99 protein-coding genes, 1 tRNA gene and 1 riboswitch (2 of these 101 running past the window's edge) are annotated in these 115,343 nt (G+C 49.8%); of the genes, 48 read left to right on the forward strand and 52 right to left on the reverse strand.

Translation table 11 applies throughout. The annotated features are described in order from the left end of the window. From BD749_RS11560 to BD749_RS11605, 10 genes are all read right to left on the reverse strand, one after another. Positions 1-982: the 5' portion of a cation:proton antiporter gene (locus BD749_RS11560; RefSeq protein WP_101444482.1), read on the reverse strand. It extends 1,097 nt beyond the left edge of the window; the window shows 982 of its 2,079 coding nt (coding positions 1-982); it begins with the start codon at positions 980-982; its stop codon lies beyond the left edge, outside the window. Positions 983-2,402: 1,420 nt separating this feature from the next. Continuing rightward, positions 2,403-4,013: an Ig-like domain-containing protein gene (locus tag BD749_RS11565; protein ID WP_101444483.1), complete on the reverse strand. Its 1,611-nt coding sequence runs from the start codon at positions 4,011-4,013 to the stop codon at positions 2,403-2,405. Positions 4,014-4,088: 75 nt separating this feature from the next. Then, on the reverse strand, positions 4,089-4,976 hold the full coding sequence (locus tag BD749_RS11570) for a class I SAM-dependent methyltransferase (protein WP_101444484.1): 888 nt from the start codon (positions 4,974-4,976) through the stop codon (positions 4,089-4,091). Further along, positions 4,977-6,839: a tRNA uridine-5-carboxymethylaminomethyl(34) synthesis enzyme MnmG gene (mnmG, locus tag BD749_RS11575; protein ID WP_101444485.1), complete on the reverse strand. Its 1,863-nt coding sequence runs from the start codon at positions 6,837-6,839 to the stop codon at positions 4,977-4,979. Between the two features lie 66 nt (positions 6,840-6,905). Beyond that, positions 6,906-7,334: an rRNA maturation RNase YbeY gene (gene ybeY / locus BD749_RS11580; RefSeq protein WP_101444486.1), complete on the reverse strand. Its 429-nt coding sequence runs from the start codon at positions 7,332-7,334 to the stop codon at positions 6,906-6,908. After that, positions 7,318-7,743: an ATP-binding protein gene (locus BD749_RS11585; protein WP_101444487.1), complete on the reverse strand. Its 426-nt coding sequence runs from the start codon at positions 7,741-7,743 to the stop codon at positions 7,318-7,320. The genes ybeY and BD749_RS11585 overlap by 17 nt, the downstream gene beginning before the upstream one ends. 31 nt (positions 7,744-7,774) lie before the next feature. Further along, positions 7,775-11,083, reverse strand: coding sequence for a DUF4175 family protein (locus BD749_RS11590; RefSeq protein ID WP_101444488.1), 3,309 nt, complete (start codon positions 11,081-11,083; stop codon positions 7,775-7,777). A gap of 157 nt (positions 11,084-11,240) precedes the next feature. Next, positions 11,241-12,002: an exodeoxyribonuclease III gene (locus BD749_RS11595; protein ID WP_101444489.1), complete on the reverse strand. Its 762-nt coding sequence runs from the start codon at positions 12,000-12,002 to the stop codon at positions 11,241-11,243. 96 nt (positions 12,003-12,098) lie between these two features. Continuing rightward, positions 12,099-12,449, reverse strand: coding sequence for a hypothetical protein (locus BD749_RS11600; protein ID WP_101444490.1), 351 nt, complete (start codon positions 12,447-12,449; stop codon positions 12,099-12,101). Between the two features lie 103 nt (positions 12,450-12,552). After that, complete coding sequence (locus BD749_RS11605) at positions 12,553-12,906, reverse strand: carboxymuconolactone decarboxylase family protein (RefSeq protein WP_101444491.1); 354 nt, start codon at positions 12,904-12,906, stop codon at positions 12,553-12,555. Positions 12,907-13,000: 94 nt separating this feature from the next. Between BD749_RS11605 and BD749_RS11610 the strand changes: the two genes are divergently transcribed. Continuing rightward, complete coding sequence (locus tag BD749_RS11610) at positions 13,001-13,687, forward strand: ComF family protein (protein ID WP_245869070.1); 687 nt, start codon at positions 13,001-13,003, stop codon at positions 13,685-13,687. 64 nt (positions 13,688-13,751) lie between these two features. Here the strand turns inward: BD749_RS11610 and gldJ are convergent, their stop codons facing one another. Both gldJ and BD749_RS11620 read right to left on the reverse strand, forming a co-directional pair. Further along, a complete protein-coding gene (gene gldJ / locus BD749_RS11615) occupies positions 13,752-14,987 on the reverse strand; it encodes a gliding motility lipoprotein GldJ (RefSeq protein ID WP_101444492.1) in 1,236 nt (411 codons plus the stop codon). Positions 14,988-15,050: 63 nt separating this feature from the next. Then, entirely contained in the window at positions 15,051-16,064 is a 1,014-nt protein-coding gene (locus BD749_RS11620) for a PorP/SprF family type IX secretion system membrane protein (protein ID WP_101444493.1), read from the reverse strand. 93 nt (positions 16,065-16,157) lie between these two features. Here BD749_RS11620 and BD749_RS11625 point away from each other — a divergent pair, with 93 nt between their 5' ends. Beyond that, positions 16,158-19,190 carry an AsmA family protein gene (locus BD749_RS11625; protein WP_101444494.1) on the forward strand — a complete coding sequence of 1,011 codons (3,033 nt, stop codon included), beginning with the start codon at positions 16,158-16,160 and terminating at the stop codon, positions 19,188-19,190. A gap of 271 nt (positions 19,191-19,461) precedes the next feature. Next, the gene (locus tag BD749_RS11630; RefSeq protein ID WP_101444757.1) at positions 19,462-20,253 is read left to right on the forward strand and encodes a DUF4382 domain-containing protein; all 792 of its coding nucleotides are present in this window, start codon (positions 19,462-19,464) and stop codon (positions 20,251-20,253) included. A gap of 131 nt (positions 20,254-20,384) precedes the next feature. Here the strand turns inward: BD749_RS11630 and BD749_RS11635 are convergent, their stop codons facing one another. From BD749_RS11635 to BD749_RS11660, 6 genes are all read right to left on the reverse strand, one after another. Beyond that, positions 20,385-20,861 carry a DinB family protein gene (locus BD749_RS11635; protein ID WP_101444495.1) on the reverse strand — a complete coding sequence of 159 codons (477 nt, stop codon included), beginning with the start codon at positions 20,859-20,861 and terminating at the stop codon, positions 20,385-20,387. Position 20,862: 1 nt separating this feature from the next. Continuing rightward, positions 20,863-21,258 (reverse strand): DUF6970 domain-containing protein, encoded by a 396-nt coding sequence (locus BD749_RS11640; RefSeq protein ID WP_101444758.1) that lies wholly within the window; start codon positions 21,256-21,258, stop codon positions 20,863-20,865. Positions 21,259-21,354: 96 nt separating this feature from the next. Continuing rightward, positions 21,355-21,741, reverse strand: coding sequence for a diacylglycerol kinase family protein (locus BD749_RS11645; RefSeq protein ID WP_101444496.1), 387 nt, complete (start codon positions 21,739-21,741; stop codon positions 21,355-21,357). 65 nt (positions 21,742-21,806) lie between these two features. After that, entirely contained in the window at positions 21,807-22,139 is a 333-nt protein-coding gene (locus tag BD749_RS11650; RefSeq protein ID WP_101444497.1) for a peptide-methionine (R)-S-oxide reductase, read from the reverse strand. A gap of 23 nt (positions 22,140-22,162) precedes the next feature. Then, on the reverse strand, positions 22,163-22,558 hold the full coding sequence (locus BD749_RS11655; protein ID WP_101444498.1) for a methionine-R-sulfoxide reductase: 396 nt from the start codon (positions 22,556-22,558) through the stop codon (positions 22,163-22,165). A gap of 94 nt (positions 22,559-22,652) precedes the next feature. Further along, positions 22,653-23,429 carry an SDR family NAD(P)-dependent oxidoreductase gene (locus BD749_RS11660; RefSeq protein WP_101444499.1) on the reverse strand — a complete coding sequence of 259 codons (777 nt, stop codon included), beginning with the start codon at positions 23,427-23,429 and terminating at the stop codon, positions 22,653-22,655. A 244-nt stretch (positions 23,430-23,673) separates the two neighbouring features. Between BD749_RS11660 and BD749_RS11665 the strand changes: the two genes are divergently transcribed. Further along, positions 23,674-25,119, forward strand: coding sequence for an alpha/beta hydrolase family protein (locus BD749_RS11665; RefSeq protein ID WP_101444500.1), 1,446 nt, complete (start codon positions 23,674-23,676; stop codon positions 25,117-25,119). Positions 25,120-25,126: 7 nt separating this feature from the next. Here BD749_RS11665 and BD749_RS11670 read toward each other — a convergent pair whose 3' ends face one another. From BD749_RS11670 to BD749_RS11695, 6 genes are all read right to left on the reverse strand, one after another. Continuing rightward, the gene (locus tag BD749_RS11670; protein ID WP_101444501.1) at positions 25,127-25,663 is read right to left on the reverse strand and encodes a GNAT family N-acetyltransferase; all 537 of its coding nucleotides are present in this window, start codon (positions 25,661-25,663) and stop codon (positions 25,127-25,129) included. A gap of 56 nt (positions 25,664-25,719) precedes the next feature. Next, entirely contained in the window at positions 25,720-26,181 is a 462-nt protein-coding gene (locus BD749_RS11675; protein ID WP_101444502.1) for a DUF1905 domain-containing protein, read from the reverse strand. Between the two features lie 121 nt (positions 26,182-26,302). Continuing rightward, positions 26,303-26,947, reverse strand: a complete 645-nt coding sequence (locus BD749_RS11680) for a GIY-YIG nuclease family protein (RefSeq protein WP_218972546.1) — start codon at positions 26,945-26,947, stop codon at positions 26,303-26,305. Positions 26,948-27,265: 318 nt separating this feature from the next. Next, the gene (locus BD749_RS11685; RefSeq protein WP_101444503.1) at positions 27,266-28,303 is read right to left on the reverse strand and encodes a hypothetical protein; all 1,038 of its coding nucleotides are present in this window, start codon (positions 28,301-28,303) and stop codon (positions 27,266-27,268) included. Between the two features lie 436 nt (positions 28,304-28,739). Beyond that, positions 28,740-30,137 (reverse strand): class II fumarate hydratase, encoded by a 1,398-nt coding sequence (gene fumC, locus BD749_RS11690; RefSeq protein ID WP_101444504.1) that lies wholly within the window; start codon positions 30,135-30,137, stop codon positions 28,740-28,742. Between the two features lie 112 nt (positions 30,138-30,249). After that, the gene (locus tag BD749_RS11695; protein ID WP_101444505.1) at positions 30,250-30,966 is read right to left on the reverse strand and encodes a hypothetical protein; all 717 of its coding nucleotides are present in this window, start codon (positions 30,964-30,966) and stop codon (positions 30,250-30,252) included. Positions 30,967-31,234: 268 nt separating this feature from the next. On the opposite strand from BD749_RS11695, the gene BD749_RS11700 reads away from it, so the two are divergent. Continuing rightward, on the forward strand, positions 31,235-34,174 hold the full coding sequence (locus BD749_RS11700; protein WP_101444506.1) for a CHASE domain-containing protein: 2,940 nt from the start codon (positions 31,235-31,237) through the stop codon (positions 34,172-34,174). On the opposite strand, the gene BD749_RS19250 is transcribed toward BD749_RS11700, so the two are convergent. Further along, positions 34,171-34,509, reverse strand: a complete 339-nt coding sequence (locus BD749_RS19250) for a porin family protein (protein WP_143741256.1) — start codon at positions 34,507-34,509, stop codon at positions 34,171-34,173. The two genes, BD749_RS11700 and BD749_RS19250, sit on opposite strands and share 4 nt — an antisense overlap. A 141-nt stretch (positions 34,510-34,650) precedes the next feature. Here BD749_RS19250 and radA point away from each other — a divergent pair, with 141 nt between their 5' ends. The 5 genes from radA (at position 34,651) to BD749_RS11730 (ending at position 41,121) form a co-directional block, all read left to right on the forward strand. Beyond that, complete coding sequence (gene radA, locus BD749_RS11710; RefSeq protein WP_101444508.1) at positions 34,651-36,036, forward strand: DNA repair protein RadA; 1,386 nt, start codon at positions 34,651-34,653, stop codon at positions 36,034-36,036. A gap of 196 nt (positions 36,037-36,232) precedes the next feature. Then, positions 36,233-37,648 (forward strand): TlpA disulfide reductase family protein, encoded by a 1,416-nt coding sequence (locus tag BD749_RS11715; RefSeq protein WP_245869075.1) that lies wholly within the window; start codon positions 36,233-36,235, stop codon positions 37,646-37,648. Positions 37,649-37,859: 211 nt separating this feature from the next. Beyond that, entirely contained in the window at positions 37,860-39,047 is a 1,188-nt protein-coding gene (locus BD749_RS11720) for a baeRF7 domain-containing protein (RefSeq protein ID WP_101444510.1), read from the forward strand. An 87-nt stretch (positions 39,048-39,134) separates the two neighbouring features. Further along, the gene (locus BD749_RS11725) at positions 39,135-40,157 is read left to right on the forward strand and encodes an SPASM domain-containing protein (RefSeq protein ID WP_101444511.1); all 1,023 of its coding nucleotides are present in this window, start codon (positions 39,135-39,137) and stop codon (positions 40,155-40,157) included. A gap of 40 nt (positions 40,158-40,197) precedes the next feature. After that, on the forward strand, positions 40,198-41,121 hold the full coding sequence (locus BD749_RS11730) for a mechanosensitive ion channel family protein (RefSeq protein ID WP_101444512.1): 924 nt from the start codon (positions 40,198-40,200) through the stop codon (positions 41,119-41,121). A 54-nt stretch (positions 41,122-41,175) separates the two neighbouring features. On the opposite strand, the gene BD749_RS11735 is transcribed toward BD749_RS11730, so the two are convergent. From BD749_RS11735 to BD749_RS11760, 6 genes are all read right to left on the reverse strand, one after another. Continuing rightward, complete coding sequence (locus tag BD749_RS11735; protein WP_101444513.1) at positions 41,176-41,514, reverse strand: hypothetical protein; 339 nt, start codon at positions 41,512-41,514, stop codon at positions 41,176-41,178. Positions 41,515-41,735: 221 nt separating this feature from the next. Beyond that, positions 41,736-41,912, reverse strand: a complete 177-nt coding sequence (locus BD749_RS11740; protein WP_101444514.1) for a FeoB-associated Cys-rich membrane protein — start codon at positions 41,910-41,912, stop codon at positions 41,736-41,738. Between the two features lie 126 nt (positions 41,913-42,038). Beyond that, the gene (locus BD749_RS11745) at positions 42,039-42,842 is read right to left on the reverse strand and encodes an inositol monophosphatase family protein (protein ID WP_101444515.1); all 804 of its coding nucleotides are present in this window, start codon (positions 42,840-42,842) and stop codon (positions 42,039-42,041) included. After that, positions 42,839-44,080, reverse strand: a complete 1,242-nt coding sequence (locus tag BD749_RS11750) for an Lnb N-terminal periplasmic domain-containing protein (protein WP_101444516.1) — start codon at positions 44,078-44,080, stop codon at positions 42,839-42,841. The genes BD749_RS11745 and BD749_RS11750 overlap by 4 nt, the downstream gene beginning before the upstream one ends. Positions 44,081-44,250: 170 nt before the next feature. Next, complete coding sequence (gene rsmI / locus BD749_RS11755; protein ID WP_101444517.1) at positions 44,251-44,934, reverse strand: 16S rRNA (cytidine(1402)-2'-O)-methyltransferase; 684 nt, start codon at positions 44,932-44,934, stop codon at positions 44,251-44,253. Positions 44,935-45,027: 93 nt separating this feature from the next. Beyond that, the gene (locus BD749_RS11760) at positions 45,028-45,273 is read right to left on the reverse strand and encodes a 4a-hydroxytetrahydrobiopterin dehydratase (RefSeq protein WP_101444518.1); all 246 of its coding nucleotides are present in this window, start codon (positions 45,271-45,273) and stop codon (positions 45,028-45,030) included. Positions 45,274-45,379: 106 nt separating this feature from the next. Between BD749_RS11760 and BD749_RS11765 the strand changes: the two genes are divergently transcribed. The 9 genes from BD749_RS11765 (at position 45,380) to rpiB (ending at position 60,417) form a co-directional block, all read left to right on the forward strand. After that, positions 45,380-46,249, forward strand: coding sequence for an SDR family oxidoreductase (locus tag BD749_RS11765; RefSeq protein WP_218972547.1), 870 nt, complete (start codon positions 45,380-45,382; stop codon positions 46,247-46,249). Between the two features lie 79 nt (positions 46,250-46,328). Further along, entirely contained in the window at positions 46,329-46,640 is a 312-nt protein-coding gene (locus BD749_RS11770; protein ID WP_101444519.1) for a hypothetical protein, read from the forward strand. Between the two features lie 97 nt (positions 46,641-46,737). After that, on the forward strand, positions 46,738-46,974 hold the full coding sequence (locus tag BD749_RS11775) for a hypothetical protein (protein ID WP_101444520.1): 237 nt from the start codon (positions 46,738-46,740) through the stop codon (positions 46,972-46,974). 97 nt (positions 46,975-47,071) lie between these two features. Further along, a complete protein-coding gene (locus tag BD749_RS11780; RefSeq protein WP_101444521.1) occupies positions 47,072-47,767 on the forward strand; it encodes a metallophosphoesterase family protein in 696 nt (231 codons plus the stop codon). Between the two features lie 407 nt (positions 47,768-48,174). Beyond that, a complete protein-coding gene (locus BD749_RS19605) occupies positions 48,175-50,703 on the forward strand; it encodes an Ig-like domain-containing protein (RefSeq protein WP_245869079.1) in 2,529 nt (842 codons plus the stop codon). A gap of 1,012 nt (positions 50,704-51,715) precedes the next feature. Further along, positions 51,716-57,583 (forward strand): IPT/TIG domain-containing protein, encoded by a 5,868-nt coding sequence (locus tag BD749_RS11790; RefSeq protein ID WP_180336389.1) that lies wholly within the window; start codon positions 51,716-51,718, stop codon positions 57,581-57,583. 241 nt (positions 57,584-57,824) lie between these two features. Then, on the forward strand, positions 57,825-59,099 hold the full coding sequence (glyA, locus tag BD749_RS11795) for a serine hydroxymethyltransferase (RefSeq protein WP_101444761.1): 1,275 nt from the start codon (positions 57,825-57,827) through the stop codon (positions 59,097-59,099). A 34-nt stretch (positions 59,100-59,133) separates the two neighbouring features. Then, positions 59,134-59,976: a twin-arginine translocase subunit TatC gene (gene tatC, locus BD749_RS11800; protein WP_101444523.1), complete on the forward strand. Its 843-nt coding sequence runs from the start codon at positions 59,134-59,136 to the stop codon at positions 59,974-59,976. A gap of 3 nt (positions 59,977-59,979) precedes the next feature. Next, positions 59,980-60,417 carry a ribose 5-phosphate isomerase B gene (gene rpiB / locus BD749_RS11805; protein WP_101444524.1) on the forward strand — a complete coding sequence of 146 codons (438 nt, stop codon included), beginning with the start codon at positions 59,980-59,982 and terminating at the stop codon, positions 60,415-60,417. 17 nt (positions 60,418-60,434) lie between these two features. On the opposite strand, the gene BD749_RS11810 is transcribed toward rpiB, so the two are convergent. Next, the gene (locus tag BD749_RS11810) at positions 60,435-61,841 is read right to left on the reverse strand and encodes a hypothetical protein (RefSeq protein WP_143741257.1); all 1,407 of its coding nucleotides are present in this window, start codon (positions 61,839-61,841) and stop codon (positions 60,435-60,437) included. Between the two features lie 103 nt (positions 61,842-61,944). Here BD749_RS11810 and rbfA point away from each other — a divergent pair, with 103 nt between their 5' ends. The 5 genes from rbfA to BD749_RS11835 all read left to right on the forward strand — a co-directional run bounded on the left by rbfA (position 61,945) and on the right by BD749_RS11835 (position 68,809). Beyond that, positions 61,945-62,340, forward strand: coding sequence for a 30S ribosome-binding factor RbfA (gene rbfA, locus BD749_RS11815; protein WP_101444526.1), 396 nt, complete (start codon positions 61,945-61,947; stop codon positions 62,338-62,340). 17 nt (positions 62,341-62,357) lie between these two features. Beyond that, positions 62,358-63,167: a class I SAM-dependent methyltransferase gene (locus tag BD749_RS11820; protein WP_101444527.1), complete on the forward strand. Its 810-nt coding sequence runs from the start codon at positions 62,358-62,360 to the stop codon at positions 63,165-63,167. Positions 63,168-63,391: 224 nt separating this feature from the next. Then, on the forward strand, positions 63,392-64,615 hold the full coding sequence (locus tag BD749_RS11825) for an ABC transporter permease (protein ID WP_101444528.1): 1,224 nt from the start codon (positions 63,392-63,394) through the stop codon (positions 64,613-64,615). Between the two features lie 446 nt (positions 64,616-65,061). Beyond that, positions 65,062-67,995, forward strand: coding sequence for a DEAD/DEAH box helicase (locus tag BD749_RS11830; RefSeq protein ID WP_101444529.1), 2,934 nt, complete (start codon positions 65,062-65,064; stop codon positions 67,993-67,995). A gap of 373 nt (positions 67,996-68,368) precedes the next feature. Beyond that, on the forward strand, positions 68,369-68,809 hold the full coding sequence (locus BD749_RS11835; protein ID WP_101444530.1) for an SRPBCC family protein: 441 nt from the start codon (positions 68,369-68,371) through the stop codon (positions 68,807-68,809). A 1-nt stretch (position 68,810) separates the two neighbouring features. Here the strand turns inward: BD749_RS11835 and BD749_RS11840 are convergent, their stop codons facing one another. Beyond that, positions 68,811-69,479: a SanA/YdcF family protein gene (locus BD749_RS11840; protein WP_180336390.1), complete on the reverse strand. Its 669-nt coding sequence runs from the start codon at positions 69,477-69,479 to the stop codon at positions 68,811-68,813. Positions 69,480-69,644: 165 nt separating this feature from the next. Between BD749_RS11840 and crtD the strand changes: the two genes are divergently transcribed. The 3 genes from crtD to BD749_RS11855 all read left to right on the forward strand — a co-directional run bounded on the left by crtD (position 69,645) and on the right by BD749_RS11855 (position 72,590). Continuing rightward, the gene (gene crtD, locus BD749_RS11845) at positions 69,645-71,141 is read left to right on the forward strand and encodes a 1-hydroxycarotenoid 3,4-desaturase CrtD (protein ID WP_101444532.1); all 1,497 of its coding nucleotides are present in this window, start codon (positions 69,645-69,647) and stop codon (positions 71,139-71,141) included. Beyond that, entirely contained in the window at positions 71,134-71,817 is a 684-nt protein-coding gene (locus BD749_RS11850; RefSeq protein WP_101444533.1) for a carotenoid biosynthesis protein, read from the forward strand. Before crtD ends, BD749_RS11850 begins: the two co-directional genes overlap by 8 nt. 164 nt (positions 71,818-71,981) lie before the next feature. Then, a complete protein-coding gene (locus BD749_RS11855) occupies positions 71,982-72,590 on the forward strand; it encodes a TetR/AcrR family transcriptional regulator (protein ID WP_101444534.1) in 609 nt (202 codons plus the stop codon). 84 nt (positions 72,591-72,674) lie between these two features. On the opposite strand, the gene BD749_RS11860 is transcribed toward BD749_RS11855, so the two are convergent. The 3 genes from BD749_RS11860 to BD749_RS11870 all read right to left on the reverse strand — a co-directional run bounded on the left by BD749_RS11860 (position 72,675) and on the right by BD749_RS11870 (position 74,006). Continuing rightward, positions 72,675-72,917: a DUF6952 family protein gene (locus BD749_RS11860; protein ID WP_101444535.1), complete on the reverse strand. Its 243-nt coding sequence runs from the start codon at positions 72,915-72,917 to the stop codon at positions 72,675-72,677. 2 nt (positions 72,918-72,919) lie between these two features. Further along, positions 72,920-73,240, reverse strand: coding sequence for a thioredoxin domain-containing protein (locus BD749_RS11865; protein WP_101444536.1), 321 nt, complete (start codon positions 73,238-73,240; stop codon positions 72,920-72,922). A gap of 148 nt (positions 73,241-73,388) precedes the next feature. Continuing rightward, positions 73,389-74,006 carry a Tll0287-like domain-containing protein gene (locus BD749_RS11870; RefSeq protein ID WP_245869083.1) on the reverse strand — a complete coding sequence of 206 codons (618 nt, stop codon included), beginning with the start codon at positions 74,004-74,006 and terminating at the stop codon, positions 73,389-73,391. Between the two features lie 193 nt (positions 74,007-74,199). Between BD749_RS11870 and prfA the strand changes: the two genes are divergently transcribed. From prfA to BD749_RS11890, 4 genes are all read left to right on the forward strand, one after another. Further along, positions 74,200-75,273 (forward strand): peptide chain release factor 1, encoded by a 1,074-nt coding sequence (gene prfA / locus BD749_RS11875; RefSeq protein ID WP_101444538.1) that lies wholly within the window; start codon positions 74,200-74,202, stop codon positions 75,271-75,273. A gap of 183 nt (positions 75,274-75,456) precedes the next feature. Continuing rightward, complete coding sequence (locus BD749_RS11880; RefSeq protein WP_101444539.1) at positions 75,457-76,020, forward strand: LURP-one-related/scramblase family protein; 564 nt, start codon at positions 75,457-75,459, stop codon at positions 76,018-76,020. A gap of 58 nt (positions 76,021-76,078) precedes the next feature. Continuing rightward, on the forward strand, positions 76,079-77,449 hold the full coding sequence (locus tag BD749_RS11885) for a hypothetical protein (RefSeq protein WP_101444540.1): 1,371 nt from the start codon (positions 76,079-76,081) through the stop codon (positions 77,447-77,449). Between the two features lie 234 nt (positions 77,450-77,683). Then, positions 77,684-78,109 (forward strand): secondary thiamine-phosphate synthase enzyme YjbQ, encoded by a 426-nt coding sequence (locus tag BD749_RS11890; protein WP_101444541.1) that lies wholly within the window; start codon positions 77,684-77,686, stop codon positions 78,107-78,109. 10 nt (positions 78,110-78,119) lie between these two features. Here BD749_RS11890 and BD749_RS11895 read toward each other — a convergent pair whose 3' ends face one another. The 3 genes from BD749_RS11895 to gpmI all read right to left on the reverse strand — a co-directional run bounded on the left by BD749_RS11895 (position 78,120) and on the right by gpmI (position 81,831). Beyond that, complete coding sequence (locus BD749_RS11895) at positions 78,120-79,613, reverse strand: M43 family zinc metalloprotease (RefSeq protein ID WP_101444542.1); 1,494 nt, start codon at positions 79,611-79,613, stop codon at positions 78,120-78,122. Between the two features lie 108 nt (positions 79,614-79,721). Continuing rightward, positions 79,722-80,297 (reverse strand): hypothetical protein, encoded by a 576-nt coding sequence (locus BD749_RS11900; RefSeq protein ID WP_101444543.1) that lies wholly within the window; start codon positions 80,295-80,297, stop codon positions 79,722-79,724. A 1-nt stretch (position 80,298) separates the two neighbouring features. After that, complete coding sequence (gene gpmI / locus BD749_RS11905) at positions 80,299-81,831, reverse strand: 2,3-bisphosphoglycerate-independent phosphoglycerate mutase (protein WP_101444544.1); 1,533 nt, start codon at positions 81,829-81,831, stop codon at positions 80,299-80,301. A gap of 306 nt (positions 81,832-82,137) precedes the next feature. Between gpmI and BD749_RS11910 the strand changes: the two genes are divergently transcribed. The 6 genes from BD749_RS11910 (at position 82,138) to BD749_RS11935 (ending at position 86,182) form a co-directional block, all read left to right on the forward strand. Next, complete coding sequence (locus tag BD749_RS11910; protein WP_101444545.1) at positions 82,138-82,560, forward strand: DUF4783 domain-containing protein; 423 nt, start codon at positions 82,138-82,140, stop codon at positions 82,558-82,560. A 66-nt stretch (positions 82,561-82,626) separates the two neighbouring features. Then, positions 82,627-83,484 carry a carboxylating nicotinate-nucleotide diphosphorylase gene (gene nadC / locus BD749_RS11915; protein WP_101444546.1) on the forward strand — a complete coding sequence of 286 codons (858 nt, stop codon included), beginning with the start codon at positions 82,627-82,629 and terminating at the stop codon, positions 83,482-83,484. Between the two features lie 48 nt (positions 83,485-83,532). Then, positions 83,533-84,114 (forward strand): hypothetical protein, encoded by a 582-nt coding sequence (locus tag BD749_RS11920; protein ID WP_245869085.1) that lies wholly within the window; start codon positions 83,533-83,535, stop codon positions 84,112-84,114. A 100-nt stretch (positions 84,115-84,214) separates the two neighbouring features. Further along, positions 84,215-84,520: a hypothetical protein gene (locus BD749_RS11925; RefSeq protein WP_101444548.1), complete on the forward strand. Its 306-nt coding sequence runs from the start codon at positions 84,215-84,217 to the stop codon at positions 84,518-84,520. A 165-nt stretch (positions 84,521-84,685) separates the two neighbouring features. After that, on the forward strand, positions 84,686-85,420 hold the full coding sequence (locus BD749_RS11930; RefSeq protein WP_101444762.1) for a class I SAM-dependent methyltransferase: 735 nt from the start codon (positions 84,686-84,688) through the stop codon (positions 85,418-85,420). A 6-nt stretch (positions 85,421-85,426) separates the two neighbouring features. After that, complete coding sequence (locus BD749_RS11935) at positions 85,427-86,182, forward strand: ZIP family metal transporter (protein ID WP_101444549.1); 756 nt, start codon at positions 85,427-85,429, stop codon at positions 86,180-86,182. Between the two features lie 145 nt (positions 86,183-86,327). Here BD749_RS11935 and BD749_RS11940 read toward each other — a convergent pair whose 3' ends face one another. The 6 genes from BD749_RS11940 to BD749_RS11975 all read right to left on the reverse strand — a co-directional run bounded on the left by BD749_RS11940 (position 86,328) and on the right by BD749_RS11975 (position 90,382). Further along, positions 86,328-86,702 (reverse strand): hypothetical protein, encoded by a 375-nt coding sequence (locus BD749_RS11940; RefSeq protein WP_143741258.1) that lies wholly within the window; start codon positions 86,700-86,702, stop codon positions 86,328-86,330. Positions 86,703-86,820: 118 nt separating this feature from the next. Continuing rightward, positions 86,821-87,225 carry a septal ring lytic transglycosylase RlpA family protein gene (locus BD749_RS11945; protein WP_101444551.1) on the reverse strand — a complete coding sequence of 135 codons (405 nt, stop codon included), beginning with the start codon at positions 87,223-87,225 and terminating at the stop codon, positions 86,821-86,823. A gap of 38 nt (positions 87,226-87,263) precedes the next feature. Beyond that, complete coding sequence (locus tag BD749_RS11950; RefSeq protein ID WP_101444552.1) at positions 87,264-87,962, reverse strand: alpha/beta fold hydrolase; 699 nt, start codon at positions 87,960-87,962, stop codon at positions 87,264-87,266. 6 nt (positions 87,963-87,968) lie between these two features. Next, positions 87,969-88,718: a hypothetical protein gene (locus BD749_RS11955; protein ID WP_101444553.1), complete on the reverse strand. Its 750-nt coding sequence runs from the start codon at positions 88,716-88,718 to the stop codon at positions 87,969-87,971. Positions 88,719-88,760: 42 nt separating this feature from the next. Continuing rightward, positions 88,761-89,066, reverse strand: a complete 306-nt coding sequence (locus BD749_RS11960; protein WP_101444554.1) for a hypothetical protein — start codon at positions 89,064-89,066, stop codon at positions 88,761-88,763. 929 nt (positions 89,067-89,995) lie between these two features. Beyond that, positions 89,996-90,382: an Hsp20/alpha crystallin family protein gene (locus BD749_RS11975; RefSeq protein ID WP_101444557.1), complete on the reverse strand. Its 387-nt coding sequence runs from the start codon at positions 90,380-90,382 to the stop codon at positions 89,996-89,998. Positions 90,383-91,026: 644 nt separating this feature from the next. Here BD749_RS11975 and BD749_RS11980 point away from each other — a divergent pair. The 3 genes from BD749_RS11980 (at position 91,027) to BD749_RS11990 (ending at position 93,717) form a co-directional block, all read left to right on the forward strand. Beyond that, complete coding sequence (locus tag BD749_RS11980) at positions 91,027-92,313, forward strand: Ig-like domain-containing protein (RefSeq protein ID WP_101444558.1); 1,287 nt, start codon at positions 91,027-91,029, stop codon at positions 92,311-92,313. A gap of 453 nt (positions 92,314-92,766) precedes the next feature. After that, positions 92,767-93,201, forward strand: coding sequence for a hypothetical protein (locus BD749_RS11985; RefSeq protein ID WP_101444559.1), 435 nt, complete (start codon positions 92,767-92,769; stop codon positions 93,199-93,201). A gap of 84 nt (positions 93,202-93,285) precedes the next feature. After that, entirely contained in the window at positions 93,286-93,717 is a 432-nt protein-coding gene (locus tag BD749_RS11990; RefSeq protein WP_101444560.1) for a hypothetical protein, read from the forward strand. Positions 93,718-93,918: 201 nt separating this feature from the next. Here BD749_RS11990 and BD749_RS11995 read toward each other — a convergent pair whose 3' ends face one another. The 3 genes from BD749_RS11995 to BD749_RS12005 form a co-directional block, all read right to left on the reverse strand. Beyond that, positions 93,919-94,722, reverse strand: a complete 804-nt coding sequence (locus BD749_RS11995) for a hypothetical protein (protein ID WP_143741260.1) — start codon at positions 94,720-94,722, stop codon at positions 93,919-93,921. A gap of 94 nt (positions 94,723-94,816) precedes the next feature. Next, positions 94,817-97,195, reverse strand: a complete 2,379-nt coding sequence (locus BD749_RS12000; RefSeq protein WP_101444562.1) for a ribonucleoside-diphosphate reductase subunit alpha — start codon at positions 97,193-97,195, stop codon at positions 94,817-94,819. A 348-nt stretch (positions 97,196-97,543) separates the two neighbouring features. Beyond that, positions 97,544-98,503: a ribonucleoside-diphosphate reductase small subunit gene (locus BD749_RS12005; RefSeq protein ID WP_101444563.1), complete on the reverse strand. Its 960-nt coding sequence runs from the start codon at positions 98,501-98,503 to the stop codon at positions 97,544-97,546. Between the two features lie 646 nt (positions 98,504-99,149). Here BD749_RS12005 and rplU point away from each other — a divergent pair. Beyond that, entirely contained in the window at positions 99,150-99,458 is a 309-nt protein-coding gene (gene rplU, locus BD749_RS12010) for a 50S ribosomal protein L21 (protein ID WP_076670176.1), read from the forward strand. Between the two features lie 71 nt (positions 99,459-99,529). Continuing rightward, positions 99,530-99,799 carry a 50S ribosomal protein L27 gene (gene rpmA, locus BD749_RS12015; protein ID WP_101444564.1) on the forward strand — a complete coding sequence of 90 codons (270 nt, stop codon included), beginning with the start codon at positions 99,530-99,532 and terminating at the stop codon, positions 99,797-99,799. Positions 99,800-99,866: 67 nt separating this feature from the next. Here the strand turns inward: rpmA and BD749_RS12020 are convergent, their stop codons facing one another. Beyond that, positions 99,867-100,490: a hypothetical protein gene (locus tag BD749_RS12020; RefSeq protein ID WP_101444565.1), complete on the reverse strand. Its 624-nt coding sequence runs from the start codon at positions 100,488-100,490 to the stop codon at positions 99,867-99,869. A gap of 382 nt (positions 100,491-100,872) precedes the next feature. After that, a riboswitch (SAM riboswitch) is annotated at positions 100,873-100,982 on the forward strand. A 75-nt stretch (positions 100,983-101,057) separates the two neighbouring features. On the opposite strand from BD749_RS12020, the gene metH reads away from it, so the two are divergent. Together metH and metF are read left to right on the forward strand one after the other, a co-directional pair. After that, positions 101,058-104,759, forward strand: a complete 3,702-nt coding sequence (metH, locus tag BD749_RS12025) for a methionine synthase (protein ID WP_101444566.1) — start codon at positions 101,058-101,060, stop codon at positions 104,757-104,759. Between the two features lie 45 nt (positions 104,760-104,804). Beyond that, complete coding sequence (gene metF, locus BD749_RS12030) at positions 104,805-105,761, forward strand: methylenetetrahydrofolate reductase [NAD(P)H] (protein WP_101444567.1); 957 nt, start codon at positions 104,805-104,807, stop codon at positions 105,759-105,761. Positions 105,762-105,969: 208 nt separating this feature from the next. On the opposite strand, the gene BD749_RS12035 is transcribed toward metF, so the two are convergent. The 3 genes from BD749_RS12035 to hemW form a co-directional block, all read right to left on the reverse strand. After that, positions 105,970-106,740, reverse strand: a complete 771-nt coding sequence (locus BD749_RS12035) for a cyclase family protein (RefSeq protein WP_101444568.1) — start codon at positions 106,738-106,740, stop codon at positions 105,970-105,972. 3 nt (positions 106,741-106,743) lie between these two features. Next, the gene (locus tag BD749_RS12040; protein WP_101444569.1) at positions 106,744-107,163 is read right to left on the reverse strand and encodes a hypothetical protein; all 420 of its coding nucleotides are present in this window, start codon (positions 107,161-107,163) and stop codon (positions 106,744-106,746) included. 74 nt (positions 107,164-107,237) lie between these two features. Continuing rightward, positions 107,238-108,365: a radical SAM family heme chaperone HemW gene (hemW, locus tag BD749_RS12045; RefSeq protein WP_101444570.1), complete on the reverse strand. Its 1,128-nt coding sequence runs from the start codon at positions 108,363-108,365 to the stop codon at positions 107,238-107,240. A 191-nt stretch (positions 108,366-108,556) separates the two neighbouring features. Between hemW and BD749_RS12050 the strand changes: the two genes are divergently transcribed. The 4 genes from BD749_RS12050 to BD749_RS12065 form a co-directional block, all read left to right on the forward strand. After that, entirely contained in the window at positions 108,557-110,359 is a 1,803-nt protein-coding gene (locus BD749_RS12050) for a BamA/OMP85 family outer membrane protein (RefSeq protein ID WP_245869088.1), read from the forward strand. Positions 110,360-110,442: 83 nt separating this feature from the next. Further along, positions 110,443-110,515, forward strand: a tRNA-Met gene (locus BD749_RS12055). Between the two features lie 185 nt (positions 110,516-110,700). Continuing rightward, complete coding sequence (locus BD749_RS12060) at positions 110,701-112,104, forward strand: T9SS type A sorting domain-containing protein (RefSeq protein WP_143741261.1); 1,404 nt, start codon at positions 110,701-110,703, stop codon at positions 112,102-112,104. Positions 112,105-112,867: 763 nt separating this feature from the next. Next, positions 112,868-115,343, forward strand: the 5' portion of a protein-coding gene (locus BD749_RS12065; protein WP_245869090.1) for a gliding motility-associated C-terminal domain-containing protein. The gene runs 1,148 nt beyond the window's last position; only the first 2,476 of its 3,624 coding nucleotides appear in the window; its start codon is at positions 112,868-112,870; its stop codon lies beyond the right edge, outside the window.

Genomic DNA, 115,343 nt, shown 5'->3' on the forward strand with positions numbered 1-115,343 from the left:
ATACCTTCTGTGTGGCCCAGGCAGCCAGGTATTTCGTTACCAATGCTATCACTACAATGACACCTGCTATGATCAGGGCTTCTGTGCCGCGGAAGAGCACACTCAGGTCCACGATCATTCCTACATTGATCAGGAAGAATGGAATGAAGATGTTGTTGCCCACAAACTCAATGCGGTTCATGAGCGCTGAGGAATGCGGTATAAGTGTATTGAGTGCCAAACCTGCCAGGAAGGCTCCAATGATTGCTTCTACTCCGGCTACCTCTGCCAGAAACGCCGCTGCAAACACCATGGTGAGTACGAAGATGTACTGCGCTCCCTTCTCGCTTTCTATCTGTTTGAAAAACCAACTGGCAATCCGTGGAAACACAAACAGGACGATGCTTCCGAATATTGTCAACGAGATAGCTAGTTTTATCCAGTACCATAAATCCAGATTCCCTGCCGCTCCACCTGCTACTACGGCCAGCACCAACAGTACCGCCGTGTCAGTTACGATGGTGCCTCCAATCGTTACGGTTACCGCTTCATTCTTGCTTAGACCTAACCGGCTTGCAATGGGGTAAGCAATCAGAGTATGCGACGAGAACATGCTGGATAGAAGTATAGCCGAGATCAGTTCATACTCCATGACATAATAAAAGACTACTGTACCTGTAATAATTGGTATAAGGAAGGTGAATGCGCCGAACACCAGGCTTTTGTTTTTGTTCTTTTTAAAATCGATCATGTCGATTTCGAGCCCGGCCAAAAACATGATGTAGAGCAAACCCACCGTACCGAACAATATAATACTGGAGTCGCGCTGGAGCAGGTTAAATCCGTTTGGCCCTACTATTACGCCGGCCAGTATGAGACCCACTATACCCGGTATTTTCAGCTTGTTGAGTATAATGGGAGCAATCAGGATTATCAGCAGTACCAGCGTAAAGATCAGCACTGGGTCTTCGAAGGGAGGAACCAGCTTTAGAAGTAATGTCATAGTTTTGTGTTTGTGTGTCTTTGTTTCGCCTTATAAAGATAAAGCTTTTATTTTTTTGCGCTCTCCCGCCGCTCTGTCCCCTCTCCTGATCGGTCTTTCTTTTTCTCTTTTTGGGCTGACTTATCCAGCTTTCCACATCTTACCTGACCTTATTAATTTTAATTAGATAAATTTTTAAATAAATCTTCTTTCATCATTAAGGCTGTTTATAAGTTGATAAGTGTGGAACATCTTGACTTGTCCTCATTTTAATTTTCTATACCTTGCCTTTGCACCTGGCTTCCCACAATCACTTCTGCCTGCTGCTTTTTGTCTTTCAATTACTTATCCCCTTTTTCCACTTTTACCCATTTTGTGTGCGTTACTTTTTTCACATGCCGGTTGCCCCGTGGAAAAGCCTTTTTTGCTCCTACCTTTGTTAACTGCTTTCCACTTTTTATGTGTTCCACAGCCCCTTTGTCCTATCTGTGGAACATTAGTGTTTTAAGTTATCAGATTTGCTCCACACTTGTCCACAGTTATACCCACCTTTTTTGTGGATTTCTAAACAGCTTTTTTGATTTCAGAAAATACATATTTTTTCTGCGCTTGTTTTAGCCGATTTTACCTCTTACGGCATTTGCAGAACTTTATTTACGCATCACTGCTCAGATTATTTTGGTCATAGTTCCACGCATTTCGCAATACTTCTTTGCATCTCTTTTATTGCCTTGTATTGCGATTGAAATTTAGTGAGGCTACACCCTACCACGCGTATCAATGTGGTAAGCTAAGCGCGTCCTAATTCTGTTCATTTCTCTGGTTGGCTCTACCGGGCAGCTTTACCTGTTTTTTGGTATTACCCATACCTGTAGCAATACCTGCCATTAAAGGCTATATGAATTTAGCTCATCTAATGGACAGCTTATACCTTGCTTTGGTGTGCTTATGCCTGGACTAGATCTGCTTTAGCTTTATATTTCTAAGAAGCTGATTGTGCTATTGGGCGTGCGGGCTTAAAGTATATTTTGGTTGAGGCTGCAGAATGGTGATGACATACTTTTCACTTTTCTGACTTGTTGCCAGTTCGTGTTGCCTCTTACTTCTTAGTAGTGCCTCTTTATTTAACTTACTGTATAGCTCATGGAGCAGTATTGTTGCTATACCGCTTCTATCCTGGGCTTGTAATCGTTGTGCATTGATTTGATTGGTGCCTGACTCTCGTCGCGTTCGTTTTGTAGGTTTCTTTAGATATTCTTTTGTGCCAATTTCTATACCTTGATCTGAAGTTTACATCCGTCTTTTTTCTGTGGATAGCACTACCATTTCCTGCCTGTTTATGATTTGTTTTGCTTTTCCGCGGTTTTTATCCACTCTTAGGTTGATGCGCTTGTTCCTGCCAAGTCATAAAAAAAGGAAGCTGTCACCAGCTTCCTTTTTACTAAAATGCTATGTTTTCTTCCATGTCCCAGTTCGCCCGGATCTCTAATGGCTTATCGTGCAGGTATACCTGTTCGGGTTCTTTTATAAGTTCAGGGTCTCCTCCATCCCACTTGCCGTTGTTGTTGGCATCCAGTATTACTCTAATGTAATAGGTACCAGGTTCAATGTTTCTAAAGTTGAATGTTTTGGCATTGCGTACCTGGTTCTTCACTTTGTATTCATTGTCTACCAACTGAATTATGTAATTTGTTTGCTGCGTCTTTACCCCTCCTCTCAGGCTTCCTGCGCCACGTGCTTCTGCTATTGTCAGTTGTATGGGCGGTTTGCTGAATTGGTCCCCTTGCACAGGTACTATTCCTGCACTGTCCAGTATGATGGTTGCTTCCCGTGCCGTGCCAGTCCACTTTGGCATTGTAAAGCTGATTTCCGTAGCAGAGCGGTCCAGTCTCACCTGATCCGGATACGTTAGTCTGGCGACTTCTATGCTATCGGCAAGCAGACGGATGGGCTCTTTTGTTTGTATTCTTACAGGTGTTTCCAATTCAATCGTTACCTGCTGCCCTATTGCAATCGTATTGTTGCCATTGCTGCCACTTGCCTTTAGCCTGGCCCCATTTACCCGCTGTGCGCGCTTTCCCTCGAATGCTATCTGAACAGTGTCTACCGTTCTGTTCGCTGCTGAATCCAACGCGGTTAGTACAGCGCTGCCTCCCGTGAAACGATTGTTTCCGAATATGTCTATGATCTTCCCGTCTGCCGATATCTTATGGACCAAAGTATCTTTAGGCATGCCCGCAGGTATGGCATAGAATCGCTCTATACCTTCTCCATAGTTAGCTATGAAGCGGTCTGTATACCTTTCGCGCCGTTGCAGTATAGGGCGCTTGGTATCTATTCTCACTGTTTGAAGCACTACGTCCTGCTTTGCACTTGTCACGCGTATGGGCTCTGCTTTATAAGCTATCCATTCATCTTCGCTATCATAAAGCGAGTTGTTGTTCTTGTCCGTCAACGCATAAATCCTGTACTCGCCGTCTTTTATGTTTTCAAATGTAAACTCTCCATTTGCATTGGCCTGCGTCTGGTAGTAGGGTCTGCTTTTGCGGATGCTAAGCGTATCGTTTGTCGGGTACAAGGCCACCACTGCCTCCTTCTCCGGTTGTTGCGTCTGCAGTCTTACTACCTGACCGCTTACCCTGCTGGAATCTATAAAGCTGCCTGTGCTGAACGTAAGTCCAAGCCCTTCTGCAATGTTCTTTTCGGTGATGTCCTGTATACCTTTCCTGAAGTTTAAGGTATAGGTGGTGTTTGCTTCGAATGGCTCCTCAAATACCAGTTCCAATCGGGTTTTGCTCATTCGCACCTGGTATTTGTTTTCGGTGAAAGGCGTAATGAGTAATTCCTTTTGAAGGTTGTTTGGCTGCACCTCTTCGTCGAAGTCCAATGTAATGGTGCGTGTGCTGACGTTAAGCTCTTTGGGCTTGGGATTGCTGTTCAGGAGTTTTGGCGCTTCCTCGTCTTTCGGCCCCCCTTCCGGATTGTTTATGCTGGCACATGAGGCAAGTGCGCTTAGGGTTGTGGCAATAAAAATGCTGTTGACAATTTTCATCTACTATTCGTTTAAATGAAAAACAGGCAAACTTTCGCTTGCCTTGTTCTTATTTATTAACACTTTTTGAGCTAGTTATTTTCGTTTCGCTACAAAGATTAAGCTCGAATAATCATTGCCATTTTTCTCTGCGTAGCTGTTCGACTTAAACCCATTCACTACACTGCTGATGACTTTTGTCTTTCCCTCCTTTTGCTTTTCACTCAACATGCTCACATAGTAGGCATCAAATTTCATAGGCAATACTTCCTCCAGTTTCATCTTATGCTTTTTGAGCAAGCGCTTCATTGTAGACTGGGTGAAATGGTATAGATGGCGCGGTACATCGTAGGCTGCCCAGTTTGCTTTGTACTGTTGGGCATCATGCGAGTCCGCATTTGGGACTGCAATGATCAATGTTCCGTCCTCTTGTAGTAAATTGATGAGTTCGGCCAATGTCTCGTTGAGGGTATGCACATGCTCCAGTACGTGCCACAGCGTAATGACCTCAAATTTTTCGCCAGCGATTTCTTCCAGACCTTTCGCAATCAACTCGCCTGTCAACGAGGCTGCTTCCTCACGTGCACGACCATTAGGTTCTATCCCCCGAATATCCCAGCCATCCTGTTTGCAGGCGTTTAGGAATACTCCTGTTCCACATCCGTAGTCCAGAATTGTTCCTTTTGTTATGGCCTGTCTGTTGATAAGCTCTACCTTTTGCTTCGTTGTAATGGAGCGCACCACATGATAGGCTCTGTTGATAATGCCCGTCTTAATGTTGCTATGCGATATGTATTCCTCAGATTCGTAATACTTATCAATACTGGCAGCATCCGGGCGCGGGTTAGTGAATTTGAAAGTGCAGTTCTCACACTCTACTATCACAAAGCTCTCTTTTGAGACCGCGTTATCTGTCACTACCAGAAAGTTCTTAAAATCTTCTTTGCCACATATCGGGCATTGCTCCAGTCTTTCGTAGCTCATTTATTTTCCAAGGTATACCATTAGAACTGATATGTCAGCAGGTGATACGCCACTGATTCGCGATGCCTGTCCAATTGTCTCAGGCTGTACGCGCAATAATTTTTCGCGTGCTTCCGCCGACAGAGCAGGTATGTTACGGTAATCTATTTTCTCTTTGATATTGTAATCCTCAAGTTCGCCCATTTTGGCTGCCATGGTATGCTCCTTCAAAATGTAGCTCTCATATTTCACAGCTATTTCTGCCTGTTCCACACTATCAGCTTTGAATTTGCTTAGGTACTCAGCTACGGCAGGTATGGCTTCCGCTATATGCTTTATCTCAATGTTTGGTCTTTTGATCAGCTGCCCTGCCCGCTGCTTCTCCACTATAGGAGCTGACCCCATTTGCTCCAGCATGCTGTTGATATCTCCAGGCTCAATTGGCTTATTATTAAGATAGGAGATGATTTCAGCGGTTTCAGTAATCTTCTTATCCACAGCGGCCATACGGTTTTCGTCAGCCAGACCCAGTTCATATCCGAGCTTCGTTAAGCGGATATCCGCATTATCCTGACGTAATAAGATGCGGTGCTCTGCTCTGGAAGTGAACATGCGGTAAGGCTCATCTGTCCCTTTATTTACCAAGTCATCGATCAATACACCGATATAGGCTTCGGAGCGTTTCAGTATAAACGGTGCTTTTTCGTTTATCTTGTTATGAGCGTTTATACCTGCCATCAATCCCTGGCACGCAGCTTCTTCATATCCGGTTGTTCCGTTAATCTGGCCAGCAAAATACAGGTTCTGTATCAGCTTCGTTTCCAGCGTCAGGTTCAGCTGAGTTGGTGGGAAGAAGTCATATTCAATGGCGTAACCTGGACGGAACATCTTCGCATTCTCAAAGCCAACGATCCTACGAAGTGCTTTCATTTGCACATCCTCAGGTAGCGAACTGGAAAAACCGTTTACGTATACCTCAACCGTGTTCCAGCCTTCTGGTTCCACAAAAATCTGGTGACGGTCGCGATCTGCAAATCGGTTGATCTTGTCTTCAATTGAAGGACAGTAGCGGGGACCTAAACCCTGGATACGACCCTGAAACATCGGCGACTTTTCGAAGCCTGTCTTCAGGATCTCGTGAACATCCGAATTAGTATAGGTGATGAAACAGCTGCGCTGTTTTGCCAATGGTGTTGTTTCTGTATAAGAGAACTTCGATGGATTCTCATCTCCGAACTGTTCCTCCATCCGGCTGTAATCTAATGAGCGACCGTCTACTCGTGGAGGTGTGCCCGTCTTCATCCGACCTGCTTCGAAACCTAATTGGATTAGCTGTTCGGTTATGCCTTTAGCAGACTTCTCTGCTGAGCGACCCCCTCCCATTTGCTTCTCACCTATGTGGATAATACCATTCAGAAACGTACCATTCGTTAAGATAACGGCCTTTCCACGTATAGTTATCCCCAAGCTGGTGCGCACACCAACGGCTTTTCCGCCTTCTACTTCTATACCTGTTACCATTTCCTGCCAGAAGTCTACGTTCTCTGTTTGCTCCAGTGTCAGGCGCCAGGCTTCAGCAAAGCGCATACGATCGCTTTGCGCACGAGGGCTCCACATGGCAGGGCCTTTGGATTTATTAAGCATGCGGAACTGGATCATGGTTTCATCGGTAATGATACCGCTCATGCCACCCAGTGCATCCACTTCCCGCACAATCTGGCCTTTTGCTACGCCTCCCATTGCTGGGTTACAAGACATTTGTGCTATGGTGTTCATGTTCATGGTTGCCAAAAGAACTTTAGAGCCCATTTTGGCTGCGGCTGCAGCTGCTTCGCAGCCTGCATGACCCGCACCTACAACTATGATATCGTATTCTGGAAACATGTATTCAGGATTTAGAGATGTTTCACGTGAAACATCAAAGAAGGGTTGGTAATTCCTTAATTGCGATTAAAATTTCCGCAAAGATAAGGAAGAATCTTCTAGTTTGCGCATAGCTGCTTCCTGCTCAGGGGTTTTATCTTTAAAACCAAGCAGGTGAAGTACGCCATGTATAAGGACGCGGTGAAGTTCGTCGTGAAAAGAGGTTCCGTGCGTAGCAGCATTGTCGCGCACGCGGTCTATGCTTATAAAAATATCACCTTCGATAGTGCCTTCTATGTCGGCATTGTCGAAGGTGATGATGTCTGTGAGCGTGTCGTGGTCGAGATACTCCACGTTGATCTGATGCAGGTAATCGTCAGAACAGAAAATATAGGTTAGACTTACAAGTTCTTGTTCGTGTTGCTCAATGATGTCTGCAATCCAGTCGGAGATCTGCTCTGGGTTTTCCAGCGAGAAATCAATGTCCTCGCTGAAGAACTCAATTGGATGATCCATTCTGTAAGGAAGTGATGTTAAATATAAGTTGCACCTTTTTGCCGTTGTCAAGGAAGTTTACCTCGTCGCACAAATTACGCATCAGGAAAATGCCACGACCACCCGGGTTCTCCAGGTTTTCTGGAGCAGTAGGGTCAGGCAGGGTGTCATAATCAAAGCCCGGGCCTTCATCTTCAATTTCAAAAAGAAGCTGATTATTCTCTACCTGCAGGGTGAGGTATACTAGTTTTTCCTTGTCGAATTTATTGCCATGGCGAATGGCGTTATTGACAGACTCTGTAACGGCTACCATGATGTTTCCATACACATCGTCTTCAAACTCGAATTCTTCCTTTGAATTGTCTATGAAGCTCTCTATAACCCGGATGTTCTCGATTAAGGAAGGAATCTGAATTTTAACCTGATTCATATTACTTGTTAGTGATGCTATAAGGTGCTTATTAGTTACTCATATGCTGGAAATACTCGCTAACCTTTTGCTTATAATAAGGTGTAAGCATTGGCGGTACAGTCTGTAGTAATTCCGTTTGCTTTTCTTTTGTTCTTAAATACTTTTCAAATGATGGCGGTACTCTTCTGGCCACATCCTGAGCGCTCTTTGCCTCACGTTTGTTGTCCAGCTCACGCTCTTTCATAGACTTCTCTGCTTCCAGTAAACGGGTCAGAATTTCGCGCTGGCGCATGATGGTCTGCTCAGTCAAACGTTTATTAACGAGATCAGCCTCGCTTTGTTCCATCATCTTGCTGATATTTCCTAACTCGCCATTGCCGCCTTTTTCACCGGGTTTTTGTCCCTGCTTTTCCATTTCCTTCAAGGCATTGCGCAGAGCCTCTTGCTCCGCAGCTAATTTAGCTAATTCTTCAGACAGTGCCTTACCCGACTTGCCACCTTTTTTCAATTCTTCGATTTTTTTGTTCAAAGCGTCCTGCATCTGGCCAAAATCGCCTGGCTGTGGCTTGCTGCCCTTCTGTTTACTGGCCATGTTGCCTTGCATTTGCTGCATGGCCTGTTGCATTTGCTTCAGCGCATCGTTCAGCATCAGGGCCAGGTTGTTCATCGATGTCATAGCGAGCTGCTGCTGCGCGGTGGCCCGGCCAACGTTGCGGTCACGCAGCTCTTTCATGCTGTTGTCCATGCTCTCGTTCATTTGCGCAACCTCGCGTGTAACAAAAGACTCCAATTGGAACACTTTTTTGGATAGTGCGAAAAGGCTATCCTCAATTACCTTGGCATTGTCGCGAAGCGAGAGCTGCTGCTGCGAAAGCGAGATAAAGCGCGGATCGCTTTGGTTCACCCCACGGAAGGCTTTCATCAGTCCCTCCTGATCGAACGAAAGCTTGATCAGGTTTTCGAGAATATCGCGCAGGTTGTCGAGGTTCTGCTCCATACCCTGCATGCTCATGCTGCTCTGCATCTGCTCCATTTGCTGGGCCATTTGTTTCATCTTCTCCCCTGCCTTCTGCTGCGACTCGCTGGCCTTTTTATTCTGGTTTTTCTGAAGCTGCTGCAGGCCCTGCTCCATGTCCTGTTCGATCTGCTGCTGTTGCTGCTGCATTTGTTGTTCGTCCATTTGGTTTGGGTTTTGCAGTTTGTCATTTAGCTCTTTCAGGTCCTTCATGTCCTGCTTCAGCTGCTCAAACTCTTTCTGTATACCTTCCTGCTCTTGCTGCAACTGCTTGTTATCCTCCTGCTTTTGAGCGGTCTTGTCAGCAAGTTCCTCCTGCTCTTTAGCCATCTCCTCCAGCTTGTTGGTAACGTTGTCGAGCTTTTGCTCAAACTGAAGTTGCTTGAAGAGCTCAAGTGCTCTTTCGAGTTCGCGCTCCAGGTTACGCTCACGGTTGTCTAGCTTGCTCAGGAGCTTTTGCAGTTCAGAGTCTTTAGGGCTTTGCTCCTGAAGCAGCTTCTCAAGCTCCTGGTAGAGCTTTTTGGTTTCTTCGTCGAGCAGGCTGTCCATCAGCTTTTTCAGCTCCTGAGCCTTTTCAGCTAGTTGCTTGTTCTGCTCCGAAAGCATATTTTGTTTTTTGTTAAGCTCATCGAAGAGTTCTTTCATCGAAGAAATGTCCTGCTCCAGCTGCTTGCGTTTCTCCGCCAGCTCTTCCAGTTGCTTTTTGTCCTGCCAGTTCAGGTCGCGCTTGGTTTTTACTTTCTCCTCAGATTGCGTAAGCTCTTCCTTAAGCTTGGTGCTTCTTTCCAGCGATTTGCTCAACTGGCTTTCCACTGATTGCGCGTTACTGATCAGTTCCTGCTCCAGATCTCGACGGCTAGGCACCTTCAACTCAAATGAACGTGTGCGCGCGCTCTTTGGCCCATTCAGTCCATCGTTGTCCCATACCTGCACAAAGTACTCCAGCTTATCGCCAGGGTTGAGTTGCAGCCCTGCCGTGTTCCACTGATGATAATAAGTCTGGCTGAGTTGCTGTTTGTTCAGCCCGATTGGCACGCTCTTGTACCTGGCCTGGGGATTCTTATCATTCGTTACCTTGTAGTTTAGGGTCAACCGCGTCAGGCCGTAGTCATCCGAAATGTCGCCGGCCAGTACCACAAATCGATAGAGCGCCGAGTCATAATACTGTTCCAACGTAATCTGGGGGTGCCTGTCAGGTATAGCTGTGATTTGGTAATTGATCTCATCCTTATTCGCACTGTGTGCATTTCGCAAGTCAATACTGTAGTTTTGGCTCTCGGCAAACTGCTTGCTGGCTGTGAATAAGTTGGCCTTAGATTGGGCTACAAGCGCCTGGGAGGGGTTTTCGAAAAGTAATTTGATGCTTTCAGTCTCGGTGGCATCGAAGTTCCAGGTAATGGTGCTGCCGGCAGGTATAGCAGCATTGCCTGTGTTCTGTATCAGATCAGGTTTGCGCTTCAGGTAGGCAGGGTACGCCACCTCCATGTAAAAGTTTTTCAGATTGGGCCGGGATAGTAAGTTCAGTTGGTAACTGTCAGACATAAAGCCCGAGCCCTCCAGTTGAAATTCCACCGGGCGTTGCAGCTGCTTGAAGGTATAGGTATAGCCATTCCCGTTCTTCTGCAATCGCTGGCGTCTGCCGTTGTAATGCACATATACCTCGCTAGGTATAGCTTTGCCCTCCAGCTGCACTTTCAACTCAAAGTCTTCCCCCCGATAGGTCTGCAGCGATTTGTTCTGCACCACAAACTGGAAAGGAGCCAGCGGGGTATAATGCTTCTTGTAATTGATGATGCGCTCGGTTCCCTGCACAAAAATAGTCGGGTAAAGCAAGGCGATCAGTAGCATGATAAAGGCTGGCAGCGCGATGTACTTGAGGAGCGGCTTGTTCTCGCGATAGGTAACGGCCTCCTCAAAAGGATAATTTACAAGCTGAGAAGAACGCTGGGCTATACTGGCGGCAATAAGCTCGTTGGTTCGGTCAAGGTCCTTTAGCTGAATGGCATTGAGAAGTTTATCCTTTATTTCCGGGTAATGCTGCCCTACCCTAAGGGCGGCCTGCTCATCGGAAAGCAACTTCCGGAGATTAGTCAGGGCCGAAAGCGGCAGAATGATCCAGCGAACGAGAGCATAAACAGTGAGGGCAACAAAGGAGAACAGCAGAAAGGCCCGGACAATAACCGGAAAGTAGAAAATATACTCCAGCAAGCTGTACACGATGTAAATGGACATAAGCAGGCCTATAGCGAAAATGCTCCCTCTCAAAAGTAGATTGAGGTAGAATTTTTTCTTGAAGGCCTGCAGCTGGTCTAACAGCCTGTCCATCGCGTCGTGCTGATTCATCTGCCTAAGTATTAAAGCCGTGCTAACTCATGCTTGCAGCTAATGATTAACCGAATAGGTATAAGTTATTAAGGTATAGAAATTTAAGCAATACTCATATGCCCTTTCCTATAAAACAGCCAGCACGGTCGGTTTAGTATACGTACAGTTCTGTTTACTATATAATATCCAATAAAACAGGGCAGTGATCAGAGTGCTTGGCCTCAGGCAGTATGGCAGCCCGTTGCATACGATCCTGCAAATTGCCTGTCACCATGTTGTAATCGATACGCCAGCCCAGGTTCTTGGCGCGTGCTCCTGCCCTATAGCTCCACCAACTGTAGTTGTGCGGTTCTTTGTTGAAGTGCCGGAAGCTATCGACAAATCCGCTTTCGATAAACTTGCTCATCCAGTTGCGCTCCTCAGGCAAAAAGCCGGAGCTGTTCGCATTGGATTTCGGGTTATGGATGTCGATGGCCTGGTGGCATATGTTGTAGTCGCCACTGATCACCAAGCCGGGCAGTGTCTGCTTCAAGTCTCCTGCATAGCCGTAAAAGTCGTCGAGCCACTGCATCTTAAAATCCTGCCGTTCGTCGCCACTCGAGCCGGAAGGCATGTATACGCTCATCACCGAATAATCGTCGAAGTCTGCCCGGATTACACGGCCTTCATTATCGTAGCAGGCCATGCCGCAGCCAATCTCCACATGCTTGGGTTTGCCCTTGCTAAGAATGGCTACGCCGCTATACCCTTTCTTGACAGCCGGGTGCAGGTATACGTTGTAACCTAGGTCTTCAAATATGGCGCGGTCAAATTTATCTTCGCATGCTTTGATTTCCTGCAGGCAAAGCACGTCCGGGTTGGCAGCTTTTACCCAATCCTGAAAACCTTTTGAAATTGCGGCACGAATGCCGTTCACGTTATAAGAGATGATCTTCATACTTAATTATCGGTCCTAAAAATAGGCAGCATGTCCAACCTGATATTAGAGGTATAGACATGCTGCTATACAGGTTAACTTACTATTATTTAGATTTTAGATAACGTCGGATCTGTCGAAGTACTCGAGGATGTGCCATTTCAGCATTCGCTCCTGTTCTTTCAGATTGGTGAAAGGGATGGGTTTGACAGAACGGTAATGCGGCCATCCATCCTCGTCCACGTGCTCGAGTTCATAAAAGCCCGATAGGCTGAATACCTTGCAGGTAGCGATATGCATCAGGTCTTGCTTCTCTTCTTTTGTAAAATCCGAAATGCCTCTGCCCAACTCCTGTATCCCGATCAGAAAGAGGATCGCATTCAGATCAGGCTTTTTCCCGAAAGTCTTCATCATAGAAGCCCGCAGATTAGTCCATCTGTGCTCGAGGTTAGATGATTCGTCGGTCATATAATTAATTTTTAAATGGCTGAATTACTAAATTGTTGATCTCAATCGTAAAAAAAATCACTCAAAGCAGCGACAAGCTAGAAAATTCAGCAGCTGAATTAATTTAGGAAGCGCTTTGCTGCGCTTTAAGTTCCTCCCAGTACTCTACTGCGCGGCGGAAATGCGGAATAACGATAGAGCCTCCAACCAGGTTGGCAATGGAGAACACTTCAAACACCTGCTCATCCGACACGCCTTCCTCAAAGCATTTGCCCAGGTGGTACTTAATGCAATCGTCGCAACGCAGCACCATGGAAGCTACCAGACCGAGCATTTCTTTTGTTTTTACATCGAGGGCTCCCTCTGCGTAAGTGTTGGTATCGAGGTTAAAAAAGCGCTTGATTACTTTGTTGTCGTACGACATGATGCGCTCGTTCATGCGGGTACGGTACTCGTTGAATTCTTCTATCTGACTCATTGTTGTGTTTGCTATGATTGTTTTATGCTTTTAAAAGTATAACAATAAAGTTACTCTAAAATATCAAGAATACCTTAACCAGGCCATACCCGCTATGCTACAGGATTTTCTGTCTCTTCTTTTTCCTGAAATTTGCCACGCATGCGACGAGCCTTTGGCGCGAGGCGAACGCTACATCTGCACCGAATGCAACGTGAAGCTTCCTTATACCGACCTGCATCTGTACGGAGCTACTGAGCTAAACCACCTGCAGCAAAGGTTTTGGGGCAAGGTACAAGTTCGGTTCGCTTTCTCTTATTTGCATTTCCGGTCCAAGGGCCGTGTGCAGCGTGTGCTTCACAAGCTTAAGTATAAGGGAGCGCAGGAACTCGGTGAGCATTTGGGCAGGCGGTACGGCTCTATTTTGGCTGAGCATGGGTATGCGTCACATTTCGATTTGGTTGTGCCTGTTCCGTTGCATCGGCTGAAGCTTCATCGCAGGGGCTATAACCAGTCCGATGGATTTGCCAAAGGCCTGGCCGAGGCGCTTCAAATTCCGTGGAGCAACAAAATGTTGGAGCGTGTCATAGATACTGACTCACAAACCAAGAAAAGCCGGCTGGACAGGTGGCAAAATGTGGAGCAGGTGTTCGTCGTGAAACAGACAAACGCAGTAAAGGGGAAGCGCATTCTCTTGGTGGATGATGTGCTGACCACTGGTGCTACACTGGAGGCGTGCGCCCACACACTGCTACAGCATGGATGCACTGAGGTAAGTGTGACCACTATTGCCGCGGCCTAGGTATAAATGCAAAAAGCCCGGGTAAACCCCGGGCTCTTTAGTATGTAGTATTAACTGTTAGTTCTTATCTGTTAGATCCAGCGTTGATCATTGCGCAACGGAAACCAATTGTTGCTGTGGATGAGTCCTGCGCCATGAATCTTCTGGTACCTGGAGACAGCCAGTAAGCTACGTCTTTCCATGAACCACCTTTGTAAACACGTACTTCGTTGCTGATCAGGGAGTGGAAGCCTTCTGCTGTATCGTAGTTTTCAGCTTCGTCCTGGTAGCCGTCCCTACGGAATGGGTTCAGGTCTTCTACATCCTGGAATGAAAGCGGACGGTAAACATCCTGCACCCACTCGTTCACGTTACCAGCCATGTTATACAGACCGAAGTCATTTGGCGGGTAAGCGTAAATGTAATCCGTGATCATGGCACCGTCGTTTAGTGAGCCAGCAACACCGGCATAGTCACCGCGGCCACGTTTGAAGTTTGCCAGGAACTGACCCATCTTTTTACCGTATGGGTTACGCAGCTGATGACCATCCCAAGGATAAAGTCTTCTGTTGTTCTGGTTTTCGTCTTCGTTGTACTGTGTTCCGATCAAAGCCTGGGCAGCATACTCCCATTCGGCCTCTGTAGGGAGGCGGTAGTTCGGCAATACATAGCCAGACTCGATGGAAAGGGCAGTTGCCTCAGTTGTTTCCTGTGTACGGTTTCTACCGAAAAGACCTCTTCTCTTAGTAGTACCGCCGCTTGCTTCTTTAGCCAGGTTCTCGTTCACCTTGGCTGTACGCCAGGTGCAGTAGTCGTTGGCCTGTAACCAGCTAACACCTACTACCGGGAAGAAACGGAAACCAGGGTAACGCAGGTAATACGTTACGTAAGGGTCGTTGAAAGAAAGCTGACGAGACCATACTGTTGTATCCGGAAGGGCAGCTACGTATACCTCAGGTATAGAGTCACGCTTCAGGTAGTGCAGGTACTCCAGCCAGTGGATGTTGGCCACCTCTGTTTCATCCATGTAGAACGATGCCACCGTTACCGTACGCTCGATGTTGTCGCGCGTCATAGCGATGTCCTCTTCCATGGAGCCCAGCGTGGTACGGCCACCTTCAATAAATACAAGACCCGGGGCCTGAGGGAAATCTTCGTAATCGTTTACCTGAAACGCTGTCTCGTCCTCGTTGTATTCTATACCCGTGGCCGAGCTGTAATCTCCTGGATCAGTGCTGGTTGGATAGCCGCCACCTTTGCCACATGATGCGAGAAGCGCACCTCCCACAACAACAGCCGATACATACTTAATAAGCTTCATAGATTAGGACCTACTTATGATAAGGTTCTTTTAATGTAATTTAACGTGCAATTATAACTAAATTCAGAATGCCGGACAAACAATGTTATGGTTTATTTTGGACAATCGGCGGCCTGAGAACAAATTATTTAAGCTAAGTTGTTCAAAAACGAGCGAAATTTCATTTGCCCCTCCCGCCTGCCTGCCAAATCCCTTCACTCCCACGTCGTGGCTGAAGCCGATGCGAAGCCTGTTGAGGCTCACGCCTGCAATTATACCAAGGCTCTGGTCTTGCCCGGCACCCATTGCAGGTACTCCTTTATATATTACTCCTAACGCTAAAGGAGAATAGATAGTATACAGGGCTACATCAAGGCGGCTAAAATTTTGCTGATATGTAAAATTCAGCGCCGGACTTATGCTGAACTCGCTATCGCTGCGCCGCAGGCCGGTGCTCATGTAAAATTTGTAGCCGATATTGGCCACAAACCGCAGGGGCAACTGGGTGGTTTCATCGAAGCCGTAGTTTGGCTGGTTGAGGTGCGATGCGTTGAGGCCCGCCCAGAAATTGTTATTGTACAATATACTCCCGACGGCGAAACTCACATAGCTGGTCGGGTCGAATTGACTGGCCTCTGCCGAGGTGAGGGCTGTTTGCCCATAATCGGAAAGCTGGTCGCCAAACACCAGGTTGTCGTAATTAACACGAAGCGAGGCAATAGTGGTCTGCAGCCCGGCTGCCAGCGCTAGGTTGTCGGTCAGGCGGGTGTGGTAGGCATAAGCCAGAGCAGCCTGCAGTTTTTGTAATCCGCCAATGCCGGCGCGGTCCTGCTGAAGTACCATCCCAATTGCACTTTTGGTGTCCTCAAACCGGTAGTCGGCGGATAACTGGTTGGTAACGAACGATCCGTTGAGCGAAGGCCATTGGTTGCGGTGGGCAACGGCCACACTCCAGTCGCGGCCAAGCCCGCTATAAGCCGGGTTCAGGTATAGCCGGTTCGCGTACTGTTGCGTAAAATGTGCATCCTGCCCTATTGCCTGCAAACCACGAAGGCATGCGATCAGGCAAAAAAATAACTTTGTAAGAACTGAACGCATACTTTCGTTGACTAACACAGAGCTTGTATAAATTCCGCATGGTTTTCGCTATAAAATTATATAGCTTAGCTTTTATTAAACGCAACCACCTATATGAAAAAAGTAGTAATCGGTTTTTTTGTCTTTTTGGCAGTGCTTTTGGCCTTGGCTGCTTTAGTACCCCTGCTCTTCAAAGATAAAATTAAACAGGCCCTGGACAAAGAGATTGCCAAGAATATCAATGCCACTGTGGTGTACGCTACCGATGATGTGAGCCTTTCCCTTTTCCGGGATTTCCCGAACATGTCACTAGGCGTGGAGAACCTGCTGGTTGTTGGCCAGGATTCGTTTGCGACCGACACGCTGGCGAAAGTGCCCTCGTTCCGGATGGGTCTGGACCTGATGAGCGTGATTACGGGCAACCGGGTTAAGATCAACAACATCAAGCTCGAGGATCCCACGATCCGCCTGCTTGTGCTTAAAAGCGGCAAAGCCAACTGGGATATTTTTATAACTGACTCAACAGCCGCTGCGGAGGCTGATACGGCAGCCAGTGACTTCCGGATGGCAATCAAGCGTTGGGACATAAACAATGGCACGCTTTATTACGATGACCTGAGCATACCTTTTGGGTTGGCGGCCTACAACGTGCAGCACACCGGTAGTGGCGATTTCGAGAAGAGCGTGTTCGATATGAAATCGCAGACAACCGCCGACCGCTTTGTGATGACCTACGACGGCGTAAACTACATCGAGAATGCCGTGCTGGATGCCGACGTGACCCTGGCCATGGATTTGGATCAGTCGCTTTATACCTTTAAAGACAACAACTTCCGCATCAACGAACTACCGGTGCAGTTTGCCGGAACCATTCTGATGCCGGAAGACGACATTGACCTCGACTTGACCTTTAAAGCCGCTGACACCGACTTTAGGAGTGTGCTTTCCGTGGTGCCAGGTATGTTCAAGGAGGATTTTAAGAACATCAAAACCGAGGGTCAGCTTAGTTTTGATGGCTATGTGAAAGGCCGCTTTAACGACACCCTGATGCCGGGTTTTGGTACGGAGCTCAAAGTGGCTGAAGGATTGTTCAAGTACCCTGACCTGCCGCAGGCCGCCCGCAACATCAACGTAGACATGCGCATCGACAATCCGGACGGTGACCTGGATAACACTGTGGTGGACGTTCGCAAGTTCCACATGGACATGGGCAAGAACCCGATCGATGCCCGCGTGCTCCTGAAAGGTATAGACGTGATGCAGGTAGACGGCAACGTGAAAGCCAGCATCGACCTGGACGAAATGACCAAAGTGTTCCCCGTGGATGGCATGACGTTACGCGGTCTGTTGAAGGTGGACGCCGACGCCAAAGGCACCTACAGCGAAAAGAGCATGCCTGTAATAGACGCCGACATGCGCCTGACCAACGGTTACGTGAAGTCAAAAGACTTTCCTGCTCCTATCCGGAACCTGAACGCCGTAGTGAACATCCTGAACAAGACTGGCAACACCGACGATACCCGCATCAACATCGAGCGCTTTAACATGACCCTGGACGGTGAGCCGCTGGAGGGCCGTATGCTGCTGCAAGGTATAGCCAACACCGCGTTTGACGGGCAAATCAAAGGTATACTCGACCTGGAGAAGCTGACCAAGATCTTCCCGCAGGAAGGTATGGACGTGACTGGCCGCATTAATGCCAACGTGGCCTTTAAGGGCAAGATGTCGGATATAGAGGCTGAGAAGTACAACAACGTGACGGCGAACGGTACCATGGGTATCAAAAACCTGAACTTTGTAAGCACCGACCTGCCGCAGGGCATCAAAATAAGCAGTGCCGATGCCGTGTTCAATAACGAGCGCATTCAACTTAATAACATGAATGGCTTCCTGGGCAAAAGTGACTTCCGGGCAAGCGGCTCGGTATCGAACTACATTGGCTATGCCTTGGCCGAGAACCAGTCGCTACGCGGTAATTTCAACCTCAGCTCCAACTCTTTTAATGTGAACGAGTGGATGGTGGACGAGACCACCGGACAACCGACAGAAGCTACTACAGAGGCAGAGGGCGTGGTCGAAGTGCCAGCCGATTTGGATATTACGCTTAATGTGGATGCAAAGCAGGTACTTTATGATAACCTGAAGCTCAACAACGTGGGTGGCCGCGTGCTGGTAAAAGATAAAATTGCGCGTCTGGAGTCTGTGAAGTTCAACACGCTTGGGGGCGCCTTTGTTGCCAGCGGCAGCTACAACACCCAAAGCTTGAAACAGCCGCTTTTCGACATGAAGCTGGATGTGCAGAATTTGAGTTTTAAAGAGGCATTCAACGCCTTCAATACCATTAAGGCTGTTGCCCCTATCGCTGGCTTGCTGGAGGGTACGTTCTCCACCAAATTCAATTTCGCGGGTGAGCTTGGTCAGGATATGATGCCGGTTTTCAAAACGCTCGATGGCTCAGGTATAATCGATGTGGTAAAGGCTGCCGTGCGTGATGTGAAGATCGTAGACCAGATCAGCCGCCTCACGCATTTTGAGGAACTTCAGAACTTTGTTATTCAGAACAAGCGCATTGATGCCCAGATCATAGACGGCAGCCTGGTCATTCGCCCGTTTGACCTCAAGATTGGCGACATCGAGATGACAGTAGGCGGCTCTAACAATGTGAACGGTAACATCGACTACGTGACCGCGCTGAATGTGCCAGCCGGTAAGGTAGGCCGCGAGCTCAACACCCGACTGGGTAGCCTGATTGGCAACGAAGCACTGAAGACATCGGATCGCATTACCCTGAACCTGAACATTGGCGGCACCCTGTCTGATCCACGCGTGGCGTTGGCAGGCGGCAGCGCTAAGGGCCAGGCGAAAGACCTGGTGGAAAGCGTGGTGAAGAGCAAAGTGGACGATGCCCGGCAGCAGCTGGAGCAGAAAAAGCAACAGGTACAGGACAGCGTGCGAAACGAACTGGATCGCCGTCGCCAGGAGGCCGAAGAAAAGGCCCGTCAGGAGCTGGAGAAAAAGCGACTGGAGGCTGAGCAGCAGATCAAAAAGCAGGCAACAGATAAAATAACGGATCTGCTAAAACCCCGAACGAAGCCAAAACCTGCTACCCCACCTGCACAACCTGACACTACGAAGGTGCAGCAGTAACAGTAAAATATAAATTTTATGAAGGCGATGATCTAATGCAATTGCACTCTTTTAGACAAGTAAAAACCGACCGCTGAGAATGGCGGCCGGCTTTTATTTTCTTAAAGCTATATAACATTGTTAGACTATTTATCGTTCTGCTGTCGCAGGGATATGCAAAACCAAACAAATCCATATTCCTGAAGAACGAAAATATAGCGATATCTGATTCTTCATTTTATCTTCATTTAAGGTACAGATATTTGCTATGAAACTTAAATATGCAATTTTTATGAAAGCAAAATTTGTAATTCCTTTTCTTTTGAGCGGCCTGGTGTGGTTCAGTTCTTGTGACAGTGAAAGCGACAGCAACGGCACTGCCCGCATGGAAGTGCGCATGACAGACGCGCCGGGCGATTATGACGAGGTAAACGTGGACATCCGCTCAGTGCAGATCCACAAAGAGAATACTGACAGCGAAAGCGGCTGGCAAACGCTTGACGAGATCAATCCGGGCATCTACAACCTGCTTGACTTTGCCAACGGACGCGACACGCTGCTTGCTTCTGCCAACCTGCCGGCGGGCTCTATTTCCCAGATCAGGCTGGTGCTGGGCGATAACAACTCCCTGAAATTGAAAAACGGCCAGGTACTGAGCCTCAAAACACCGAGCGGACAGACTTCAGGAGTTAAGCTACAGCTGAATGCTGACCTGCGTGAAGACGTGACCTACGTAGTGTTGCTGGACTTCGATGCAGCCAAGTCGGTTGTGGCCAGAGGAAACGGCCAGTATAACCTGAAGCCAGTTGTCCGCACGATCACGCAGGCCATTGCAGGTGGTATAAGAGGTAGAGTAACGCCAGCCGAGGCCAAGCCTGGTATCTACGTGATCTCTGCCGCTAACGACACTATCGGTGGATTTGCCAACGACAACGGCGATTTCCTGATCAAAGGTGTGAAAGCCGGTACTTACTCGGTGAAGTTCTACACTGCGAATGCCGCTAACGACACGACCCTGACAAACATTAGCGTATCACAGGATCAGATCAAAGACCTGGGTACGGTAAAGTTGCCAGTAAAATAAGTTTTGGAGACAAGCCATACCTGGCTTGCCATAACTTCTGAAGCAAACGAAAAGGGAGCCTTTCACAATGGAAGGCTCCCTTTTCGTTTGCAATCTAATTGTCTTTTGTCAAACAGTCCTTTGTCTGCCAGCTAGTATACCTGGCCCATCAGCTCACGCACGTAGGTTACGTAATCGGTGTTGGGTGGTGTGTGGCCGCACTTGCGCAGGTCCGTTGCTACTTGGGCGCGGTGGTACGTGGCGTGGTTAAAAGCATGCGTGAGGATGTCGAGCACGCGGGTGCTGTATTTGTGGCCCTGGCTGTTAGTGTAGTCGATCAGGCGGTTAAACTCATCTTCGTCTGCATTGGCTACCAGCTCGGCTATTTTATATGAGGCGTACTGGTGCAGCTTGTGCAGTTCTTCCAGCGTGTGCTCCTGCCATACCTTCACGGGGCTTTCAGTGCCGGTAATGCGGGCTATCCAGATAGCCTGTGCATTGAGGGCGTGGCTGAACAGGCGACCAGCATTGGAAGGCAGCTCTGGCAGCGCATCGAATACGTTTAGCATCGTCTGGTTAGCCCAGATGTTATATTCCGAAAGGTTCTTTAATACGTCGTTTCCAGTCATTTTACTTATATTCTCTTTTATCTTCCCAAATTAAGGTTTCGTTAGTTCTGGCATCAATAAAGTCTGCGCAGCGACCGTCGCCCTGGCCGGTTATGCCACCTTCCGGCTCACACAGCAGGTTGCCCTCCGTGTCGTACACCTTAGCGGGGATATCGCAGCAGCGGCTGGTCAGGTAGTACACTTCCTGTCCGTTGTAGGTATAGCGGTATACCTTGGCTGGCGGATTGGCCGGGTCTTCGTGCTCCAACTCCCGGATGAGTTCGCTCAGCCAACCCGTTGGGATGTCTTTTTCCTGCTCCGGCTCAGATGTTGCAGGGCTTTCCATTGTTCGGCAGCCAGCAAAACCCACTAGCAGCAGGAGCGCGAGTGCCCACACAGGCAATTTTAGTGCAGCCATAATGGTACGCATGGTTTAACGGAGCGCAAAGGTAGGCATTTATGTCTAAACACCGGACATGGAGCGGTTTTATACCTCCGCCTGGCTCTGCGGCAATTACAATTCAGTTTTTACGTACTCCGCCCAATAAGGTATGAAGATGAACAAACCGACAGCCACAGCGGTAATGGCAGCCATGAGCACGGCTCCTGCTGCCAGGTCTTTGGTTTTGCCCGCCAGGATGTTGTGCTCCGGCGACACCAGGTCGGTGAGCGTTTCGATAGAGGTGTTGAAGATCTCTGCCACCCACACCATGCCGATGCAAAGAATAAGCAGGCACCACTCCACCCGCGTTACTTCAAAGCGGTAGGCCATCACCAGCACAACGATACTGGCCAGCACATGCAGGTGCATGTTCGGTTCGGAACGGAATACGGCTGCAAGACCATTAAAAGCAAACCGGAAACTGTTGTAGCGGCTTTTGATAAAAGAGGGTCGGCTCATGGGAAAAGTATCGGGGTGAGAATATTCAGTTTTGGCTATGGTATACTAGCTAGGCGGGTATAAAGTTAAGAAGTGCAATCGCGATGCTGGCCGGTCAAACGAATGGCGCTTTGATTGATGCAGTAGCGAACTTGGGTAGGTGTGCGCTTATCCGTGAACAGATGCCCCAGGTGCTGGCCACAATTGCCGCACAGCAGTTGCGTGCGATCACGGCCATAGCTGCTGAGCGGCTTGTGGATAACATGGCCCTCAATCTGCCCCCAGAAGCTGGGAAAGCCGGATCCGACCTCAAATTTCCTGCTGGCCTCAAACAGCGCAAGGCCGCAACAGCTACAGGTATAGATACCCGTTTCATGCGCACGGTTTGCAGTCGATACTTGTTGCCTGTGCCTGAACATGTGCCTGCGGCTATACCTGCTGCTTACTTTTCCAGGTCTTCGACCGGTACAAATTTCATGGAGAGCGAGTTGACGCAGTGGCGCACGTTCTTCGGCGTGAGGTATTCTCCTTCGAACACGTGACCCAGGTGACCGCCACAGTTGGCGCAAACAATCTCGGTGCGGTAGCCGTCCGGGTCTGGCACACGCTTCACGGCGCCCGTTATTTCATCGTCGAAGCTTGGCCAGCCGCAGTTCGACTCAAACTTGTACTCCGAGGTATAGAGGGGCGCGTTGCAGCGGCGGCACAGGTATACGCCCTCTCCCTTAAAGTGATTGTACTCACCGGTGCCTGGGTATTCGGTGCCTTTGCGCACAATAATGCGCTCTTCGTCTGGTGTCAGTTGGTTGTATTCAGATGGGTCTTTCGCGATTTTCATAAGCTAAGTTGTAATCTGGTTGTGTATACGAAGGTATACAAATTATACGCCATAGGGAATGAGATGACAGGATGGCCGGGGAATAAGGTATACGCTAGGCTCCCTGTCCCATGTACTGCGACAAACCGCCATCCATAAAATAGCTTGAACCGGTCACGTAGTCAGCATCAGAAGAGGCCAGGAAGAGGGCCACTTTAGCGATCTCTTCCGGTTTGCCGGCCCGCTTCATCGGTATGTTCTGCTCGCTTTCTTCACGCTTTTCTTTGTCGTCCACCGCTTCCTGGTTCATCGGTGTCAGAATCATACCGGGGCACACGTTGTTGACGTTGATGCCATCTTCGGCCAGCTCCAGTGCCAATGTGCGGGTCAGGTTGCGCACACCCGCCTTAGAGGCGCAGTAATCCGCCGTGCCCGCCGACACAATCTCCTCGTGCACCGACGAGACATTGACAATCTTTCCTTTGCCGCCCTCCTGCTTTCGGTGCCTGATAAAAGCGCGGGAACAGAAGAAGGTGCCGTACAGATTGGTCCTGATCGTTTTGTCGAAAACTTCGGTGCCCATGTCAGCTACGTTGATGCCAGAGCCGTTTACAGCCGCGTTATTCACAAGTATGTCGATGGTTCCAAACTCCTGTAAGGCCTGCCTGAACAGTTTTTCCACCGCCTGCTCATCACTGATGTCCACCTGCAGCACGATGCCTTTCCGGCCCAGTTTTTTAACTTCGCGCAGCGTCTCCTCCGCGCCTTCTTTATCGCTGTGGTAGGTGATGACGATGTTTGCCCCTTCCTTTGCATATTCGATGGCGGTAGCCTGCCCGATGCCTGAATCAGAGCCCGTGATCAGGGCCACTTTATTTTTCAGTTTGTCCATAGGTATGTGTTTAGGTATAGCTTTACTAAGCATACTTGTGGTTGTGACTGAGGGTTATGGCAGATACTAATTCTGCGGGTACTAGAAGGCAGTTTTGGATAGCATGCTTAAGAATGGGCGCTGAATATGCTCTTCTAGGCAATACCTCTAGAGCATCAAAGGCTTCTCCATGTCAGCTGATTTTGATTACAAATTAATACCTGTATTTTAGTATATAATAAGAAAATACTAATCCGAATCGTCTATGAAACCACACCCACGAAAACTGCTGATTTTCTTTGTTTTTTCTCTTCTAAACATCCCATTAAACCTAGTAGCTCAGCTATTGCCAGCTGGTATGTGGGCAGGTGACCTAGATTTGGGTGGGCCGGCACCTATCAAACTTATTATTGACTTTAACCCCAAGGTGGCAACCACTGCCAAAGCGCTCTTATCCATACCTGCCAGCGGGTTACACGATTTGCGGGCTGAACAGGTTGAACTTGGAAGTGATAGCCTGCGCTTACGTTTCACAGATCATGGGGCAACGTACAAGTTTGCTTTGAAAAGTGACGGCACCCAAATGCAAGGTATGTTCACAGTAGTAAGTGCAGGATTCAAAACACCACTAACTTTAAAAGAGACGGATCTGCATGCATTTCGTCCCGAACGGCCTCAAACGCCACAGGCTCCATTCTCCTATGCGATTATGCCAGTTGAGTTTAAGGGTGGAGATCCTGGCATCGTTTTACGTGGAACCATCACAGCGCCGAAAGGCAAAAAGCCTGTTCCAGGGGTAATATTGCTTTCCGGTTCAGGGGCCCATAACCGTGACAGTGAGCAGTTCTACCATAAAACATTTATGGTGCTAGCCGATGAACTAACTAAAAGAGGCTTTGCTGTGCTGCGCTACGATGAACGTGGTGTGGGAGAATCATCTGGCACTTTTGGAGGGAACTTTACCAAAGATTTTGCCCGCGATGCAGCGGCAGCTGTGAATACATTACGAACTGATAGTAGATTGAAGGTTAAAGATATCTATGTGATAGGACATAGCGAGGGATCGCTTGTGGCACAAATATTGGCGGCGGAAGACACCTCAATTGCAGGTGTCATATTTATGGCTGGCGTTGGACTGAATGGATTGGAATCACAAAAGTTATCCCATCGGACTATGCTTAGAAAACGTGGGAACTCGGATGAAGCAATCGATAACATGACCGATTTTATAGCTCAGAGCAAGGCTTATGAAACAATCGCGACAGCATCTGACCCTGCTGCTGCTAGATTAACCTTTAACGAATGGTATAAAATAAACATAAGCACGGACACCAGCTATAGCAGTATGTACATTGAAAGGTATCTTGACCCATGGTACTTCCATCACCTACGCTTCGACCCAGCCCCTTACCTGTGTAAGGTTAAAGCACCTGTTCTGGCTGTTAGCGGTACTAATGATTCTCAAACACCTGCAGAACCTAACCTGGCAGGTATAAAAGCTGGATTAGCGGCGGGGGGCAATACAAATTTCACAGAAGTAATCTTGCCAAAACTCAATCATTTTATGCAAACCTCTGTTACCGGCACCTACGATGAGCCCTTTGCATTAGAAGAAACCTTCTCCCCAACTGCTTTAAAAGTTATGGGCGACTGGTTGGAACAGCAGGCTGATATTGTTGAGAAGGCTCAAGCTATAAGAGAATCTAAATAAGCGATCGCTAAATTATGTTTCCGGGCTCATAAATGGTCGGGTGCCGCATACTGACAAAGCGCGATACTGCGTCGTGGGAAATGGAAGTGGGGTGAGACATGAGTAGCAACTTGAGCGGTGGCTGACCATGATGATAAGGAGGCTGCTGGTAGGGGTGGTGGTTCAGGATAAAAGCGTTCTGCTCGTAAAAGCGGATGCGGCGGCGCTGTATTTCAGTATGTGGTGGCTCCACTTCCAGGAGAACAGGACGTTCCTCACGGCTTGCAAAGTCCTTAAGTATAAGTTTGCCATAGCCCTGGCCCCGCAAGGCCGGAACCGTTGCAAAGTGTTCGATAAAGCGTATCTCCTCAAAGCTCCACCACAAGAGTATACCTACCAGATTTCCTTCTAGCAGAACAAGTTCGAAGCGGTAGTTACCATGTGGCATTATTGTCTGTTGCCACGAAAGAGGCCGGCGCTCTTCCAACGGGAAAGACTGCTCATACAGCTGCCACGCTTCTTCAAAAAGATGATGCGATGAATCTGTTAGTCTAATGTACTCCATACCTTAGGTTGGCTATGCAACGACTCAAAGTTAAGGCTTAATTTTTCGTGCAGCTTTTAATTGCGCAGCAGTTTTTGGATGGTCTGCACAATGCGCTCTACTTTTATTTCATCGTTTTTCGCAGTATAGATCCAGTCCACGATAGCTTTCTGCTCGCTGTCTGTACATTTCAGGAAATTCTGGTAGGCAGCGGGTTCGTCCTGCAGGCACAGGAGCAGCTCTTCAGATGCTTCCTGTGGAGTGTTGTCGGCGTATAAAGTCACCTGCACCCAATCGCCGGCCTCCTTTTTTATTTTCTTCCGGATCTCGGCCTTCACCGGCAGAAAAAGCTGCCCATCTCCTTTCGGCATCAGATTGAAGCCTTTTATTTGGAAGCCATCGATGCTGCCTCTTACTCTTACCAAATTGAAGTAGGCGTGCTTGTCGGGTAAGATCTCAGGTATAGCAGCATAGGTCCAGCCGCCGTTGCCCGGGAATTTTTCGAGCAGGTATAGCTTGTTAGTAAGGGGATGGGGCATGTCAGTTATAGTTTATTACTAAAGTTTAAGTGAAATAGCGGATAGTGGATAAATACTTTAGTCAAAAACTAGTTTAGAGTGTAAGCTTAATTTGATTTCAGGACAGAGTTATAGCTGAGCATTATTTCCTTTTCAATGCATCTAGTGTAATACCGTTTTTATTTTTCCATTTTGTCCAGCCATTTGTAGACCTCCCAAGAATGACTCCACCAGCTGTGCTAGGCGAATTAAAAACATAATCTTGGGCGAATTTATACGCGCCATCAAGATTCACTACAATTTGGTCCTCAATTAGCTTATTGCGTAAGTTTATCAAATAGTCATGGCAGGATGGCGTGTTATTAGCTTTTAAGCCTGATCCTTTAAAGACAACGAATCCATCATCGATCAAATCTCCTTCAGCATAGACGTTGTCCCCTCTTAATGATAAAAGCTCTTTATGAGTGATAGTCTCTCTGTTAATCCTATCGAAGACGGGAAACCCGAGAGTAGAAAGCAAGATCTTAACGGTGTCAAAGCTATCTAGCAAGTCTGCCTCCATTGATTCTGTGACAAATGGTTTACTAGGGATAATTGTGTTTTCAGTATCAAACCGGTTGGCCTCTTTCGCTTCTGCAACAGCAATGTGCTCCAAGTATTTAGCATGGGACTTTGTAAAAGCACTTATTTTGGAAACCATAACAACCGCATAATTCCAAAACTCCTTTGATCTGTTGTGCTGCTTAATTCGATCTAAACAGTCTTCAGCTTCTCCTATATAAACCATCGGCTTAGCTCTATCTGCACTTTCGCCGAATAAGAAAAAATGCCAACATTCTTTAACTCGTCTCTACTGGCTATGTATTCTAACTTATTCCTGGGCACTAAAACGGCTTTTACAACCCTGTTAGTGATTTCTGCAATTTTTACACTACGAGGATTACCATCTGGTAAGAAAATTTGAATTGTCTGTGGCCTGTTCATAGAAGTAGACTTATAGTAATAGAAAAGAAGTTATAAATATAGCACAAGCAATATAAACTTGTATAAACCAAAAAAAGCAGCCCCTCGCAGGACTGCTTTTCTAACTGTTTATCGCCAATTTCTATTCTTCCAACTTGAGCGGATAATCTGAACAGCGGGCTTCTATTACCCTGAAGCTGCCATACTGTTTCTTAATCGAAGCGTTATGGTCCGCATTTACGGGTATAAGCTGCTTTTCGCCGCGTTGTGTTCTAATTTCCAGCAATTCTCCCAGCGGATTGACTAGTGGGTTGGCCTGTGAACCTGCAAGCTTGAATGCGGTGCCTGGTTTCATGCCCTTTGCCTCCAGCAGCACACTGCCGCTGTTCTCCCCCTGCACAGACTTAACTGTGACATTGGCTGGTTGCTCTCCCGTATACTCTAACCATAAAGTATGCACAGCTCGGTAACGGGTTTCATCGTAACGGCCCTGGCCATCTACGCAAAGCTGCAATCTGGCTATAGCCCCAGAGCCTACTTTGCTTCGCTCATCACCAAAAGTCACAATGGCCTTGGCTACACCAGGTATGTTGCCAAAAGATACGATTATAGCCGAGTTCTTCGCTCCAGTCGGTATTTCTCTTTGATGCAGCAATTGCCCGTTACGACTATACAACTCAACCTTTGAGCCTTTATCTTCTGTTGCAACATCTGTAAAAACCATGGTTTTCATAGTAACAACGCCAACAGGAGCAAAGTCCATGATCACGCGTCCGCCATCACGGTTTGCCTTCGTGCCTGTTTCGTCCGGTACAGTCAGTATTCCTCCAAACATACCCAGCATCTGCGCATCAAAGGGATTGACAAGGTCAGTTGCTGGGTCGCGTGGGTCAAGTAGTAGTCCCTGGGTTACAGGCAGGTATTTGCCATTGTGTCCTCTTCGCTGGGCTGTTACAGTCATGATCAACCCATCTTCCTCTATCAGGTTCACATTTCGCGGAAGGGCTCCCGTTCCCATCTCCTGTACCAGGTTGCAGGTGCTTGGGTCGTAGCCAACAAGGTTATCCTGCTGCGATATCTCCATAGGTTCAATCGTTTCCAGGTCTTTCTGTTGTTCGCACGAGAGTAAAAATAAACTGGCCATGGCCATGGAAAGGGTTTTTGTATTTATTGTTTTCATAGAAGGACTTGTGGTTTAAGAAAATGAAATAAGTATCCTGGGGATTAGCCTTGCGGTTAAAACATATAAATTGTATTATATAATGTCATGCAGTTGTTTGAGATCGGAATCAAATGCACCCTGTTTCGAAGTGATTCATCTGATTAGATGTTGTGTTCACTAAATATGTGAGGCTATTTACTAAATTTCTTTATTGCTCTTGGATACGAACTTCACCGAGATCAGTTTTAAATTTTTTGATGAAATTGAATTTTATTTAAGTATAGCTGTAGCCGTATTCTGATAGATTGAAATCGTAAGCGAGTTGTTTTTCCCGGTTGTGAGAAATAGGTAGTAGGATTTTTTATGGCAAAACAAAAAAGCAGCCCATTTCGGAGCTGCTTTTTCTTGATGTAAAACACAAGCTTAAAAGCTTGTTTCTATGTTGATCCAACAATTACTTTTTCAAGCTGCCGATCATGTCCTCTGGGCGCACCCACTCGTCGAACTGCTCGTTCGTCAGATGACCCAGCTCAATTGCGGCCTGGCGCAGGGTCGTGCCCTCTTTGTGGGCCTTCTTCGCGATGGCGGCGGCGTTGTCGTACCCAATGTGCGGGTTCAGGGCCGTTACCAGCATTAAAGAGTTCTCCAGGTTGTGCTTGATGCGCTCTCTGTTTGGCTCTATACCTACGGCGCAATGCTTATCAAACGAGTCGCAGGCATCGCCGATCAGCTGGGCACTCATGAGTAGGTTGTAGATCATCACCGGCTTGAACACGTTCAGCTCGAAGTGACCGTTCATGCCACCCACCGAAATGGCTACGTCATTGCCAATCACCTGGGCGCAAACCATCGTCATGGCCTCGGCCTGGGTCGGGTTCACCTTGCCTGGCATGATCGAAGATCCCGGCTCGTTTTCAGGTATAAGGATTTCGGCTATACCTGAGCGTGGGCCAGAGGCCAGCAAACGGATATCGTTGGCGATCTTCATCAACGACACAGCCAGTTGCTTCAGGGCACCAGAGGTTTCTACCATGGCGTCGTGCGCGGCAAGTGCCTCGAACTTGTTTGGAGCCGTGCGGAAATCGTGACCAGCGTATTTCGAGATTTTCTCGGCAACCAGCTCAGCGTATCCGTTAGGCGTGTTCAGGCCTGTACCTACGGCCGAGCCGCCCAGTGCCAGGTCCTTCAGGTGGTCTAGCGTGTTGTTCAGCGCTTTCATGCCGTACTCCAGCTGCTTCACGTAGCCAGACAGTTCCTGACCAAGGGTGAGTGGCGTAGCATCCATCAGGTGCGTGCGGCCAATCTTCACCACGTCCATAAACTCCTCCGACTTCGCCTTCAGCGTATCGTGCAGTTTCTTTACCATGGGCAGCGTGTGCTCCAACACTTTCTTGTAAGCGGCAATGTGCATGGCCGTCGGGAAGGTGTCATTCGAAGACTGCGACTTGTTTACGTCGTCGTTCGGGTGGATCTTCTTTTTCTCGTCCATCAGGTTGCCGCCCAGTACCACGTGCGCACGGTTGGCCACCACCTCGTTCACGTTCATGTTCGACTGCGTGCCCGAGCCTGTCTGCCATACCACCAGCGGAAACTGGTCGTCCAGCTTGCCAGCCAGTATCTCGTCGCATACCTGCGAAATGACATCGGCTTTGTCCTGCGCCAGTACACCCAGCTTGGCATTGGCCTGCGCCGCCGACTTTTTGAGGATAGCGAAGGCCTCGATCACCTCTTTCGGCATCTGCTGACCACCGATCGTGAAGTTTTCTTTTGAGCGCTGTGTCTGCGCGCCCCAGTATTTGTCGGCAGGCACCTCAATCGGGCCCATCGTGTCTTTCTCTACGCGAACTTGCATATCGTTTATACTTAGGTTTAAAGGATCATTTTTAACTCCGGCAAAACTACAAAAAATATTCTTTTACGGCCGCTTTGCAAGCAGAATCAAGGTATAGCGCCTGCCGGTAAATTTAACGGATAACGCGCTTGCCCGAGCGATCGGACATCAGGGCAATCATATCCAACGAAACAGGTTTGAGGTAAGATGTGTTGAGGACTGTGTGGTCGTCGAACGTAATGAGGTACTCTCCTTCTATACCTGTATAGTGGATGCTCTCGATTGCTCTGTGCGGGTAGGTGCGCTCCTGGTTGAGCAGGTTAGTCACCTGTACCTGGTTTTCGTCTACACCCACATGCCAGCGCATGGCAAACCAGAGCACAACCAGCGAGAACACAAGCATGATACCAAACAGGATACCGTAGAAACGGGTGGAGCGCAGCCCCTCCTGCTGGCGCAGGTACTGCTTGTACAGGTCATAATCCTGGCTCAGGAACGTGCTTTGCGAGAGCCGCAGCGGCAACAGCGCCGTGGTAAGGCCCAGCAGCAAGCCCGGCGCAAAAAAGGCTCTGAAGTTCGGCGTCATCACAAACAGGTGTTCGGGCGACATGTGCAAAATGCTGGAAAGCATGGCCAGCGCCCCGGAGAAGAACACAGAAAGCACCGATGCGAAAACAAAATAGGCAATTGTTAGTTGCCATTCTTTCTTCTGCATGTAGCGCGACTCCTCGGCACTGAGGGGAAGCTGATGCCCGGCCGGCGACAGCCGGCGCAGCGCAAAACGCAGCACAGGCAGCAGGATAGCCACCGCTATGAAACTTAACAGCAGGCTTTTGAGAATATCTATCATAGTGTAAAAGTATTTAGCGTAAAATTAACACGTAAAGCCCGATTTTATGCAGACAATTCAGGAATATACAGCCAAAGGTGGGCAATGGAAGTATAATAACCGGGGTGGCTTACACTGCTGGCGGCTAAGGATTTTAAGGCCCTTTAATGTTGGCGCAGATTCAATAAAATAGTTATTTTTGATGACCTAACCATTGAACTAAGTGCTATTGCCGGCCGTTGTTTTGCGCAAGGCCGGTGTTTTTTTGAATAGCCTGTTCATTTCATCTATGAAACTTTCCAAGCTGGTAGCGTTTGTCCGGGAGTATCTGATCGCGATTTCGTCTTTTCTGCTTATTTTCTTGCTGACCCTCTTTATTTACTCGGAGACCAAAAAGAAGGCACTGGAGCGAAACGAGAAACTCTTTGAGCTAAAGGCAGTGCAGGCCACCCAGGCACTGGAACTGCGCATGCGCGACTATACCCAGATTCTGGTAGGAGCCAAGGCGCTGTTTGTAGCCTCCGACACCGTTACCCGTGAAGACTGGGCCAGATACTATCGCACCCTAAAGCTAGAGGAAAACTACCCAGGTTTACAGGGCGTGGGTTATACCCATTTCGTAAAGCCGCGGGAACTCTCTGCCCACGTTAATCGATTTCGCCGGGAAGGCTTTCAGGACTTCGCCATCCGACCCGAAAATTCCCGCTCTGTCTATACCTCCATTATTTACCTTGAGCCCCTGGACGAGCGCAACCGCCGGGCCATCGGCTACGACATGTTCAGCGACTCGACCAGGCGCTCGGCTATGCAAATGGCCCGCGATACCCGAAAGCCGGCACTCTCGGGCAAGGTAAGGCTGGTGCAGGAGACTGGCGTAGATGAGCAGGCAGGCTTTCTTATCTACCTGCCCATTTACGAAGACAACGCAGAGCCAGAGTCGATTAAAGAAAGACAGCGGCTCATCAAAGGGTATGTATACAGTCCCTTCCGGGCCAAAGACCTAATGAGGGCCACTTGGGGCAGCAACTTCAGCGACCTGGACATAGAGGTATACGATGGCACCAGTTTAGATAAAAGCGCCCTGCTCTACAGTACGGATAGTGTGCTCTACTATCATGCTGCCAAAAAAAGGGAGCTGGACATGCTGAACACTCTGAGCATCAACAACCAGACCTGGCGTGTTTATTTTTCGGCTAAGCCCTCATTTGTGCGTTCCGCCGATACCGAACTCCCATACTTCATTCTGCTGGGCGGTACAATCATCAGTTTGCTGATGTTCTTCATCATCTGGTCGCTCATCAACACGCGCCGGTCCAACAGCCTGAAGCAAACCATTACCGACAATGCCACGGCAGCCCTGTTCATCATCGATGCAAACGGCATTTGTACCTTTATGAACCCGGCCGCTGAGGAAATGACCGGCTTTGAGTTCTCGGAAATGCAGAACAGGTCGCTGCATAAGATGGTGCACCACAGCAGGCCCGACGGCACACCCTACCCGGCAGCCGAGTGCCCGTTGCGCAATGCACTGCGTAGTGGCGTAACGTCAAAGGAGGTATACGAGGAGGTTTTTGTGCGAAAAGACGGGAGTTTCTTTGATGTCTCCTGTGCCGTGCACCTGATCAAAGACGGTAGCCGCGAGGCCTACGCCATTATAGAAGTGCGTGACGTCACAGAAGAGAAGCGTGCCCAGCAGGCCATTATCGAGAGTGAGGCCCGCTTCCGCACCATGGCCGACAACGCCCCTGTAATCATCACCATCCTCGATGTCTGGAAGCAAAGCGTATACGTGAACAGGCAATGGCTCGACTTTACCGGGCAGAGTTTTGAAGACAGCATCAACTTTGGCTGGCAGCAGATCATTCATCCGCAGGACATGCCTGGCTTTGAGGGGCAGTATAACGGCGCCCTGGCTGCCGAGAGCGATTTCAGCGCAGAAATACGCATGCGCCGCCACGATGGGCAGTACCGCTGGATGGTGGTTACCTGCACGCCGCGCTTCGGGACCGACGGCGACTTCCTGGGACATATCAGTTCGGCCATCGACATTACAGACATTAAGGAGGCCGACCGCAAGGTGAAGCAGAACGCCGAGCTGCTGCAGAAGCTGTTCCTTGAAGTGCCGGCTTTGGTGGGACTCATACGGGCCTCCGATGAGCAGTACCTATTGGCCAACCCGCTTTACCGCAAACTATTCGGGAACCGTCTGTTGGTGGGCAAAACGCTGCGCGAGGCACATTCCGAACTGGAGTACCAGGGTATATTCGAAGAGATCAGGAAGGTATTCGACAGCGGCTCTGCTTACGTGGGCAAAGAAGTACCGCTCATGATCGATCGCCACAACAACGGCAGCCTCATGCAGAGCTATTTCAACATAGTGATACAGCCCCTGATGGATGCGAAGGGCAAACCGGAGGCAGTGCTCATTTTTGCGGTGGAAGTAACCGAGCTGGTGGATGCCCGCACGAAGCTGGTGTCGACTAACGAGGAGCTCAGTCTGAAAAATATGGAGCTGTTGCGCACCAACAACGACCTGGATAACTTCGTTTACACGGCCTCGCACGACCTGAAGTCCCCTATCGCCAACATGGAGGGCCTCTCCAACTTGCTGCGCGACATTCTGGAAGGCAAGCTCGAAGGAGAAGACAAACAACTCCTCGATATGCTGGCTGAGGCCATCGATAAGCTGAAACGAACGATTGCCGACCTGGCCGAGATCACCAAAGTGCAAAAGGGACTGCATGCCAAAGCAGAGCCACTGGTGTTTGAGCATGTGTTTCAGGATGTAATGCTGGATATTGACAGCCTTGCTAAAGAGTCCAACGCCCATGTGGAGGTAGACTTTCAGGTGAAGAACCTGTTGTATGCCCGTAAAAACCTGCGCAGCATCATCTACAACCTGGTCTCTAACGCACTGAAGTACCGCAAACCAGACCTAACGCCGGAGGTGCACATCAGCACCTATCTGGAGGGCGACTATGTGGTATTGCGCGTGCAGGACAACGGCCTTGGCATTAAGAAGGGGCAGGAACAAAAGCTCTTCAACATGTTCAAGCGGCTGCACAACCACGTGGAAGGCACAGGTATAGGCCTGTACATTGTAAAGCGCATTATCGAAAACAACGGAGGGCGCATAGAGCTGGAGAGCGAACTGGGCGTAGGCACTACGTTTAAAGTATACTTCAGGCAAGTGCCGGAGGAGGAAGCCGTGCAGTCAGAACAGGCTTAGGGCCAGGAGCCAAATAAGCAGAAGCGATGATGTTTGAAGGTATAGCCCAGGCCAAGTTGCACCGTATTGAAATAAAGTCTGTTGTCCAGCTCGTTGCTGTTGGCAATATCACGGTTGAAGCGAGCATCCACAGAGAAATGCCGAAACTGCATGCCTCCGCCTAATACAAAGCCCAGCGTGTAGCCATTCATTTTGGGGTTTAGGTCTTCAATATGACCACTCTCAGATGACGAAGTAATTAAATAGGCAGATGGAAGTAACCGTTGGGCCTTCACAGCAGAGAGGCCTGCCAGCAACAACAGCGTGGTGCAGGCGATGTTTCTGGTAAAGGTCATGGAAGCGGGGTTGATGTCATCGAATATAGCATAATTCTTTTGTTTTGGCCTTTTAGGGTATAGTTCGCCAGGAGTAATACCTTTGAAACAGGGGGAGGCTGAAGCCACTGTAAATCGGTCTTTTATGCGTATCTTCGTAGTATGGCTAAAATCAAAACATCCTATTTCTGTCAGAACTGCGGCGCGCAATCGGCCAAGTGGATCGGTAAGTGCCCTGCCTGTGGCGAGTGGAACACCTATGTGGAGGAAGTGGTGCAGCGCGAGGAACTCACCCCTTCCAGCGTGTGGAAAGTGGGCAACACGAGCAGTTCGGCACAGATGGCCAACAAACCCAAGCCCATCGCAGACATTAACTACCAGGAGCAGCAGCGCATCCAGACCGTGGACCAGGAACTGAACCGCGTGCTGGGCGGCGGCATTGTGCCGGGCTCTATGGTGCTGATCGGTGGTGAGCCAGGTATAGGCAAGTCTACGCTTATGCTGCAGATCGCCCTGAGCCTGACCGGTCTGCGGGTGCTGTACGTGAGCGGCGAGGAAAGCGAGCACCAGATCAAGATGCGGGCCGAGCGCCTCAACGCCCAGACCTCCGACTGCTTTATCCTGACCGAGACCGGCACCCAGAACATTTTCAAGCAAATAGAGCAGCTGCGCCCGCAGGTCCTCATCATCGACTCTATCCAGACGCTGCACTCATCCTTTATAGAGGCAGGGGCCGGCAGTGTGAGCCAGGTGCGCGAGTGCACGGCCGAGCTGCTTAAGTTCGCCAAAGAGAGTGGCACGCCCGTGTTCCTGATCGGCCACATCACCAAAGAGGGCAACCTGGCCGGCCCGAAGATACTCGAACACATGGTAGACACGGTGCTTACTTTTGAAGGCGACCGCCACATGACCTACCGTATTCTGCGCACCTCCAAGAACCGTTTTGGCTCTACCTCAGAATTGGGCATCTACGAAATGCTGGGGACAGGCTTGCGTGAAGTGAGCAACCCGTCCGAAATCCTGATCTCACAGCGTGAGGATGCGTTCAGTGGCATTGCCATTGGCGCCACATTAGAAGGCAACCGTCCTTTGCTGATTGAGGTGCAAAGCCTGGTAACGCCTGCTACTTACGGTACGCCACAACGCACCAGCACGGGCTTCGACGGCAAGCGCCTGAACATGCTGCTGGCTGTGCTGGAAAAGCGCGGTGGGTATAGACTGGGTGCCCAAGATGTGTTCCTGAATATTGCGGGTGGCCTCAAAGTAGAAGATCCTGCTCTCGACTTGGCGGTGTGCGCGTCCATCCTCTCATCTTTCGAGGACATCGCTATACCTAGTACCTCCTGTTTTGCGGCCGAAGTAGGCCTTGGCGGGGAGGTGCGGGCCGTCAACCGAATCGAGAACCGCATCACCGAAGCGGAGAAACTGGGCTTCCGCGACATCTACATTTCCAAATACAACAAGAAAGGGGTAGACCTGAGCAAATTCTCCATCAACGTGCACGCTTTTGGACGATTAGAAGAGGTATTTGCCTCGCTATTCGGTTAGAATTGTGCTTTAAACGGGAAGTGCTTCTATCTTTCATATAATTTCGGGGGCAGTGTTGGGAAATGGAATTATAATCTATAATATTAATGTTGAGTGCGTTAGCTGTAATCTTTGCTGCTAGAATCAGTAAAGACCTATTTATGGCTAATTGAACCCAAAATTAGATTACATAAGACACCCCTACCCACTCGTACCTATGAAACGGATGCTCACCCTATTGCTGGCATACCTGCTGGCAACGCATTTCCTGTTGGCTCAAAGTGTAGTCACGGTTACGGGCAAAGTTCAAAAAGGCCAGGAAGACGACATCTTCATCGCCTCACTCCCCTCATTGTTATTTCCGGAAGAGCAGCGCACCTTTGCCCAGGTAAACAAAGGGCGCTTTAAGTTGGAGCTTCCTGTTGACGCTCCTGTTACGGTGGAACTCGTGTACGGCAACGAATCCGTGCCGCTATACCTGGAGCCGGGCTTTGAACTCCAAGTCTCTTTCACGGGTGGTAAAATGCTCAAATCGCTCAAATACAGCGGCAAAGGTGCTAATGAGAACAATTACCTGGCTCTGCATACCTACCGCTTCGACGAAGAAGAGGATTACCAAACACTGCCCGATAATGTAAGGCTGTCCGAGAAGGAGTTTTTGAAGTTTCTGGAATATCGCAAAGAAGACCAGCTGGCCATTTTTGAGAAGAAAATAGAGGCCAGGCCGGTTAGCGACCATTTCCGGCAACTGATACTGGCTGAGATCGATTACAGCTACGCCAATGACCGCCTTACCTTTTTTGATATGCGCGAGCAGATGCGCCTGCCAGTGCAGCTAAGCCCTTCCGCCGGTTATTTCGACTTTTTGGACGACCTCGAAATGGAGCAGCCCGCAAGCCTGGAGGCCATCAGTTTCCCGACCTTTCTGCGAAACTATGTTAAGTTTATAGGCAAGCAGGCAAAACTGGAGACAAGCGACATTCACTACTACAGAAAAGTGTACGACGAGGTGAGCTATACCTTGCAGGACCAGGCCCGCCTGATGGCGCAGGCCTACCTTATACGCCAGTCGTTACAACAGGGCAATGTGCTGCACCTGCCTGCCATGCTGCAGGACTTCAGCCAAAACAAAGGTATAGCCGATGTGCACGCTACCTTGCTGCGCCAGTACGAAAGTCACCCCGGCCTGGGTATAGGCAGTGCAGCCCCTGACTTTAGCCTGCAGGACATCAACGGCCAGCTGGTGAACCTGAGCGATTTCAAAGGCAAGATTGTGTACCTGGGCTTCTGGCGTACCGACTGCGGCCTGTGCATGGTGGAGCAACCGCATGCCCAGGAGCTGGCCCGTAAACTGCAGCCTCACGATGTGGTGCTCATTAACATAGGAGTAGACGAAAACGAGCAAGCCTGGCGCAATGTAGTGCAGTCGAGAGGGCTGGGCGGGGTGCAGCTATACCTGAAAGGACAAGGGCACGAACTGGCCCGAAGGTATGGCCTGAAAGACGTGCCGGCTTACTTTTTGATAGGCGAAGATGGCACCATCCTGAGCACAAAACCCCGACGACCCATAGACCGGGAAGCAGAAAAGGAAATTTTGCAGCATGTGATGAGTAACAGGGCTTCCCGCCGGTGAACGCCTATACCTTATAACTTTATCAAGAGCCGCCCGTCATGTTCTCGTGATGGGCGGCTCTGTTTTTAGAGACAGCTTACCTCATTCCGGAAGCATCAATAACCGTGCATTTGTTTAGTGCGTAATTAAAGCCAATCCCCTGTCGGTTAGGCAGGGCTTCAGCAGTATTTAATTGTTTGAGATATCCTTATTCATTTAACCGCTAGAAAATATGGCATTAATCAACAGAAGCGACATTGAGAAGCTGCTCAATGTTCAGAGCAATTCGAAAGACGCACTTTGCATCTCTATTTACATACCTACGCATCGCGCCGGCCACGAAACCCTGAATGGTCAGAACCAGACACTCTTTAAGAACAAACTAAAAGAAGCACGCACCCTGTTGGCAAGACACGATGTGGCGGAAACGGAGATCAACTCATACCTGCAGCCCGCCGAAGAGCTCCTGAATGACACGAACTTCTGGCGGCACCAGGCCGAAGGGCTGGCCGTGTTTATCACCAAAGGCTTCTCGGCACACTATACCCTGCCTATCACCATGCCGGATGTAGTGTATGTGCTCGATCAGTTTTACTTCACGCCGATCCTGCCAATCCTGAGCCAGAACGGACGCTTCTTTATTTTGTCACTATACCGCGAGCGCATCGGCTTCTACGAGGCCACCATTGAGCGTATCCGTCAGATAGACATCAGCGCTTTCGCACCGGAGAGCATTAACGAGGCCCTGAAGTTCACCATCAAAGGCAACGATCAGGACTTCCACAACTCCACTACCACGGTGAACGGTTCGAACATTGTGCATGGGGCGGGTGCTACAAAAGGCGACGACGAGCACGACGAAGTGCGTGAGTTCATCCATGAGATAGACAACAGCCTGCAGGAAATTCTGCACAACGCCACAGAGCCGCTCGTGCTGGCCGGCGTGGACCACTACTGCGCCCTGTACCGCAAGTTCAGCAAGTACAAGCACATCGTGCCGCAAAACATCAACCTCAACGAGAGCGTGGCAGGCATGAGCCCGCAGACGATACACGAGAAGGCGCTGGAAGTGGTGAAGCCGCTCATGCAGCAAAGCCACACCGACTCGCTGAGCCGCTACGAGAACGTGGCCGGCACCGGCGTAACCTCCGAAGACATTGCCACGGTGGCTGCCGAAGCCGTGCATGGCCGCGTGGATACGCTGTTCATCACGCCTAGCAACCCGGTGTGGGGACGCTACGATGCCAAGAGTGCCGTAGCCGAAGTGCACAAAAACTACCAGCGCGGCGACGACGACCTGATTAACCTGGCGGCTATAAAGACACTTGCACAGGGTGGTAAGGTGTTTGTGAGCAGTTACAACGGGCTGGCCGAAGTGAACGAAGACGGTGGCAGTGTAAAGGCGCTCTTCCGATACTAATCGGCCGGCACTTTTGGCCGTTAGCGCTATAAAGTATAATTTAGAGGGCAGCCTTAGCGGGCTGCCCTTTCTTTTGCATACCTGTACATGAAGCTTCACCTGACTGACAAGCTCAATTTTCTGTCGAAAGTAACGCCGCTGCGCCTGCTCAATGCCCTGCAGGTGGCAGGCAGCTATTGGTATGCACGCATGTCGCGCAAGGCGGTGCATTGGGGCGACCCGGTCAGTATCTCGTTTGAGCCCACTACCTCCTGCAACCTGCGCTGCCCCGAGTGCCCCAGCGGGCTCCGATCATTTACGCGCCCTACGGGTATGCTGCAGGCCGACCTTTTCAAGAGCACCATCGACCAGCTGCACAAGCGCCTGCTATACCTGATCTTTTACTTTCAGGGCGAACCCTACCTGCACAAACAGTTTCTGGAGCTGGTGAAGTACACATCAGACCGGGGCATCTATACCGCCACCTCCACCAACGCTCACTTCCTCGACAGCGAAACTGCCCGCAAAACCGTGGAGTCGGGCCTGGACCGCCTGATTGTGTCGATTGACGGTACCACGCAGGAAACTTACGCCGCCTACCGGGTGGGCGGCAAGCTCGATAAGGTGCTGGAAGGCACGCGGCAGGTCGTGAAATGGAAGAAAGAGCTCAAGTCGCGGACGCCGCACATCATGTTCCAGTTTCTGGTGGTGCGCCCCAACGAGCACCAGCTATCGGAAGTGCAGGCACTGGCCGACGAACTGGGCGTGGATGAGGTTGTCTTCAAAACAGCCCAGATCTATGACTACGAGCAGGGCTCCCCACTTATACCTACCATCGACTACTACTCCAGGTATAGAAACAACGGCGACGGCAGCTTTTCCATCAAAAACAAGCTGCTCAACCAGTGCTGGAAGATGTGGCACTCATGTGTGATTACCTGGGATGGCCTGGTTGTGCCCTGCTGCTTCGACAAGGACGCCGAATACCGCATGGGCGACGTGAAAGTGCAAAGCTTCCGGCAGGTATGGCGCAGCCCGGGTTATAACCAATTCCGGAAAAGCCTGTTACAGTCGAGGGAGAAAATAGAGATGTGCCGCAACTGCACGGAAGGCACACGGGTTTGGGCCTGATGCCAAAGCCCGGTAAACTAAGAAACGATACCTCATTTATATGAACGACATTAACAAAGCTGTTGAGCTTCTGCTGGGGAAGCTGGAAACATGGGGAGAGCATTTGGTTTTGATGCTGCCCAACATTGTGGTAGCGATTATACTCATGATCATTACCTTCGTGGTTGCCCGCTTTATCCGCAACGGGCTCGACAAAGTGATTGGGCGTATATCGCATAGCGCAGCCCTTAACAATTTGATATCCACTATTTTATACATCGCCTTGCTGGCTGTGGGCTTTTTCTTCGTGCTCAGCGTGCTGCAGCTTGACAAGGTCGTGATCTCATTGCTTGCCGGTGTGGGTATCATCGGTCTGGCCTTGGGTTTCGCCTTTCAGGATATTGCCGCCAACTTTATCTCGGGTATCATCATTGCCGTGCAAAAACCCTTCGGCGTGGGCGATATGATAGAGACCAACGACTATTTTGGCGTGATTGAGCGGGTATCGCTGCGCACCCTGGATGTAAGGCAACCCTCGGGCGAACTCGTGAAGCTGCCCAATAAGATGGTATTTGAAAACCCGGTGACTAACTTCTCGAGCAACGGTACACGGCGCCTCGACATAGAGGTAGGCGTGTCGTATGCCGAGGACCTGGAGCGGGTACAGCAAGTGGCGATAGAAGCCCTGCAGGAGGTGAAGAACCGCGTAAAAACACGGGACATTGAAGTGATGTATGATTCGTTCGGAGACAGCTCCATTAACTTCAAAGTACGGTTCTGGATCAATTATTCGCGTCAGATAGATTTTGTGTCAGCCAAAAGCGATGCGATCATTAAGATCAAAAAGGCTTTTGATGCAAACGACATCATGATCCCGTTCCCGATCCGTACCCTGGACTTTGGTATAAAAGGAGGCGAGAAGCTCAGCGAGCAGTTGGAGCAATTTCAGCAGAGGAAAGACGGGCAAGTGAAATCGGAGGAGTAGGTATAGCGGGGGAAGGTATAAAAGAGAAAGGGCCGACAACCGGCCCTTTCTCTTTTATTTATCTCTTTTATCGAGGTTTTTGCCCAGGTCTTCTACCTGTTTAAGGAAATCGTCTACTTTGGCGTCGGCATAAGGCCCGTAAGAGTTGGAGATGGTTCCTCTCAGACCAGTGCTGGTTTCCACTGCATAAAGTATCGACATGTCATCGGGGTTGCTTTCGCCCTCGAAGCGGTAAAAGTCTACAATGCGAATCTGATCTGGCCCGAAGGTATGCTTGTCCTCCATGGTGCACAGCTTGCCTTCGCCCGATACTTTAAAATCGTAGGTATAGCCCTCTTTGCGGAGGCGGTTGAGCACATTGACCAGGCTTCTTTCTTCTACTTTATCTTGCATAGCGTATAGTTTTAAGGGATGTTCTGATTAAGTATAGAACTATACGCAAAATCGGGCTTTGGATATGAAAATGGGTCTGGAATTATTCGGAAGGCGCCTCCGCCGCTCTGCACAGCCTTGGTAAGTTTCGCTGCAAAATAACAGGTATAGCGCTATACCTAATGGAACAGGAAACCGGCACAAGCCTATGGGCTGGAGCTACCGAAACAAGGCGGGAAAAGCTAAACAGCTTTTTTGTCGAGCTCTTTCTGGATCTTGCTGAAATCGATGGCTGAGCAGCTGCCGCAGCCTTTGGCGCAACCGGCGTTTTTGTTGGGCATGAAGCTGCGGTAGATCACCCAGCCCATGTAGGCCACCGCCACCGCGAATATCAGGAAGATGATGATGTTCTGTACCATACGCTCTTATCAACTGCACAAAGATACAAAAAGTTTAGAGGCTATTTTTGATTTTAGACCTGAAGGCGAAAAGACCCTATTTTAAAGTTCTTTTGTCCTTTGTCTAAACCTCTTTTGGCATATAGCCTAAGGGAGTTGCTCTTTCCAGTGCTCGGCAATCGTGTCGAGCATCTCGTGATGGATCTTACCGTTGCTAGCCACGATCTCCCGACCAAAAACATAATCGCCGCCAGCCGTAAATTTCGAGACATGGCCGCCGGCCTCCTGCACAATAATGGCACCGCCCGCCACATCCCAGGCGTTCAGGTTAAACTCAAAGAAGCCCTCAAAACGACCCACCGCCACATAGGCCAGGTCCAAGGCGGCAGAGCCCAGGCGCCGCACGCCATGCGATTTTCCCATAAAAGCGCCCAGCACCTGCAGGTACTGCTGCGTGAGACCAAATTCATAATAAGGGAAGCCGGTGGCAATGAGCGAATCTTTCAACCCTTCTGCTGCCGATACCTGAATAGGGCTGTCGTTTAAGAACGCGCCATGACCCTTCGTGGCATAAAAGCATTCGTCTTTGTTGATCTCATACACGATGCCCAGCACTACTTCGTCGCCGTCGAGCAAAGCCACGCTCACAGAGTAGAGCGGCAGGCCGTGGGTGAAATTGGTAGTGCCATCGAGCGGGTCGATGATCCAGTTGAAGCGCTCGCCGCGGGTGTTGTCGGTTTCTTCTTCTGTAATGAAGCCCGCTTCCGGGAAAAGTTCGCGCAGGGCTTCTACCAGCTGCTTTTCCGCTTCCTTGTCTACATAAGACACCAGGTTGTTGAATCCTTTCAGTTCTACCCTGCCCCTGTCGAAGCTGGCTGCTTCGTGCTTGATAAAGGCCCCTACTCTTTTGACGATGATGTTGGCGTTCTGGCAAAGTTGCTGCAAGTTCATATGCGCTCTTTAATTTTAAGATTCGAGTTGCTGGTAACCGTTAACTGTCTGGCAGCCCAAACCGTATACGCGGCTCTTGTCAACAGGGCTAAGGCAATCGGGAAAACAGCGTTATGCAGTTGCTGCGGCCACACGAACCATAGCAATAGGGTAATCAAAGCCAGCGCAGCCGTTGCCAGCATGTATTTCTGTAGCCAACCCGGCAGCACCGGCCTGGCCAGGAAAGCAGCTGCTACAACGTGCGTAGGCAGTGCCCAGAGCAGGTTGTAGTTATTGGCAGCCGCCTGGTGATCGGTGGCAAACCAGAGTAAAAACAACAGCACGCCCAGCAGACCCGTGATCAGGAATAGGAACACATCAAATGTACGGCTGCGTTTGCGGCGCTTGTAGTCGAGGAATGTGATAAAGGCCACTGCCCCAAAGAACAGCCACCACACCAGCACTGGGGTAAACGGGCCACCAGCTGAGGCAGGCGGCGGACTGTTCTGGAAGATAACGGTTGGCTCACCTACCAGGGGCACCTGTTTACCGTCCTGCTGAATGGTGGCACTTCCAAATCCCTCCGAAAGGTAATCTGGCAGGAACATGTACTCGTAGGGCGTGGCTTTTTGGTCGATGGGTGCGCCAAGGGCCAGGTCGATGCCGAAATCGGACCAGGGCTGCGGTGGCAGGTATAGGTCGATGAGGTTGCGGAAACTCATGTCCTGGTCCAGGTGATTGATGTTGAACGTAACTTGGTTCGGGAAAGTGGCTTCTATACCGTCGCGGATGCGGGTGGCGCAGTTGTCGAAGAAGAAGTCGTAGAGGTAAAAGCGGTTTTGGGGCAGGTAGTTGTTGGTGAGAAACTGCCAGTATTGCTGTTTTTGCGCTTCGGTAAAGTTCATCTCCTGCTCATAAATAGAGCGGTTGTCAAGGGTATAGCTGTAGGCGAAATCCTGGAAGTAGGCGATGGAGAGCTTGTAGTTGAGCTTGCCCCGTATGAACTTGATGTAGAAGCCTGGCTCGTTGAAGTCGAAAGTGCCGTAATTGAACACGATGTCCATACCTGTGGCGGGATCGTTGACGCGCACGGCGCTGTGCCCGAAAATGGCGTAAAGTTCATCGCCCGGGGAGCAGGTGATCAGGCTGATCTTAGCCTCCGGCGACAGTCGGGTACCTTCGAACTGCGCTTGTGCCTGTGTGGCAAAAAGCAACAACAAGGTGAAGATAAGTGAAAGCTTTTTAAAGTATAGCTTCATGGTTATTTCTGTATTGCGACTTGCGTATCACGACACTCATAGCAGGTAACACGATTTTCGCATGTAGTATTCGTTCCTAATAGTATCTCCAGATCCAGCTCACCAGGCAAGCTGGGTTCTAGGGTTTGGGTTCTTCCCGGCACAGGTATAAACGCAGTAGTAATACCGCTTTACTTTCCGGCAACCACCACCACGAACTCGCCTTTAATGGCCTTGGTTTTGTAAAGCTCCAGCAACTCGTCGAGCGTACCGTTCACAGTCTCCTCAAACATCTTCGAGATTTCACGTGAAACAGATACCATGCGCTCGCCCCCGAAATACTCTTTGAACTGCGTGAGCGTTTTGACCAGGCGATGCGGCGACTCATAGAAAATCATGGTGCGCTCCTCCTCTGCCAGGCTGATCAGGCGTGTTTGACGGCCCTTTTTCAGGGGTAAGAAGCCTTCGAACGTAAAGCGATCGGTGCTGAAGCCTGACTTGACAAGCGCAGGCACAAAAGCCGTAGCTCCAGGGAGGCACTCGACTTTCAGATTCGCTTTGAGGCACTCGCGCACCAACAGAAAACCAGGGTCGGAGATGCCAGGCGTGCCTGCATCTGAAATCAGGGCCATCACCTCGCCGGCCTGCATGCGCTCTACTAGGTGGGCGCTGGCTTTGTGCTCGTTGTGCAGGTGGTGGCTGTGCATGCGCTTCTCTATACCCAGGTGCTGCAGCAGCTTGCCGCTGGTGCGCGTGTCCTCGGCCAGAATCACATCCACTTCCTTGAGAACGCGAATGGCCCGCAGCGTAATATCCTCGAGGTTGCCAATGGGCGTTGGCACCAGGTATAGATTGGTTTTTTCAGGTTCCTGCATACAGCAAAGGTATTACTTAAATGTCGGATTATACAGGGCTAGGTGCACCGCGAGCCGCATAGCTTCTATTTCAGAGTTCAGGCCTCCGTTGCCTTACACCATCAGGTTGTCGTAAAGCTCGTCGATGCGGCGGGCCAGTTCCAGGTCTTTGGCTGTTACGGTGTTGCCGGCATCGTGCGTGGTCAATTCGATCTCTACTTTGTTGTACACATTGCTCCACCACGGGTGATGGTCCAGCTCCTCTGCTATATCGGCCACCTGGTTCATAAAAGCCATGGCCGCTCTAAAATCCTTGAACTGAAAGCTTCGGGTGATTTTATTGTCTGTTTCTTTCCACATAAATCAGTGCTGTAAGTTTGGGTGTCAAAGGCCGGCTACCTACAAGGTATAGGGCTGCGGTAACTAGGCCAAAAACGCAGGCGTATAGGTATACCACACTAAAACTATGAAAACTATGGCAAACAAACCAAAACAAGTGCCCGCCCAGGAGCAGGAAGTGCAACCCGGCAAAGAGCATAAGATGACGCCACAGCCCGAGTACATACGCGAAAACTACAAAGGCAGCGATAAACTAAAAGGCAAAAGAGCCCTGATTACGGGTGGCGACAGCGGCATTGGCCGTGCCGTGGCCGTGCATTTTGCCCGCGAGGGCGCCGACGTTGCCATCGTATACCTGAACGAAGACAAAGATGCCAAAGACACGCTTGCACTGATCGAAAAAGAAGGCCGCAAAGGCGTGCTTATCTCCGGCGATATTGGAGACGAAGCCTTTTGCCAGAAGGCCGTGAAGCAGGCCGTGAAGGAACTAGGAGGGCTGGACATACTCGTAAACAACGCCGCCGAGCAACACGAGCAGTCCGACTTGAAAGACATTTCTAAAGAGCAGCTGCAACGTACTTACCAGACCAACATCTTCTCGATGTTCTACATGACCAAAGCCGCCCTGGAGCACATGAAGGAAGGAAGCGCGATCGTCAACTCCACATCCGTTACCTCCTACCGTGGCAGCGACCACCTCATGGACTACGCCTCTACCAAAGGAGCCATTACAGCCTTTACCCGTTCACTTTCAGCAAACCTGGCCGAAAAGAAAATCCGGGTAAATGCCGTGGCCCCCGGCCCGATCTGGACGCCCCTTATACCTGCCTCTTTTGATAAGAAGAAAGTAAAAGAATTTGGGCAGGACGTGCCGCTAGGGCGCCCAGGGCAGCCATCGGAAGTGGCGCCGGCCTATGTGCTGCTCGCCTCAGCGGATGGGTCTTATATTACCGGGCAGGTGATCCATGTGAACGGTGGCGAACAGGTGGGCAGCTAAGCAGGCTAAACCATAGCGACCGAAATGGAGTAAAAACAGGTATAGCGCTCCCGAGGGGAGCATGAAAATGACTTGAACTATGGAAAACAAAGAGAACGATAAACACGCCGGCGAATCGCAGCACAGCGAGGCTGCCAGAAACAGACCAGTACGCGTGATTGAAGACGACACGACAGATCAGGAGTTCCGTGCAGGGCATATCATACCGGGCGCGGATCCGCCCAAGAACGAGCACCAGCGCGGCGGCTTCGGCAACCGCGACGGCAAAGAGGGCTTCGGCAGCGACACTGCTTCTGAGGGGCCGTCCGCCACGGGTGTCAACGACTATGCCGATGACGGCACACCGCCACCCGACAACATGCGCACCGAAGACGAAGGGCGCGGCACCTGATCCATTTCATTGAACTTTGCACAAGGTATAGCTGCGCTCAGGTATAGCCTGCGGTAGCTGGCCTTTTATTTTTAACTTAAAACAAGGAGGACACATTATGCCATCATATAAGCATACCCAGCCTGGGGGAGAAAACTCAGGAAATCCGACTGGCAAGGGCCAGGACAAGGCTGGCGGCAAGCCAGTTGATCCAAACAGCACAAGGGCGGAGCACGAAGACCTGGAGAATAAGTATACCGTGGATGATGCGGACGAGACTGGGGCTAACGTGCGCGTAAACAACCCGAACCGCAACCATAACAAGCCGGGCTTAGACAACAACAAGTATAACTAATCAGAGAAACTGCTGAGAAAAATAGCACCTGCTTTTGCAACAGGTGCTATTTTTTTAGCCAAATCAGAACACCTCAGTAGACCAGACGCATCCCGCCATGGCCCGATACGCGATCAGTGACATACACGGCTGCTCCCGCACCTTTAAAACACTTGTGTTAGAGCAGCTGCAACTAAAGAAAACAGACGAGCTATACCTGCTGGGCGACTACGTAAACAAAGGGCCTGACAGCAAAGGCGTATTGGACTTTATCATACACCTGCAGAAGCAGCATTGTCAGGTATACTGTCTCCGCGGTAACCATGACCAGATGCTACTCAAAGCCGCCTCCAAAGGAGAGTCAGCACTAAACCTATCCGAGCAGGAAAAGGCGATGGTACTGCATAACTTCGGTATGCGCGACTTTAAAAAGCTCCCTCCTACCTACGCCAGCTTTATAGACGCGCTTCCCTTCTACTTTGATTTACCGGACTACTTTTTGGTGCATGCCGGCTTTGACTTCCATCAGGACGATCTTTTCCGCGACAAAGAAGCTATGCTTAACATCAGGCACTACGAAGTGGACTGGGAGCGACTTCATAACAAGAGACTTCTGCACGGCCATACCCCTACTGCCCTCCATGCCATAAAGAAAAGTGTTGCACACCAGGACGCCAGAATTAACCTGGATGCAGGCTGCGTCTACTACAAAAACGCCACTTATGGCAACCTGGTAGCTTTGGATTTAGACACTAATTTATTGAATATTCAGTGCAATTTAGACCGGCCCTATCCTGTCCGCAGAAAGAGTTGATTATAAGCAGTTTGGTATTATTTAATTAAATCTAAAATAGATAATATTAAGTAATAAGTTTGTTGAATAACAGTACAATTTTGAATATTTGAATAAAAAAAATAATAATAATTGTATTGAAATTACCATCCCTATAATTAATATTGCTTTATATTAATAATCATTTAGACTTATTTATATAAGCGGCAAAATAATTCTTCCTAATATTTTAACAGCTAAAGCGCTATTCTGCAGGTGAGGTTACAACTCCAATTGCTGTAGAGAGCTCTTTGTGCTTGTGCCGTTAGCATTTACCAATATGAGTGCTAAAAAATGCTGTAAAAAGTATATAGGGAATTGCTTTGCCTAAACCTGAGGCTTTCTAACAAGCCACCAACCTGAATCTTCTAATTTTTTATGCATTTGTTATGAAACACATCTACAATCCAACCTATGCCGCCTTCCCCCAGCGGCTAACTACCAAAGCTCAGGGAACAGCTGCGGTAAGTAAAATTTTTATGACGCTATTAATAGGCTTTTTCCTGCTGGTGAGTGGGAAGAGTTTTGGGCAGAATGAAGATATGATACCTTATAACAATAACTTTAACCAAAGCTCAGACTTCAGTACTGCTTTGAGGAGTGATGGCAGCTTAAATATTGTAAATAGCCAATTACGAATTACTGGTGGAACTGGTCAAAATGATAGTTATGAAGGGTACGTGATGATAAATAACAGAAAATTTGACATTAAGGCAGGTTATACATACATAGTAAGTTTTGATGCTGTGGCTTATGATAATGCACAAGCTTCGGCTGGTGTTGTACAACTATTTGCAAATAGTACCGGGGTATCAAATAATAATTTCATCGGTGCTCCTTTTGGTGGCAGCGTTACCGTTGCCAAGGGTGTTGCCACAAACTTAGTGCGTTACACAATTCAATTTGTGGCTCCAAGTTCTTCTGTAGAACAGCAATTTCTTGCCTTAAAATTGACTAGTGCGCAAAGGGGCAACAATTCAGCCTTAACGATTGATAACTTGTCTATAACTGGTTCTTGTGCGCCAACTGCACCAATAGCAATTGGGTCTGGTAGCTGTACCCCAACATCTCTTGATTTGAAAGCAGAAGGAGCTTCTGGAACGGAAAGGTACCAATGGTATGATGAAAACCAAAATCCTATTTCTACTGCAATAACAGCAAATTATAGAACTGAGCACCTAACTAGAAGTACTACTTTTTATGTTGCAAAAGTTAGCTCTTTAGGTTGCGCAAGCCAAAAAGTAGCTGTGCTTGCACGAATTGGCAACCCTATACCTCCAACAGTGACATCGGATGCTAAATGTGTAAATGGTAACCAAACGATCACTTTTACTGCCAGCGGAGCTGGGCTTAATGAAACCTATAGATGGTATACCGCTGCAGGGGCACTAGTAACAGAAGGCGCAACATTTGTGCGTCAAACAAATAAAGAATATGGTGATTATTATGTAGTAATTGCTGGATCTGGATCTTGTCAAGCACGAACAGACATCAATGTGCCTGATAACAACCCAAATCCGAGCAATCCAACTGCAATGTCTATAAATCAATGTGGTAATGGTTCGGTTAAAATAGAGCCTATAGTAGAGCCAGGAATGAGTTATATATGGTATAGCGCAGCTGGCGATTACTTGGGCGAGGGCACCTCTTACATAACACCTGAATTTATAGCTGGAACTGCCCCTGTAAACTATGTTTATAATATCAGAAAAGTAAATATTGCCACAAGATGCGAGAGTAATGCTACGGCCCAAGTTACAATAACGGTCACACCTATACCAGAAGTAAGCGCAATCATGGGTCAAGCAGCGGTATGCCAAGGGACGACAGGTGTTACCTACCGTGTTCCTGCTATCTCTGGTGCAACATATTCGTGGGTCTTAACTCCAGATGCAGGTTCCTCTGGTGCAACTATAACTGCTGGTGCAGGAACAAGCCAAATTACGGTAAACTATCCCACTTCCACTTACCGAGGCAGAATATCAGTAACAGTTTCAAATATTTGTAACACATATACCTCAAACCTATCGGTTCAGGCATCAGGCAATAATACTGCTACAGGAAATATAATTGAGCCAGATAATTTAGAAATAGATAAGCTAGCAGTTTTCAAATTCATGACAAATGTGCCAGAAGCCGAAATCGAAGCTATTCAATGGTTCAAAAACGAAACGGGATCAACTTCTTGGATAAAAGGACCGACAAGTAGGGATTGGACTATTGATCAGATGCCAGGGAACATTGATGGGTTCAGAGTTGCAATTCGCGTGAGAAATCCTAGCGTAGCTTGCTTTACTAGTCTTGGCAATTTAGGTATCGAGGGTTTTGAGGCAAATTCCTTTTATATCGACGACCTGCCTATCACTCCTCTTCCTGTAGAGCTCGTGTCCTTTAAAGCGCAGCGTCATACCAAAGGAGTGAACTTAACATGGGCGACGGCTTCTGAACTGGAAAACAAAGGATTTGAGGTGCAGGTTTCTACAAACGCCAGAGACTTCACAGCAATTGGTTTTGTGGAAAGTAAAGTAGGAACCACTTCACTGCGTCAGGACTACAACTTCCTGGATACTAAAGCAGTGTCTGGTACACGTTACTATCGTTTGAAGCAGGTCGACTTTGATGGCACGACTTCCTTCTCACCCATCAGAGCCGTTACCTTGAACGCTGAAAATGCCACCGCCTCAGCTTATCCAAACCCATTCGATGACGCCGTAGTTGTAACACTTAACGGCACAGAAGCTCGCAATGTACAGGTAGTCCTAGTGGATGCGATGGGCAAAGTGCTTCAACAGCGCACTGAAGAAACCTCCGGCAACTCCATTACAGTGGATATGCGCGGTATCACGACTAAAGGGATGTATGTGCTATATGTGCTTGATAATAACACGAAGCATACCTTTAAACTCATGAAGCGTTAAGGGGATTAATTATTTAAAACAGGAAAGGGCTGCAGGAAACTGCAGCCCTTTCCTGTTTTTGGGCTTATGGGTACTATCATCGTCTTATATTCATGCCGACCAAGAGACACATATTTAAAACAGGTATACCTGTATCTATATATTAGTATGTAACCCATTTAAAATTAGCGATATACATTTATGAGAGAGATAGAAATTATTGGCTCAAATAAATAGGTGCAAAAATTTTTAAGCAATAAAATTTGCTTAGAGGGCATCATTATGAGTGAAATAAGAGCAAACGGGGCACGCCTATTTGCGCGTTTAACTAATATTGTCGCATATAGTCGCAATTAGTTAATAGGCATTAAATAGGTGTATGTAGACCTGAATTGAGGCGAATGACTAAGTTCCTAACCAAATGAATTGGATAGTTTTACAGTGCTATTAAATAGGCATATTGTACTAGAGCTAGAAATTAAATAATATCCGATCACTATATATAATATTTTTATGCAATAATAGAAAAGTTAAGTCTTAACATTGTTTAGTTCTATATATAAAAAATAAATCTGAAAAGTTTCTAAATAACTAAATCAAGGCACTTTTTAAAAAGGTGCTCAAACGCATCAAAAACGAAGCTTAGAAGTTGTGAGTTAAAATCAGACAAAAAAACAGTGGCTTATATTGCAAAAGTGAAAGATAAATTATCTTATTTTGTGATAATTAACTTAGCATTAAAACTGCACAAAAATTTATTAACTCTTAACTTTTAGCTATGGCACAACTCTACACCCCTCCATTAGGCCGGCTTTTACGTTCTCTGCTCCTGCAGTGCGTGATTATGCTGGGTCTGGTCTCCGCTATAATGGCGCAGGCTCCTACTACTAATACGACAGTCAGCTATGAAGGCCCGTGGTTAGGATCAACTCAAGGTGGCAAAGTAACGTCCAACAAACTTGTAACAGATGGCGACGACTTGGCACCTAGTACTATAGGCGGCTCTGCTCAACTACGGTATACAGATTCGTATGTGAATGTGAAGCTACAGGATGCAGGTAATATAGGGCAAACAGGCTACAAAGTTAGCTATAGTTTGAAGGCGAGTACGACGCGCTCATCATACAATGCGAAAGTACGCGTGAGTTATCAGCTTTATGAGGGAGAAAGCGAAACAAATGTTTCAGAAGAACTTGTTTCGGTTACAACTACCACTAGTCGTAACAGCTTATACCTGCCAAATAACGCAACCAATATCAGGTTTCAGTTGGAGGAAGTGACGAATGCCTATGTTTTCCTAGATGCTATTACGGTATCTCAAGAACCTGAGATTGCTGGCTTTACACCAGCTCTAGGGCTTCCAAAGGAGGTGGTAACTATAACTGGTAAGCACCTGAACGAGGCGACCCAAGTATACTTTGGCGACATAGTAGCAACACCGATCGACAAAGCTGATGGAATGCTGACAGTAGCCGTGCCTTACGGTGTAAAGACAGACAAGATTACTGTTGTAAACCCATATGGATTTGTAATAAGTGAAAACGAATTTGTTGTGCCAGCGCCGGTATTTAATGTGACCACAGCTTTCAACCCAGGTGAAGCAGCGCCTGGTCGGACAATCACCATTTATGGCCAAAATTTAACTGGAGTAAATCAAGTGCTGTTTAATGGTGTAGCAGCAGATCCTACTACTATCAAATACGAAGTAGAAACAGAAGACTCAGAAATTACAGTAACTATTCCGTTAGGAGCTACATCAGGTCCATTAACAATTGCTAGCCCAGCAGGCTCAACAGTGAGCACGCCAACATTCAATGTTCTAGGTCCTCAAATCTTAGCGCAAGAAGGAGAACCGAATGCAGGTTTTGAGTTTTACCCCGTCTCTGGCAGTGCTGGCGATGAGGTAACCCTCTATGGTAAATACTTTCTAGCAGTAACAGAGGTACAGTTCAATGGAATAAAAGCAACCAATTTAAGTGTAGTTAACGATAGCACTATAAAAATATCAGTACCACTCGGGGCAGGCACAGGTGTAATAAAAGTACTTGCGCCAGCAGGAGAAGATGAAAGTTCTGTTGCGTTCGATGTGCCTGCGCCGAAGTTTGCTGATTATGATGCTGAATCCAGCAAATTCCAGTTCAGCCCAAACACAGCCGGGCCAGGAATGCAGATTAAGCTGTTTGGCACAAACATGTCGAGTGTAGCTACTGTGCTGTTTGCCGGTAACAATGGTGCAGGTGTAGAGGCTACCATTGCACAACCGACAAGAGATGACGAGTTAACTGTAACAGTACCGTCTGATGCAGAAACTGGCACTATCAGAATTATTGCGTCAGGTGCTGGCAAAGAAGACGAAAGTGAGCAGGTGTTTAACTTTGTGCCAACGCCAGTTATTGCGACTGTAACTACCACTACTGGCGGCTCCGTCTATGGTATCGTTCCAGCTGAAGGGACTACAGACATTGTGAAGATTACTGGTGAAAATTTCCAGACCGCTGAACAAGTAATTTTCGGTAGCATCTCGCTTGGACTCTATAATGCTGAGACATCACCAAATGGCTTCCAGGTAAACGAAGCTGGGACAGAAATCACATTCCCGCTCGTAATAGGGATGGCTACTGGTAGCATCACTGTAAAAACAAAAGGTGGTGAAGGAGCATGGGAAGGTCCTTTAGAAGTTATCTATCAGCCTTCAGTTGTCAGCATCAGCCCAACCAAGGGCCCGCTTGGCAGAGCAATCACCATCACGGGTCAGTATCTGAAGTATGTATCTGAAGTAACATTCCTGGGAAGCACAGAAGGTGCCGAACAAACAGTGACTTTGGTAACGCCAAATTCTAAAGATAATGAATTGGTAGTGACAGTTCCTGCAGGTACCACAACTGGTGTGCTTCGCTTGACAAACCCTGCTGGTACAACTATTACAACTCAACAATATGAAGTTGTTCTGATCCCGGTAATAACAGCTTTCAACCCTGTAGAAGGGGTAGCTGGTGATGAAGTGACGATTGAGGGTTATAATTTCACAAATACTACATCGGTTAAATTCGGTGCATTAGACGCAGCCTCTTTTGAGATAGTTTCTGATGAATTGATGACGGCGGTTGTACCAGTGGGTGCAGAAACTAGCCTGATTGAAATCACAAATGGAGTAGGTCCTGGAACAAGCCAGACAGAGTTTAAGATTATCCAGAAACCAACTATCGCTACAATATCACCACTGAGAGGCATTGTTGGTGACATTATTACTATTACAGGTACAAACTTCTACGGAGAAAACCTGGTAGTAACTTTCCTTGGTAGTGAAGAAGCTGATGATGAGACAACAGTAACAATTGCAAGCGCAAATGTGAACGAGACTTACACACAGCTAACCGTAGCTGTGCCTGTTGGTGCCGTTACAGGTAAACTGATGGTTACAAATGCTGCTGGTGATAGCGAGCATAGCACGGACATCTACGAAATCGTAACAAAACCGGAAATCGTTAGCTTCAACCCAATAGAGGGTAAGGTAGGCGATATAGTTACAATTACAGGTTGGTTGCTGAACGAAGTAACCTCAGTTGAATTCAACGGTACACCTGCAACACCAATCGAAACAGGAAGAACAGCGAAATCAATGACGGTAGCTGTGCCAATGGAGGCCACTACAGGTCCACTGGCGCTGCTGGTAGATGGAGTTGAAGTGGACAACACAGAGGAAAACCTCTTCACGGTTATACCTGCTCCTATAATCACATTGGTAGAGAAAGAAGGTAGCGGCGTAGCGGGTACGGTTGTCACCATTACAGGTAGCAACTTTACAGGAGTTACTAAAGTTACTTTCCTGGGGACTGCTGTAGCAAGCGATGATGCAGAGGCAACCCCTTTCACTGTTAACGCTGAAGGAACACAAATCATAACTACCGTTCCTTATGCTGCCGTTACAGGTAAAATTCAGGTAACAGCGCCAGCAGGAACTGGTATCAGCCCAGAGAACTTCATTGTACCCATTCCTGTTTTCACATCAGTATCACGTGAGTCAAGTTATGCGAATGAACTGGTAACCATTTCAGGTAACTACTTCACCAACATGACCAGATTAACATTTAATGGAAAAGCTGCTGACATTTCAGGTGTTACAATAGCTGTAGATGAAAATGGTGTAGAGTCAATTACTGTGAAAGCCCCATTTGATGCTGGAACAGGTCCTATAGCTTTGACCACGCCAGCAGGAGTAGGTAGCAGCTCAACTAACTATACAGTGATCGAGCCGGTTATCACCTCTATCTCGGTTAACGAAGGTTACGCAGAGCAAACAACAGTAACTATTACAGGTAAGGATTTCAAAACATACTTCAATGGAACGGAAGTAGTAAGTGATGCTACGCCTGTTGTGAACTTCAATGGAGCTGTTGCCAAAATAATCGGAACTCCAACAGATGCAAGCATAACAGTAGAAGTGCCAGTAGGAGCAAGAACAGGTTCTATAAGTGTAGAAACTCCGAGTGGCATAGGGTATAGCGAAACTTTCTATATTCTGTTGCCAAAAATCAATGCATATACTATTAATCCGGCTTATGCGGGACAAACGGTAACTATTACAGGTGATAACTTCGTTGATATCCTGGGCTTAACCTTTAAAGGGGTGCCTGTTGATACTGTGTCAACAGTACAAAGTGAAACGGGAGGTACAATTACTTTCGTAGCTCCTTTCATTGAAGACCCAACCCGAGGGGGATTAGGAACATTACAAGTGAGGACTAAAACTGGAAGTAGCGAAGAAACGAATAACTTCACAGTGATTAAACCGAGCATTACAGCAATCTCGCCAAGCAAAGCGTATGCAGGTACAGACGCTCAGGTGACAATCACAGGTGCTAACTTCATGGGGTATTACGATAAAGAGCAGAAAGCAGTAAGCCAAGCTAACCCAATTGTACGGTTTAATGGAAGCAGCACAGATGCCACTATTGTGAGCGCTACTGAAACGCAACTTGTAGTAGCAGTACCACAAGATGCGACCACTGGCGCGGTTACCATCCGTAGCGGTAGCGGTGTGAGAACGCAAAGCTCACTGACTATCATTGGTGCACCAACCATAGCAACAACGAATACTTTTGTTGCGAACTCAGGTACTGCCGGTTCTCCTGTTTCCACTTCATTTGTTATCAATGGCACAAACTTCGACCAGACAACAAAAGTTGAGTTTTTGGGAACAACTGCTGAAGGTGATGAAGTGGTGATGACATCTGGATTCACAGTGAATGCTGAGGGAACACAAATCTCCTTGTCTGTTCCGACAGGCGCAGTGGCTGGTCCAATCGCGGTAACTACGCCTTATAATAAAGGCGTGAATAGTGTTGGTACAACTGTAATAAGTGAAACGAACTTCAGAGTAGTAAATGCGCCGACAATCACGGGCATTGCCACAACGACAGGTGCGGTAAGGTCGACGGTAAGAATAAACGGTACCAACCTATGGGACATCACAACTGATGGCCGCACTGGAAAAGCTAGGGTGTTCTTTAAGACCCACAACACAGCTTATGCGATTCCAAATGAAGAAGAGCAAAAGCTAGAGGTTGAAGGAATAGTAAGCAATTATGATGACATATGGGGTACCTGGTTGGAAGTAACAGTACCAGCAAACGCCATATCAGGTACTATCCGAGTGGAAAATATTGTAGATGATGCAATGTCTACAGAGGCATTTGATGTAACAACGCCAATGATTGTACACTTCGAAAAGGGAAATGGAATCATTGATGAAAATAATGCCGCTAGATTGCTTGAAACAGTTTTTGTGAAAGGATACAAATTGCTAGGTGTAGGCACGATCAAAATTGGTTCAACTTCAGTTAGAAATTTCTACGAGGATACTGAATACTCGCTGGAAATGATTGTGCCTAATGGTGCTACAACCAACATAGTAGCTATCACATCTACTGGAGGCGATGAAGAAAGCGATACTGAATTGTTCATCAACCAGCCTGTTATCCGCTTCGTTCAGAATAGCCAAGATATAACTGGAATGAAGTTCTCCACTGAACCTGGTAAGGTGCTGACACAATCTTATACGTTGAGCGCAAGCTACTTGGCTGTTGGAGAGGAGACGCTTAGTATATCATTTGCTGATGGTACAAAACCATACACTGCACTGCGCGAGGGCGTTGATGTTGAATACTCAAAAGGTTTTGATCTAACAGTTGATGAAAACGGAAATGTAGCTGCGCAAGTAGTAACTGTAAGATTCGCACCAGAAGAAAGCGGGTCATACACAACTTCTTTAAGACACAGCACAAATCTATTAGCTTCAACTAAGTCACTGCAGCTGAACGGTGATGCGATCATCCCTCTCCCAGTAGAACTCATCGCCTTCAACGCTAGAAAAGAAGGTAACAGTGTTCAACTAACATGGGCTACAGCGTCTGAATTGGACAACGACTACTTCGAGGTGCAGATGACAGAAGACCTGAAAGGTGAGTTTAAGGCGGTAGGCAAAGTGAAGAGCAAAGTGAACACAACTTCGCTGCGTCAGGACTACCAGTTCAACCACAAAGGCAACTTCAACGGCACACGTTACTACAGACTGAAGCAAGTGGACCTGGATGGTACATTTGAGTACAGCAAAGTAGTAGCTGTATCATCTAACGGAGTTAACCTGGCAGTTGGTCCAAGAGTGTATCCTAACCCAATCAATGCTGACTCTAAGCTGGTTTACAATGCCGATAGAGCTGGCAAATTGAATGTGCGTATTGTGAACATGAATGGTTCGGCTGTTCAGAACCTGAGCTACGATATCGAAGAAGGTGAGAACACGATCCTTCTGAACCTGAACAACAACCTGCCAACAGGCATTTACATCCTGATGGCAGAGTTCAACGGTAAGACAGAGCAGGTGAAACTGATGAAGCAGTAGACCCATAGCTTAACTTATAGCAAGAAGGCCCGCCAATTAGGCGGGCCTTCTTTTTTTACTCAGGTATAGTCAACCTACTTAGGTATAGTATAGCTTGGGCAGGTATAGCAAAATCCATCATTCAAGGTATAGCACAGGTATAACCGCCGCCATACCTGCGCCTTCCTGATATAAACATTTGAAACATTGGTTTATTCAGGTGCAAGCTTTAATTTTGAAGGAATATAAAACCAAAGAAGCCATGCAGAAAGACACCGCTATATTTGACCTGATTGCAAAAGAGAAAGCACGCCAGACCCACGGCATCGAATTGATCGCATCCGAAAACTTCGTATCGGACCAGGTGATGCAAGCCATGGGCAGTGTGATGACCAACAAGTACGCCGAAGGCCTCCCGGGCAAACGCTACTATGGCGGTTGCGAAATTGTAGATCAGTCAGAACAGCTGGCAATTGACCGCGCCAAAGAGCTATTTGGGGCTACTTGGGTAAACGTGCAGCCGCACTCCGGAGCGCAGGCAAACTCGGCGGTGATGCTGGCAGTACTGCAGCCAGGCGACAAGATCCTTGGTTTTGACCTGTCGCATGGTGGTCACCTGACGCACGGTTCTCCGGTTAACTTCTCAGGAAAACTGTACCAGCCGAGCTTCTATGGTGTAGAGCAGGAAACTGGTCTGATTGATTTTGATAAAGTAGTAGAGACAGCCCGCCGTGAGAAACCGAAGTTGATCATCTGCGGCGCCTCAGCCTATAGCCGCGACTGGGACTACAAAAAACTACGTGCTGCAGCTGATGAGGTAGGAGCACTTCTACTGGCCGATATCTCCCACCCTTCTGGTCTGATCGCCAAAGGACTCCTGAATAACCCATTTGAGCATTGCCATATCGTAACCACTACCACGCACAAAACACTGCGCGGACCAAGAGGCGGTATGATCATGATGGGGAAAGATTTTGAAAACCCTTTTGGACTGAAAACACCGAAAGGCGAAATACGCATGATGTCTTCTTTGCTGGACGGCGCAGTGTTCCCGGGCACGCAGGGCGGACCACTGGAGCATGTGATCGCGGCGAAGGCAGTGGCTTACTACGAGGCTTTGTCTGATGACTACATGGGCTATATCAAACAGGTACAGCAAAATGCACAGGCGATGGCAAACGCTTTTGTGGAGCGTGGCTATAACATCATCTCTGGCGGTACCGACAACCACATGATGCTGATCGACCTGCGCTCTAAAGGCTTAACAGGCAAACTGGCCGAAAACACTTTGGTGAAGGCAGATATCACGATCAACAAGAACATGGTGCCTTTCGATGACAAGTCGCCGTTCGTGACATCAGGTATGCGTGTGGGTACGGCTGCCATTACAACGCGTGGTCTGAAAGAAACGGATATGGCCCGTATTGTGGAGTTGATCGATGATGTGCTGACTAATAACGACAACGATAGCAAAATAGAGGCAGTGCGCAAAGAGGTGAACAGCTGGATGCAGCAATACCCACTTTTCGCCTATTAATAACCTAAAATACACTTCATAAGCGCCATCATTAATGGACCAACCACACCTCGAGGGAGCGGAGCAGCAGCAGGAAATGTCCTTTGTGGACCATTTGGAGGAGTTGCGGTGGCACATTATACGCTCTGTAGCCTCCATTCTTGTGTTCGCTACGGCTGCCTTCCTGGCCAAGGGCTTCGTGTTTCACGATATTATCCTGGCTCCGTCGCGTACCGACTTTTTTAGCTACCAGATGATGTGCAAGATCGGGCAGTATGTTGGCTCGAGTGCGCTGTGCATCGACGATCTGGGCTTTACAATCCAAAGCCGGCAGATGAGCGGCCAGTTCTCCATGCACCTCATGGTGTCGCTGGTTCTAGGGCTCGCACTGGCATTCCCGTACGCATTCTGGGAAATATGGCGATTCGTGAGGCCGGGCCTTTACCCACAGGAGCAGCAGAACTCGCGCGGGGCGGTGTTCTGGGTGTCGCTGCTGTTTGGCATGGGGTTACTGTTCGGCTACTATGTCGTGGCTCCGATCTCGATCAATTTCCTGGCCGGCTATCAGGTAGACCCGTCCATCTTGAATGAGTTCGACCTGTCGTCTTACATCTCCACGCTCACAACGCTTTGCCTGGCTTGTGCGCTTATGTTTGAGCTTCCAGTCATTGTATACTTCTTTACCAAGGCGGGCTTACTCTCTCCGGAAATCATGAAGCTATACCGCCGACATTCAATCATCGTAATCTTAATTGTGTCTGCGGTAATTACACCTCCCGATGTGATCAGCCAGCTGCTGATCGCTTTTCCGCTGGTAATCCTTTATGAAGTGAGCATCAGTGTATCGGGAAGAATCATAAAGCGCGACTTAAAAAGATTGAACGAAAATAACGCTTAAGCTATGGGATATAAGATTGCAATCGGCGGCGACCATGCCGGCTTTACTTACAAAAAACTCCTGAAGGAACAGTTAGAGGCGGCAGGCCACGAAGTGACAGACTTCGGCCCGGGCTCCGACGCCTCCGTGGACTACCCTGACCATGTGCACCCGCTCGCGAAGGCCGTGGTGAGCAAAGAGGCCGACTTTGGTGTACTGATTTGCGGAAGCGGAAACGGTGTAGCCATGACAGCCAACAAGTACCAGGAGATAAGAGCGGCCCTTTGCTGGCAAACTGAACTGGCGAAGTTGTCAAGGGAGCACAACAATGCGAACATCCTCTGTATACCTGCGCGCTTTGTATCGCAGGAGGTTGCCTCTGACATGACGCGTGTATTCCTGGAGACAGAGTTCGAGGGCGGTCGCCATCAGAACCGCGTAGATAAAATTCCGGTTTGCTAAGTCAGGTATAGCGCCGCTTAACGGACCTTCTTGTAAACTGCCGCTGTTTGCGTAGGCTCATAACCTTCGAAAACGGACGGCAGTTTGTGTTTCAGCTGCGACATAAGTCCGGCCTGATCTACAATGTATTCAGGAGTTTCCTGGCGGAAGTTTTGGTAAAGGTCATAAACGGCTTGGTACTCGTCAAGATGACCGAAATGGCGTTTAGAGAGTTGCCAATTCAGGTAGGGCGTGGCTAGCTTATTATGCGCGTAGTAGCTCAGGTCATCGCCAAGTACCAGTACAGAGCTGCCTTTTATCTTATCTCCAGCCCCATTGTCTGGCAATAACAGCCGAGAGTCATCGATTTTTACAAAAGCGGCTATTCCTAAGGGCTGGCGGTAACGGATCAGCAAGACTCCACCGAGCAAGACAAAAAACAAAAGGTTTAAAAGCCACTTCTTCATGCGGCTTGTAAAGAGGAATTCGCCAAAGTAAGCGATGGGCGGCAGCACAACAACAAAGGAGCCCACTGACAGCTCATGGCGGGTTAGCAGCACGATAATGCTGACGACGAGCCACACCGTCATAAGTTGCTGAAACTTGCCTTGGAATACAAGGCGCTGCGGCAGCGAAGTGGTACTGATAAGCGAAAGAAGCAATATGGCTGCGGGAAGTGCCATCGCCAAGGCCAAATGTGCAGGAGGCACCAAAGGATTGATGCCAAATTGCCAGGGCAGCAACAGGTGCATCTCCACAAATTGCGATGTAGTATTGGTATACAAGTAATACGTGATCAGCACAGCGTACGGGAAGGCAAAACCGCACAGCATCAGCAGGAAGCTCCTAAACGTGTTCGAAGCAAAAAGCACTACCCCAAATGCCGCCACCAGCAGAAACAGTGCCAGTGGCAGGTAGCTAAGCGCCGCAAGTCCCACCATAAAACCACCCACAAACAGCCGGTTGTTTTCAAAGCCCTCCCGCGAAATTGTAATAATGTAGGGCAGCGACAAAATGATAAACGTGTTGCCGATCAGCAGCGGCGTCAGCATGTCAAACTCATAGGTGAGGCTCCCCATCAGCAGGTATAGCAGGGCCGGGATGTAGTCTTTGCCAGCGTATACCTGGTGCCGGTTGAGCGTGACATTGAACATAATGGCCTGGAAGAGGAGCAGAAGGGTCGCCACAATCCGGTAACTCAGGTATGAGCGGCCAGCCACCACATCGATGGTCCAGTACACAAAGGCCGAAAGCGGCGCAGTGGTGTCGTAAATATCGCGGTACATGGCATAGCCGTCGGCCATCCGCTCCCCTACCAGCATGTGCAGCAACTCGGATGCAGTGGCAGGTATACCCAAAAAGACAAGCGGCAGCCGGATAGCCAGGAACAGGAACACCAGCAAAAATAAGCGGGAAGGCAGTATGCTTCGGAAGTAACTAATCAAAGGAAGACGGAGTTAGAAAGAACTATACACCAGCCTGAGCCGAAATGAGTACGGCACAATTGGGGTAAAAATGCGAAATTAATATGATATTTGCATCTTCAATATGGAAAGTAAAAGACAACAGAAATTTTCGCGCCTTATTCAGAAGGAGTTGGCAGAGGTCTTCCAGCGGGAGGTGCCACACTTGTTCGGGGGCGCCTACATATCGGTAAGCGTGGTGCGCGTATCGCCTGACCTGGGCCTGGCGCGTGTATACCTGAGCGTGATGAACGCCAAGGATGGCAACGAGATGCTCTTGCAGGAACTGCGGGTCAACACCAAAACGATCCGGCATTTGCTGGCCCAGCGCATCAAAAAGCAGGTGCGTGTTATACCTGAACTCGTGTTCTTCCTTGACGATACCGCAGAGTACTCCGCTAAGATCGACAAGCTGTTCTCAAACCTGGACATACCTCCGGCCCCTGAGGAGGACGAGGACGACGATACCTATATCCGCTAAGCAGCAGCAACACCCTTATGCAGTACGACCCGATTAAACGCGTGCTGGGCGATGTTTTCAACAAAACCCCATTCTTGCGCCGCGTATTTTATAACCTACTGGACTTGCTCCTGCTGCGTGCCTGGCATGTGCACAAAGAGCTTCGTGAGTGGGCATCCAGCCGCAAAAACCAGGAGCAGCACATATTGGATGCCGGCTCTGGCTTTGGCCAATATACCTACTGGCTCTCCAGCCAAAGTAGCAGGTGGAGCATACTGGCCGTTGACGTAAAAGAAGAGCAGATTTCAGACAGTAACCGCTTTTTCAGAGCTATCGGGCGGCAGAACGTGTTGTTCCGTATTGGTGACCTGGTAAAGTACCGCGAAGAAAACACCTACGACCTGATCTTGTCGGTGGATGTGATGGAGCATATCCTGGAAGATGTGGAGGTGTTCCGGAACTTTCAGGCATCATTGGTGCAGGGCGGCATACTGGTGATCTCCACGCCATCGGACCAGGGTGGGTCGGACGTGCACGGCGACGATGAAACCTCATTTATAGAAGAGCACGTGCGCGATGGGTATAACATCCAGGAAATTCAGGATAAGCTTTTATCTGCCGGGTTCAGCAAAGTAGAAGCGCGTTACTCCTACGGCAAGCCAGGGCAAATCTCGTGGCGCCTCTCTATGAAGTACCCGCTCCTGATGCTCAACACCTCTAAAGCGTTTTTCATTCTACTTCCTTTCTACTACCTGATTACATTTCCGATAAGCCTGTTGCTGAATTGGTTTGATGTAAACGGCAAGCACGCCTCAGGCACGGGACTAATTGTGAAAGCGTGGAAATAATTTAAATTGTTAATTACTGATTGTTAAATTGTTGATGGCATAATTACTAAATTGCTGAAGCAGTTGTAAACAGATCGTGCTGCCAATCTTACTCAATAGGTATAGCAAAGCAGGTATAAGGAACAGCCAAGCCTGATATTCAAAAATGCCTAGACGCGAAAATTTTTGTAAGAACAATCAACAATCAACAATCAACCTTTAGCCTAAGCACCCGAAACTGCTAAATGAACGTCCCTTACCTCATAGCGAAACGATATTTTTTCTCTAAGAAGAAGAGGAACATCATTAGCCTTATCTCCAATATTGCTATGATCGGGGTAGCGGTGGGCACGGCGGCGCTGATCATTGTGCTGTCGGTGTTCAACGGCCTTGAAGACCTCATCCGAACGATCTATACCAGTTTTGACCCTAATCTGAAGATATCGGCTGCGGAGGGCAAGTCTTTCGAAACGGACACGGAGTTCATGAACCGGATACGCCGCACACCCGGCGTAGCCTTGGTAACGGAGGTGATCGAAGACAATGCCCTGCTGCGTTACAACGACCGCCAGATGGTGGTGAAGGTTAAGGGCGTGAGTGAGAACTTCTTTGAGCAGAACAGGATTGGCTCTTCGGTAGTGGAGGGGCACTACAACTTGTACGCCAACGATAATTACTACGCGCTGCTCGGCCGGGGTGTGCAGTATCAATTGTCCGTCCGGACGAGCAACGAGTTTACGTACATGCAGTTTCTGTACCCACGCAACACCAAGTTCAATCCGCTCAACCCCGAGGGATCTTTTAAATCGCTGCAGATAACCCCTGGTGGTGTGTTTGCCATTGAGCGGCAATACGACGACGCCTATGTGTTTGTGCCCATACAGTTTGCAGAGGAACTGATGGAATATGGCCGGCGCCGCACCGCTATTGAGATAAAAGTTGAGAACGGCTTCCGCATCGAAACAGTGAAACGCTCTTTGCAGAAAGTGCTTGGTGAGGGTTTTCTGGTACAGAACAGCGATGAGCAGCACACCAGCCTATTGCGGGCCGTGAAAGTGGAGAAGCTTTTCGTGTTCATCACTTTTACGTTTATCCTGCTTATAGCCTCGCTCAATATTTTCTTCTCCCTCTCCATGCTGGTGATCGACAAGAAGAAAGACATTGCGGTGCTGGCCTCGATGGGGGCTACCAAAGAGCAAATCCGGAACATCTTCCTGTTCGAGGGGGCGCTGGTTGCCTTTATCGGAGCTTCGTATGGCCTGTCGTTGGGTATGCTGATTGCTAACCTGCAGCAAACGTTCGGCATCGTATCAATGGGGATGGCCACCTCGGTGGTAGACTCGTACCCAGTCAAACTGGAACTGATGGACTTTGTGCTGACAGGTGCCGCCATTGTCATCATTACCATGCTGGTATCTATCCGGCCTGCCCGCAAAGCCGCGGCCATGTCTGTGCGCGACAACCTGTAAGGTATAGCCACGGCTCATCCCGCTTTCTCTACTCCTACCCAATGCAGCCTCCGGTCAGCTAACCACTGGTGTGTTATACCTGAATACTCAAAACATTTGGATCATAACATGGTTTAGTGCAGGAACCATAACCTTGCCCTTTGTGTGCCTCCTGAATATGCATAAAGAAAATCAAGCCTATTCCCTGAACTAGCATTATACCTGGAGCGATAACTGGTTGATCGGAAATGGTAGCGAACTAGCTCAGGATGGTAGAATCAATAGAAGTATTACTTAAACATAGAGTTGGCTCTATATATTGAGATTAAAAGCCTTTAATGTACTACAGGCTATCAGGTAACACCCGGAATATAAAAATATTTTGATTGGCGGCGCTAATTTCAAGAGTATTAGGTAGGAAATGAGGAGTTTTAGGGGTAAATTTGGTGTCCTAATATTGTACCTGCATGAAAGTATACACCACACAGCCGTTTCAGGTAATCTACTCGCTGTTTGAGCATGAGTACCTGGGGTACCTGTTCGAATCTTTTGTGGTGCAGATTAATACCAAGGGACAGCTCACGCTGCAGCACCAGAATATTTCTGCCAAAAACGCCGACGAGTTCTCCGCTCGCCTCGAAGCCAAAGATTTTAAACTCATCGAACTGATCGACCAGATACAGCAGGATGCTGTGCTGAAGAAGTTTTCGAACAAGAAGCTCTCCCCTGTTGATTTTTTTCTGAAGGTATACGACCCTGAGAAGGGCGACAAAAACATGCAGGAGGCGATAAGCCACTACATACAGGTGCGAATGAACAAGATTCTGGAAATGCTCCAGGACCGGCGCACCTTCATCATGGGCAAAGACGGCGACCCGACCTGGAAGGAAATCCAGGTGGCGGACGACAAAGCGACCGTGCGCTTTCACCTGCACCGAAACGAAGACAATACCCACTACTACCCTACTGTAAGGTACAAAGGCGAGAAGCTTCACTTCCAGTACCGCAATGCAGTGCTCATCTGCTATGAGCCGGCCTGGCTTATGCTGGATGGGGTGGTATACAGTTTTGAAAGCGGCATCGACGGTAAAAAGCTGCAACCCTTTTTGAACAAAAAGTTCATCCTGATCCCGCGCACTGTGGAGGAAAACTACTACCGCAAATTCGTGGCTTCTTTGGTAGAGTCCTTCGACGTGAAACCAAACGGGTTTGAGATAAAACCGCAGCAGCTCAGACCAAGGCCATACCTTAACTTTTCTGAGATCAAGTCCGCTGATGTGAATGCCCTGCTGAGCAATGGCGGTAGTGAGGCCAGCAAAGTGGATAAGGCTGCCGCAGCCGATAAAATTCTATTCAATCTGTCCTTCAGGTATGGCGAGCACATGGTGGAGGCACAGGACGCAAAGCGCGTGAGTGTGAGCATGGAGAAAACCGAGGACTCCTACATCTTCCATAAGCTCATACGTGATGCCGTGCACGAAAAACAGTATGTAAAAGAGCTGGCCAAGCGCGAATTGGAGGTAAAGAACGGGCAGGCCGTACTCGATAAGAGTGCCGCCTTCTCCTGGCTCAACAGCAACCTGCAGGCATTGGAGGAGCTTGGCTTCACGGTAGAGCAGTCTGAGAAAAGTGGCAAGAACTACTTCCTCGGCGAAATATCCGTGCAGGTAGGTATAACCGAGAACAACGACTGGTTCGACATATACGGTACCGTGCGCTTCGGGGAGTTTGAGATTCCGTTCATAAAACTCAAGAACCACATCCTGACCCGCAACAACGAGTATGTGCTGCCGAACGGGCAAGTGGCCATTATACCTGAAGAGTGGTTTACGCAATACATTGAGCTTTTTGCCTTCTCGGAGGGTGAGCACCAGCTAACGCTGCGCAAACACCATATGGCGCTGGTCAACGACCTGCAGAACGGCAATCTGGCCCAGGTGACCATGACGCGAAAACTGGAGAAGCTGCGAGAGTTTGACGCCATAGAAGACAAACCACTTCCGGCAGGCTTCCAGGGCGAACTGCGCCCTTACCAGAAGGCAGGCTACAACTGGCTGCACTTTGTCAAGGACTTTAAGTTTGGGGGCTGCCTGGCCGATGATATGGGCCTCGGCAAAACGGTGCAGACGCTGGCCATGCTGCAGCACCGAAAGGAAAACGGAGCCGAGTCGGCCACGTTGCTCGTAATGCCTACCTCCCTTATCTACAACTGGCTGAACGAGGCGCAGAAGTTTACCCCGGAATTACGCATCCTGACCTATACCGGCACCTACCGCGACAAGAACGTGGAGCAGTTTAAGGATTATGATATCATCCTGACTTCCTACGGCATTGTGCGCCTGGACACAGAACTGCTCAAAAACTACTACTTCGATTATATCATACTGGATGAGTCGCAGGCCATTAAAAACCCTGACTCCAATACTTCCAAAGCCGTCCGCTCACTGAAGTCGCGCCACCGCCTGATTCTGACGGGTACGCCGGTGGAGAACAGTACCATGGACCTCTGGTCGCAGATGTCGTTCATCAACCCGGGGCTGCTGGGCAATCAGCATTTCTTCCGGAAAGAGTTTTTGAAGCCAATTGAGAAGGAGAAGGACGAGCACAAGACGCGCCGGCTGCATGCCCTGATCAAGCCTTTTATTTTGCGCAGACACAAGTCGCAGGTGGCGCGCGAACTGCCGCCTAAGATTGAGCATACCACCTTCTGTAAAATGACAGAGGAGCAGGAGCACGCCTACGAGGAGACCAAGTCGTATTACCGCAACAAGATCCTGACCAGCCTGGAGGAAAACGGGCCGGGCAACACGCAGTTTGTGCTCTTGCAGGGCTTGATGAAACTCCGGCAGATAGCCAACCACCCTTATATGACCGACCCTGGCTACGAAGGCGAGTCGGGTAAGCTGAAGGAGGTGATGCGAATGACGAAGAGCATTGTAGCCAAAGGGCACAAAGTGCTTATTTTCAGTCAGTTTGTGAAGCACCTGGAGATCATCCGGCAGGCGCTTGATGAAAAGGAAATCACGTATGCCTACCTGGACGGCAATACAAAGAACCGCCAACAGCAGGTAGAACTGTTTCAAAACGACCCGAGCATACAGGTGTTCCTGATCTCGATGAAAGCCGGAGGCGTTGGCCTTAACCTGACCGCTGCAGACTACGTGTTCATTCTGGACCCTTGGTGGAACCCGGCCGTGGAAGCGCAGGCTGTAGACAGGGCCCACCGCATCGGGCAACAGAACAAGGTGTTCACCTACAAGTTCATCACCAAAGACACTGTGGAGGAAAAAATCCTGGCGCTGCAAAACCGCAAGATCCAACTTGTAACCGACCTGATCAGCACCGACGAAAACATCATCAAAAGCCTGACAAAAGAGGACATTGACAACCTGTTGAGCTAAGGTTTGAATTGTTAAATTGTTGATGGTTGGATTTTTGATTTAATGGTAAATGATTTTAACGAAGCCGCAGCAGTATGTATGTTGCGGCTTTTTTTGTGGGCAGATCGAAGCCAGGTATAACCTTATGGTACTTGTCTGGTTAAGAGGTATAGCAGTCTTATTGGCAGGTATAGCAAGCAACAAGAGCAGGTGGTTTATTCTAGCATCTTTGTCATGCTGTAAGAATCTTGGTTGCAGGTAGCGTAGGTTCATCTCTCCTCTAACCAAGTTTCTTACAGCATGACAGTGAGTTTTGAACAAATCTTTTAGAATGCAAAAAATATGAAAACCAGAGGGTAACAATCTAACCATCATTATTTTAGCAACTCATAAAATGCGCCTCCATCTCCAAACAACAGTGCAGCAGGACTACCTGAGCGTATTCCACGCTTTTGATGAGCAGCTGTTCAGAAAGCTGGCACCGCCTTACCCCCGACTGAAGTTGCTGCGCTTTGACGGTAGCGCGCCTGGCGATGTGGTAGCGGTGGAGTTGCAGACAGGTATAAGATCCTTTCGTTGGACTAGTCTGATTACAGCGCGTGAGATCACCGACACGGAAGCCTGGTTTGTGGACGAAGGCCAGGAAGTGCCCCCGCCTCTGCGCAGCTGGCGGCACAAGCACTTGGTCACGCAACACGGCAACGGCGCCGTCATTCACGATATTATCGATTATAGCACCGGGCACAAGGTGTTGGACATAATATTATACCCACTGATGCGGGCTACCTTTGGAATGCGCGGTCCTGTTTACAGAAAGGTGTTTCGGAAGGTATAGCTTAGTAGTGGAGCAGGGCGTTTGAAGTACCTTGAATGTCGACTGTCTCACCCAGAAATTTAGGCTTCCGGTTTAAGTTCACCTCCATAAATGCATTAACAGTTGCAAGCACCTCTCGCAGATAATTGCGACGATATCCCACATAATGCCCTTTATCCGCTATATAACCATAGCTGTCAAGCCCAAGTGATCTGCCGATGTAGATGGCTCTGTCGAGGTGATAGTTCTGCGAAACAAGCACGGCCCGGTCCACCTTGAAAACCTCCTTTGCGCGGTATAGGGTAGAGTAGGTATCAAAGCCGGCGAAATCCAGGAAAATATCCTCAGCCCTTACATTCTCTGAAAGGCAATAGTCACGCATCACCTTAAGTTCGTCATAGTTACGGCTGCTGTTGTCTCCTGATAAAAGCAGACGCTGTACCTTGCCTGCCTTGTACAGCTGTATACCTGCGTCGAGCCTATCCTTCAGGTACTTGCTGGGTTTACCATCGCGAATGCCAGCGCCAAAAATTATACCTGTATAGCAAATAGGAACGTGCTCGGTCTGCTTATAGGTATACTGGTTAGACTGGCGTTTCACCAAAGTGGTTACCAATATGCCGACCATGACTACTAGAAAACAGGCGAGAGAAACAACCAGCAGGTACTTCTGCCTAGAAATGAATTTCATAGTTGAGCAAATTGAAAACATGAGACAGGTATAAGATACATATAAAATCATGAATATTTGAAATCCTTCCTATACCTCATTTAAAAGTATAAGAAACAATCTCAAAACCTTTGCCCCACCCTCGCAGTTAAGTGCAGGAAAGAAATAATCTGATTACATTCGGGTATGACGAAAGCGGCCATCATCGGTTCAGGTATAGGAGGCATTGCTACGGCCATAAGGCTGGCCGTGAAAGGCTATGATGTGACCGTGTTCGAGGCCAATGCTTCATTTGGCGGAAAGATGCACCAGTTCGACTTGCAGGGCTATCGCTTCGATGCAGGCCCTTCGCTGTTCACGCTGCCGCACCTCGTCGACGAACTCTTCACGCTGGCTGGCCGCAACCCTTCCGACTATTTTACCTATACCCGCCTCGACCCGATTACACATTACTTCTGGCCCGACGGCAGTCACCTGAAAGCCTATGCCGACGCCGAAAAGTTTGCCACCGAAGCCGAGCAGCAGCTGGGCGTAAGGGCACAGGACGTACAGGAGGTGCTGGCCAAGAGCGCCCGCCTTTACAAGGGCACGGCAGATACTTTTCTGCATAAGTCGCTGCATCGGCTCGATACCTACCTGAGCACCGATGTGCTCAAGGCGCTGGGTTGCCTGTCGGACCTGGGGCTGACAACGACCATGCACGATGCCAATGCCAGGCTATTCAAGGATCCGCGTTTTGTGCAGCTGCTCGATCGCTTTGCCACGTACAACGGCTCTGACCCTTACCAGGCGCCGGGCACGCTCAACCTGATCCCGCACCTGGAGCACAACATCGGCGCTTTTTACCCGAAAGGCGGCATTTACAGCATTGCGGCCAGTCTGGTGAAGCTGGCCGAAGAGCTGGGCGTGGCGTTCAGGTATAACGAGCGGGTAGAGCGGATTATCACGCATAATGGCAGGGCCACAGGTATAGAAACCAGCTCGGCCAGGTATAGCGCCGGCGTAGTGGTGAGTAACATGGATGTGGTGCCGACCTACCGCCGTCTGCTGCCTGACCAACCGGCCCCTGAACAGACGCTGCAGCAACCACGCTCCAGTTCAGCGTTGATCTACTACTGGGGTATAGCGCGCGAATTTCCGGAGCTGCACCTGCACAACATTTTTTTCAGCCAGGACTATCAAAAGGAGTTCGAGCACATTTTCCGGCACAAGTCCATCAGCCCCGACCCGACGGTGTACGTGAACATCACCTCCAAAATGGAAAAGCATGATGCGCCTGCGGGCTGTGAGAACTGGTTTGTGATGGTAAACGTGCCGCACCACCAGGGCCAGGACTGGGAGCAACTCATCAGCATGACACGCCAGGCAGTGACAGCAAAGCTGAGCCGCATGCTGCAAACGGATCTGCAACAGGTAATTGCCTGCGAGCAGGTGCTGGACCCGCTGCTGATCGAGCAGCAAACGTCGTCTTACGCAGGGGCGCTCTATGGCAGCAGCTCCAACAACCGCATGGCGGCCTTTCTGCGGCACCCGAACTTCAGCTCCAAACTCAAAGGGCTCTACTTTTGCGGCGGCAGTGTGCACCCGGGCGGGGGTATACCGCTGTGTTTGCTTTCTGCCCGTATAGTGGGTAACCTGGTGCCTGTCGTAACATCAGTTAACCGATCAAAACATCATGCCTGAGACCACACACCCATACCAGCCGGCCATCCCTTTGCAGCAGCGCCTGAAGCCCTATGCTTTCGCAGTAGCTCTGGGAGTATTGGCTATTTTTCATGCAGTGGGCTTTTGGGGGCTTCTGTTTAGTGGCGAACCCGAGAAGTTTCAGCGGCTTACGCCTATGAACCTGGTCCTCACCAATGTCCTGCTCTTTTCCTTCCATCGGCGCTGGAACGCAGCTTTCCTGCTTTTCGCAGGGGTAATCGCTTCGGTTGGTTTTTTTGCGGAGGTGCTAGGGGTGCATACTGGCCTAGTGTTCGGAGATTATGCCTATGGTGAGTCGCTGGGATTGAAGTTGTTGGACGTGCCGCTGCTGATCGGGCTTAACTGGCTGATGCTCGTCTACACCACGGGGCATTTGGTAAACATGCTGAACCTGCACTGGCTAACTAAAGCATTGCTGGCTGCCCTGTTGATGGTTGGGCTTGATTTCTTTCTGGAGCCGGTGGCCGTCGCCTTCGACTTCTGGGACTGGAAAGGTGGGGACATCCCCTGGTCAAACTACCTGGGGTGGTTGGTACTGGCATTTCTGTTTCAGATTTATTTCCAGAAAGCCCCCATTTACAAGCGCAACCGGTTAGCTCCCTATGTATACCTGGTGCAGGCCGTTTTCTTCATAAGTATCTGGGCCTTACTATAACCGAGCCTGCCACCGGCGGTGGAACAGTTTGCAGGGTGCAACTTATTGTTTTACATTTGCATGTTTCTGACGAAACTGCAAAAGCAAACTTACAACATACATCAAGCTTATTATTGCGTATAGTGACTTAACCACTTTTACAGCTTGATGACTTTCCCTGTTCAATGACTTTTTTAGAAACCATATTAGGTGAGCTCCTGCTAATTTTTAAGCACGAAGGTATAGAGGCGAACTCGGATGCAGAGCTGATCAGGAAATTAGATATTCGCCAGTCCACTTTTCACGAGCTTTTCCCGAGCCGGGAGAACATGGTAAAGCAGGTTGTGCTTCATGATATGGAGGTGGATCGAAAAAGGCAGCAGGCGTTGCTCTTGAAGGCTACAAACCCGGTAGAGGAGATCATGCTGCTTTTGCAGGATGGCATTCATGCGATCAAACAGGTGAACCCGGTTTACATTGGCGATCTGCAGCAGTACCCGGAGGCCTGGCAAATAAGCATGCAGAATATCATTGACAATAACCAGCATGTTAATGGCGAGATCCTGAACAGAGGCATCCTGCAGGGTTACTTCCGCAAAGACATCAATCTGCAGTTGGTTACGAAGATCATTGTAGAACAATTCTTCATGATGATCAATCCGGCCTCTTTTCCGCCTGCCAAGTACGAACTGGCCGAAGTGTTCCGCAGCATTTACCTGTACTATGTGCGGGGCATTTGCACCGAGATGGGCGGAAAGCTGGCAGAGGAGTACTTCGCCAAAAATAAATTGTAAACGTGAGCAGCGCATGCTGAAAAGCAGGAGGCCCCTAAACACATTGCTTCGGGGCCTCCTGCTTTTTATACTTATCAGGTAATATTAGCTGATGGAAACACGCACCTTTTTGGTGTACTCGCGCAGGGCGGTTTTAAAGTCCACGCTGTTGTCGTTCATATAGTTCAGAATCCAGGCAGCGGCAATCACGTGCGTCAGTTGCTCACCCTCATCGTCACCTTCTACTTCTATGGCGAGTGGCTGCTCCTCCATCAGCGCTTCTTCGGCTGCTGTGAGCGCTTCTATCGACTGGGTTTCTACTAGTTTTTTTATAACAGGTATCTTCATTTCTAAACAGTCAGTTTGTTGATCAGATCACGAACGGCTTCTTCCTTGCTGGCAGCTACGGTGTCTACCAGTTGACCGTTTTTGAAGACAGCAAAGAAAGGCAGGTTTGTTACGCTGGCCAGTTTGCGGGCCTCCGGGCTGGTTTCGGCGTTCACGTCCACGAAAGCTACATTGGCAAAACCCTCCTCGTCAGACATACGCTTGAACTTAGGGGCAAACAAACGGCAGCTGCCGCACCAGTCAGCGTAGTATTTCACTACCACGTTCTGGTTTGAGTTGAGCACGTTATTGAAATCGTTATCGGTTGCTACTATTACAGCCATATTCTATATGATTTAGAGTTTAAACATTAGATCAGGTATAGCCTAATCATACTGGGTGCAAAGTTAAAGGTTTCGGACTAAACATGCAGTGATGTTTGTCATCATCATTGGGTTGTCTGGGCCGTAAACTACCACGTTGGCGAAATGTTTAGCGGGGCCGCCGGCTTTTCTTGGGCTGGTCGTTAAGGAAAGCCACCAGATCGAGCTTGTCGAAAGTGAGCTCCCAGACGCCCATTAAATCGCCCGCTTTGTAGCCAACAGCCTGGTCTTGCGGGTATTTCTGCTTAATAAGAGAATCGTCTGCCTCACTCAGGTTCTGGCCCACCGTGCCATGGCAGCTAAGGCAAGTTTCGTCGCGCAGGTATATCGGAGCGGTATACCTTATCTCGTCCGGGCTTAATGCCTCGACTGTGGCCTGCTGCTCCTGCCCCTTGCTATACCTGGCCAGTGCTTGTGCTGTGGCGCCCTTTGCCTGGTTCTGCGGATTGCGTGGGCGCTCGCTGAATCGGCGTGAGATGGCGCCGAACTTGTGCTGCTGCGTCTCCACCTCTTCAAAGCTTTCGGGCTGGCAGTAAGGTAGGGCGGCCGCCATACCTCCCTGGGCGAGGTGCTCCGTCAGCCGTTGCACATGCAGGCGCTCCGCCGTCACCACAATAGAGTCACCGTACTTCTGAGCAGTGTTGATGATGTCCTGCTGCGTGAGGCGCTTGATCTTGTGGCGCTCCAGCTCCTGGGCAATTTCCTTTCCTCCTTCTATTGGTTTCACTTTCACATCGCAGCCTGAAACTATAAAGGCTGTGCTTAAGGTTATAGTAGCGAGCAGGGAGCGGGCTTTGAACATCTTTCGATACAAATTTGTAGTAGGATAAATAAGTAATATAACAGCTGCAACCAGCACTTATGTTTTATTACTTAAACGCCAATTTAGTATCTTTGCAGCTTAAAACCATAACAGAGCGATGTTAGATAAATTAGAAGCCATTAATCAAAGGTTTGAAGAGGTAAGCCAACTGCTTATCCAGCCTGATGTGGCCAGCGACATGAAGAAGTTCAAATCGCTGAATAAAGAGTATAAGGACCTTGACAAGATAGTAGTAGAGTATAAGAAGTACCTCAACATCCTGAGCAACATCGACAATGCCAAGCAGGTGATTGCGACCGAAAAGGACGAGGACTTCCGCGAGATGGCCAAGGAAGAGCTGGACCAGCTGATTCCGCAGCGTGAGGCGATGGAAGATACCCTGAAAGAACTGCTCATCCCGAAAGATCCGAACGATAGCAAAGACATTATCATGGAAATCCGTGCAGGAGCTGGTGGCGACGAGGCCTCTATCTTTGCCGGTGACCTGTACCGTATGTACAGCCGCTTTGCTGAGAAGCAGGGTTGGCGCATGGAGCTGATGGATGCCACCGAGGGCACTTCCGGGGGCTACAAAGAAATTATTGTGGGCGTGTCGGGCGAAGACGTGTACGGCAAGCTCAAGTTTGAGTCGGGCGTGCACCGTGTGCAGCGTGTACCGGCCACCGAAACACAGGGCCGTATCCATACCTCTGTAGCGTCGGTGGTGGTGCTGCCGGAGGCGGAGGAGTTCGACATCGAGCTCGACATGAACGACATCCGCAAGGATCTTTTCTGTTCGTCAGGCCCGGGTGGTCAGTCGGTGAACACGACTTACTCAGCCGTTCGTCTCACGCACATCCCGACAGGTATCGTGGCCCAGTGCCAGGACCAGAAATCGCAGCTCAAGAACTTTGATAAGGCTTTGGCGGTACTTCGCTCGCGTATTTTTGAGGTGGAGTTGGCCAAGAAAAACGAAGCCGAGGGTGCTCAGCGCAAGAGCATGGTAGGCGGCGGCGACCGCTCTGATAAGATCCGTACTTACAACTACCCACAGGGCCGCGTAACCGATCACCGCATTGGCTACACGGTATATAACCTGCCAAACGTAATGGATGGCGGTATTGAAGACTTCGTGGAAGAGCTGCGTATAGCAGAAAACGCCGAGCGCCTGAAAGAAGGTGCCACTGCGTAATAACTAAGCCGCTCTTGACCAAGGTATATTTAGGAATGTGGTGCAGCCGAAAGCTGCGCTGCATTCCTTTTTTTATTTTAACTTGGTGAACTCGATACATGATGATCGTATCATTAACGAGTTTATTCAATGGCGCATCGACCGTCTAGCTATTAGTTTGATATGTACTTGAATTAGTAAAGGATGGTGATTGACATAAATCAGAAGAAAATCGCGTTCGGCGATAAGTATAGGATATTTATCAACGGAGAACAAACGTATTTCGCTTCATCCCAGCTGATAGGCTTTATGCCGAAGCTACACCTGTTCGACAATCAGAATTCTCGAGCGAGGCTCACCATGGCAAAAAGGTGGTCATGGTTCAGCCCGAAGTATAAGGTGACGCTATGGGATGGAGACGTAATCGAATTTGGTACAGTCTCACTCTGGAAGTCTCACTACCAATGCCAGGACGGAGCCGACCTGTATGAAATCTTCGGGCACAAAGGGCATAAGCATTCCGTTTATAAGAACAATCTTCAAATAGCTTGGTGGGATAAGGAGATGGTAACGTGGTTTGAAGGAGACAACTACAAAATAGTGGCTGACGATGATAGCAACCATGAATTAATCATTGGCTTCTGTCTTATGCTTGACAATCAGTTCAGTAATGACAAAAACGGAAATACAGTAACCATTGATTTTGGAAATATCGGTCCACAGGCTAAGGAGTTCGATTATGCATGGAGACCAAAGCAACTTTATTAAAGCGAAGTAAATAACAACCAAGCCTATAGTTAGCAACCATCAACAATTTAACCACCCTTTGAGATACCTACTCGCCATACTGCCCCTCCTGTTCCTGCTCTCGATGGTGGGCTGTGAACCTAAGGATGAAGTCGTGACCAATGACCCGGATGCGATGCTGCGGTTCTCGGCGGACACAGTGCTGTTCGATACGGTGTTTGTAACGCAGGGCAGCGTGACGCGGCGGCTTAAGGTATACAACCCCCAAAAGAAAGCGGTGCGCATCAGCAGTATCAGCCTGGGTGGTGCCCATACCTCTCCTTATCAGTTGATTATCAACGGCCAGGAAACCCCGATCGCAAGAAACCTCGAGTTGCGCGGCCAGGACAGCCTCTACATTCTGGTGCGGGTCAATATCAACCCGGCGGCTCAGAACCAGCCCTTCCTCGTGGCAGACTCCATTGTGTTCCAAACAAACGGGAACCAGCAGAACGTGAAACTGGTCTCCTATGGGCAGGATGCGGTGTTTCATCAAAAGGGCGTGATCGGGAATACCACTTGGGCGGCGGGCAAACCCCATGTGCTGCTCGACACGGTGCTGCTGCGCGAAGGAGCCACCCTTACGATCGAGAAAGGCGCCCGCATCTTCGCCACCAACAAGGCCGTGCTGCTGATTAATGGTACGCTGCAGGTGCAAGGCACGCCGGAGGAGCGGGTGACATTTTCAGGTATACGGCGTGAGCCGGCCTATGCCAACGCACCCGGCCAATGGGAAGGTATACGCATCCTCACCGCCAGCCAGAACAACACCATCCGCTATGCCGACATCCGCAACACCATGCGTGGCCTCCGGATCGGCAACCCCGGCAAGGGTGGCACTTTGGTGGAAGGCTGTGTGATTCAGTATACTTTTCTGGATGGCATTGTGGCCTTTACATCGGATGTGAAAGTGGTGAATACCTTAATCAACAACTGCGGGCAGTACAGCTTCGGCGGCCTGGGTGGCGGCAATTATGAAGTGTTGTACTCCACCATCGTCAATTACCAGAGCCAGCTACAGCGCGAGACACCCGCATTTGTAGTAGCCGACTTTATACCTGGCACCGACATCCGTGATCAGCCTACACAACTGCGGCTGGTGAACAGCATTGTGTACAGCGAGGGCTCCAACTATGCGAATGAGGTACTGCTGGAAGGCAATTTGTCAGCGGAGATAGCCCACAGCATCCTGCGCACGGATGCCTACAAAAACACGCTCAACACCAACGGCAACCTGCTCAATATCGACCCCAAGTTCAAGGATGTCCGCAAGCAGGATTTCCAACTCGACACACTCTCCCCCGCCACTGGGGCGGCTATACCTCTCCCAGGTATAAACAAGGACCTCAAGGGTATAAACCGCAGCTCCACTAAACCCGACATCGGAGCGTTTGAGAGGGCGGTTGACTGATTGAGTGGTTGAGTGAATGAGTGATTTGGTTAATGGCACAACGATTGAAGAGCAGCTGGATCTTATCTAAGTTGACTCAAGTGGTGCATTTGCGTATGAAACCTAACAATAAGTGGCGAACCAATAGGAAATTTATTACAAAAAGTTACCCACTCAATTACCCATTCGCTCCATCAATCAATCAAAAATAAATCACTCAATCACTAACTCACTCATTCACTAACTCAAAAATTCATGTGGTTTCAGAAAGAGATACGCCTGCCAGCCGTGAAACGCGGTTTTCATTTGATCACAGATCTGCTGACAGCGCAGCTGCCTGAGCTGGAGAACTACAAAGTAGGGCTGGCGCATATCTTCATCAAGCATACATCTGCCAGCCTGTGCATCAACGAAGACGCGGACCCTACGGTGCGGCAGGATTTTGAGAGCCATCTCAACCAGATGGTGCCTGAGAACGCGCCCTACTACCGACACACTCAGGAAGGCCCCGACGATATGCCGGCGCATCTGAAGGCAGCTTTGCTGGGAAGTTCTGTGACCGTGCCGATTTCGGATGGGGAATTTAATATGGGTACCTGGCAGGGCATATACCTGTGCGAGCACCGCAACCATGCCTCCAAACGTACGGTGGTGGTCACGCTGCAGGGAGAAGGCTACTAAGGTATAGCAACTATCTTACAAGACTCACTTTAGTGACGGCTATGCCATTGGTGCTGGTCGTGCGCAAGAGGTACATGCCAGCCGGCAGGTGCCGTATATCCAGCCTGATCACCCTGTCCGCTACCTCATCGCGCAGCAGCACCTGCCCATGGCGGTTCAGCAATTCCACCAACTGAATCTGCTGACGGGCCGCCTGCTCCAACACAATATACCCTCGTGCTGGGTTAGGGTATACCTTCACATTGTCCGAGGTCACGTAGATGTAGTCCGTTTTGGTGAGGGTGTGGCTCGAGCTCCCATTGGATGTGGTAAGGGTGACGCTATACCTGCCCGGACGGCTATACCTGACAGTTGGGTTCTGGGCTATGGAGGTGGCAGGTGAGCCTCCCTCGAACTCCCATAACCACTGCGTGGGCTTAAAGCCAGCGAAGGCGCCCTGGAACTGAACCTGGTCGCCAGCCGCTATCAAAGTATCCTGAGGCTGGGCAGTACTGAGGCGGGAGCGTAACTCACCTGTACAAGCTGTGGATTCGAAAAGGTAGCTTCGCGCCGTCTGCAGGACACCTTGCATGTAAGCAGCCTGGCCTTTGGTGAAAAGGCTCATACAGGCATCATCAGAGTAGTCCATGTAGTTCTGCCACATGTTGCCATAGGGGCCATTGTCGCACGAAAGCTCGATCCCGTCCGGGCATCCATCCGTTTGGGTAAACTGATTAGGGGTGTCGTCTATGTCGTCGGAGTCGTTGCAGGTCATACCATTGCCCCAGATGTGCTTCAGGCCCAGCCAATGGCCTACTTCATGAGTGCCGGTGCGGCCTTTGTTGTATGCCCATAGGCTGTTGTTGTACGGCGCAGTACCCACCGTGCGGTAGTGCAGCACTACGCCGTCGCGCTCAGGTAAGGCCCCGGGTGATGAGGCATAGCCAATGCTGCTGGTTCCGAGGTTGCCGATCCAGATGTTCAGGTACTGCCGGGTGTCCCAGGCATCTATACCTCCGTTAGCGCTCGATTTGATGTGGTCAGAGAAATAACTGAAGCTCTCTTTGGTGGTCTGGGTGCGGGTGATGCCGGAGGTCGGGTTGCCAGTTGGGTCTACTACGGCCAGGCAGAACTCAATGCGGGTATCCGCGGCAAGCGGCTGGAAATAATCCGGTGTACGGGTAGTGTCGGCATTGAGGCGACGAAAATCCTGGTTCAGTACGGCAAGTTGGGAGAGCACCTGCGCCTCGCTTATGTTTTCGCTTCCGGCCCTGTATACCACATGAAACACCACTGGTATCGTAATGGTGGCCTGCTGCATTGCCTGGCCCGCTGGGCGTTGGCGCATGTGCTGCTGCACCGCCTGTTGGGTTCTGAGGCTTCGCTCCTCAAATCCTGGGTCCTGCCGTTTTAGCGCCTCCAAGTATGCCTCTGTGCTGCAGGCGCGGCCCTGCTCAGCTGTTTGTGCAAAAGCAAAACGGAGGGTGGCAAAAACCAGAAGAAGGGCTAAGGTATAAACACGCATACACGCAGATCAAACAGGCACCTAAGCGTGCTGGCATGGCTAAAGCGCAAAGCTAGAACGGCTTAGTAGAGCAATATACGCATTTATACCCTAAAAAAAGAAATGCAGCTACAGGTTGGCATCAACGCGATACCGGAGGGAGTCGCCGAAAATAAGCTTCTGCACGCCCTCTACCCGGTAGCTGGACAGATTGCCCGTGCCTGGCTCCGCCATGAGACGGATGTTCCTTTTAGAGTAGAATAAAAGGTTCTCCTCTAACACCACCGCTTCGAGCTGCTCCAGCTTTTTGGCAGGCGACACGGTAAGTTGCAGGCGCTCCACCGGGGCGGCCGCTTCTACATTTTTAGTGAAAACACTCATGGTGCTGCCATTGGGCAAGGTATGACGCTCATCGCTGTAAAAGTCGCGCAGTGCGGGGCGGCTCAGATCTACCTCCTGAAAAATAGCCAGTTCTTTCTCCCAGTCCAGTTCCTCCAACTGTATGGTTTCGGTTGGCTGCCCTTTTGTAATCACTGACTTGAGCACAGGCGGCTGCTCCTGCTGCAGGCGGGCTGTTTGCTCCTGCAGGTATGCCGTCAGGTCGTAGGCAGGCTCCTTGCCGGCGGCAAGCGGCGGGGTAGGCCGCTCGCAGGCCGTGAACCCACAAAGCAAGGCAAGTAGTCCGATGATGCGGTAGCTGCTCAACTTACTGTGCTTTTTGAAGAAGTGATTCGCCCGTCATCTCCAACGGCTGCGCTATACCCATCAGCTCTAGTATTGTCGGGGCGATGTCGCCAAGCTTACCTGGCCGCAGGGTGCCGCTGTAGTCGTTGCTCACGAGCACGCAGGGCACCAGGTTAGTGGTGTGGGCTGTGTTTGGCGTGCCGTCCGGGTTGATCATGTAATCCGCATTGCCGTGGTCGGCAATCACAATCACATCATAGTTGCTTTGCAGGGCGGCATTCACCACCGCCTCGGCGCAGCGGTCTACCGCTTCACAGGCTTTCACGGCAGCCTCGAATACGCCGGTGTGGCCCACCATGTCGGGGTTGGCGAAGTTGAGGCAGATAAAATCGGCTGTTTGCTGCTGCAGCTCCGGCACAATGGCATCGCGGATATCGTAGGCGCTCATCTCGGGCTTCAGGTCGTAAGTGGCCACCTTAGGCGATGGGCACAGCAGGCGCTTCTCACCGTCGAAAGGCACTTCGCGTCCTCCCGAAAAGAAGAAAGTTACGTGCGGATATTTCTCTGTTTCAGCGATACGAATCTGTTTGCGACCGGCCTTGGCTACTACCTCGCCGAGTGTATTGTTCAGGTTGTCTTTATCGAAAATAGCCTCCACTCCTACGAAAGTGTCGTCGTAGTTGGTCAGGGTGGTATAGCGCAGGTTGAGCTTGTGCATGTGCTGCTCCGGGAAGTCCTGCTGCGTGAGTGCCTGCGTGATCTCACGACCACGGTCGGTGCGGAAGTTGAAGCAGATCACCACATCGCCCTCCTTGATTGTAGCAATCGGCTGCTGCTCGTTGTTTACTTTTACGATCGGCTGGATGAACTCGTCGGTAACACCGGCATTGTAAGAGTCCAGCACGGACTTGATGAGGTTTTGCGAAGGTGTACCCTGGCCGTGCACCAGCAGATCGTAGGCCAGCTTCACGCGCTCCCAGCGGTTGTCGCGGTCCATGGCGTAGTAACGGCCAATCACCGAGGCGATGGTGCCCGTCGTGTTTTCGAGGTGCTGCTCCAGGTCGTTGATGTACTTCACGCCTCCTTTCGGGTCTGTGTCGCGGCCATCCATAAACGCGTGGATGTATACCTTGTCCAGGCCGTAATCGAAGGCGGTAGTACAGAGCGCCTTGAGGTGCTCGATATGCGAGTGCACGCCCCCGTCAGAGAGCAGACCGATGAGGTGCACATCTTTTTTGTTTTCTTTGGCAAAGGTATAGGCACCTGCCAGTGCCGGCATGGAGGCCAGCTTATGCTCCGCAATGGATTTGTTGATGCGCACCAGGTCCTGGTACACTACGCGGCCGGCACCCAGGTTCATGTGCCCTACTTCCGAGTTGCCCATCTGCCCCTCCGGTAGTCCCACGGCCTCACCGGAGGCCTGCAGCGTGGTATGCTGGTACGTCTGAATGATGTGATCGTAGAAGGGCGTGTGTGCCTTGTGTATAGCCGAAACCTCCGGATTGGTGGCAATTCCCCAGCCATCCAGAATCATGAGCATTACCTTTTTATCCATGGTGCAAATATAAGACAATCTGTGGTGCCTTGCGGGCTTAAATAACTGATTTGTGCTTCGGTGCTGGGAAGCCTGCCCGGAAATGCTTAAATTGTAACAAATGCCAGTGATGGTGGCCCCTGCTGGGCAGAAGGGCGAAAGCCGCTGCTGTTAGCGCTGGGTATAAGATTTGTTCCTGTAACGGCAGGTATAATTATCTCGTTACAGCGACATATATTGATAATTCTTAATAATTTTAGGTACTTGCTCAGCACTTTTGTTGGCATAGTTTTAGCTGATAGAGAGGCAAGATTACTTACACACCTTATGAAAAACTTTAAAAACATTGCGGTAGTACTTTTCCTGGCTATGATCACCTCTTTATTCGCTTCCGGACAGGCCATGGCCCAAAAGGATGTGTTTGACGGTGTGGAGGCGGCTTTGCGGGCGGGCTCTGCCAAGGACCTGGCCAGGCACTTCGACAGCAAGGTAAGCCTATCGTTTGCTGACGAGAAGGCCACGGATTACAGCAAAACCCAGGCAGAGTTTGTGATGAAGAACTTCTTCAGCAAAAACCCGCCTACCGGCTTCGCCTACAACTTCCCGACGCCCAGTGAGTCCGTGCGGAAAGACAAGCGTTATGTGATAGGCACCTATACCCACCGCAACGGTTCTTACACCACTTTGATAAGGGTAAAGGACGCGGGAGGCAAGTTTCTGATCCATTCCATCGATTTCATAAAAGATTAAGCAGATAATAGTGAGATTTTTAGCAAGGCTCGGGGTATATACCGGGCCTTTTTTTATTTTTGCACCGTGAAAGCAACATACCTGACAGAAAAAAGCATAGCCGAGTTTATATCCCAGGCTCTGGCCGAGGATGTAGGCGATGGCGACCACTCGTCGCTGGCTTCTATACCTGCCGATGCGCAGAACCAGGCAAGACTCCTGGTGAAGGGCGACGGCATACTGGCTGGCGTGGAGCTGGCCGGGTATATTTTTAAACAAGTAGACCCTGCCCTGCAGGTAGAGGTGCTGCTGCAAGACGGAGCCGAGGTGAAATTTGGTGACGTGGCCCTGACCGTGAGAGGCAAGGCGCAGTCCATCCTCACGGCCGAGCGGCTGGTGCTCAACTGCATGCAGCGTATGAGCGGCATTGCTACTTATACCCACTACCTGAACAGCCTGATAGCTGGCACCAAGGCCAAACTGCTCGATACCCGTAAAACCACCCCTAACTTCCGCATCATGGAAAAGTGGGCCGTGCTGATCGGCGGCGGCGTAAACCATCGTTTCGGTCTGTTCGACATGATCATCCTCAAGGACAACCACGTGGACTATGCCGGAGGTATACGCCAGGCAATTGAGGCAACACAGCAGTATCTGAAGGCAAAAGGCAAAGACCTGCGCATTGAAGTGGAGACCCGCAACCTGGACGAGGTGCAGGAGGCGCTTGAGACAGGCGGCATCCACCGCATCATGCTCGACAACATGACGCCGGAGATGATGCGCGAGGCAGTGGCCCTGATCGGCGGCCGCTTCGAGACAGAGGCTTCTGGCGGTATAACCGAAGCCACTATAGCCGAAGTAGCCAAGTGTGGGGTCGACTTTATCTCCGTTGGTGCGCTAACGCACTCGATCAAGAGCATGGACCTGAGCCTGAAGGCTTATTAAAGAACTTATACCTGTCTCATAGTAGGCAGGGCTTATTTTTATTTTTTTATGCAACAAAACCAACGTTACCGGATGCAGTCAGGTGCTGCTCCGAATGCTATTCGCACCAAGAAGTACCAGTTAGAGAAAAACGTTTTTACAGGTATAGCGCTGGCCAAGGTATGGCGCCGTGACTGGTGGATGGCCCTTATACCGCTGGTGCTGTTTCTGCTGCCGGCTGTTTTCAACTTCTCGTGGTGGTGGGTAACGGCTGCCATTTTGGTAACTCTTATCTTTGTGCTGCTGCGCTCGGCCCAGGTAATGGGCGTAACGCAGATGGAGCAGGGCAACCCGCTGTTCGAGAAGCTGAGCTACGAGATCGACTCTCGCCAGATCCTGCTGAAGCGCAACGAGCGCGAAGGTATGGCCCTGACCTGGGACATGATCGGGTCGGCGGAGCGCAAGGGCGAGTCTTACCTGCTGTGGCTGAAGCCTCCTCCTGATGCGCAATTGCCGGGCGGCTGGAAAGGCTGGCTAGCCAAGAACTTTCAGGCACCGGTGTTTGTGATGCTGCCATTCCGCATCTTCAACAACCCGAACGACCTCAAGTTGCTGGAGTCGATGCTGCGCCGCAAGGAGCTGATCGCCTAACGTTTTCCAACCCAAGCCAGTATACCTGACTTAATAATAGATTTGCTACTGCACTGTGTAGTAGTGCTTTAAGTAAAAGACCTATAACTTATAAATAGAGATGAATAAGAACGTACTTGCAGTATTTGCCGCATTCTGTGGTTTGGTTATGATTTCATGCGATACGCCCAAGGATTTGCGTCCTGAAGCGAAGGTGTCTAATGATACTGTTCCTGCGGGGATGCGCGGCACTTACAACGTGTCTGATGCCGGTGGCGAAACAGCTACTGCACACGGTGCCGAAGGCCACGATACAAAGCAGGAGGTAATGCCTAACCACGACCAGGGAGCCAACACGATACAGCCTGGCGACAGCGTGCGCGAAGAAGCCGTTACTAATTCTGAAGCAGGCGCAGACAAGCGCTAAGCCACACGCATTACCCCTTGTATACCTGAAAGCCTGCCATTGCTGCCTTGCGCAGCAGTGGCAGGCTTTTTAGCAGTAACCTATACCTGGCGCGTTCTAGGCCGTATACCCATGTTCCGAAAATAAAAGGTATATTTGCACCCTTACTGCATTTGCATTGCTTCTATGACCCAACAGGAAGAGTGGTTCAGCACTTGGTTTGACTCCCCTTACTATCACATCCTCTACAGCAACCGCGACGATCATGATGCCCGGCTGTTCATGGATAACCTGCTGGCCTACCTACACCCCAAGCCGCATCACAAAATCCTGGACCTGGCCTGTGGCAAAGGCCGCCATTCCCGCTACCTGAACCAATTAGGCTACGATGTGACAGGTATAGACCTGTCGGAGAAAAGCATTGCCTATGCCCGTGAGTTCGAGAACGAGCGCCTGCGCTTTGATGTGCACGACATGCGGGAGGTATACCAGCGCGAAGCATTTGATTTTGTGCTCAACCTGTTTACCAGCTTCGGCTACTTCCAGAGCGAAACTGAGAATGTGGTAGCCCTGAAGGCCGCCGCCGCCGACCTGAAGCACGGTGGTAAATTGGTGATCGACTTTATGAACACCGACCGAACCATTGAACGCCTGGTGTCGCATGAGCAGAAAGAGGTGCAGGGTATTTTGTTTGACATCAGCCGGAAAGTGGAGCACGACTTCATTCTGAAAACCATTCGCTTCGAAGACAAAGGCCAGGATTACTGTTTTGAGGAGCGTGTGCGGGCCTTGCGCCAGGAAAACTTTATGGAGTATTTTCGTATTGCTCAGCTGCGTGTGGTAGAGATTTTCGGAGACTACAAACTACAGGCTTTCGATCCGGAAAAAAGCGAGCGAATCATCTTCGTGCTAAAAAAGTAAGGCCCTATGATCATAGCTATACTTGTGCTCTTCTTCACGGTGGTGCTTTCCAGCTTCCTCGTAAAGGTTTTTCCGCCGGATAATAGTCGCTGGCTTAAGATGGCGCTGGCCTTTAGTGGTGCTTATCTGTTCACCATCACCATCGTGCACCTGCTCCCCGATGTGCTCATTGGCAACCCTAACCCGCACCGCGTAGGCTACTGGGTACTGGCCGGCTTCTTTTTGCAACTGGTGCTGGAGCTTTTTTCGCATGGGGTGGAGCATGGGCACATGCACACCAACCACCACGGCCACGCACATGCGGGCGCCATGCCGTTTCTGCTGCTGGGCTCTCTGTTCATTCATTCTTTTCTGGAGGGCAGTATACTGGTAGAGGGCGGCGAACGCCACGGTGGGCACCACCATGCCGGAGAGAACTTTTACGCCGTGCTGCTAGGTATAGCCATACACCACGTGCCGGCTGCATTTGCCCTGATGTCGGTGCTGATGTCGCGCATCGGCTCTTTCCGGAAAGCCTTTCTGTGGTTGCTGATATTCGCTATTGGCGCACCGCTGGGTATACTGGTGAGTAACTACATTATAAAAGACAATATTGGCGGCGAGCTCGTCTTTACCGCACTCACGGGTTTGGTGGCCGGTAACTTCCTGCACATCTCTACGACCATTCTTTTCGAAACCAGCCCGGACCACCGCTTTAACCGCAACAAACTGCTGGCAACCCTCTTTGGGCTGGGGCTGGCCCTGCTCACGGATCTGGCCTAGGTATAACAGCTACGAAAAAAGCCGGGCACCGCTGTACTTCCTGAATCGGTGAGGTGCAGAGCGTGCTTAGCTGGTATAGCAACAACCCTAAAAACAAAAAAGGCTGATCAAGATCAGCCTGCAATTAAGTAAGGGAAGAGCAACGTTACATCACAGTGGAAAGCAGGGTGGCCACAAGTGCTTTGAGGGCAAGCACAAGCGTGCTTGACTTTACAGTCAGGTCTGCGTCATTCGACTCCTCCTCATCCGATCCGGAAGTGATGTCTTTCAGGATAGAAAGTGGGCTCTCAAGTACCTCGGCATCCAAAACAGACTTCTGCTTACTGGAAGATGCCGGCTTCGCATCGCTTTTAACGGCCTCGGGATTGCTGCTGGCAGGGGCAGGAGCTACAGTTGTAGTGGCTTCAGTGGTGGCTGTTCCGTTGTTCAGGTCGGCAGCATTTGGCGCAGTCACTACGCCTAGCAACAGGATTGTTGCAATGCCAGTTGTTACCGTAAGAGTTTTCCACTTTTGAAGCATGCCCAAAATTATCATTTAAAAGACAGTATTCCAAATGGTTAATAGGAATATTTGTAGAAAAAACTAAAAAGCAATGTGAGTGAACCTAGAATGGTGGCCAGTGCATTTGCTGCATAGGTTAACGTGCCGGGGCAGGCTTCACTACTTTCACCTCCACAGGTACTATACCTGCGCTAATGTAGTCCAGGCGCTTGGCTGCGGCCTCGCTCAGGTCTATCACACGACCCTTCACAAAAGGTCCACGGTCTGTGATGCTTACCTTCACCGATCTCTTCGTTTCCAGGTTGGTGACCTTTACTTTAGTGCCGAAAGGGAGGGTGCGGTGTGCGGCTGTGAGCTTCCTGCGGTTATAGGCTTCTCCGTTGGCCATCTTCCGCCCGTGCAGTTTGTTGCTGTAGTAAGAGGCCTTCCCGGCTTCGGTGTAGCCGCGCTGCCCCACTGTAGGTTTAGAGGTGGTGCAGGCGCCTGCGGTCAGCAGAGAAAGCGCAATCAGGAAGGTGCCACCAAGTTGTTGTAAACGCATGGGTAATCGCAATAGATATAGTCAGGCTTAATTTAAACCTAAACGGTGACTTTGCCAAAGAATTGCCTGAGTTCGTGCTGCAGTTGGTTTAGGTTAACTTTCTCCAGCGGGTGGTGCGTGTTAGGGAATACCTGCAGACTGGCATTTGGCAGATGCTGGAAAGCCCAGGCTGTTTCCTGCAGCCCGACCATATTGTCGCGGTCACCGACACTGATGCGAACCGTTGTCTGAATACCTGGCAGCGTGTCTTCGGTTAGCAGCGGGTGGTTGCCCAGGTGCTGCATCATGCTAGCGGTGTGCCGCATTACCTCCTGCCAATCGGCAGGCTGATGGCGTTTGGCCAGTGCAGCGGCAAAAGCAGGCACTTTTTCCGCCACTTTCTCAGGCTGTAGCATTTTCGCCTCTTTCGCTGCCGTCTCCGGGCTCCAGGCAAACTTAGTAGCCAGCGTAAAAATGCGCCCCACCCTATCCGGGTGCTGAAGTGCCAGGTATAGCGCAACATAGCCTCCCATGCTATACCCGAACAGATCGACCTGCTGCAACTGATGATGGTCCAGGTAGCGCAGCACATCCTCTGCAAAGTGTTCGATCCGGAAGGGCTCCTGCGGTATAGTGCTGCCCCCGTGCCCACGAAAGTTGAGCGTATGAACCCTAAAGTCTGGCTTGAGCAATTGCTGTAGCGGATCAAGGGTGCTGGCAGCGCCCAGAGCGCCATGGAGTAGAAGGAGATCAGACATAGGGTGTTATTGCCTCACCTGGTAGTTATAGACATCAACCGCTTGCGTCAGCTTGTCTTTTCGGAAAAGCTGAATCGCCAGGGGTACTACAATGAGGCCGGCACCGGCGTACACCGCAGGCGACACGTTAACGGAATTCGGGTTGGTAGAGCTCTGAGAAGAAGAAAGCAAGCCATAGGTCAGCAGACCTGCGCCCGCTATACCTACTACCGTGGAGATGGTCCGCTCTCGTTTATGACGCTGGATCAGCACCATGCTGGAGGCGTTGTCGGCCAGCGCCTGCTCCAGGTTCTGCTGGTTAAACATCATGAGCGGGCCGTTGTCCTTCGAGAAGAAGTAGATGCGCCGGCGGCTGGTGCGTGGCATGCCATAGCCGTATGGGTGGTAGCCCATGGCGGCGTAATCGATTGTGGTGGTAAAGAACTTAGAGATGCGCGGCCCTTCCATGATCCGCTTTGCAAAAGAGTCGAAGCGGTTGCCGGCAGCCACCCTGGCAAAATAACCGTCGTTGTTCTGGTATACATCCACCAGCTCCGGGGCATACTTTAAGGTGTCGTCAACCAGAAAGAAGTCCTGCTTAAAAAGCGGCGATTTGTACTGTACCCTGTTGCCATACACTACCTGTCCATTGCGCAGCTGCAGGAAGTGACGGCCTTGCTGGCGTTGCGGCTGGTAGTTTTCCTGAGAGTACTCCTGGGCGTGCAGGCCAAAGCTCAGCAACAGGCTGGCAAAAAGTGCAAATATTGTCTTGTTCATATAGAAGGGTGATTTCAGCTATGATTCAAAATACACGTGTGTTCAGAAGATAATGACCAGCATGACGAGCATTCCGGCCAGCGCCAGGTATACCCAGCTCATCAATTGGCCCCTGTGCTTGCTGGGCACAATATTGCTCACCAATACAACGGCTATCAATACGCATACTATATACAATAGTATAAAAGTAACGGCTTTTACCCAATTTGGTACTATCGTGTTCTCTGCCTGGTACTGGTTGTCCATGCCCATACCTGATACCAGGTAGCGCAGCACAAAAAACACCACCACCTCAAACACGATAAAGAAAAACAGACCGTACAGTCTGTTGCGCTTTTGTTCAGCCATGTTTCTGCAGTTATTTAAATAAAAGACCCTCTTTAAGGTGCAAGTGTCATTAAACGCAGGCCGGCTATCCTATCAGACTACTATTCTCTTGTGCCTGGCATATTCGCTCAGTAGGGCAATGGTGCCCGTCCCTTGAACAGGCCTGTGCTAATCAACAACCTCGCCGGCCTATACTTTGCTCAATAAATATAACAACTGTGCCCTGATATATTGTGCTCTATACTCTTTTTTAGAGTTACTCGTATACCTTAGTTAATGAGACAGATCAGGTTTAAGTTATATTATTTGTAAACTATATAGGTGCCTTGGCATGCTGTTTGCTGTTCATTAACAGGTACATATATAATGATCTATGCTAGTTGGATTGTGTGTATGTGTCTAAATCAGTGCAATTTATGGTAAGAAAAAAAGAATATGGTTGCACATGGGCAATAATGTGAAACAATTTTAGGGGGACAACCCGTTAAAATACCAGATGAAAGTAGGGATATGAGGTTATTGAAGAATATTAAATTAGACAATCACTATTTTAACTACAGTGGTAAAACGCGTAAGATCTTTAGCATAGGTTACGAGGATCTCACGACGCTTATCTATTACCAGGACAATAACAACAACTATACGTTAGTAATATCGAAAGAAGATGATCCGCCGCTTATAGTAGAAAAGAAAATATCGCGTGCGGAAGCGTTCAGATTAATGAATACCCGGCCCTAAAGCCGGGTATTTTTGTTTACAGTCTAATATGCGTAATTGGAACAAGTACTTCAGAATTGCATTTTGGGGCGCAGCCCTCACGTTTGTGGTCCAGCTGATAATTGCTGTGGCAGTAGATCCTTACCTGTCATCAGCTCTCACCCCCTTTTATGCTGTTTGGGGCATTACAGCGGTAGTTGGCTGGCGTCATGAGCATCCGCGCCGCTAAGGTCTTAAAGCTGCCTGATATCAATCTGGCGAGGATAAAGGGCCGCATCGTGGTAAGGCAGTTTTACACGCAACTCACCATCCTTGTATATGGCCTCTATGCGACCCAAGTCGATTTGCGGAGGCAACTTAAAGATACGGTTAAACATAGGAACCGCCATTTGTGGGTCTTCCTGGCTTTGCAGCACAGAAAATATAGTAAGCTGGTTCTGATGCAGAACTACTTTAAAAGACTCTGGATTAACACCTGCAGCCCAAACATTAATAATGGCACTCTTCCTTTTCTTTTTGACCTCAACGTATGTTTCACTCACGCCACCGCCTACTGTGTTCAGCAGGTCAATCTGGTGTGCAATAGTTTTCAAAAACTCTTTATCTTTTATAATTCTCATCTCTCTCTTCTCTAAGTTTTTCAGGAAAGAATGGTGCAAAACAGATGCCAATTGGTTGCAGCGTCAATTTGACCGAATGAGTGCACCTGAATCACAATATATATGTCAGAATGACCTTTTTTGGGTTTTTGAAGAGAAGTAATTTTAGTTTTCGATTCTATAGTCACAATTATTCCTGCGATGTTCTAATCCAATTCCAAAAGTACATAAAATGGAAAGTTGCTCCCAAAGTGGAGTAAATTTTCCCATATATGGAAAATGCTTTATTGCAATCTTTTTATAAGTCTATTTTATTGTTGCACCTGATAGAGAAGGTACTGAATAGGGTTTATTATAAATAGTTGATATAAGCTGCCTTGTGCGCTGCTGGGCGCCTCGGGTTTCCGACTTCATTGCACTTTAAATAAACACAATGTTTATATGGCCTGTTGGCATGCTTCTTTCTCGTGTATTGACATAAGAGACAAGCCATGAAACACATTTACACTTTTTTTACCACCCTTTTTGTAACAAGAAGATCCAGCGCCTTACAGCTTATCCAGTTAGCTTCACTTTTACTATTCACGCTTGTTAGTCTGAACGTACAGGCTCAAGGTCAGGATCAAATAGACATCCAACCTAAGTGTGCCTTAGCCAATCAGCCATTGGATCTGGTTATTTCCCGGGTTAGTGGCAACGACTTTAATGGAAGTACCATTGTCTCCGTAAACGGGCAGTCTTTTACTATTACTAATTATACAAAGGACCAGATACAGATCCGGGTGCCTGCTAATGTGATAGCCACCGCGGGTAATGTGACGGTTTACACGAACACAGCAAATAAGAATTCGCAGGCAAACACACTGACGGTGACAGGGCCTGTGTCTGTTTCATCAACACCCGGCTGTGACCGTGCCACCATGACCGTTTCGGGAGCTCCTGCGGGAAGCACCTATCGCTGGTATAAGCAGCCTGCTGGAGGCCAGCCTATTGCAGGCGCTACAGCGGCAAGTTACACGACCACCGAAGCCGGTACGTATTATGCCGCTGTCGTTACCCAGGCAGGTTGCGAAACCACCAGAGTATCTGTTACGGCTGCCTTCTTGCAGAAATTATTTGCAAACACGGAGTTCGAAAAGATGAGCTACGAAGCCGGCAAGCCAGGTATAATCAAGCTGAACTCCGACCTGTTTGACAAGAAGCATGCGGTTAGCGTAAAGTGGCAGTCCGTAAATATTGTGACTGGAGTGGTAACGGAGCTAGGAACGACAGATGCTCCTACTATTTCTCCTGCCTCGCTTTCTATTTCGTCTATGCCAGGCGGCGATACATACTTTCAAGCCACTATTACGCCTATAGCCACTGTGTGCTACGACGGGTCGGCCCTTTTTGTAACCTCTCAGCAAATCGTTTCTCTGCCAGTGGAGCTGGTGTCTTTCACGGCTCAATCTACTCAGGGAGGCGTACAACTTAGCTGGAAGACGGCTTCTGAGCGGGACAACAAAGGCTTTGAGGTTGAGGTGTCGGCTGATGGCAGAAACTTCAGAAAGCTTGCCTTTGTAGAGAGCAGGGTTGGCACCACTTCACTCACTCAACACTACAGCTTCCTCGATACAAAAGCGAATGCCGGTGTTCACTACTATCGACTCAAGCAAACGGATTACGATGGAGCATTCGAGTACTCTAAAGTAGTGGTTGTGAAGAATGCGCTGAGTGAGGCGGCCTCTGTATACCCAACCCTGACATCGCATGAAATTACGGTAAGGGTAGCCCCGTCGGACGAGCAGGTACTGATTGCAATCGCCGATATAGCAGGAAAGCAATTAGTAGCGGTTCAGAACCCTGCCGAGCGTCAGGTTGTGTTGCCGGTACAGCAACTGCAGAATGGTATCTACTTTGTTACAGTTACCTCTGGCGCTCAAAAAGAAGTGATCCGTTTTGTGAAGCAGTAGCCAGCGCTCAGCCTGAAGTTTAAGAAGGGACCAGCCTGTGAGGTTGGTCCCTTCTGCTTTTCAATATAATGTACAACTGCACTGCTACAGGTATAAGGGTACTTCCTGAATGCGGGCATTGGCAATTTACAATTCTATCTGAGGCAGGCTGAATTGGCCTTACCGAAGCGGTACAACTCATGAAAGGTTTTTGTCGGGGCTGCTCTGTTTTATAGCTACTCGGATACAGGAAGATAGCCTGTGCCATTTTAAGCCGGTTAGTACTGTCTGGTCCATTTTTAAGCAAGTATACAGCCTGTTGTGGTTAACAAATCGAAGTACTTTTACTTTTTTGCCGTCCTGGCAGATTCTCCCAATTCGTTGTTTGTAAAATGCTATACTAAAGTAATAGTGCAATTTTAGTTATAGCTCGTATACAGTTTGTAAGTATATTTGCAACACAGGTGCAGCTTAATGGATAGTCTCATGATGAACATTTACTTTCAAAACGACGTGGTGACTCTCTCTTATGACGCAGACCAACTATTAGGCGTGGCAGTCTGGAATGGGTTCCTGAGTAGCTCGGAGTTTCGGGAGGCTGTTGAGATTTGCCTTAAGATGATGGATGAGCACAAGTTGCTGCTTTGGCTCGGTGACAACCGCAAACTCAGAGCCATTCGGCAAGCAGACCAGGATTGGTTTGTAGAGGTGGCTTTACCTCGCCTGGTGGCTGGTACGCTCCGGCGCAATGCCTCTGTTTTATCAGACGATCTGTTTAACAGAATGGCCGTTGAGCAGATAATCAAGCGTGCGGATAACCTGGGATACATGGCTCTGAAAGATTTTGACAATGTGGCTGCTGCTATGGATTGGCTGCAGGAGCCGCTGCCGTCACAAGCGTCGGTCTAATATGTGAGCTGCCCGCGCCAGCATTGAAAATACAAACTACGCTATACCTTTAACAACTAACTTACCTGAGAGGGAATTCTCTTGATGCAACTTTACTTTCACAACAGCTTTGTCAGGCTTTCCTATGACAGAGCGCTTCGGCTTGGCAAGGCCGAGTGGTTTGGTCGTCTGCAAGGCGCTGAACTCAGAGAGGCATACCTGCTTTGCCACGACATGATCAACCGTTTTTCGCTGACAAAGTGGTTGGCAAATGACCGCCAGATGGGCAATATATCGCCTGCAGACCTAAAATGGAGCTTGGATGTGCACGTTCCGCAGATGGCCAAGAGTTCTTTGCGGCGTTTGGCCCGTATACCTTCGCAGTTCGAAACAAATCTGGAAGCTGTCGGGGTCATGATTAACAAAGGATACACGCTCAATCTATCCCTGGAGATGCGTGATTTCGAGGACGAAGAAAAGGCGCTGGAATGGCTGCTGGAACCATCTTCGGTATTGCCTACTGTCAAGCCCTCTTAAATCTGTCAGTTCACCTTGCCCTTAAGCCGATGATACACCGTCATTGGGCTCCTTGCTGTTGCCGTATCTGTAAGTGATTACAACTCTATTCTGGTAGAATTGCTGCATCAGAGGAGATGGTCTGGTATAGCTTGGTTCAAAAGATCTTGCGGTGTCCGAAGGCCTCGCAAGTGTCTGGTGGAAAGGCCTTGGCTTAGTCCTCTATAGGACTAATAACATTATCAAAAGGCTACCAATAGCGCTCGCAATCCTTTTTATCTTAGTGAAGTTGTCTCCTATAAATAATAAAACACTAAGAAGGCTTATTCCATATATTTCACGAAGTGATGCATTAACTTTTAGCCCCTTCTCTCCAGCCGCTTTTATTATTAGTCCTATTGCCTCGGCCTTGCTTTGACTTGACTCCATGATCGCTTGGTAATTTTTTGCTGTGAAGGCCTTGGCTTCTTCAATACCTAATAGCATACCTTTAATTGGAATGTTATTGCGCTGAGATAAGTTGAGGAGTTTGCTGTGGCAGCTATTTACTTCGAAGTTATGGCCATAGAGTTTCCTCAGTAACACATCTAAATTATAGTGGTCGTGAGCCTTCAATTTAGGAGCTGAACGTCTTGTGAGGAGCTTATACCTGATGCTTAATGCTTCAAATCCGTATTTATAGTTCTTCATGTTCCAGTGAACCCATATACAGCCTTGATGATTTTTTACAAACTTGTAAAACTGTTGTAATAATGATCTTTCAGAAGCATCTAACTCATCACCTGATAACCTCATACAATTATAGCCTCTTAATTGAGCCTCGATATGTATATTGAAACAAATCTGCTCTTTTGTTTTAATGTTATAAATAGAAATTGATGTTACTCTTGGAGTACTACTTTTCGATTTTGTAAAGGACTCACAAGAGTAATGTATTGAAAATATATCGCTCTTGTTTCCTAATATATAGTTCGTCTCCTGAAGCCCTTTACTTCTTTCTTTGTAACGCGAGGACGTGAATATCATTTTAGTTGTTTAACTGCTTAAATTATTATAACATAGGATGTATGTATATTGGGCAAAAAATAAGGAGGACACTAAGTCCTCCTTATTCAGTTAATTATGATCCGCAGGCTTCGCAAGCGTCTGGGTTATCCAGGGAGCAAGCCATGTCGCTGCGATTCTGGTCCTGGTTGTAAACCGGCTCCAGTGTCTCGGCGGCTTGTTTCTCTACTGTGAACTTGATGGCATCAACAGCAGCTTTGGTGCGCAGGTAGTACATACCTGTCTTCAGGCCTTTCTTCCAGGCGTGGAAGTGCATCGAGGTCAGTTTGCCGAAGTTCACGTTCATTACGTGAAGGTTCAGCGACTGGCTCTGGCAGATGTAGGCACCACGATCAGCGCTCATATCGATTACCGTACGCTGGCTGATCTCCCATACCGTCTTATACAGGTCTTTGATGTTCTGCGGAATGTTCGGGATGTCCTGTACTGAGCCGTTAGCCGCGATGATGGCATTCTTCATCTTATCGTTCCAAAGACCCAGGTTGATCAGGTCTTTCAGCAGGTGCTTGTTCACCACCATGAACTCACCCGACAGCACACGACGAACATAGATGTTAGACGTGTAAGGCTCAAACGACTCGTTGTTGCCCAGAATCTGTGCGGTTGAGGCAGTTGGCATAGGCGCTACCAGCAGCGAGTTACGCACACCGTGTTTCACCACTTCCTGGCGCAGCTCTTCCCAATCCCAACGGCCGCTATCCGGTGTTACGCCCCACATATCGAACTGGAACTTGCCTTCGGAAAGCGGAGAACCTTTGAAGGTCTCATAAGCACCCTGCTTCTTGGCCAGGTCCTTAGAAGCCGTCATGGCCGCGAAGTAGATCGTCTCGAAAATGTCTTTGTTCAGGCCGCGGGCTTCCTCACTTTCAAATGGCATGCGCAACGCAATGAACGTATCAGCAAGACCTTGCACACCCAGACCGATCGGACGGTGGCGCATGTTGGAGTTGCGGGCCTCAGGCACCGGGTAATAGTTAATGTCGATTACCTTGTTCAGGTTTTGGGTTACGTGGTAAGTCACGTCGAACAGCTTTTGGTGGTCAAACACCTTGTGGCCGTTCTCCTCTTTTACGTAGCGTGGCAACGCCAGTGAGGCCAGGTTACAAACCGCTACCTCGTCCTGGCTGGTATACTCCATGATCTCGGTGCAGAGGTTAGAGCTCTTGATCGTGCCCAGGTTCTGCTGGTTGCTCTTGCTGTTGGCAGCATCTTTATAGAGCATGTAGGGTGTACCGGTCTCGATCTGAGACTCCAGGATAGCGAACCATAAGTCTTGTGCCTTCACGGTTTTGCGGGCACGGCCTTCGCGCTCATACTTCTCGTAGAGTCGCTCAAACTCCTGTCCCCAGCTATCGCCTAGCCCCGGAGCTTCGTTCGGGCAGAACAGGCTCCAGTCGCCATTTTGCTCTACACGCTTCATGAACAAGTCTGGCGTCCAGAGGGCGTAGAACAGGTCACGGGCACGGTTTTCTTCCTTGCCGTGATTCTTCTTCAAGTCCAGGAACTCGAAGATGTCGGCATGCCACGGCTCCAGGTAGATCGCGAAAGCGCCTTTGCGCTTGCCACCACCCTGGTCCACGTAGCGGGCAGTGTCGTTGAACACCTTCAGCATAGGTATAATGCCGTTGCTTGTGCCGTTGGTGCCCTTGATGTAAGAACCCGTCGCGCGCACGTTGTGGATGCTCAGGCCAATACCGCCGGCGCTTTGCGAGATTTGGGCGCATTGCTTCAGGGTATCATAAATGCCCGGTATGCTGTCGTCCTGCATGGTGAGCAGGAAGCATGATGACAGCTGCGGCTTTGGCGTGCCGGCGTTGAATAATGTTGGTGTGGCGTGCGTAAACCACTTCTCAGACATGAGATTATAAGTCTCGATGGCAGATTCGATGTCTTCCTTGTGGATACCCACGGCCACACGCATCAACATATGCTGCGGGCGCTCCACGATCTTGCCGTCGAGGCGAAGCAGGTATGAGCGCTCCAGCGTTTTGTATCCAAAATAATCGTAGTTATAGTCGCGGTCGTAAATGATGGTCGAGTCCAGCGTAGCGGCGTGCTTGCGGATGATCTCGTATACATCCTTGGCCAATAACGAAGCGTTCTCACCCGTTTTCGGGTCCTCGTAGGTATAGAGGCGCTTCATGGTGTTAGAGAACGACTTGCTCGTTACCTTGTGCAGGCTCGAAATGGCTACACGGGCCGCCAGCACCGCGTAATCCGGGTGTTTGGTGGTAAGCGAGGCAGCCGTTTCTGCCGCCAGGTTATCCAGCTCGATGGTGCTTACGCCGTCGTAAATGCCATCAATTACTTTTTTCGCCACCTCAATCGGCGACACATAGTCCATGTTCAGACCATAGCACAGCTTTTCGATGCGTGCGGTAATCTTATCGAATTTGACGGACTCGCGTCTGCCGTCTCGTTTAACTACTAACATAGCGTATACATTTAGCGGGAGTCAAATGCCCGGGTTAATTATAAGGTATAGGTATAAGAGAGCCGCTACCGGTGCAGCGGGTTGAAACATGCTAATATTTTCATAAGGAGATACGTGTATATATACGTAATCCGTTGAAATACTATTATTTAAAGCTAAAGCAAAATGCTTTGTCAGAAGTTGAGGCGGACGCCCCGTCTGGCGGTTGTTGCCAGGTTTATGAGTCCGGTGTTGAAGGAGCCAGGAAGGCAGCTATACCTACAGCCGGATAATAAAGGTAATTCAGGAAGGGCCGGACCTGTCGCCCGGCGCCTTTTGTTTCCTAAACTTACAAAGTAATTTTGTTCGTTAAAAGTCTTCGTCGAGCGAAAAAACGTTTTTGTCTTTGTCGCCCATCACGCCGGCTTTCTGGTACTCGCCCACGCGCTTCTCGAAGAAGTTGGTTTTGCCCTGAAGCGAGATCATTTCCATGAAATCGAACGGGTTGGTGGCGTTGTAGATCTTGCTGCAGCCCAGCGACACGAGCAGGCGGTCGGCCACAAACTCGATGTACTGGCTCATGAGCTTGGCGTTCATACCGATCAGGTCGACCGGCAGTGCGTCCGTTACGAACTCCTGCTCAATCTCCACCGCATCGCGGATGATCTCGTGCACGCGGCTCTCAGGTAGCTTGTTGTTTAGCATGGAGTACAGCAGGCAGGCGAAATCGCAGTGCAGGCCTTCGTCGCGGCTGATCAGCTCGTTGGAGAAGGTCAGGCCCGGCATCAGGCCACGCTTCTTGAGCCAGAAGATAGAGCAGAAAGAACCGGAGAAGAAGATACCTTCCACAGCCGCAAACGCGATCAGTCTTTCCACGAACTTCTCGCTATTGATCCAGCGCAGTGCCCATTCGCCTTTTTTCTTCACGCATGGCACGGTCTCCAGTGCATTAAAGAGGTAATCCTTTTCGGACTGCTTCTTTATATAAGTGTCGATCAGGAGCGAGTAGGTTTCGGAGTGAATGTTCTCCATCATGATCTGGAAGCCATAGAAGCAGCGAGCTTCCGGTAGCTGCACTTCCTGCATGAAGTTGATGGCCAGGTTTTCGTTTACGATACCGTCTGAGGCGGCAAAGAATGCCAGTACATGGCTAATGAAGTGACGTTCGCCGTCGTTCAGGTTCTCCCAGTCTTTCTGGTCCTGCGACAGGTCGATCTCCTCGGCAGTCCAGAAGCTGGCTTCTGCCTTCTTATACATTTGCCACACCTCATCGTGCTGTATCGGGAATAGAACAAAGCGATTCGGGTTTTCTTGTAGTATTGGCTCCATGCGCGTAAACTTTAATTTTATTTAAACTAACAGCGACACTCCGTTACTGTTTTATTATACATCGAACTCAGTCGTCCGGACACCGGTTAGTGTCTGACCTTTGGTTAACAGGATTTCAAATATAGTGATAAGAACTTGAATTGGTGGGCTAAAGTTGTTCAATTTATTAACACTTTGCTAAGTGCCTGAATGCCTTAAATTTAAGCCTCAATTAACAGGCTTATTAACATGATATTGTTAACATATATAATTGTTAAGATATAGTAAATTAAATATTAATTCATTGTTAAATGATGGAAAGTGCAATCCTTGAGCATCTGTTCGTTTGCCAGAGTGGATTTGGGTTTTGTAAAATGCAAGTTTTGCGACTGAGGGCGGCTTTGGAGGAATGGGTTTAGCTTCTGGGCTTTCGGTTGTTGTGGATAACGCCCATATTGAGATGCGTGCACAAGGTGTTGCGGATTAGCGTGTTATGCTTGTTTTTGAAGGGTGCAAAATTGAAAGTCCGAGATTTCAACATTGTTATCCACAGGGGCGTGCATAAGGTCTAAGAAATTGGAAAGAATTAGAAAACAATGATTTGCATATTAACTTTAAGTCTACTAATTTTGCAGACTTAAAATTTTTAAAACATACATTGAAGCTGATGTACGCAATTGTAGAAATCGCAGGTCAACAGACCAAAGTAGAGAGCGGTAAGTTCATCTACGCTAACAAGCTTTCCGGCAATGATGGTGACGCCGTTGAGTTCACCAATGTTCTTCTTACTGATGATAACGGCACTGTTACTTTGGGTGCTCCTTTCGTTAGCGGTGTTAAAGTGGTTGGTAAAATCCTTGGCAACGTGAAAGGCGACAAAGTGATCGTTTTCAAAAAGAAGAGAAGAAAAGGATACCGCAAGAAGAATGGTCACCGCCAGCACTTCACGAAGGTCCTGATCGAGAGCATTGGTTAAGCAGTAAGAGGAAATTAATCGTAAAATCTTTCAGGCTAGGCTCGTCCTCCTGAACTAAATAGTAAAAGAAAATGGCACACAAAAAAGGAGCTGGTAGTTCTAATAACGGCCGCGAATCACACTCCAAACGACTGGGTGTTAAGATTTACGGTGGTCAGGACATCATCGCTGGCAACATCATTGTAAGACAAAGAGGTACTGCACACCACCCAGGTCAGAACGTGGGTATGGGCAAAGACCACACACTGTTCGCTATGGTTGACGGTGTAGTTCAATTCAAGAAAGGCGTAAAGAACCGTTCATACGTTTCTGTAGTGCCTAAAGTAGAGGCAGAAGCTTAATTCTGACCGACACGAAAAAGTTAAAAGGGCTGCCATTACGGTAGCCCTTTTTGTTTTGATTGAATTCTTACTTGGCCGTGAGTATGCCCGCAGGTATAGCCGGATTAGCTTTTGCTTGTTTCCCGGCACGGCCACCCTTCCAATAGGTATACAGGCCAACCGCTATACCTGCTACACAAAGAACATAAGCTGCGGCGGTGCTCCGAAAGGAAAGCGGTAGACTGCCCAACACCAAGCCAAGCCCAGCCAGCCAAAGCAGCCCATAGCGCAGAGGTGCCTGCACCACAGGTGTATAAGCCGTTCTGAACCCGAGCAGATGCAGAAGTTTCGGGGCCTCCGCCGTCAGCAGCACAATGTTTAGCAGCAGAAAAAAGGCCAGTACATAAGGGGTGCCAGCCCAGTTCTGCGACACCGTGATGAGGAATATATTCAGCAGCATAGGCAGCAGGGTGATGGCTCCCAGCGTACGGTAGCGCAGCGTAAGCAAGGTAAACCCGATCACGATCTGAGAATAAGCGATAAAACGGGCAAACAGACCCAGGCTAAATGCGGCTAGCTTATCCTCCAGCCATACCGGTCCGATAAGACCCGGAAAGCGATGCTCGAAAAATACCTTCGCCATACCCGCCGTGAAGAAGATAAGGCCTAGGAAAACGCTGATGCCGTTGAGTGTAAATGTTTTGTAGTTCATGGCTATACCTGCTTTGTTGCGATAAGATGTTAAGGTAGAGCATTTTGTGGAAATGCGATGAAGATTTCTACCAACCGGCAATTTGTGCAGACGACCGGGCTATACCTGAGGGAGGGCGCTCAGGGCAGCATCTTTTGAAAGGCAAATATTTTTACGCGACTCTACAACCTACCTCTCACTGGTCCGTATACCTAAATAGAAAGAGTTATAGAGTGAAAACAATTAAACTCTTTTAGGAAAGGGACACTTCTGGTGTCCCTTTCTGTTTTTATACCTTTTAAGCGCCCCTATTGGCCGTGCCAGCTGGCACTCTTCCTTTTATTTTCCGATACGGCTGCAACAAAAGTTCGTGTTTTGCGGATATGTGCGTATATTTGCAGTATTCTTATCAAGAAAGACCGAGGGATAGGGCCCTATGACGTCTTAGCAACCTTGTTAAAGCCTGGTGCTAATTCCCTTCTCTGCCATACCTTGGCCGGGAAAAGATAAGAGAGTATATCCTTCCTGATGGGGTGTCCTTCTTGATAAGCGCGTATGTAGACTTAACCAAGAGGGAGAACACCGAACATGACCAACACACATCCGATCCATACCTTGCTGCAGGAGCGCGTGCTTGTGCTCGATGGTGCTATGGGTACTATGATCCAGCGCTATCAGCTCACCGAGGCCGATTTTCGTGGCGAGCGCTTCAAGGATCATCCATCCGACCTGAAAGGCAATAACGACCTCCTTTCTATCACGCGCCCCGACATCATCAAGGCTATTCACGCCGAGTACCTGGAGGCCGGTGCCGACATCATCGAGACCAATACCTTCAGCGGTACTACCATCGCGATGGCCGACTATGGGTTGGAGCATGTGGTGTATGAAATGAATTACGAGTCGGCGAAGATCGCCCGTGAGGCAGCGGATGAAGTGGAGGCGAAAGACCCGTCACACAAACGCTTCGTAGCCGGCGCCATTGGCCCGACCAACCGCACGGCTTCCCTCTCTCCGGATGTGAACAACCCGGGCTACCGTGCCATCACCTTCGACCAACTGGTGGAGGCCTATTACGAGCAGGTGCGCGGGCTCGTGGACGGCGGGTCTGATTTGCTGTTGGTAGAAACGGTGTTTGATACTCTCAACTGTAAGGCAGCCCTTTTTGCGATACAGCAATATGTAAACGACGGCGGCAAAGAGCTGCCGATCATGGTGTCCGGCACGATCACCGACGCCAGCGGCCGTACCTTGTCTGGCCAGACCGTGGAGGCTTTCTGGAATTCGATCTCCCATGCACCGATCCTAAGCGTGGGATTTAACTGTGCCCTGGGTGCCCGTCAGTTGAAGACGCACATACAGGAGTTGTCGCGCATCTCCAACTGTTACATCAGCGCCTACCCGAATGCAGGTCTGCCGAATGCCTTTGGCGGCTACGACGAGACGGCCGAGCAGATGGGCGCCATTGTGGAGGAATACCTGAAGGAAGGGCTGGTAAATATACTGGGTGGTTGTTGTGGCACGACGCCAGTACACACGAAAGTAATCGCAGACCTGGTGCGCAGGTATAAACCGCACGTTCCCACTCCCGTAGCTCCCCTCCCTCGCTACAGCGGCCTCGAGCCCCTCACCATCACCTCCGATACCCTTTTTGTCAATGTCGGCGAACGCACCAACGTCACCGGCTCCAAGAAATTCTCCCGACTGATCGTCGACGGCAAGTTTGAAGAAGCCCTGTCGGTGGCACAGCAACAGGTAGAGGGCGGCGCCCAGATCATTGATGTGAACATGGACGAAGGCATGCTCGACTCGGAGCAGGCCATGACCGACTTCCTCCACCTGATCGCCTCCGAGCCAGACATTGCCAAGCTGCCCATCATGATCGACTCTTCGAAGTGGAGCGTGATCGAAGCCGGCTTGAAGTGCGTGCAGGGCAAAAGTATAGTTAACTCCATCTCGCTGAAAGAAGGCGAAGAAGAATTTAAACGACTCGCCCGCAAAGTGCGCCAGTACGGTGCTGCGGTGGTGGTAATGGCCTTTGACGAGCAGGGGCAAGCCGACACGCTGCCTCGCCGTATCGAGATCTGTGAGCGCTCCTATCGCATTCTGGTCGACGAAGTAGGCTTCCCGCCGCAGGACATCATCTTCGATCCGAACATCCTGGCCATTGCCACAGGTATAGAGGAGCACAACAACTATGCAGTCGACTACATTGAGGCCGTGAAGTGGATCAAAGCCAATCTGCCGCATGCGCAGGTGAGCGGTGGCGTGAGCAACCTGTCTTTCTCCTTCCGGGGCAATGACCTGGTGCGGGAGGCTATGCATACCGTATTCCTGTACCACGCCGTGCAGGCAGGTATGGACATGGGCATCGTGAACGCGGGTATGCTGGGTATTTACGAAGAGGTGCCGCTCGAGCTCCGCGACCTGATCGAAGACGTGATCTTCAACCGCCACCCGGACGCCACGGAGAAACTAGTAAACTACGCCGAAACCATCAAAGGCAAAGGCAAAACCGCCACAGCCGCCGACAATGCCTGGCGTGAGGCCCCGGTGGAGGAGCGTCTGAAGCATGCCCTGGTGAAAGGGATTGTGGAGCACATTGAAGAAGACACCGAAGAAGCCCGACAGAAAGCTACGAAAACACTGGACGTGATTGAAGGTCCGCTGATGGCCGGTATGCAGGTGGTCGGCGATTTGTTCGGAGCCGGCAAGATGTTCCTTCCGCAGGTGGTGAAGAGCGCCCGCGTGATGAAAAAGTCCGTGGCCTACCTGTTGCCGTTCATGGAAGCCGAAAAAGCCGGTTCTTCCTCCTCCGCGCAAGGCAGGATATTGATGGCGACCGTGAAAGGCGACGTACACGACATCGGCAAAAACATTGTGGGTGTGGTGCTGGCCTGTAACAACTACGAAGTGATAGACCTGGGTGTGATGGTGCAGCTGGACAAGATTCTGGCTGAGGCCGAAGCGCAGCAGGTAGACGTGCTGGGCCTAAGCGGCCTGATCACCCCATCACTGGACGAGATGGTATACGTGGCGCAGGAGATGGAGCGACGCGGCATGAAGATCCCACTTCTGATCGGTGGCGCTACGACCTCTCGGGTGCACACCGCCGTGAAAATCGCGCCGCAGTACAGCGGCCCCGTGGTGCATGTGCACGACGCCTCCCGCAGCGTGACGGTGGTGAGCAACCTATTGGGCAGCAACCGCGACAGCTACATTGCCGAGATAAAGGCCGAGTACGAAAAGCTGCGTGAAGACCACCTCGGACGCACGAAAGACCGCGCCATTGCCAGCATAGAAGAAGCCCGCGCCAACAAGTACCAGGTAGACTGGGCGGCAACAGAGGTAACCAAGCCAAGCTTTACCGGCAACAAGGTATACACCAATTACCCGCTACAGGAGATCATCCCGTACATCGACTGGACGCCGTTCTTCCATACCTGGGAGCTCAAGCGGCAATATCCGAAAATCCTGAACGACCCGGAACTGGGTACAGAGGCCACCAAACTGTTCAACGACGCGCAGGCTATGCTGCAGGAGATCGTAGACAAGCAATTGCTCGAAGCCCGTGCCGTGGTAGGCTTCTACCCGGCCAATGTGGAGGCCGATGATACGATCGAGGTATACGCCGACGATTCACGTGAAAACGTGCTGACCGAGTTCCATACCTTGCGCCAGCAAGGTAAGAAGGGAGCTAATGTGCCGAATCTCGCCTTCTCCGACTTCCTGGCGCCGAAAGAAACAGGTATAGCCGACTACATCGGCGGCTTTGTGGTATCGGCTGGCTTTGGCATCGAGAAGCTGTTGGAGCAGTACGAGGCCGAGCACGACGATTACAAATCCATTATGGTAAAAGCACTGGCCGACCGCCTGGCAGAGGCATTCGCAGAGCACATGCACGAGAAGGTGCGCAGGGAGTTGTGGGGCTATGTACCGGACGAGCAACTGGATAACGAGAGCCTGATCAAGGAGCAATACAAAGGTATACGCCCGGCGCCCGGCTACCCTGGCTGCCCGGATCATACCGAAAAGATCACACTGTTCAACCTACTGAAAGCAGAAGAAACCGGTGTAATTCTGACGGAGAACCTGGCCATGCATCCGGCGTCTTCGGTAAGCGGCCTGTACTTCTCGCACCCGGACTCGCGCTACTTCGGCCTCGGCAAAATAGGCGAAGACCAGGTGGCCGACATTGCCCGTCGCAAAGAGATGGCCAAGGAGGAACTGGAGCGCTGGCTGTCGCCCAACCTGAACTACGAGCCGAAGCCAGTCGCGCAGCAGGTATAGCAAGTCAACCATTTAACAATTGAGCAATTTAACTACCAATATACCTTGAAAGTAACCGAGCACTTCCAAAACGCCAACGGCAAGACCTTGTTCACCTTCGAGATCCTGCCGCCGCTTAAGGGCGAGAACATGAAGACCTTGTTCAGCCACATCGATCCGCTAATGGAGTTTAAGCCGCCTTTTATTGACGTGACCTACCATCGCGAGGAATATGTATACAAACAGCGGGAGAACGGGCTATTGGAAAAGATAACCACCCGCAAACGTCCGGGCACGGTAGGTATATGTGCGGCCATACAGAACAACTATAAAGTTGATACGGTGCCCCACCTGATATGCGGCGGCTTTAACAAAGAGGAAACCGAGAATGCGCTGATAGACCTTCACTTTTTGGGTATAGACAATGTGCTGGTATTACGTGGTGATTGCGTGAAAAGCGAGCAGCGTTTTGTGCCGGAGCCGGGAGGACATCATTATGCCTCAGAGCTGATACAGCAGGTGGTAGATATGAATCAAGGCTGCTACCTCGATGAAGAGCAGGTAAGCAACAGCTGCACTGACTTCTGTATTGGTGTAGCGGGCTATCCTGAGAAACACTTCGAGGCGCCGAATATGAGATCGGACCTGCGTTGGTTAAAGAAGAAAGTGGAGCTGGGTGCAGAGTACATCGTCACACAAATGTTCTTCGACAACCAGAAGTATTTCGACTTTGTGAAGCACTGCCGCGAGGAAGGTATAAACGTACCGATCATCCCAGGTTTAAAACCGATGACCACCAAAACGCAGCTAACCTTGCTTCCAAGCCTGTTCCACATCGAAATCCCATGCGACCTGGCCGATGCCATTGAGGCCTGCCCCGACAACAAAGCCGCAGCACAAATAGGCGTGGAATGGGCGATACAGCAGTCAAAAGAGCTTATGGAGTTTGGAGTGCCTTGCCTGCACTACTACTCCATGGGCAAGTCGGAATCTGTGCGGAAAGTAGCGGAGGCACTGTTTTAAGCAACCTCAACCAAACTAAACCTAACCTTAAGGCTGGGGCTTTTGGCTCCAGCCTTTCTTTTTTCATGATTTGCTATACCTGCCGCCCGACTCACAGCATCTCTCAGACCTGTGAGTCGAAGATCCCGAAAGCTTTCGGGCTGTCTTGCCAACGATAAAAACAGAAACAGTGGCTACTACAGAAACAGGTATAGCGAGAAGTGATGTCTTACAACGCCGGGAAAACCGGGGTCAGCTTATACAATACCGGCTTGCTGGGACTGGCGTCAAGTTGCAGGCTGGCAATCTGGATGTTGAGCAGGTATAGCCCGTCGGCTACCTGTTCAGGAACATAGATCAGCTCCGTAATGGTAGCACCGCAGCGGGTGTTTTTGGGGTACTGCCAGAAAGCATGGTGGCAGAGCAGTTTGCCTTCGTCCAGTTCACGGTCTACAGAAGGCAGGTCGAGGAGCAGGTGCTGTATACCTTTCTCGGCAAGGTACTGCCCTATGGCAGGCTCCAGGTAGGGCGGGTTGGTGCCGGAGTAATGGCGACTTAGTTTGTCGTCTGTGTTTGGCAATGTGCGTAGCACAACGGCCTCGCACTTTATACCTTGCAGCTTCGCCTGCACATCTTCTAGTAACACCACTTCATCACCGTTCTCCTGCTTTTGGGGAGTAACCGTAATCAGCTGCGCCACGAACAGGAAGCGCTTCAGGCAATTATGAATGGTGGCGTTTTCATCGGCAGAAATGTGCCCATAGCACTCGGTATGGGTGCCGTTGCCGTGCGGCGTTACATGTACCCGCTTATAGTTCGTGCTGCCCCCCTCAGCCACACTTCCCACAAAGTCCCCTACCCGGATCACATCAAAAGCTACCGGTTCGGCCCAGAAACACTCGGCTTGCGGCTGGCGGTCGTGCAGCGGCATCGAGATGTCGAGCGGCTGCAGCGGATCGAAGGTATAGGGTTGGTCGCGGTAGGTGATGGAGGCTTGCATAGCTTAGTTATCGTAACCCCGCAGCCAGCGCAGGGCGTCTATGTCATTTGTAAAGTTTCGCACCTCAAAAGTAACTGCCCCCAGGGCCTCTGCCCTCGTTATAACAGCTTCAAACGATAGCCTGTTGAAGACATTCTCAGGTAGCACCCGGGCAAGTTTTGTCACCCCCAGCTCCGAAAGTGATTTGTAGTAGGAAGTAGAAAGCCACTCTTTGGTGTGGGGCAGCAGTTTTCCGATGACTACTGCATTGAGCAGCAGCTTGTTGGCCCCGGATTCCTGCAGCAGCTGGCCTAGCTTTTCGGCTGTCTGGACCATTTCGCTGTGCTCCACGGGGCGCAGCCAGGTGTTTGTCAGTATGCCGTGCTGAGGGTCTGCGGCAATCCGGCTGATGTCGTTCTGGTAAAGTGTTTCCAATAGCTGCATAGTAGTGGGGTAGCGCGGTGCTTTGTTCCGGCTGATATCAAAGCTACAAATAAATCTGATATAAACAGCGCCGGCTAGTCCACCATCAGATCCAGTGTAATCTGGTCGGCCAACAGTTTACCCTGGTCAGTCAGGTATAGCACGTCTGCCTCCACACTAGCCAATCCTTTCTCCTGAAGCTGTTGCAGGTATAGCGCGTGTTCTGCCGGCAGGTTGTAGCCATACCTGTCGCGCATCACCGCAAGGTCGCAACCCCAGATGGTGCGAAGCGTCGTGAGCAGATAATCGTTGGCTTGGTCGGCTGGGCTGAGTTCTTCTATTTCGGCAGGTATGTTGCCCTCGCTGATGGCGGCGGTATACTTGCGGTTGTTTGCCACGTTGTATTGCCGGCTGTTGCCGTTAAAGGAATGCGCGCTTGGCCCTACGCCCAGGTAATGCACGCCGCGCCAGTAGTTGCTGTTATGCCTGGACTCGTAACCGGGCTTACTGAAATTGGACACCTCGTATTGCACAAATCCATGGGCTTTCATCTGCTCGAGCAATATTTCGAACTGCTGCGCTGTGTATTCGTCTTCCGAAGGCTTGAATTTCCCTTTTTTGCTCCAGCGCCCAAGCGCTGTGTCGGGCTCAATGGTAAGGGCATAGCAGGAAACGTGCTGCACGTTGAGCGAGAAGAGCGTTTTCAAGTCCTCCAGCCAGATGTTGTGGTCCGGCGCAGGTATACCGTAGATCAGGTCCACGGTGATATTGTCGAAGCCAGCGGCCTGTGCGTCGCGCACGCACTGCAGGCTCTCGGTGGCGTTGTGAGCGCGGTTCATCAGGCGCAGGTGCGGCTCGTGAAAAGACTGCAACCCAATGCTCAGCCGGTTAATGCCTGCCGCTTTCAGTTCCTGCAGCTTCTCCGGCGACAGGTCATCCGGGTTGGCCTCCAGTGTTATTTCGGCCTCCTCCGAAACCATAAACAGGTTGCGGACGGTTTGCAGAAGAAGGTATAGCTCCGCCTGTGTGAGCAAAGATGGGGTGCCACCACCAAAATAGATGGTGCGTACTTCCTGCCCCTGCAGGTAATCGCGGCGCACTTCCAGCTCTCGGGCAATGGCCTGCACAGTGGCCTCCTTGTGCCCCATGGAGGTGCTGAAGTGGAAGTCGCAGTAATGACAGGCCTGTTTGCAGAACGGTATATGGAGGTAGATGCCGGACAAGAGATTAATTGTTAAATTTCTTTAATTGTTAAATTGCTGATGGTTAAATTGTTGTTTGGTGCTTATGCGTTCACTTTGCCATAATATTCAGCTAGCGCGCTTACCTTTGCAGCTACTTAGTACAGGAACAAAGCCTCCTACTCTAGATTTAACAATTTAGCCATTAAACAATTCAACAATTTAAAACACAAATGTACAAAATAGCTGCCTTAGTCTGGTGCTTATTCGTGTGGCTGCCCTTGTTGGTGCAGGCGCAGGATACGCCGCCTCTGCCTAAGCAGCAAGTGCAACCGCCTACCCCTAAGCTACTAAACCAGGCCAAGATAGCGCTCCAGGTATACGCTCTAGGTCCCGACCAGCAGGTGCTGCGACAGTACAGCTACCGAGCGCAACTGGCCGATACGGTGGAGGCACGCAAGGAAGTCATGGCCTTGGTGCACCGCCTGCACCAGGATGCCTACTTGCTGGCCTCGGCCGACAGCACGTACAAGCGTGGCGATACGCTCCACGTGAAACTGCACATCGGCAAGCGCTTCGACTGGGCCGAGCTGCGCAATGGCAACCTGAGCGAAGGCATACTAGTTGAGTCTGGCTTCAGGGAGAAATTTTACCGCAACGTGCCTTTCAGACCAGCCGAATACGCGCGGCTGCAGCAGCGCATTCTCGACTATGCCGAGCGTAATGGCTACCCCTTCGCCTCTGTGTGGCTCGACTCGATCGAAATCAAAAACAACAGAATTTCGGCAGCCCTGATGGTCGAAAAGGCCTTTGTGGTGACGTACGATACGCTGCAGGTGCTGGGCGGAAGCAAGACGCAGCCCAAGTTCCTGATGCGCTACCTGCAGCTATACCCTGGCCAACCCTACAACCAGGACCAGGTGGAGGCCTCACAGCGAATGCTCACCACGCTGCCATACCTGAAGGTGGTGCGGCCGCCGCAGGTGCAGTTCCTGCGGGACAAAGCAAAAGTGGTGTACTTTCTGGAAGACCGGCAAACAAACCAGATTGATGGCGTGGTCGGTTTTCTGCCTGACCCTAGTCGCTCTGGCAACAAGCTGCTCATTACAGGCGAGGCCAACCTGAACATCCGCAACATAAAAGGCAGCGGCAAGCAACTGGGCCTGCAATGGCGGCGCGTCAACAGAGGCTCTGTGATCCTAAACGGCGAGTATGTGCACCCTAACCTGTTCGGGACACCTTTCGAGCTGGGCACACGCTTTGGCCTACTCAAGCAGGATTCCAGTTTCATTACCATACAACCCAGGTTGCAGCTGGCTTACAACACCATCCGGTATGGCCGTTTCAGTGTGTTCACAGAGTGGCGCAACTCCCGCATCCTTTCCACGGCAAGCCCGCAAAGCCTGCGAGCGCTCGACCTGGCCGACGCCCGCACCAACACCTATGGCCTGAACTACCTCTGGAATAACCTCGACGATTTCTATTTCCCGCGCAGAGGCCGTTTGGTGGAGCTGCAGCTGGCGGCGGGTCGCAAAAAGCTGCTGCGCAACCCAGCACTGGAGAAAGAGTTTTACGACACACTGGAAGTGAACACCACACAGCTTAGCCTGGGCCTGCGGCTGGAGAATTTCTTCAGGATAGGCAAAAACAGCGCCCTGTTGGCTCGGTTGCGGGGCGAGTCGCTGCTCAACGACCAGATTTTCCTGAACGACATGTACCGGATAGGTGGACTGGCCTCTTTGCGGGGCTTTGATGAGTTTTTCTTCTTTGCCTCCACCTACGGCATCGGTACGCTGGAGTACCGCCTGTTCACGGCCGAAGACTCCTATGTGCTGCTCTTCTATGATCAGGGCTATTACCGCAGCGATCTGGAGCAGTCGAAGGCCGAAGGCCTGCCGCTCGGGGTGGGCGGAGGTATAAGCTTCAGCACGGGTGCAGGTATTTTTCAATTGGTGTACTCCGTCGGGAAATCAGAGCAGCAGCCTATGTCGCTGAGAGCCTCGAAGATACACTTCGGGATCACCAGTAAATTCTAAGGTAGCGCAATTTTTTTAAGGTTTTTGGCAACCAAAGCTTGCGTAGTAAGTATGTTTATACTACTTTTGTAACACAATAACAGTGCGGGATGGAGCAGTTGGTAGCTCGTTGGGCTCATAACCCAAAGGTCACAGGTTCGAGTCCTGTTCCCGCTACCTCAGAAAAGCCTTGAATCGGAAACGGTTCAAGGCTTTTACTTTTTATGCCTATCCATACCACTTTTCATTCTCGTCTCTGGCATTTCGTTGATAAATCCCAGGGACATTCAGCAATAGAACATCGATATATGTAGTAAAGTTTCTATATTCGAAATAGAATATATGACTTCTTTGCTAACTATATGATATCAGTGCGAAACCGGTTCCTCATCATCTCCCTATTACTTCTTTCTCTTGCCTTATCGTCGCTTAGCCCGAGCTGTGCCGCTTATGCTTCTTCGGCAGGTATAACCTGGGCTGCTCCTGCCACTCCGGGAGCTATAGCCGGCCCCGCAAAGGTGTGTCCGGGGCAGGAACTCAGCTATAGTGTGGAGGCTGTCACAGGAGCTATTTCCTATAGATGGTCTGTTCCGGACAGTTGGATGATTATTGCCGGGCAAGCGACTCGGCAAATTTCCGTTAGGTCAGGCAGTAACGGTGGCAGTATCAGGGTAGTGGCTGAGAATAACGACGGGGTAAGTGGCGCCCGCGAGTTGGCAGTTCAATTGGATACGCCTCCCTTGCAGCCGGGAGCAATAGCTGGCCCCGCTGCATTGTGTGCCGGGAGTCGCGCCAAGTATGAAGTCGAGGCAACTAGTGGACCCCTTTCCTATATGTGGACCGTTCCGGCCGGATGGGTGATTGTATCTGGACAGGGAACAAGCGAGGTGGAAATCCTGACAGCTGCTATAGGAGGAGCAGTGCGGGTGATTGCCACGAACGCGTGCGGCCAGAGTGCCGCTTCCCAACGGTTTGTAACGATCTACCCGCCCTTGAGTAGTAATCAGGTGCAAAACGGCCAGGCTGTATGCGCAGGGCGGCAACCCGAGGCCTTAACCGGCAGCGTTCCTGTTGGTGGCCAGGGTACCTATACCTATTTGTGGGAAAGGAGCACACGCAGCGCCGCCGAGGGGTTTGTGCCTGCGGATGGTGCTAATAATCAGCAGAACTATACGCCCGGTGCTTTAACCGAAACTACCTGGTTCCGACGCAAGGTGGCGTCAGCAGACTGCCAGCACATCAGTGAAGCGATTATAGTGAAGGTGCTGCCAGTGCCTGCCAAGCCCACCATTGAACGACTGAGCGAAAAGGAGCTGAAGGCATCGGTGGCGGCTGCAGACTATGCGTGGTGGCGCAATGGGGTGTTGCTGGAGCAGCACACGCAGGTGATCACCATAACGGAAGCGGGAACTTACACGGTACAAATACAGAACTCTGAAGGATGCTTCTCTGGCTTGTCTGATGCGCTGGAGGTGGTGCAGCAAGAGGAAAAGGAGGAAGTGCAGCCAGAAGAAAGCATACCTCCTGGAGTTAGCATAACACTACGGCCAGGTCAGGGGCAGTTAATCCTGTCCTCTAAGGAACCGCTGCCGAAGGCGCTGCTGCTGATATCCGATCTTCAGGGACGGCAGGTATACCGGAAAGAACTTTTGCAGCTCAACAGGCCCATGGCGCTAAACCTGGAGCAACTACCCGACGGCGTTTATATGCTTCTGATTCAAACGCCAGACCTATACCTGAAAAAGAAGGTGCTGTTACAGCGCTAAACACAACCACCGGTTTTCTGGACTGTCCGGAATACTGTTTCGAATGTGGCTTTGTTATCTCTAATAATCAATCTGCCTGAAGTGAAGGTTACCTGAGCTGGCACATCCACTTAGACCTCTCTGGCCATCCGCACCCATGGACTAGGCGCGTATATTTTTCAGGCCTTCGGTATGCTTCAACAGACATACTTCCTTGCTGAAAGCCAGCACCTAACCGAGAGCTAGGTCTTCTCAGTCAGGAAGAAAACTTTGGGTGCTATGTTATCAAGTGTAAAGAATGCTCATACCCGGATATGGCCTTTCTGTATGCTTATTTTAAGTGAGCCGCAACCCTTGGCTCGGCGCTTCTGCCTTTGGGGCGACGAATGCGCAATCTCTCTCCTTCTGCTTCTCTTGTTGCCCTGGCCTCTACGCTTAGATATTAGCATGTATATATTTAAACGGAACTATACCTGTTTCCGTAGAGAAGGGTCTGCTATAATGAGTAAATATTGCTGTCGAACTTAAACATTAATAGGCTTCATTTGTAAGCCAATTCAGGAGGTGACGTTATCAATCACAGCTTTGGGGCTATATACTGTTATTCGATTGTTTTACTTATATTTAAGCCATATTTGCTTTAAAGTCATACTCTGATAAATCATAATGAATGATTATATCGTTATAGTTTCAGTACAGCCAAATGTCACCCTTTAAAACTGATCTGATGCGCCAACTGCTACCCAGACATTTGTTCTTTAGCTTACTTGCTTTATTGTTACTTTTGAGTGGTCATGCTTGGTCACAGTCCTGCCCCACCACTGTGCAGGTGGACGGGCGTACCGTTTTGTGCGAAGGTGAGACAACAATTTTAAGAGCTCCGGAGGGTGCTGGCCTTACTTACCTATGGTTTAAGGACGGTGTACAGACAACAGCCACGGGCCGAGAACTTCAGGTGACCGAAACAGGCAGGTATAAGGTGCAGGTTTCAGGCAGCGCTTGTACTACCAACACTTCTTCCGAGGTGCCCATCACCGTTAACAGCCGCCCGGCCCTTCCTGACTTTACAGTTGAGCCGTCAACTCCTCCCTGCTCAGGAACACCTATTGTTTTCGAGATAATCAATAGCTCTCCGGACGAAACCTATACCTGGACTTTTGGGGATGGTTCCAATGGCCGGGGCCCTAGGGTTGAGCACACTTACAATGAACGAGGTATAGGTATTGCAACTTTTGATGTGACAGTATTGGCTACAAGTACCATCACCAGTTGCCCTGCGCCAGAACCAGTAACAAAGCAGGTGCAGATTCGCCGATTGCCTGAAATTTCTTTCACGGAAGAAAATAACTTCCTCACCTGTCTGCCCGACACCGTGGCAGATGCTGACATAAGTGTGACAGCTACGATCACTAACACGACCCAGGAGCCTGCCCTAAGTGACATTCGCAGCTATTTTGTGGACTGGGGCGATGGCAGCGCGCCAGTGCAATACCGTCCTTCTGACTTCCCAATCTCCAATCCGAACCCGTACACCGCAGTTGGGGATTATACCATCACCATTTCAGCTGTGGCTGGCAATGGTTGTACGGAGCCCTTCACGCGGGTGTACAGTGTCAGCAAGGAGCCCAAGGCCGGGTTTTCGCTGGGCAAAAAACGGGCGGATGAAAGCCAGCAACCCCCTTGCGTACCCGTCATTGTCACGCCCGAAGACTCGGCCACAGGTGGTGGGTTAACCTATATCTGGTCTGTAACACCGGATCAGGGCTACGTACTAGAGTCAGGTAGCCTGACAGAGGCCAATCCGGTCTTCAGATTTACACAGTCAGGAGTTTATACGATTGAACAGATCGTAACCAATGGCTGCGACTCCGATACAGCCTCACAAGGGATTGTGGTTGGCTGGCCTCAGGTGCAACCGCCGCAGGGAGGAGTATTTTGCGGACCGACCCGTATTGACCTTAGTGCCAGTGGTGCTGGGGGAGTTCCAGGCGGAGGCGGTGGTCTGTTTATCGATAAGAACCTTGGGGAGCAAATCACAGTGACCATCTCCATCAACGGGCCGAAGGGACCAACAACCCGTACTTTCAACTCAGAGACCTTCAGCTATGCATATGACTTTGATAGGCCTGGGACTTATACCATTGCTGTGGAGGCAGTGAACGAGTGCGGTAGCTCCAATGCCATTTTCCAGGGCCAGCCACAGCCACCAGTGCAGGTGGTCATTCTGCAGCAGCCGGGTCAACCTACTATAGCGAACCCGGGTATCGTCTGCGAGGGAGATTTTGTGGAACTGACGCCGACATCATCGGCGCCGTCGTTTGCCTGGTTCGATACAGATGACCCCAATGCGGCACCTGTTTTTATAGGAAACACCTTTGTAACACCGCCACTACCAGCTGGTAGCAATAATTTTTATGTGGCTGCACGCGATTCAGCTCAAGGTGTGCTCTGCACGGGCCCACGCAGGCAGGTAACAGTTAGGGTGAACCCTCGTGTGACCAACAACCTGATTGATATCGGGGGACAGACAACTGGTAGTGTATGTGTGGGTGGCGTGTTAACCGAATTAACTGGTAGCAGACCTTCGGGTGGCGATGAAACCTCAGCCTACAGCTATACTTGGTTGGTAAGTACTACAGGGCCAGACCGTGGCTATGCAGCTGCCCCGGGTGTGAATAACAACCAGAACTATACTCCAACGCAACCTATTGGTTCAACATCTTGGTTCAGGCGGGTGGTACGCTCTGCTAATTGTTCTCCGGACTCCAGTAATGTGCTCGAAATAATTGCCGTGGATCCTGTGCCGCCAAGTGCGAACATAGTAACACCAGCTTTACAGGAAATCTGTGCCGGTGATGCGCCTGGCCAGTTAGTGGGTTCCCAGCCAAGCGGTGGGGCTGGAGGTCCTTATACCTACCGCTGGGAAGTCAGCTCGACCGGGCCAGATGCAGGTTTTGTGGCAGCACCGGGCACGAACAATGGAGAAAACTATAATCCACCATCCAATTTAGCAGGTAGCAACTGGTTTAGGCGGGTCGTAACGTCGGCCAATTGCGATTCTCCCTCAGAAGCTGTAAGGATCACAGTTTCGCCGGCTATTACTGGAAATACCATCACATCTGCACAACAGGATGAGTGCTCAGGTAGCACCCCAGCTTCTATTACCGGGTCTGCGCCTTCGGGTGGCAATGGCAACTATACTTATGAATGGCAATTAAGCACAAGTGGTGCTACGGGCAATTTCACACCAGCTCCCGGCA

It is taken from the genome of Pontibacter ramchanderi (genome assembly GCF_002846395.1).
Taxonomy (GTDB): Bacteria; Bacteroidota; Bacteroidia; order Cytophagales; family Hymenobacteraceae; genus Pontibacter; species Pontibacter ramchanderi.

Coding starts and splice junctions, on each gene's coding strand:
- BD749_RS11565 (WP_101444483.1), bottom strand. CDS start 4,013: ATGAAAATTGTCAACAGCATTTTTATTGCCACAACCCTAAGCGCACTT.
- BD749_RS11570 (WP_101444484.1), bottom strand. CDS start 4,976: ATGAGCTACGAAAGACTGGAGCAATGCCCGATATGTGGCAAAGAAGAT.
- mnmG (WP_101444485.1), bottom strand. CDS start 6,839: ATGTTTCCAGAATACGATATCATAGTTGTAGGTGCGGGTCATGCAGGC.
- ybeY (WP_101444486.1), bottom strand. CDS start 7,334: ATGGATCATCCAATTGAGTTCTTCAGCGAGGACATTGATTTCTCGCTG.
- BD749_RS11585 (WP_101444487.1), bottom strand. CDS start 7,743: ATGAATCAGGTTAAAATTCAGATTCCTTCCTTAATCGAGAACATCCGG.
- BD749_RS11590 (WP_101444488.1), bottom strand. CDS start 11,083: ATGAATCAGCACGACGCGATGGACAGGCTGTTAGACCAGCTGCAGGCC.
- BD749_RS11595 (WP_101444489.1), bottom strand. CDS start 12,002: ATGAAGATCATCTCTTATAACGTGAACGGCATTCGTGCCGCAATTTCA.
- BD749_RS11600 (WP_101444490.1), bottom strand. CDS start 12,449: ATGACCGACGAATCATCTAACCTCGAGCACAGATGGACTAATCTGCGG.
- BD749_RS11605 (WP_101444491.1), bottom strand. CDS start 12,906: ATGAGTCAGATAGAAGAATTCAACGAGTACCGTACCCGCATGAACGAG.
- BD749_RS11610 (WP_245869070.1), top strand. CDS start 13,001: ATGCTACAGGATTTTCTGTCTCTTCTTTTTCCTGAAATTTGCCACGCA.
- gldJ (WP_101444492.1), bottom strand. CDS start 14,987: ATGAAGCTTATTAAGTATGTATCGGCTGTTGTTGTGGGAGGTGCGCTT.
- BD749_RS11620 (WP_101444493.1), bottom strand. CDS start 16,064: ATGCGTTCAGTTCTTACAAAGTTATTTTTTTGCCTGATCGCATGCCTT.
- BD749_RS11625 (WP_101444494.1), top strand. CDS start 16,158: ATGAAAAAAGTAGTAATCGGTTTTTTTGTCTTTTTGGCAGTGCTTTTG.
- BD749_RS11630 (WP_101444757.1), top strand. CDS start 19,462: ATGAAAGCAAAATTTGTAATTCCTTTTCTTTTGAGCGGCCTGGTGTGG.
- BD749_RS11635 (WP_101444495.1), bottom strand. CDS start 20,861: ATGACTGGAAACGACGTATTAAAGAACCTTTCGGAATATAACATCTGG.
- BD749_RS11640 (WP_101444758.1), bottom strand. CDS start 21,258: ATGGCTGCACTAAAATTGCCTGTGTGGGCACTCGCGCTCCTGCTGCTA.
- BD749_RS11645 (WP_101444496.1), bottom strand. CDS start 21,741: ATGAGCCGACCCTCTTTTATCAAAAGCCGCTACAACAGTTTCCGGTTT.
- BD749_RS11650 (WP_101444497.1), bottom strand. CDS start 22,139: ATGTTCAGGCACAGGCAACAAGTATCGACTGCAAACCGTGCGCATGAA.
- BD749_RS11655 (WP_101444498.1), bottom strand. CDS start 22,558: ATGAAAATCGCGAAAGACCCATCTGAATACAACCAACTGACACCAGAC.
- BD749_RS11660 (WP_101444499.1), bottom strand. CDS start 23,429: ATGGACAAACTGAAAAATAAAGTGGCCCTGATCACGGGCTCTGATTCA.
- BD749_RS11665 (WP_101444500.1), top strand. CDS start 23,674: ATGAAACCACACCCACGAAAACTGCTGATTTTCTTTGTTTTTTCTCTT.
- BD749_RS11670 (WP_101444501.1), bottom strand. CDS start 25,663: ATGGAGTACATTAGACTAACAGATTCATCGCATCATCTTTTTGAAGAA.
- BD749_RS11675 (WP_101444502.1), bottom strand. CDS start 26,181: ATGCCCCATCCCCTTACTAACAAGCTATACCTGCTCGAAAAATTCCCG.
- BD749_RS11680 (WP_218972546.1), bottom strand. CDS start 26,947: ATGGTTTATATAGGAGAAGCTGAAGACTGTTTAGATCGAATTAAGCAG.
- BD749_RS11685 (WP_101444503.1), bottom strand. CDS start 28,303: ATGAAAACAATAAATACAAAAACCCTTTCCATGGCCATGGCCAGTTTA.
- fumC (WP_101444504.1), bottom strand. CDS start 30,137: ATGCAAGTTCGCGTAGAGAAAGACACGATGGGCCCGATTGAGGTGCCT.
- BD749_RS11695 (WP_101444505.1), bottom strand. CDS start 30,966: ATGATAGATATTCTCAAAAGCCTGCTGTTAAGTTTCATAGCGGTGGCT.
- BD749_RS11700 (WP_101444506.1), top strand. CDS start 31,235: ATGAAACTTTCCAAGCTGGTAGCGTTTGTCCGGGAGTATCTGATCGCG.
- BD749_RS19250 (WP_143741256.1), bottom strand. CDS start 34,509: ATGACCTTTACCAGAAACATCGCCTGCACCACGCTGTTGTTGCTGGCA.
- radA (WP_101444508.1), top strand. CDS start 34,651: ATGGCTAAAATCAAAACATCCTATTTCTGTCAGAACTGCGGCGCGCAA.
- BD749_RS11715 (WP_245869075.1), top strand. CDS start 36,233: ATGAAACGGATGCTCACCCTATTGCTGGCATACCTGCTGGCAACGCAT.
- BD749_RS11720 (WP_101444510.1), top strand. CDS start 37,860: ATGGCATTAATCAACAGAAGCGACATTGAGAAGCTGCTCAATGTTCAG.
- BD749_RS11725 (WP_101444511.1), top strand. CDS start 39,135: ATGAAGCTTCACCTGACTGACAAGCTCAATTTTCTGTCGAAAGTAACG.
- BD749_RS11730 (WP_101444512.1), top strand. CDS start 40,198: ATGAACGACATTAACAAAGCTGTTGAGCTTCTGCTGGGGAAGCTGGAA.
- BD749_RS11735 (WP_101444513.1), bottom strand. CDS start 41,514: ATGCAAGATAAAGTAGAAGAAAGAAGCCTGGTCAATGTGCTCAACCGC.
- BD749_RS11740 (WP_101444514.1), bottom strand. CDS start 41,912: ATGGTACAGAACATCATCATCTTCCTGATATTCGCGGTGGCGGTGGCC.
- BD749_RS11745 (WP_101444515.1), bottom strand. CDS start 42,842: ATGAACTTGCAGCAACTTTGCCAGAACGCCAACATCATCGTCAAAAGA.
- BD749_RS11750 (WP_101444516.1), bottom strand. CDS start 44,080: ATGAAGCTATACTTTAAAAAGCTTTCACTTATCTTCACCTTGTTGTTG.
- rsmI (WP_101444517.1), bottom strand. CDS start 44,934: ATGCAGGAACCTGAAAAAACCAATCTATACCTGGTGCCAACGCCCATT.
- BD749_RS11760 (WP_101444518.1), bottom strand. CDS start 45,273: ATGTGGAAAGAAACAGACAATAAAATCACCCGAAGCTTTCAGTTCAAG.
- BD749_RS11765 (WP_218972547.1), top strand. CDS start 45,380: ATGAAAACTATGGCAAACAAACCAAAACAAGTGCCCGCCCAGGAGCAG.
- BD749_RS11770 (WP_101444519.1), top strand. CDS start 46,329: ATGGAAAACAAAGAGAACGATAAACACGCCGGCGAATCGCAGCACAGC.
- BD749_RS11775 (WP_101444520.1), top strand. CDS start 46,738: ATGCCATCATATAAGCATACCCAGCCTGGGGGAGAAAACTCAGGAAAT.
- BD749_RS11780 (WP_101444521.1), top strand. CDS start 47,072: ATGGCCCGATACGCGATCAGTGACATACACGGCTGCTCCCGCACCTTT.
- BD749_RS19605 (WP_245869079.1), top strand. CDS start 48,175: ATGAAACACATCTACAATCCAACCTATGCCGCCTTCCCCCAGCGGCTA.
- glyA (WP_101444761.1), top strand. CDS start 57,825: ATGCAGAAAGACACCGCTATATTTGACCTGATTGCAAAAGAGAAAGCA.
- tatC (WP_101444523.1), top strand. CDS start 59,134: ATGGACCAACCACACCTCGAGGGAGCGGAGCAGCAGCAGGAAATGTCC.
- rpiB (WP_101444524.1), top strand. CDS start 59,980: ATGGGATATAAGATTGCAATCGGCGGCGACCATGCCGGCTTTACTTAC.
- rbfA (WP_101444526.1), top strand. CDS start 61,945: ATGGAAAGTAAAAGACAACAGAAATTTTCGCGCCTTATTCAGAAGGAG.
- BD749_RS11820 (WP_101444527.1), top strand. CDS start 62,358: ATGCAGTACGACCCGATTAAACGCGTGCTGGGCGATGTTTTCAACAAA.
- BD749_RS11825 (WP_101444528.1), top strand. CDS start 63,392: ATGAACGTCCCTTACCTCATAGCGAAACGATATTTTTTCTCTAAGAAG.
- BD749_RS11830 (WP_101444529.1), top strand. CDS start 65,062: ATGAAAGTATACACCACACAGCCGTTTCAGGTAATCTACTCGCTGTTT.
- BD749_RS11835 (WP_101444530.1), top strand. CDS start 68,369: ATGCGCCTCCATCTCCAAACAACAGTGCAGCAGGACTACCTGAGCGTA.
- BD749_RS11840 (WP_180336390.1), bottom strand. CDS start 69,479: ATGAAATTCATTTCTAGGCAGAAGTACCTGCTGGTTGTTTCTCTCGCC.
- crtD (WP_101444532.1), top strand. CDS start 69,645: ATGACGAAAGCGGCCATCATCGGTTCAGGTATAGGAGGCATTGCTACG.
- BD749_RS11850 (WP_101444533.1), top strand. CDS start 71,134: ATGCCTGAGACCACACACCCATACCAGCCGGCCATCCCTTTGCAGCAG.
- BD749_RS11855 (WP_101444534.1), top strand. CDS start 71,982: ATGACTTTTTTAGAAACCATATTAGGTGAGCTCCTGCTAATTTTTAAG.
- BD749_RS11860 (WP_101444535.1), bottom strand. CDS start 72,917: ATGAAGATACCTGTTATAAAAAAACTAGTAGAAACCCAGTCGATAGAA.
- BD749_RS11865 (WP_101444536.1), bottom strand. CDS start 73,240: ATGGCTGTAATAGTAGCAACCGATAACGATTTCAATAACGTGCTCAAC.
- prfA (WP_101444538.1), top strand. CDS start 74,200: ATGTTAGATAAATTAGAAGCCATTAATCAAAGGTTTGAAGAGGTAAGC.
- BD749_RS11880 (WP_101444539.1), top strand. CDS start 75,457: ATGGTGATTGACATAAATCAGAAGAAAATCGCGTTCGGCGATAAGTAT.
- BD749_RS11890 (WP_101444541.1), top strand. CDS start 77,684: ATGTGGTTTCAGAAAGAGATACGCCTGCCAGCCGTGAAACGCGGTTTT.
- BD749_RS11895 (WP_101444542.1), bottom strand. CDS start 79,613: ATGCGTGTTTATACCTTAGCCCTTCTTCTGGTTTTTGCCACCCTCCGT.
- gpmI (WP_101444544.1), bottom strand. CDS start 81,831: ATGGATAAAAAGGTAATGCTCATGATTCTGGATGGCTGGGGAATTGCC.
- BD749_RS11910 (WP_101444545.1), top strand. CDS start 82,138: ATGAAAAACTTTAAAAACATTGCGGTAGTACTTTTCCTGGCTATGATC.
- BD749_RS11920 (WP_245869085.1), top strand. CDS start 83,533: ATGCAACAAAACCAACGTTACCGGATGCAGTCAGGTGCTGCTCCGAAT.
- BD749_RS11925 (WP_101444548.1), top strand. CDS start 84,215: ATGAATAAGAACGTACTTGCAGTATTTGCCGCATTCTGTGGTTTGGTT.
- BD749_RS11930 (WP_101444762.1), top strand. CDS start 84,686: ATGACCCAACAGGAAGAGTGGTTCAGCACTTGGTTTGACTCCCCTTAC.
- BD749_RS11935 (WP_101444549.1), top strand. CDS start 85,427: ATGATCATAGCTATACTTGTGCTCTTCTTCACGGTGGTGCTTTCCAGC.
- BD749_RS11940 (WP_143741258.1), bottom strand. CDS start 86,702: ATGCTTCAAAAGTGGAAAACTCTTACGGTAACAACTGGCATTGCAACA.
- BD749_RS11945 (WP_101444551.1), bottom strand. CDS start 87,225: ATGCGTTTACAACAACTTGGTGGCACCTTCCTGATTGCGCTTTCTCTG.
- BD749_RS11950 (WP_101444552.1), bottom strand. CDS start 87,962: ATGTCTGATCTCCTTCTACTCCATGGCGCTCTGGGCGCTGCCAGCACC.
- BD749_RS11955 (WP_101444553.1), bottom strand. CDS start 88,718: ATGAACAAGACAATATTTGCACTTTTTGCCAGCCTGTTGCTGAGCTTT.
- BD749_RS11960 (WP_101444554.1), bottom strand. CDS start 89,066: ATGGCTGAACAAAAGCGCAACAGACTGTACGGTCTGTTTTTCTTTATC.
- BD749_RS11975 (WP_101444557.1), bottom strand. CDS start 90,382: ATGAGAATTATAAAAGATAAAGAGTTTTTGAAAACTATTGCACACCAG.
- BD749_RS11985 (WP_101444559.1), top strand. CDS start 92,767: ATGGATAGTCTCATGATGAACATTTACTTTCAAAACGACGTGGTGACT.
- BD749_RS11990 (WP_101444560.1), top strand. CDS start 93,286: ATGCAACTTTACTTTCACAACAGCTTTGTCAGGCTTTCCTATGACAGA.
- BD749_RS11995 (WP_143741260.1), bottom strand. CDS start 94,722: ATGATATTCACGTCCTCGCGTTACAAAGAAAGAAGTAAAGGGCTTCAG.
- BD749_RS12000 (WP_101444562.1), bottom strand. CDS start 97,195: ATGTTAGTAGTTAAACGAGACGGCAGACGCGAGTCCGTCAAATTCGAT.
- BD749_RS12005 (WP_101444563.1), bottom strand. CDS start 98,503: ATGGAGCCAATACTACAAGAAAACCCGAATCGCTTTGTTCTATTCCCG.
- rplU (WP_076670176.1), top strand. CDS start 99,150: ATGTACGCAATTGTAGAAATCGCAGGTCAACAGACCAAAGTAGAGAGC.
- rpmA (WP_101444564.1), top strand. CDS start 99,530: ATGGCACACAAAAAAGGAGCTGGTAGTTCTAATAACGGCCGCGAATCA.
- BD749_RS12020 (WP_101444565.1), bottom strand. CDS start 100,490: ATGAACTACAAAACATTTACACTCAACGGCATCAGCGTTTTCCTAGGC.
- metH (WP_101444566.1), top strand. CDS start 101,058: ATGACCAACACACATCCGATCCATACCTTGCTGCAGGAGCGCGTGCTT.
- BD749_RS12035 (WP_101444568.1), bottom strand. CDS start 106,740: ATGCAAGCCTCCATCACCTACCGCGACCAACCCTATACCTTCGATCCG.
- BD749_RS12040 (WP_101444569.1), bottom strand. CDS start 107,163: ATGCAGCTATTGGAAACACTTTACCAGAACGACATCAGCCGGATTGCC.
- BD749_RS12050 (WP_245869088.1), top strand. CDS start 108,557: ATGTACAAAATAGCTGCCTTAGTCTGGTGCTTATTCGTGTGGCTGCCC.
- BD749_RS12060 (WP_143741261.1), top strand. CDS start 110,701: ATGATATCAGTGCGAAACCGGTTCCTCATCATCTCCCTATTACTTCTT.